Origin of the sequence: uncultured Roseovarius sp. (genome assembly GCF_963972555.1) — a bacterium.
GTDB classification, from domain to species: Bacteria; Pseudomonadota; Alphaproteobacteria; order Rhodobacterales; family Rhodobacteraceae; genus Roseovarius; species Roseovarius mucosus.
The window spans coordinates 1-110,328 of the sequence record NZ_CAXAUM010000011.1 but is presented as its reverse complement, the minus strand read 5'-3'; the positions used below and the strand labels follow the sequence as shown (position 1 = coordinate 110,328).

The 110,328-nt window shown below is 62.1% G+C and carries 112 protein-coding genes and 1 riboswitch (1 of these 113 only partly in view); of the genes, 70 read left to right on the top strand and 42 right to left on the bottom strand.

Features of this window, described 5'->3' with window-relative positions; all coding sequences use genetic code 11:
- On the top strand, positions 1-169 hold the end of the coding sequence (locus AACZ65_RS12270; RefSeq protein WP_297541327.1) for a superoxide dismutase. 431 nt of this gene lie to the left of the window's left edge; 169 of the gene's 600 nt are visible here — the last part of the coding sequence; its start codon lies off the left edge, out of view; it ends in the stop codon at positions 167-169.
- Positions 170-577: 408 nt separating this feature from the next.
- Positions 578-1,474 (top strand): EamA family transporter RarD, encoded by an 897-nt coding sequence (gene rarD / locus AACZ65_RS12265; protein ID WP_339671251.1) that lies wholly within the window; start codon positions 578-580, stop codon positions 1,472-1,474.
- On the opposite strand, the gene AACZ65_RS12260 is transcribed toward rarD, so the two are convergent.
- On the bottom strand, positions 1,435-1,986 hold the full coding sequence (locus AACZ65_RS12260) for a TIGR00730 family Rossman fold protein (RefSeq protein ID WP_339671250.1): 552 nt from the start codon (positions 1,984-1,986) through the stop codon (positions 1,435-1,437). The genes rarD and AACZ65_RS12260 overlap by 40 nt on opposite strands.
- Positions 1,987-2,089: 103 nt before the next feature.
- Here AACZ65_RS12260 and AACZ65_RS12255 point away from each other — a divergent pair, with 103 nt between their 5' ends.
- The 9 genes from AACZ65_RS12255 to AACZ65_RS12215 all read left to right on the top strand — a co-directional run bounded on the left by AACZ65_RS12255 (position 2,090) and on the right by AACZ65_RS12215 (position 10,614).
- Positions 2,090-3,208, top strand: a complete 1,119-nt coding sequence (locus tag AACZ65_RS12255) for a LysM peptidoglycan-binding domain-containing protein (protein ID WP_339671248.1) — start codon at positions 2,090-2,092, stop codon at positions 3,206-3,208.
- A 64-nt stretch (positions 3,209-3,272) separates the two neighbouring features.
- A complete protein-coding gene (locus tag AACZ65_RS12250) occupies positions 3,273-5,093 on the top strand; it encodes an ABC transporter ATP-binding protein/permease (RefSeq protein WP_339671246.1) in 1,821 nt (606 codons plus the stop codon).
- 170 nt (positions 5,094-5,263) lie between these two features.
- Positions 5,264-5,848: an HNH endonuclease gene (locus tag AACZ65_RS12245; RefSeq protein WP_339671244.1), complete on the top strand. Its 585-nt coding sequence runs from the start codon at positions 5,264-5,266 to the stop codon at positions 5,846-5,848.
- Between the two features lie 104 nt (positions 5,849-5,952).
- The gene (gene murD, locus AACZ65_RS12240) at positions 5,953-7,362 is read left to right on the top strand and encodes a UDP-N-acetylmuramoyl-L-alanine--D-glutamate ligase (RefSeq protein WP_339671242.1); all 1,410 of its coding nucleotides are present in this window, start codon (positions 5,953-5,955) and stop codon (positions 7,360-7,362) included.
- Complete coding sequence (locus AACZ65_RS12235) at positions 7,359-7,967, top strand: VOC family protein (RefSeq protein ID WP_339671240.1); 609 nt, start codon at positions 7,359-7,361, stop codon at positions 7,965-7,967. Before murD ends, AACZ65_RS12235 begins: the two co-directional genes overlap by 4 nt.
- On the top strand, positions 7,967-8,446 hold the full coding sequence (locus AACZ65_RS12230) for an N-acetyltransferase family protein (RefSeq protein WP_339671239.1): 480 nt from the start codon (positions 7,967-7,969) through the stop codon (positions 8,444-8,446). Before AACZ65_RS12235 ends, AACZ65_RS12230 begins: the two co-directional genes overlap by 1 nt.
- Before the next feature lie 45 nt (positions 8,447-8,491).
- Positions 8,492-9,190 (top strand): molecular chaperone DjiA, encoded by a 699-nt coding sequence (locus AACZ65_RS12225; RefSeq protein ID WP_339671237.1) that lies wholly within the window; start codon positions 8,492-8,494, stop codon positions 9,188-9,190.
- Positions 9,171-10,196 carry an endonuclease/exonuclease/phosphatase family protein gene (locus AACZ65_RS12220; RefSeq protein WP_339671235.1) on the top strand — a complete coding sequence of 342 codons (1,026 nt, stop codon included), beginning with the start codon at positions 9,171-9,173 and terminating at the stop codon, positions 10,194-10,196. The genes AACZ65_RS12225 and AACZ65_RS12220 overlap by 20 nt, the downstream gene beginning before the upstream one ends.
- A 73-nt stretch (positions 10,197-10,269) precedes the next feature.
- The gene (locus tag AACZ65_RS12215) at positions 10,270-10,614 is read left to right on the top strand and encodes a hypothetical protein (RefSeq protein ID WP_339671233.1); all 345 of its coding nucleotides are present in this window, start codon (positions 10,270-10,272) and stop codon (positions 10,612-10,614) included.
- A gap of 14 nt (positions 10,615-10,628) precedes the next feature.
- Here AACZ65_RS12215 and AACZ65_RS12210 read toward each other — a convergent pair whose 3' ends face one another.
- The 7 genes from AACZ65_RS12210 to AACZ65_RS12180 all read right to left on the bottom strand — a co-directional run bounded on the left by AACZ65_RS12210 (position 10,629) and on the right by AACZ65_RS12180 (position 18,789).
- Entirely contained in the window at positions 10,629-12,173 is a 1,545-nt protein-coding gene (locus tag AACZ65_RS12210) for a Ppx/GppA family phosphatase (RefSeq protein ID WP_339671231.1), read from the bottom strand.
- 50 nt (positions 12,174-12,223) lie between these two features.
- Positions 12,224-14,398 carry an RNA degradosome polyphosphate kinase gene (locus AACZ65_RS12205; RefSeq protein WP_339671229.1) on the bottom strand — a complete coding sequence of 725 codons (2,175 nt, stop codon included), beginning with the start codon at positions 14,396-14,398 and terminating at the stop codon, positions 12,224-12,226.
- Between the two features lie 49 nt (positions 14,399-14,447).
- Positions 14,448-15,125 carry a DnaA/Hda family protein gene (locus AACZ65_RS12200; RefSeq protein ID WP_339671228.1) on the bottom strand — a complete coding sequence of 226 codons (678 nt, stop codon included), beginning with the start codon at positions 15,123-15,125 and terminating at the stop codon, positions 14,448-14,450.
- On the bottom strand, positions 15,122-16,189 hold the full coding sequence (locus AACZ65_RS12195) for an AI-2E family transporter (protein ID WP_339671226.1): 1,068 nt from the start codon (positions 16,187-16,189) through the stop codon (positions 15,122-15,124). The genes AACZ65_RS12200 and AACZ65_RS12195 overlap by 4 nt, the downstream gene beginning before the upstream one ends.
- A 162-nt stretch (positions 16,190-16,351) precedes the next feature.
- A complete protein-coding gene (locus tag AACZ65_RS12190) occupies positions 16,352-16,558 on the bottom strand; it encodes a cold-shock protein (protein ID WP_008280544.1) in 207 nt (68 codons plus the stop codon).
- Between the two features lie 151 nt (positions 16,559-16,709).
- A complete protein-coding gene (locus tag AACZ65_RS12185; protein ID WP_339671222.1) occupies positions 16,710-17,264 on the bottom strand; it encodes a L,D-transpeptidase in 555 nt (184 codons plus the stop codon).
- A 304-nt stretch (positions 17,265-17,568) separates the two neighbouring features.
- The gene (locus AACZ65_RS12180; RefSeq protein WP_297541361.1) at positions 17,569-18,789 is read right to left on the bottom strand and encodes a multidrug effflux MFS transporter; all 1,221 of its coding nucleotides are present in this window, start codon (positions 18,787-18,789) and stop codon (positions 17,569-17,571) included.
- A 169-nt stretch (positions 18,790-18,958) separates the two neighbouring features.
- On the opposite strand from AACZ65_RS12180, the gene AACZ65_RS12175 reads away from it, so the two are divergent.
- The 9 genes from AACZ65_RS12175 to AACZ65_RS12135 all read left to right on the top strand — a co-directional run bounded on the left by AACZ65_RS12175 (position 18,959) and on the right by AACZ65_RS12135 (position 26,334).
- Positions 18,959-20,491 carry an acyl-CoA carboxylase subunit beta gene (locus AACZ65_RS12175; protein WP_037272882.1) on the top strand — a complete coding sequence of 511 codons (1,533 nt, stop codon included), beginning with the start codon at positions 18,959-18,961 and terminating at the stop codon, positions 20,489-20,491.
- A gap of 72 nt (positions 20,492-20,563) precedes the next feature.
- Positions 20,564-20,905, top strand: coding sequence for a hypothetical protein (locus AACZ65_RS12170; RefSeq protein ID WP_339671219.1), 342 nt, complete (start codon positions 20,564-20,566; stop codon positions 20,903-20,905).
- On the top strand, positions 20,902-21,312 hold the full coding sequence (locus AACZ65_RS12165) for a DUF6497 family protein (protein ID WP_339671217.1): 411 nt from the start codon (positions 20,902-20,904) through the stop codon (positions 21,310-21,312). The genes AACZ65_RS12170 and AACZ65_RS12165 overlap by 4 nt, the downstream gene beginning before the upstream one ends.
- A 223-nt stretch (positions 21,313-21,535) precedes the next feature.
- On the top strand, positions 21,536-21,673 hold the full coding sequence (locus AACZ65_RS12160; protein WP_170062562.1) for a hypothetical protein: 138 nt from the start codon (positions 21,536-21,538) through the stop codon (positions 21,671-21,673).
- Between the two features lie 93 nt (positions 21,674-21,766).
- On the top strand, positions 21,767-22,111 hold the full coding sequence (locus AACZ65_RS12155) for a hypothetical protein (protein WP_297541368.1): 345 nt from the start codon (positions 21,767-21,769) through the stop codon (positions 22,109-22,111).
- Between the two features lie 412 nt (positions 22,112-22,523).
- On the top strand, positions 22,524-22,754 hold the full coding sequence (locus tag AACZ65_RS12150) for a hypothetical protein (RefSeq protein ID WP_075571733.1): 231 nt from the start codon (positions 22,524-22,526) through the stop codon (positions 22,752-22,754).
- 160 nt (positions 22,755-22,914) lie between these two features.
- Positions 22,915-24,915 carry an acetyl/propionyl/methylcrotonyl-CoA carboxylase subunit alpha gene (locus AACZ65_RS12145; RefSeq protein ID WP_339671212.1) on the top strand — a complete coding sequence of 667 codons (2,001 nt, stop codon included), beginning with the start codon at positions 22,915-22,917 and terminating at the stop codon, positions 24,913-24,915.
- 4 nt (positions 24,916-24,919) lie between these two features.
- Positions 24,920-25,819, top strand: a complete 900-nt coding sequence (locus AACZ65_RS12140; protein WP_296627792.1) for a restriction endonuclease — start codon at positions 24,920-24,922, stop codon at positions 25,817-25,819.
- Positions 25,816-26,334, top strand: a complete 519-nt coding sequence (locus tag AACZ65_RS12135; protein WP_339671206.1) for a hypothetical protein — start codon at positions 25,816-25,818, stop codon at positions 26,332-26,334. The genes AACZ65_RS12140 and AACZ65_RS12135 overlap by 4 nt, the downstream gene beginning before the upstream one ends.
- Positions 26,335-26,347: 13 nt before the next feature.
- Here AACZ65_RS12135 and AACZ65_RS12130 read toward each other — a convergent pair whose 3' ends face one another.
- Entirely contained in the window at positions 26,348-26,794 is a 447-nt protein-coding gene (locus tag AACZ65_RS12130; RefSeq protein WP_037272893.1) for a DUF4174 domain-containing protein, read from the bottom strand.
- A gap of 169 nt (positions 26,795-26,963) precedes the next feature.
- Here AACZ65_RS12130 and AACZ65_RS12125 point away from each other — a divergent pair, with 169 nt between their 5' ends.
- The gene (locus AACZ65_RS12125; protein ID WP_339671203.1) at positions 26,964-27,899 is read left to right on the top strand and encodes a hypothetical protein; all 936 of its coding nucleotides are present in this window, start codon (positions 26,964-26,966) and stop codon (positions 27,897-27,899) included.
- Complete coding sequence (gene scpA / locus AACZ65_RS12120) at positions 27,871-30,000, top strand: methylmalonyl-CoA mutase (protein WP_339671201.1); 2,130 nt, start codon at positions 27,871-27,873, stop codon at positions 29,998-30,000. Before AACZ65_RS12125 ends, scpA begins: the two co-directional genes overlap by 29 nt.
- A 449-nt stretch (positions 30,001-30,449) precedes the next feature.
- Here the strand turns inward: scpA and AACZ65_RS12115 are convergent, their stop codons facing one another.
- Positions 30,450-30,866: a hypothetical protein gene (locus tag AACZ65_RS12115; RefSeq protein WP_339671199.1), complete on the bottom strand. Its 417-nt coding sequence runs from the start codon at positions 30,864-30,866 to the stop codon at positions 30,450-30,452.
- A gap of 133 nt (positions 30,867-30,999) precedes the next feature.
- On the opposite strand from AACZ65_RS12115, the gene flgB reads away from it, so the two are divergent.
- The 5 genes from flgB to AACZ65_RS12090 are packed head-to-tail and all read left to right on the top strand — an operon-like array spanning position 31,000 to position 34,575.
- Entirely contained in the window at positions 31,000-31,386 is a 387-nt protein-coding gene (gene flgB / locus AACZ65_RS12110) for a flagellar basal body rod protein FlgB (RefSeq protein WP_339671197.1), read from the top strand.
- A 3-nt stretch (positions 31,387-31,389) separates the two neighbouring features.
- The gene (gene flgC / locus AACZ65_RS12105; RefSeq protein WP_339671195.1) at positions 31,390-31,806 is read left to right on the top strand and encodes a flagellar basal body rod protein FlgC; all 417 of its coding nucleotides are present in this window, start codon (positions 31,390-31,392) and stop codon (positions 31,804-31,806) included.
- A gap of 11 nt (positions 31,807-31,817) precedes the next feature.
- A complete protein-coding gene (locus tag AACZ65_RS12100; RefSeq protein WP_052115316.1) occupies positions 31,818-32,495 on the top strand; it encodes a flagellar hook capping FlgD N-terminal domain-containing protein in 678 nt (225 codons plus the stop codon).
- A gap of 47 nt (positions 32,496-32,542) precedes the next feature.
- Positions 32,543-33,799 carry a flagellar hook protein FlgE gene (locus AACZ65_RS12095; RefSeq protein WP_339671192.1) on the top strand — a complete coding sequence of 419 codons (1,257 nt, stop codon included), beginning with the start codon at positions 32,543-32,545 and terminating at the stop codon, positions 33,797-33,799.
- 14 nt (positions 33,800-33,813) lie between these two features.
- Complete coding sequence (locus AACZ65_RS12090) at positions 33,814-34,575, top strand: flagellar basal body rod C-terminal domain-containing protein (RefSeq protein ID WP_339671191.1); 762 nt, start codon at positions 33,814-33,816, stop codon at positions 34,573-34,575.
- A 27-nt stretch (positions 34,576-34,602) separates the two neighbouring features.
- Here the strand turns inward: AACZ65_RS12090 and AACZ65_RS12085 are convergent, their stop codons facing one another.
- Positions 34,603-35,796, bottom strand: coding sequence for an NAD(P)/FAD-dependent oxidoreductase (locus AACZ65_RS12085; RefSeq protein ID WP_339671189.1), 1,194 nt, complete (start codon positions 35,794-35,796; stop codon positions 34,603-34,605).
- Between the two features lie 126 nt (positions 35,797-35,922).
- Here AACZ65_RS12085 and AACZ65_RS12080 point away from each other — a divergent pair, with 126 nt between their 5' ends.
- The 9 genes from AACZ65_RS12080 to ftsZ all read left to right on the top strand — a co-directional run bounded on the left by AACZ65_RS12080 (position 35,923) and on the right by ftsZ (position 45,772).
- Positions 35,923-37,086, top strand: a complete 1,164-nt coding sequence (locus AACZ65_RS12080; protein ID WP_339671187.1) for a putative peptidoglycan glycosyltransferase FtsW — start codon at positions 35,923-35,925, stop codon at positions 37,084-37,086.
- A complete protein-coding gene (locus tag AACZ65_RS12075; RefSeq protein WP_339671185.1) occupies positions 37,083-38,189 on the top strand; it encodes a UDP-N-acetylglucosamine--N-acetylmuramyl-(pentapeptide) pyrophosphoryl-undecaprenol N-acetylglucosamine transferase in 1,107 nt (368 codons plus the stop codon). The genes AACZ65_RS12080 and AACZ65_RS12075 overlap by 4 nt, the downstream gene beginning before the upstream one ends.
- Positions 38,186-39,589, top strand: coding sequence for a UDP-N-acetylmuramate--L-alanine ligase (gene murC, locus AACZ65_RS12070; protein WP_339671183.1), 1,404 nt, complete (start codon positions 38,186-38,188; stop codon positions 39,587-39,589). The genes AACZ65_RS12075 and murC overlap by 4 nt, the downstream gene beginning before the upstream one ends.
- On the top strand, positions 39,586-39,831 hold the full coding sequence (locus tag AACZ65_RS12065) for a DUF2484 family protein (RefSeq protein WP_037272915.1): 246 nt from the start codon (positions 39,586-39,588) through the stop codon (positions 39,829-39,831). Before murC ends, AACZ65_RS12065 begins: the two co-directional genes overlap by 4 nt.
- Positions 39,832-39,881: 50 nt before the next feature.
- Positions 39,882-40,826 carry a UDP-N-acetylmuramate dehydrogenase gene (gene murB / locus AACZ65_RS12060; protein WP_339671180.1) on the top strand — a complete coding sequence of 315 codons (945 nt, stop codon included), beginning with the start codon at positions 39,882-39,884 and terminating at the stop codon, positions 40,824-40,826.
- A gap of 52 nt (positions 40,827-40,878) precedes the next feature.
- On the top strand, positions 40,879-41,802 hold the full coding sequence (locus AACZ65_RS12055; RefSeq protein ID WP_339671178.1) for a D-alanine--D-alanine ligase: 924 nt from the start codon (positions 40,879-40,881) through the stop codon (positions 41,800-41,802).
- Positions 41,790-42,659: a cell division protein FtsQ/DivIB gene (locus AACZ65_RS12050; RefSeq protein WP_339671176.1), complete on the top strand. Its 870-nt coding sequence runs from the start codon at positions 41,790-41,792 to the stop codon at positions 42,657-42,659. Before AACZ65_RS12055 ends, AACZ65_RS12050 begins: the two co-directional genes overlap by 13 nt.
- Before the next feature lie 3 nt (positions 42,660-42,662).
- Positions 42,663-43,997 (top strand): cell division protein FtsA, encoded by a 1,335-nt coding sequence (gene ftsA, locus AACZ65_RS12045; RefSeq protein ID WP_037272922.1) that lies wholly within the window; start codon positions 42,663-42,665, stop codon positions 43,995-43,997.
- 173 nt (positions 43,998-44,170) lie between these two features.
- Positions 44,171-45,772: a cell division protein FtsZ gene (gene ftsZ, locus AACZ65_RS12040; RefSeq protein ID WP_339671174.1), complete on the top strand. Its 1,602-nt coding sequence runs from the start codon at positions 44,171-44,173 to the stop codon at positions 45,770-45,772.
- Positions 45,773-45,847: 75 nt separating this feature from the next.
- Here ftsZ and AACZ65_RS12035 read toward each other — a convergent pair whose 3' ends face one another.
- The 7 genes from AACZ65_RS12035 to AACZ65_RS12005 all read right to left on the bottom strand — a co-directional run bounded on the left by AACZ65_RS12035 (position 45,848) and on the right by AACZ65_RS12005 (position 52,568).
- Positions 45,848-46,837, bottom strand: coding sequence for an NAD(P)H-quinone oxidoreductase (locus tag AACZ65_RS12035; protein ID WP_339671172.1), 990 nt, complete (start codon positions 46,835-46,837; stop codon positions 45,848-45,850).
- A complete protein-coding gene (gene sucD, locus AACZ65_RS12030; RefSeq protein WP_339671170.1) occupies positions 46,834-47,733 on the bottom strand; it encodes a succinate--CoA ligase subunit alpha in 900 nt (299 codons plus the stop codon). The genes AACZ65_RS12035 and sucD (AACZ65_RS12030) overlap by 4 nt, the downstream gene beginning before the upstream one ends.
- Entirely contained in the window at positions 47,733-48,908 is a 1,176-nt protein-coding gene (locus AACZ65_RS12025) for an ATP-grasp domain-containing protein (RefSeq protein ID WP_339671168.1), read from the bottom strand. The genes sucD (AACZ65_RS12030) and AACZ65_RS12025 overlap by 1 nt, the downstream gene beginning before the upstream one ends.
- A 140-nt stretch (positions 48,909-49,048) precedes the next feature.
- Positions 49,049-49,804: an alpha/beta fold hydrolase gene (locus AACZ65_RS12020; protein WP_339671166.1), complete on the bottom strand. Its 756-nt coding sequence runs from the start codon at positions 49,802-49,804 to the stop codon at positions 49,049-49,051.
- A gap of 55 nt (positions 49,805-49,859) precedes the next feature.
- Entirely contained in the window at positions 49,860-50,741 is an 882-nt protein-coding gene (sucD, locus tag AACZ65_RS12015; RefSeq protein ID WP_008279485.1) for a succinate--CoA ligase subunit alpha, read from the bottom strand.
- Between the two features lie 59 nt (positions 50,742-50,800).
- Positions 50,801-51,994: an ADP-forming succinate--CoA ligase subunit beta gene (sucC, locus tag AACZ65_RS12010; RefSeq protein WP_339671158.1), complete on the bottom strand. Its 1,194-nt coding sequence runs from the start codon at positions 51,992-51,994 to the stop codon at positions 50,801-50,803.
- Positions 51,995-52,028: 34 nt separating this feature from the next.
- Positions 52,029-52,568, bottom strand: coding sequence for a hydrolase (locus tag AACZ65_RS12005; protein ID WP_339671156.1), 540 nt, complete (start codon positions 52,566-52,568; stop codon positions 52,029-52,031).
- Positions 52,569-53,050: 482 nt separating this feature from the next.
- On the opposite strand from AACZ65_RS12005, the gene AACZ65_RS12000 reads away from it, so the two are divergent.
- The 8 genes from AACZ65_RS12000 (at position 53,051) to AACZ65_RS11965 (ending at position 62,177) form a co-directional block, all read left to right on the top strand.
- Positions 53,051-53,755, top strand: a complete 705-nt coding sequence (locus AACZ65_RS12000; protein ID WP_339671155.1) for a GntR family transcriptional regulator — start codon at positions 53,051-53,053, stop codon at positions 53,753-53,755.
- Positions 53,756-53,817: 62 nt separating this feature from the next.
- Positions 53,818-55,590: an oxalyl-CoA decarboxylase gene (gene oxc / locus AACZ65_RS11995; protein ID WP_339671154.1), complete on the top strand. Its 1,773-nt coding sequence runs from the start codon at positions 53,818-53,820 to the stop codon at positions 55,588-55,590.
- A gap of 61 nt (positions 55,591-55,651) precedes the next feature.
- Complete coding sequence (gene frc / locus AACZ65_RS11990) at positions 55,652-56,923, top strand: formyl-CoA transferase (protein WP_339671153.1); 1,272 nt, start codon at positions 55,652-55,654, stop codon at positions 56,921-56,923.
- A gap of 58 nt (positions 56,924-56,981) precedes the next feature.
- Positions 56,982-57,899 carry a methionyl-tRNA formyltransferase gene (locus tag AACZ65_RS11985; RefSeq protein ID WP_339671152.1) on the top strand — a complete coding sequence of 306 codons (918 nt, stop codon included), beginning with the start codon at positions 56,982-56,984 and terminating at the stop codon, positions 57,897-57,899.
- Positions 57,900-58,130: 231 nt separating this feature from the next.
- Complete coding sequence (locus tag AACZ65_RS11980) at positions 58,131-58,964, top strand: universal stress protein (RefSeq protein ID WP_339671150.1); 834 nt, start codon at positions 58,131-58,133, stop codon at positions 58,962-58,964.
- 168 nt (positions 58,965-59,132) lie between these two features.
- Positions 59,133-60,089 carry a tripartite tricarboxylate transporter substrate-binding protein gene (locus AACZ65_RS11975; RefSeq protein ID WP_037270492.1) on the top strand — a complete coding sequence of 319 codons (957 nt, stop codon included), beginning with the start codon at positions 59,133-59,135 and terminating at the stop codon, positions 60,087-60,089.
- Positions 60,090-60,123: 34 nt separating this feature from the next.
- On the top strand, positions 60,124-60,627 hold the full coding sequence (locus AACZ65_RS11970; RefSeq protein ID WP_037270494.1) for a tripartite tricarboxylate transporter TctB family protein: 504 nt from the start codon (positions 60,124-60,126) through the stop codon (positions 60,625-60,627).
- A gap of 38 nt (positions 60,628-60,665) precedes the next feature.
- Complete coding sequence (locus tag AACZ65_RS11965; RefSeq protein ID WP_339671146.1) at positions 60,666-62,177, top strand: tripartite tricarboxylate transporter permease; 1,512 nt, start codon at positions 60,666-60,668, stop codon at positions 62,175-62,177.
- A gap of 44 nt (positions 62,178-62,221) precedes the next feature.
- On the opposite strand, the gene AACZ65_RS11960 is transcribed toward AACZ65_RS11965, so the two are convergent.
- A complete protein-coding gene (locus AACZ65_RS11960) occupies positions 62,222-63,628 on the bottom strand; it encodes a short-chain fatty acyl-CoA regulator family protein (protein ID WP_339671145.1) in 1,407 nt (468 codons plus the stop codon).
- Between the two features lie 141 nt (positions 63,629-63,769).
- Here AACZ65_RS11960 and AACZ65_RS11955 point away from each other — a divergent pair, with 141 nt between their 5' ends.
- Entirely contained in the window at positions 63,770-64,822 is a 1,053-nt protein-coding gene (locus tag AACZ65_RS11955; protein WP_339671143.1) for a hypothetical protein, read from the top strand.
- Positions 64,823-64,845: 23 nt separating this feature from the next.
- Here the strand turns inward: AACZ65_RS11955 and AACZ65_RS11950 are convergent, their stop codons facing one another.
- Together AACZ65_RS11950 and AACZ65_RS11945 are read right to left on the bottom strand one after the other, a co-directional pair.
- Entirely contained in the window at positions 64,846-65,808 is a 963-nt protein-coding gene (locus tag AACZ65_RS11950; RefSeq protein ID WP_339671142.1) for an acetyl-CoA carboxylase carboxyltransferase subunit alpha, read from the bottom strand.
- A gap of 71 nt (positions 65,809-65,879) precedes the next feature.
- Positions 65,880-66,476 carry a LysE family translocator gene (locus tag AACZ65_RS11945; RefSeq protein WP_037270504.1) on the bottom strand — a complete coding sequence of 199 codons (597 nt, stop codon included), beginning with the start codon at positions 66,474-66,476 and terminating at the stop codon, positions 65,880-65,882.
- A gap of 81 nt (positions 66,477-66,557) precedes the next feature.
- Between AACZ65_RS11945 and AACZ65_RS11940 the strand changes: the two genes are divergently transcribed.
- Positions 66,558-67,001 carry an Lrp/AsnC family transcriptional regulator gene (locus AACZ65_RS11940; protein ID WP_339671141.1) on the top strand — a complete coding sequence of 148 codons (444 nt, stop codon included), beginning with the start codon at positions 66,558-66,560 and terminating at the stop codon, positions 66,999-67,001.
- A gap of 83 nt (positions 67,002-67,084) precedes the next feature.
- Here the strand turns inward: AACZ65_RS11940 and AACZ65_RS11935 are convergent, their stop codons facing one another.
- From AACZ65_RS11935 to AACZ65_RS11920, 4 genes are all read right to left on the bottom strand, one after another.
- Complete coding sequence (locus AACZ65_RS11935) at positions 67,085-67,708, bottom strand: LysM domain-containing protein (RefSeq protein WP_339671139.1); 624 nt, start codon at positions 67,706-67,708, stop codon at positions 67,085-67,087.
- Positions 67,709-68,066: 358 nt separating this feature from the next.
- Positions 68,067-69,341, bottom strand: coding sequence for a folylpolyglutamate synthase/dihydrofolate synthase family protein (locus tag AACZ65_RS11930; protein ID WP_339671137.1), 1,275 nt, complete (start codon positions 69,339-69,341; stop codon positions 68,067-68,069).
- A complete protein-coding gene (accD, locus tag AACZ65_RS11925) occupies positions 69,338-70,258 on the bottom strand; it encodes an acetyl-CoA carboxylase, carboxyltransferase subunit beta (RefSeq protein ID WP_339671136.1) in 921 nt (306 codons plus the stop codon). Before accD ends, AACZ65_RS11930 begins: the two co-directional genes overlap by 4 nt.
- Before the next feature lie 62 nt (positions 70,259-70,320).
- Entirely contained in the window at positions 70,321-71,208 is an 888-nt protein-coding gene (locus AACZ65_RS11920) for a CPBP family intramembrane glutamic endopeptidase (RefSeq protein WP_339671135.1), read from the bottom strand.
- 98 nt (positions 71,209-71,306) lie between these two features.
- On the opposite strand from AACZ65_RS11920, the gene ilvD reads away from it, so the two are divergent.
- The 4 genes from ilvD to AACZ65_RS11900 all read left to right on the top strand — a co-directional run bounded on the left by ilvD (position 71,307) and on the right by AACZ65_RS11900 (position 74,906).
- A complete protein-coding gene (gene ilvD, locus AACZ65_RS11915; RefSeq protein ID WP_339671134.1) occupies positions 71,307-73,064 on the top strand; it encodes a dihydroxy-acid dehydratase in 1,758 nt (585 codons plus the stop codon).
- Positions 73,045-73,647, top strand: coding sequence for a hypothetical protein (locus tag AACZ65_RS11910; RefSeq protein ID WP_339671132.1), 603 nt, complete (start codon positions 73,045-73,047; stop codon positions 73,645-73,647). The genes ilvD and AACZ65_RS11910 overlap by 20 nt, the downstream gene beginning before the upstream one ends.
- A gap of 107 nt (positions 73,648-73,754) precedes the next feature.
- A complete protein-coding gene (locus AACZ65_RS11905; protein ID WP_339671130.1) occupies positions 73,755-74,513 on the top strand; it encodes a DUF6478 family protein in 759 nt (252 codons plus the stop codon).
- 12 nt (positions 74,514-74,525) lie between these two features.
- Complete coding sequence (locus AACZ65_RS11900) at positions 74,526-74,906, top strand: hypothetical protein (RefSeq protein ID WP_339671128.1); 381 nt, start codon at positions 74,526-74,528, stop codon at positions 74,904-74,906.
- A gap of 121 nt (positions 74,907-75,027) precedes the next feature.
- Here the strand turns inward: AACZ65_RS11900 and AACZ65_RS11895 are convergent, their stop codons facing one another.
- Both AACZ65_RS11895 and AACZ65_RS11890 read right to left on the bottom strand, forming a co-directional pair.
- The gene (locus tag AACZ65_RS11895; RefSeq protein ID WP_297543264.1) at positions 75,028-75,735 is read right to left on the bottom strand and encodes a CDP-alcohol phosphatidyltransferase family protein; all 708 of its coding nucleotides are present in this window, start codon (positions 75,733-75,735) and stop codon (positions 75,028-75,030) included.
- A gap of 85 nt (positions 75,736-75,820) precedes the next feature.
- Positions 75,821-76,408 carry a cytochrome P460 family protein gene (locus tag AACZ65_RS11890; RefSeq protein ID WP_339671126.1) on the bottom strand — a complete coding sequence of 196 codons (588 nt, stop codon included), beginning with the start codon at positions 76,406-76,408 and terminating at the stop codon, positions 75,821-75,823.
- A gap of 255 nt (positions 76,409-76,663) precedes the next feature.
- Here AACZ65_RS11890 and AACZ65_RS11885 point away from each other — a divergent pair, with 255 nt between their 5' ends.
- The 3 genes from AACZ65_RS11885 (at position 76,664) to AACZ65_RS11875 (ending at position 80,040) form a co-directional block, all read left to right on the top strand.
- Positions 76,664-76,891, top strand: a complete 228-nt coding sequence (locus AACZ65_RS11885; RefSeq protein ID WP_339671124.1) for a DUF1127 domain-containing protein — start codon at positions 76,664-76,666, stop codon at positions 76,889-76,891.
- A 63-nt stretch (positions 76,892-76,954) separates the two neighbouring features.
- The gene (locus AACZ65_RS11880) at positions 76,955-78,403 is read left to right on the top strand and encodes a TrkH family potassium uptake protein (protein ID WP_339671122.1); all 1,449 of its coding nucleotides are present in this window, start codon (positions 76,955-76,957) and stop codon (positions 78,401-78,403) included.
- A 26-nt stretch (positions 78,404-78,429) separates the two neighbouring features.
- Positions 78,430-80,040, top strand: coding sequence for a thiamine pyrophosphate-binding protein (locus AACZ65_RS11875; protein WP_339671120.1), 1,611 nt, complete (start codon positions 78,430-78,432; stop codon positions 80,038-80,040).
- Here the strand turns inward: AACZ65_RS11875 and AACZ65_RS11870 are convergent.
- Positions 80,037-80,321, bottom strand: coding sequence for a hypothetical protein (locus AACZ65_RS11870; RefSeq protein ID WP_339671118.1), 285 nt, complete (start codon positions 80,319-80,321; stop codon positions 80,037-80,039). The genes AACZ65_RS11875 and AACZ65_RS11870 overlap by 4 nt on opposite strands.
- A gap of 266 nt (positions 80,322-80,587) precedes the next feature.
- Here AACZ65_RS11870 and AACZ65_RS11865 point away from each other — a divergent pair, with 266 nt between their 5' ends.
- From AACZ65_RS11865 to AACZ65_RS11845, 5 genes are all read left to right on the top strand, one after another.
- Complete coding sequence (locus tag AACZ65_RS11865; RefSeq protein WP_339671116.1) at positions 80,588-81,667, top strand: hypothetical protein; 1,080 nt, start codon at positions 80,588-80,590, stop codon at positions 81,665-81,667.
- Positions 81,668-81,773: 106 nt separating this feature from the next.
- Positions 81,774-82,841, top strand: a complete 1,068-nt coding sequence (locus AACZ65_RS11860; protein ID WP_339671114.1) for a hypothetical protein — start codon at positions 81,774-81,776, stop codon at positions 82,839-82,841.
- 98 nt (positions 82,842-82,939) lie between these two features.
- The gene (locus AACZ65_RS11855) at positions 82,940-83,263 is read left to right on the top strand and encodes a 2Fe-2S iron-sulfur cluster-binding protein (protein WP_037270528.1); all 324 of its coding nucleotides are present in this window, start codon (positions 82,940-82,942) and stop codon (positions 83,261-83,263) included.
- A gap of 1 nt (position 83,264) precedes the next feature.
- Positions 83,265-84,011: a VCBS repeat-containing protein gene (locus tag AACZ65_RS11850; RefSeq protein ID WP_339671112.1), complete on the top strand. Its 747-nt coding sequence runs from the start codon at positions 83,265-83,267 to the stop codon at positions 84,009-84,011.
- Between the two features lie 569 nt (positions 84,012-84,580).
- Entirely contained in the window at positions 84,581-85,558 is a 978-nt protein-coding gene (locus AACZ65_RS11845; RefSeq protein ID WP_339671107.1) for a hypothetical protein, read from the top strand.
- Positions 85,559-85,617: 59 nt separating this feature from the next.
- On the opposite strand, the gene AACZ65_RS11840 is transcribed toward AACZ65_RS11845, so the two are convergent.
- Both AACZ65_RS11840 and purD read right to left on the bottom strand, forming a co-directional pair.
- Complete coding sequence (locus AACZ65_RS11840; RefSeq protein ID WP_339671105.1) at positions 85,618-86,094, bottom strand: GNAT family N-acetyltransferase; 477 nt, start codon at positions 86,092-86,094, stop codon at positions 85,618-85,620.
- Entirely contained in the window at positions 86,091-87,356 is a 1,266-nt protein-coding gene (gene purD / locus AACZ65_RS11835) for a phosphoribosylamine--glycine ligase (protein ID WP_339671103.1), read from the bottom strand. The genes AACZ65_RS11840 and purD overlap by 4 nt, the downstream gene beginning before the upstream one ends.
- A 79-nt stretch (positions 87,357-87,435) precedes the next feature.
- Between purD and xseA the strand changes: the two genes are divergently transcribed.
- Positions 87,436-88,923 carry an exodeoxyribonuclease VII large subunit gene (gene xseA, locus AACZ65_RS11830; RefSeq protein ID WP_339671101.1) on the top strand — a complete coding sequence of 496 codons (1,488 nt, stop codon included), beginning with the start codon at positions 87,436-87,438 and terminating at the stop codon, positions 88,921-88,923.
- A gap of 5 nt (positions 88,924-88,928) precedes the next feature.
- Here xseA and AACZ65_RS11825 read toward each other — a convergent pair whose 3' ends face one another.
- Positions 88,929-89,708: an IclR family transcriptional regulator gene (locus AACZ65_RS11825; protein WP_339671099.1), complete on the bottom strand. Its 780-nt coding sequence runs from the start codon at positions 89,706-89,708 to the stop codon at positions 88,929-88,931.
- Positions 89,709-89,820: 112 nt separating this feature from the next.
- On the opposite strand from AACZ65_RS11825, the gene AACZ65_RS11820 reads away from it, so the two are divergent.
- Both AACZ65_RS11820 and AACZ65_RS11815 read left to right on the top strand, forming a co-directional pair.
- A complete protein-coding gene (locus tag AACZ65_RS11820) occupies positions 89,821-91,947 on the top strand; it encodes a malate synthase G (protein ID WP_339671097.1) in 2,127 nt (708 codons plus the stop codon).
- Between the two features lie 11 nt (positions 91,948-91,958).
- Entirely contained in the window at positions 91,959-92,381 is a 423-nt protein-coding gene (locus AACZ65_RS11815) for a heme-binding protein (RefSeq protein WP_339671096.1), read from the top strand.
- Here the strand turns inward: AACZ65_RS11815 and AACZ65_RS11810 are convergent.
- The 8 genes from AACZ65_RS11810 to miaA form a co-directional block, all read right to left on the bottom strand.
- The gene (locus tag AACZ65_RS11810) at positions 92,378-92,827 is read right to left on the bottom strand and encodes a carbon monoxide dehydrogenase subunit G (RefSeq protein WP_339671094.1); all 450 of its coding nucleotides are present in this window, start codon (positions 92,825-92,827) and stop codon (positions 92,378-92,380) included. The two genes, AACZ65_RS11815 and AACZ65_RS11810, sit on opposite strands and share 4 nt — an antisense overlap.
- Positions 92,828-92,853: 26 nt before the next feature.
- Positions 92,854-93,621 carry an XdhC family protein gene (locus AACZ65_RS11805; protein WP_339671091.1) on the bottom strand — a complete coding sequence of 256 codons (768 nt, stop codon included), beginning with the start codon at positions 93,619-93,621 and terminating at the stop codon, positions 92,854-92,856.
- On the bottom strand, positions 93,618-94,799 hold the full coding sequence (locus AACZ65_RS11800; RefSeq protein ID WP_339671089.1) for a VWA domain-containing protein: 1,182 nt from the start codon (positions 94,797-94,799) through the stop codon (positions 93,618-93,620). The genes AACZ65_RS11805 and AACZ65_RS11800 overlap by 4 nt, the downstream gene beginning before the upstream one ends.
- Positions 94,796-95,674 carry a MoxR family ATPase gene (locus AACZ65_RS11795; RefSeq protein WP_339671087.1) on the bottom strand — a complete coding sequence of 293 codons (879 nt, stop codon included), beginning with the start codon at positions 95,672-95,674 and terminating at the stop codon, positions 94,796-94,798. Before AACZ65_RS11795 ends, AACZ65_RS11800 begins: the two co-directional genes overlap by 4 nt.
- Positions 95,675-95,741: 67 nt before the next feature.
- Positions 95,742-98,159, bottom strand: coding sequence for an aerobic carbon-monoxide dehydrogenase large subunit (locus AACZ65_RS11790; protein WP_339671085.1), 2,418 nt, complete (start codon positions 98,157-98,159; stop codon positions 95,742-95,744).
- Complete coding sequence (locus AACZ65_RS11785; protein ID WP_339671083.1) at positions 98,156-98,650, bottom strand: (2Fe-2S)-binding protein; 495 nt, start codon at positions 98,648-98,650, stop codon at positions 98,156-98,158. The genes AACZ65_RS11790 and AACZ65_RS11785 overlap by 4 nt, the downstream gene beginning before the upstream one ends.
- An 11-nt stretch (positions 98,651-98,661) precedes the next feature.
- Positions 98,662-99,516 (bottom strand): xanthine dehydrogenase family protein subunit M, encoded by an 855-nt coding sequence (locus tag AACZ65_RS11780; RefSeq protein WP_339671082.1) that lies wholly within the window; start codon positions 99,514-99,516, stop codon positions 98,662-98,664.
- Between the two features lie 138 nt (positions 99,517-99,654).
- A complete protein-coding gene (gene miaA, locus AACZ65_RS11775; protein ID WP_339671080.1) occupies positions 99,655-100,542 on the bottom strand; it encodes a tRNA (adenosine(37)-N6)-dimethylallyltransferase MiaA in 888 nt (295 codons plus the stop codon).
- 141 nt (positions 100,543-100,683) lie between these two features.
- Here miaA and pyrH point away from each other — a divergent pair, with 141 nt between their 5' ends.
- From pyrH to AACZ65_RS11735, 8 genes are all read left to right on the top strand, one after another.
- Entirely contained in the window at positions 100,684-101,409 is a 726-nt protein-coding gene (gene pyrH / locus AACZ65_RS11770) for a UMP kinase (protein ID WP_206018426.1), read from the top strand.
- A 48-nt stretch (positions 101,410-101,457) separates the two neighbouring features.
- Entirely contained in the window at positions 101,458-102,021 is a 564-nt protein-coding gene (gene frr, locus AACZ65_RS11765) for a ribosome recycling factor (RefSeq protein WP_339671078.1), read from the top strand.
- Positions 102,021-102,764 carry an isoprenyl transferase gene (locus AACZ65_RS11760; protein ID WP_052115262.1) on the top strand — a complete coding sequence of 248 codons (744 nt, stop codon included), beginning with the start codon at positions 102,021-102,023 and terminating at the stop codon, positions 102,762-102,764. Before frr ends, AACZ65_RS11760 begins: the two co-directional genes overlap by 1 nt.
- Positions 102,761-103,540: a phosphatidate cytidylyltransferase gene (locus tag AACZ65_RS11755; RefSeq protein WP_339671076.1), complete on the top strand. Its 780-nt coding sequence runs from the start codon at positions 102,761-102,763 to the stop codon at positions 103,538-103,540. Before AACZ65_RS11760 ends, AACZ65_RS11755 begins: the two co-directional genes overlap by 4 nt.
- Positions 103,537-104,715, top strand: a complete 1,179-nt coding sequence (gene dxr, locus AACZ65_RS11750) for a 1-deoxy-D-xylulose-5-phosphate reductoisomerase (RefSeq protein ID WP_339671074.1) — start codon at positions 103,537-103,539, stop codon at positions 104,713-104,715. The genes AACZ65_RS11755 and dxr overlap by 4 nt, the downstream gene beginning before the upstream one ends.
- A 3-nt stretch (positions 104,716-104,718) precedes the next feature.
- Positions 104,719-106,068: an RIP metalloprotease RseP gene (gene rseP, locus AACZ65_RS11745; protein WP_339671072.1), complete on the top strand. Its 1,350-nt coding sequence runs from the start codon at positions 104,719-104,721 to the stop codon at positions 106,066-106,068.
- A gap of 80 nt (positions 106,069-106,148) precedes the next feature.
- Entirely contained in the window at positions 106,149-106,619 is a 471-nt protein-coding gene (locus tag AACZ65_RS11740; RefSeq protein ID WP_339671070.1) for an OsmC family protein, read from the top strand.
- 50 nt (positions 106,620-106,669) lie between these two features.
- Positions 106,670-106,871, top strand: a riboswitch (cobalamin riboswitch).
- Positions 106,872-106,980: 109 nt separating this feature from the next.
- On the top strand, positions 106,981-107,250 hold the full coding sequence (locus tag AACZ65_RS11735; RefSeq protein ID WP_297543205.1) for a hypothetical protein: 270 nt from the start codon (positions 106,981-106,983) through the stop codon (positions 107,248-107,250).
- Between the two features lie 284 nt (positions 107,251-107,534).
- Here AACZ65_RS11735 and AACZ65_RS11730 read toward each other — a convergent pair whose 3' ends face one another.
- Positions 107,535-107,759: a DUF1127 domain-containing protein gene (locus tag AACZ65_RS11730; RefSeq protein WP_297543203.1), complete on the bottom strand. Its 225-nt coding sequence runs from the start codon at positions 107,757-107,759 to the stop codon at positions 107,535-107,537.
- Positions 107,760-108,009: 250 nt separating this feature from the next.
- On the opposite strand from AACZ65_RS11730, the gene AACZ65_RS11725 reads away from it, so the two are divergent.
- Positions 108,010-109,065 (top strand): Mrp/NBP35 family ATP-binding protein, encoded by a 1,056-nt coding sequence (locus AACZ65_RS11725; protein ID WP_339671067.1) that lies wholly within the window; start codon positions 108,010-108,012, stop codon positions 109,063-109,065.
- 99 nt (positions 109,066-109,164) lie between these two features.
- Here AACZ65_RS11725 and AACZ65_RS11720 read toward each other — a convergent pair whose 3' ends face one another.
- Both AACZ65_RS11720 and AACZ65_RS11715 read right to left on the bottom strand, forming a co-directional pair.
- The gene (locus AACZ65_RS11720; protein ID WP_339671065.1) at positions 109,165-109,674 is read right to left on the bottom strand and encodes a peptidoglycan-binding domain-containing protein; all 510 of its coding nucleotides are present in this window, start codon (positions 109,672-109,674) and stop codon (positions 109,165-109,167) included.
- Between the two features lie 35 nt (positions 109,675-109,709).
- Positions 109,710-110,072 carry an OB-fold nucleic acid binding domain-containing protein gene (locus tag AACZ65_RS11715; RefSeq protein WP_037270575.1) on the bottom strand — a complete coding sequence of 121 codons (363 nt, stop codon included), beginning with the start codon at positions 110,070-110,072 and terminating at the stop codon, positions 109,710-109,712.
- Positions 110,073-110,328: the final 256 nt, after the last annotated feature.

Here is a 110,328-nt window from a genome sequence, read left to right as displayed (position 1 = left end):
CAAGACCGAGAACGGCGTGAACCCGCTCTGCTTCGGTCAAACCGCCTTGCTCGGGTGCGACGTGTGGGAACATTCCTACTACATCGACTTCCGCAACAAGCGTCCGGCCTACCTGACCAACTTCCTCGACAACCTGGTCAACTGGGAAAACGTCGCTTCGCGGATGTGATCGACATTCCGATTTCCGTCAAAGCCCCCCACCTCAGTCGTGGGGGGCTTTTTCGTATCCCGCCCCTCGGGAAGCGCACCGAAGATGCCGCGCGGATCGCGCCCGTGGCATTAACCGTTTCTCAACATCCCGCTGAATTTAGGGCGCGTTGCGCCCCATCGGGCACACACCCGTCCCGGGCTTGACCCGGCACCTCGCCTCGGTCGCGCAGAGGCCCCGGCTCGGGGGCCGGGGCGATGTGAACCTGATCAGACGCATCGTGCTCTAGGCCCACGCCCGTGCAAACCGACATCTGCCGCCAGACCTTACAAAATCACCTTACAAACCTTACAGACCTTGAGGTTTGCCCTTGCCCCCACCGGTCGCATGCGGCAGCACTCAACACATCGGAACTGAGGGGCAAGTCACATGCGCGAAGCGACCAAGGGTATTCTGGCGATGGTCGCTACCTGCTCGGTTTGGGGGCTGTCGGGCATCTATTACAAGCTGCTCGATCATATTCCGCCCATCGAAATCCTGGCCCACCGCACCCTCTGGTCCTTCATCTTCTTTGCGCTCGTGCTCTTGGTGCAAGGGCGAATTTCCGTTTTGCGTCAGACCCTTGGCGCAAGAAAATCGGTGCTTTTGATTGGCTTTGCCGCGCTGATGATCTCGACCAATTGGTTCGTTTTCATCACCTCGATTCAGATCGGCAAGGCGGTCGAGGCCTCTTTGGGCTATTATATCTTCCCGCTCGTCGCCGTGCTTCTGGGGGCCATTGCCTTTCGCGAACGTCTTGGAAAGGCACAGCTTTTTGCCGTGGCGCTGGCCGCGACGGCGGTCATCACCCTGACCATCGGCCTTGGCGTCCCCCCTTGGATCGCACTTATACTGGCCACCAGCTTTGGCTTCTATGGTCTTGTTAAAAAAGGGCTTTCCGTCGGTCCAGTGGTTTCCGTCACGGCCGAGGTGCTGCTTTTGTCGCCCATTGCCTTGGGGGTTTTGTGGTGGTTCCACTCCGATGGCCACGGCGCCTTTGGCAGCAACTGGCACGACAGCCTGCTTCTGGCCTTTTCCGGCATCCTCACCGCGTCCCCCCTCATCATGTTCAGCTACGCCACCAAACGCATCACGCTGGCCACGGTCGGCCTGGTTCAATACTTGAACCCCAGCCTGCAATTCCTTGTTGCGACACTCTTATTTCGCGAAGTCTTCAGTTTCTGGCACGCCATTGCCTTTGGCATGATCTGGTCCGCGTTGGCGATTTACACCACCGCCAGCCTGCGTCAGGATAGGGCGGCGCGCAGAGCGATCCTCAAATCTTGAAGAGAATCAAAGCTTTGGACAAAGGATTTCACGTTTTCTCCGGCAAAGCCCTGCGTCACCACATGATCCAGCAATTGCATCAGAGGCGTCCAATAACCATCTGTATTCAAGATGAAAATAGGCTTTTGATGCAGGCCGAGTTGCCGCCATGTGAGGACTTCGAAAAACTCATCCAGAGATCCCGCGCCACCCGGTAGAACCACGATGGCATCCGAGTTCATGAACATCACCTTCTTGCGTTCATGCATGGTCTCGACCACAATATATTGCGTGAGGTCCCGCTTGCCCACTTCCCAGGCCACGAGATGCGCCGGGATAACGCCAAAGGTCTCGCCTCCCGCGTCCTGCACCGCGCGCGCCGTGGCCCCCATCAGCCCGACATCCCCTGCGCCATAAACCAGCCGCCAGCCCTCGGTCACCAACATCTGGCCGACGGCGGTTGCCTCTTGCATATATATGGGGTCGTTGCCGGGACGTGCGCCGCAAAAGACACAGACAGAACGCGCGGCCATGAAATCACTCCGGGCACATGCAGGGTTGCTTTGACCCGTGATAGCCTTGTTGCTATTCTCGGACAACCGGCCAACGCGCCGCGAGAGGGGGATTTTTGAAAAGATGAGCAAATTCGGTGGCTTGGGCACTGGATCGGTCATGGGTCTTGGCGGACTGGCGGTGATCGGCGCAGTTTTGGCGGCGTTCTGGTTCCGCGCTCAGCCCGAACCCACCCCAGAAATTACCCCCGTGGTCGAAACCGTCGAGGCGCCAGCCCTCGCGATACCTGAACCTGCCCCGACACCGCCGATGCCCGAGGCCCCGACGATCGACACCTTCCGGCTCGAGCCCGGTGGCCAGATGATCATCGCCGGTCAGGCAGAGCCGGGATCGCAGGTGGCAATCCTGTTGGACAACATCAATGTCGGCTCGGTTCTCTCTGATAATGCAGGGAAATTCGTGCAGTTCCTTGATCTTCCTACCAGCACCGCGCCGCGCGTCCTCTCACTCAGAATGCGCTCTGAACCGTCAGGGCAAGAACTGGCGTCCCAAGACGAAATCATCATTGCGCCCACTCCCGTTGATCTTGCTGACGCACCGGCGCCCGCCGAAGTGCCGCTCGTAAGCTCCGAAGCGCAAACTATTGCAAAGGAAGGGAAATCTCCTGATCAAGCGACCGCGGCGCAAGATGTAACACAACCTAACCAAACCGTTCTCTTGACCGATGACTCTGGCGTGCGCGTCCTGCAAACCCCCTCGGTGGATCGCGCGCCGGACGTTATGTCAAATGTCGCGCTCGATGCGATCACCTATTCTCCCGACGGTGATGTCGAGCTTTCGGGCCGGGCACAAGGCACTGGATTCGTTCGCATTTATCTCGATAATGATCCGATTGTGACCTCCCCCGTTTCCCCGTCCGGGGATTGGACCACAGCTTTGCCCGAGGTGGATACCGGCGTCTACACCTTGCGCGTCGACGAGGTGGACACGGCTGGTACCGTCACCTCACGGGTGGAAACCCCCTTCAAACGCGAGGATCAGGCCGTTTTGACCGCCGCGCAAACAGCCGAGAATACCCCAATCCGCGCCATCACCGTCCAACCCGGTTCGACCCTCTGGGCAATCTCTCGTGAGGCTTATGGCGAAGGTGTGCTCTATGTCCGCGTGTTCGAGGCCAATCGCGACCGCATCCGCGATCCAGACTTGATCTATCCCGGCCAAGTCTTTGCCCTGCCACAATAATCCCTTGTGGCAATCACCCTGTCTCAGGGCTATCTCTAAGGCAAGGGATTGAAAAGGCCAGCCCATGCGCCACGCCAGAATTACCACATCCGATGCCCCCACCAAGGGCTGGCGTACCGTTCGTCGCGTGGCCCCCTATCTTTGGCCCGCCGATCAACCTTGGGTCAAACGCCGTGTGGTGTTTGCGCTGATGTCTCTGGTCGTGGCCAAGCTTATCGGCGTTGGTACTCCTTTCTTCTACAAGGCCGCAGTCGACATGCTGGCTGGAGACGGGCAATCGGCTGCCTGGATGTTGGGCGCTGGTGCGGTCGGACTGACCGTCGCCTACGGCATGGCGCGGCTGATGACCGTGGGCTTCCAACAGTTGCGCGATGTGATTTTTGCCCGCGTGGCGCAGCGCGCCCTGCGTGCCTTGGCGCTCAAGACTTTTCAACATATTCATTCAATGTCAATGCGTTACCACATAACGCGCAAGACTGGCGGTCTCAGTCGAATCATTGAGCGTGGGGTGAAAGGGGTTGAGTTTCTACTGCGGTTCCTGCTCTTTTCCATCGGCCCTTTGGTCCTGGAACTGGCGTTGATCGGCATCGTGCTCGCTGTGATATTCGACATTTGGTATCTGGTCGTGGTCGTCGCCGTGATCGGAACCTACGTGGCTTTTACCTTCAAAGTCACAGAATGGCGTGTGCGCCTGCGCAAGGAAATGAACGATCAGGACACCGACGCCAACCAAAAGGCGATCGACAGCCTGCTGAACTTTGAAACCGTCAAATACTTCGATGCGGAACGGCGTGAGGCCAGTCGCTATGACGCGGCCATGGCGGGCTATGAAAAGGCCGCGCTTCAGACCTCCTATTCGCTGGCCTTTCTGAATTTCGGCCAATCTCTGATCATCACTGGCGGCTTGGTGATCGTGATGGTGATGGCGGCAATGGGGGTGCAATCGGACAGCATGACCGTGGGCGATTTCGTCATGGTCAACGCCTATATGATCCAGATCACCATGCCGCTCAACTTTCTGGGCACAGTCTATCGTGAGATCCGCCAAGCTTTGGTCGATATGTCCGAAATGTTCGATTTATTAGAGCAAGAAGGAGATGTTGAGGATAAGCCTGACGCAGATGTTCTAAAAGTTAAAGGTGCCGCAGTTCGATTGGCGGATGTAGATTTTGGTTATGACGCCAATAGACCGATCCTAAAGGGCGTTACGCTCGATGTTCCGGCGGGGCAAACTGTTGCGGTGGTTGGCCCCTCGGGGTCAGGCAAGTCAACTATCGGGCGTCTTCTTTTCCGCTTTTACGACGTGCAGGCGGGTCGTGTTCTGATCGACGGTCAAGACGTGCGCGATGTCACCCAAGAGAGCCTGCATGCCGCCATCGGCGTGGTGCCGCAGGATACCGTCCTCTTCAACGACACTATCGGCTATAACATCGGATATGGGCGCGCCGGGGCCACACAGTCCGAGATCGAAGAGGCCGCGCGTGCGGCCCAAATTCACGATTTTATCGCAAGTTTGCCAGAGGGTTACGCGACGCAGGTGGGAGAGCGGGGGCTAAAGCTCTCGGGGGGCGAAAAGCAACGCGTGGGAATCGCACGCACTCTGCTCAAAAATCCACCAATCCTGCTGCTGGACGAGGCGACGAGTGCGCTCGACACCCAGACCGAACGGGAAATTCAAGGCGCTCTCGCGCGTGCGGCCGAAGGGCGCACCGTGATCATGATCGCGCATCGTCTGTCCACCGTCGCCAATGCAGATCGAATTGTGGTTTTGGATCAAGGTGTTGTAGTGGAGGAGGGCACCCATTCCGATCTACTTGCGCGGCAGGGGCGCTACGCCGCGCTCTGGCAGCGGCAGGCCAGCGAGGCGACAGAAGAAGCCGCCTGAACAATCTGTCATGGGACAGTTACTTTGGCCTATTAGACATCCCGTCATCGAGCGCTACATATCGCACTTGTCAGAGTACAATGACGATATATAGTGGACTCAGGACGGGGTCAGGTGCCCGCTCTGGCACCTGCGCCCCTGACGACCGGGGTGAGAGGACAGTCAGTCAGATGGACGGCGATTTCAGGACCGAATTCGTAAGAGAGCCTGCCTCTTTGAGGCATTTTCCGGCACTTGTGCTGAACGCGGATTATCGCCCGCTCTCCTATTACCCGCTGTCCCTTTGGACGTGGCAAGAGGCGGTCAAGGCGGCTTGGTCAGATCGGGTGGATATCGTCGCTGAATACGATCACTGGGTCCGAAGCCCGAGCACGGTGATCCGGATACCTTCGGTCATCGTGTTGAAAGATTACGTAAAACCCCAAAAGCGCGTGGCCTTCACGCGCTTTAATTTATTTCTGCGCGACGAATTCATGTGCCAGTATTGCGGTTCAAAGGGCGATCTGACCTTTGACCATGTGGTGCCGCGCGCGTCGGGTGGGGTCACAAGCTGGGAGAATGTTGTGGCGGCCTGTAGCCCGTGCAACCTGCGCAAGGGCTCCAAAAGCCTGCGCCAATCGGGCCTGAGCCTGCGCAAACCGCCACGTATGCCGGGCGCAGAGCAATTGCGCAATCAAGGGCGCAAATTTCCCCCGAACCATCTTCACGAAAGCTGGCTCGATTATCTCTACTGGGATGCCGAACTCGACGCTTGAGCGGGCTTCCTTGCCTGCGGGCGGACGCTTGCATCTTGCCCCGGTCCCGGCGCAAATACGCGGACATGGGCGAGAAGGGGCGCAACAGCCCCGGGGGGAGTAGAATGATTCCGGTCAGAGGATATTCGGGCGCCAAGGTTGCGGTGTTGGGGCTGGGCCGATCAGGCCTCTCGGCGGCGCGGGCCCTGCGCGCGGGCGGGGCCGAGGTGTTGGCCTGGGACGATAGCGAAACGGCGCGCGCCGCGGCCGCTACTGAGGGGTTTGCCACTGTTGATCTGGCCCGCGCAGGGGCCTTTGACGGGGTCGCCTCTCTCGTCGTGAGCCCCGGCATCCCGCATCTTTATCCCGTTCCCAACCGCATGATCGCCGCAGCGCAAGAGGTGGGTGTTCCGGTGGACAATGACATCGGGCTCTTTTTTCGCTCGCTTGCCACTGACGACTGGGATGGATTTGACGTCACCCCCAAGGTGATTGCTGTTACCGGGAGCAATGGAAAATCTACCACATCGGCACTCATTCACCACATCTTGTGCGAGGCAGGGCGCGCGGCGCAGCTTGCAGGTAATATCGGGCGCGGTGTTCTCGACATCGATCCACCCGAGGATGGCGGCGTTGTCGTTCTGGAACTGAGCAGCTATCAGACCGATCTGGCCCGAGCCCTGACGCCGGATGTGGCGGTCTTCACCAACCTGTCGCCTGACCACCTGGACCGTCACGGCGGCTTGGGGGGGTACTTTGCGGCCAAGCGCCGGCTATTCGCCGAAGGTGGGCCGGACCGGGCGGTAATCGGCGTGGACGAGGTTGAGGGGCGCTATCTGGCGGGGCAGATGGCCGAGGGGCCGAATGATGACCGGGTCATCCGCATTTCGGTAGATCGCAAGCTGAGCGGCTTTGGCTGGTCGGTCTTTGCACGCAAGGGGTTCCTCAGCGAATATCGTCATGGGCGTCAGGTGGGGTCCATCGACCTGCGTGAGGTCAAGGGCCTGCCGGGATCGCACAATCATCAGAATGCCTGCGCCGCCTATGCGGCCTGCCGGACCTTGGGTTTGGCCCCCCGCGTGATCGAGTCGGGATTCCACAGCTATGCCGGACTGCCGCATCGCAGCCAGCGGGTGGCGGAAAGAGATGGCGTCATCTTTGTGAATGACAGCAAGGCCACCAATGTAGACAGCGCGCTCAAGGCTCTCTTGGCGTTTGACAATATCCGCTGGATTTGTGGCGGGCTGGAGAAAGACGGCGGGTTGGGCGGACTGGCGCCCGGTCTTGCTCATGTGCGTCGGGCCTATGTGATTGGCCGCGAAGCGGCGCAGTTCGCCATCGGGCTGGGGGCGGTTGATACCGAGGTCTGCACCACCATGGCCGAGGCGGTGGCCCGCGCCACACGCGATGCAGAGCCGGGGGATGTGGTGCTCTTGGCCCCGGCGGCGGCAAGTTTCGATCAATACGACAATTTCGAAAAGCGTGGCGAGGATTTCATGGTGCAGGTGCGGGCGCTGCTTGGGGTAGGGATATGATGCGGCTCGACCATCTGGCGGTCGCGGCAGAGAGCCTTGAAGCTGGCCGCGCGCATGTCGAGGCGGCTCTTGGGTTGCGCTTGCAGCCCGGTGGCCGGCATGCGCATTTCGGCACGCATAACCTCCTCCTCGGACTGGAAGATGGCCTCTATCTCGAGGTGATCGCGATTGACCCGGGCGCTCCGGCGCCCGCGTATCCGCGCTGGTTCGATTTGGATCGGTTCTCTGGTGAACCTCGTCTGCGTAACTGGATTTGCGCGGTCGATGATCTGGATGCGGCCCTCTTGCGGCATCCGGGTGCGGGGCAGGCGGTGGACTTGGCACGAGGCGATTTGCGGTGGCGGATGGCGGTGCCGGGGTCCGGCGTGCTCCCGATGGACAATCTCTTTCCGGCATTGATCGAGTGGCAGGGTGCGGCGCATCCGGCGGCGCGACTTGCGCCCTCCGGCGCGCGGTTGCGACGGTTGGTGGTTTCGCATCCCGAAGTCGCGATTTTGCAGGCTGCGGTCGGGAACGAGTTGCACGATGCGCGCGTGGTCTTTGAGCCGGGCACTATGGGCCTAAGGGCCGAGATTGAAACACCTCATGGGGTGTGCGTGCTGTAATGATCATCAGACAAGCAGAGCCGCGCGACATTGCGCCCATCCTGACCTTCTGGAACCCGCTCATTCGCGACACTTCCGTCACCTTTACCACGGTGGAAAGGACGCCCGAGGCCCTGGCGGCGGACATGGCCGCGCGTGGTGCGGCGTTTCAGGTGGCAGAGAAGGCGGGCAAGGTGCTGGGATTTGCCAGCTACGGCGCGTTCCGGTCGGGGCCGGGCTATGCACACACCGCTGAGCACACGGTCATTCTGGCCTCCGAGGCGCACGGTCAAGGCATCGGGCGGGCGCTGATGACGCGACTGGAGGAGGTGGCGCGCGCGGCGGATATGCATGTGCTGGTCGCGGGCGTCAGCGGCGAAAACCTGGGTGCCCTCGCCTTTCACCGTGCCATAGGATTTGCCGAAGTGGCACGCATGCCCGAGGCAGGGCGAAAATTCGGGCGCTGGATGGATTTGGTGCTTTTGCAGAAAATCCTGTGACGGTTTGCACTGACAGGGGCCGGGAATGGGTCTAGGGTAACGCCCATGTCGATTTGGGTCCGGATCTCCGAAGCCTTGTCAGCCCTTGCCAATGGCGAAGGGCTAAGCGCTGTTTTCGACCGCCTGCGCACCCCGCCCGAACGTAGCGTGGCCTTTACGATCGCAGTGATCGCGCTCTCGGCCAAGATGGCCAAGGCCGATGGGCAGGTCACACGCGACGAGGTCACGGCCTTTCGCGAGGTTTTCCAGATTGCCGAGGCGGATGAGGGAAACGCCGCCCGGGTGTTCAACCTTGCGCGGCAGGATGTGGCCGGTTTCGAAGATTACGCCCGCCGCATCGCCCGCATGTTCGAGGGTCAGCCCGGAACGCTCTGTGACCTGATGGAGGGGCTCTTTCACATTGCCATGGCGGACGGGGTCTATCACGCGAAAGAGGATGAATTTCTCGCCCGTGTGGCCGAGATTTTTGCGCTGCCCGCGTCCACTTTTCGAACTCTGCGGACGCGGTTCGTACCGGATGCAACCCCCGATCCTTGGTCTGTTCTGGGTGTGACACCGGATATGCCGATGGACGCGGTGCGCAAGGCCTGGCGCGACCTGGTCCGCGAGAGCCATCCGGACCGTATGCAGGCCCGCGGGGTGCCGCCAGAGGCGATCCGTTTGGCAGAGCGACGGCTGGTGGACATCAACCGCGCTTGGGAAGAGATCAGCGAGGCCCGCGCCCATGCGGATCGCCACCTATAACGTCGAATGGTTCAACGCGCTCTTTGACGATCAGGGGCAACCCCATGACGACGGCGCATGGTCCGCGCGCTACAACGTGACTCGCGCAGACCAGCTGGCAGCGCTCGGGATCGTGTTCACGGCACTGGATGCAGATGCGGTGCTGGTGGTCGAGGCTCCCGATGACAATGGCCGCCGCAGTACGGTCAAGGCATTGGAAAATTTTGCAAAACTCATGCAGCTTCGGGCGCGACGGGCGCTGATCGGCTTTGCCAATGAGACGCAACAGGAACTCGCGCTGCTCTATGATCCGGATGTTCTGAGCGGGCGGCATGATCCGCAAGGGGCGACAACCGGGAGCGGGGACACGCCGCCGCGCTTTGATGGGGTCTTTCGGATCGACCTTGACATTGATGACCGCGCGGATCGTGTCACGTTTTCCAAACCACCTCTTGAGGTGGAATTGACCACGACCGCCGGCCAAAGGCTGCGCTTGATCGGGGCGCATCTGAAATCCAAGGCCCCCCATGGCGCTGTAGGGCGCGACGAGGCGATCCGTATCGGTATCACCAATCGACGCAAGCAATTGGCGCAGGCGGTCTGGCTGCGTCAAAGGATCGAAGCACATCTTGCAGCTGATGACTCGCTGATTGTGCTGGGGGACCTTAACGATGGTCCGGGGCTTGATGAATATGAGCATCTTTTCGGGCGCTCCTCGGTCGAAATTATCATGGGTGAAGGGCAGGACACCGCCGCGGCCCTGTATGATCCGCATGCGCGCGGGGCGCTGTTACGGCGGTTTGGGGCGGTTCATACTTCGGCGCGGTTCTATCTACGGGACCAGCGGCGATATATGCAGGCACTGCTCGATTATATCCTGATCTCGCCGGACCTCATGGCGCGCCGTCCAGCCTGGCGCATCTGGCATCCGTTCGACGATCCGGTCTGCTGGGACAACAAGGAGTTGCGTGAGGCGCTGCTCGTTGCTTCAGACCATTTCCCGGTCAGTCTCGATATTGAATTGTGATCTTAAAATCGTACCTCGGAGCGATTATATGACACTCATGACACCAATACACCTGATCCGAACCGTTTGTCTGATGTCCGTGCTTGCCGCGGCCCCCCTTGCCGCGCAGGACGTGACGGAAGAGGAGCAGGGCCGATCTCTCATGGAAGAGGGCGCGCGCCTCTTTTTTGAGGGGATACAGCGCGAGATGGGGCCGGCGCTTGAAGGGCTTCGCGATCGCGCCCAAGAGATGGAGCCCGCGCTGCGCCAGTTCGTCGAGGAAATGGGCCCGGCGCTGCGCGACCTGATGGGCGAAATCGGCGATCTCAGTGCCTTTCACGCGCCAGAGGTTTTGCCGAATGGTGATATCCTATTGCGTCGCAAGACCCCACAAGAAGTGCAGGAAAGCCCTGCGCCAGACGGCGAAATCGAGCTTTGAGCGTCAAGGCGTCGCTAACTTGGTGTCTTGATCACGATCCGCGCCGAGAGTGTTGTGGCGAGCGAGGCAAAACGCGCCTGCGCCACTTCGCCAAAAAGCGGTGCCGCTTCTGACGATAGGCGTAATTCCAGCACCTTCTTTTGCGGGAACCATCGCAATTCCCCTAAATGCGCATTTCGTTTGAGCCAAAGCATCGCGGCAAAGCGCATGGCCTTGCCCAGAACTTCGGCCTCATGACGGTCCTTTTCGCTCAGCAACCCGTCCAGATCGGCAAAGCGGCTGCCGTCACGCTTGTTCGAGTATCGGTGCAACAGGGCAAGACCCAAATAAACCCGCTCTGAATGTTTGAGCCCGCCCAGATTGGCGCGGGTGGCGTTATCAAAACAGACCTCCGCCCGGTAATCAGGGTGGGCGCGCCAGCTTACATCATGCAAAAGACAGGCCGCACGGATCAGGCGGCGTCGCTCTGGCTTGGCGGATTTGAACAGTGGCAGGATGAAATGATAGATCACCTTGCCAAAACCGGGTAGGCGTGCATCCTTTTGTTCGGCAAAGCGGCAGGCCTCGATCAGGGGATCACGGTCACGCAGCATCTGGGGCATCTGCTCATAGAGCAAGCCCTCGCGAATGCCATAGCTCGATACGGCGATGTCGCGCGGCTTGAAGGTCTTGATCAGCTCGCCCAGGACCTCGATCGCCTGTGGCACAAGCTCGATCCGTGCCATAGAGACGCCAGATTGCGCGCGCAGCGTTTCGACGTCTAGCTTCTCGATATACTTGATGGTCGCGCGCACATCAGCAGGGGTCATACGATATTCGTGCAGCACATGCAGCGGGTATTTGCGCCGCACCATGTCAATCCGGGCAATCGCCCGCCACGAGCCACCCACCAGAAAGAGGCGGTTGTTCTGCTCGCCCAGTTCGGAACGCATCTCGTTCAGGACCTGGCGGATATAGGCGCGCCGCTCTTTCTTGTCGCCTTTGAAGTCGCGCAGTTTGAGCGGGCCAAGCTGGGATGAAACCCTTGCTCCCACCGTGCCGCCATTGATTTCAGCAAGTTCCATGGATGAACCGCCGATGTCGCAGACAAGGCCGTAAGAACCGGGCCACCCCAAGAGCACGCCTTGTGCCGACAGCCGCGCCTCTTCGCGCCCGTCGATCACCCAGAGCTTCAGACCGGTTTCCCGCTCTACATCGGCACAAAAGTCCGCGCCATCGCTGGCCTCGCGCACGGCGGCGGTGGCGACAATGACCAATGGGCCTGTGTCCATCCCCTCGGCTAGCATCTTGAACCGCTTGAGCGCCTCCAGAGCGCGTTTGCGCCCCGCAGGATTGAGACGTCCACTTTCAGACATGCCGGCACCAAGGCCGCACATGATCTTTTCGTTGTAAAAATAGGCCGGGCTGCGGGCTGCTCCGTCGAACACTACAAGGCGCACAGAGTTTGAGCCCACATCAACCACGCCCACGCGACTCAGCGCTCGCGCGGAGGGGCTATCGAACAGGGGGCGGCCAAATGGGCCGCCGTCGGGTTCTCTTGGATCGTTGGTGCCGTCCATGTCCGTCCCAGTCTTTCGCGCCTCCTCTATGCGACAGAGGCGCGCGTGGGTCAATCGTCCGTGTGCGTAAGCTTGGGCACATCCGACGCCCCAGCTGAGCCACGACCCGAAAGCGAGGGGTTTTCCATGAAGAAGCGATGGCAGTTAAAAGCGAACATGCCTTCGATCGCAGGCGGGCGGCTAAAACTGCCATCGGGGGCCATCACCCAGCTTTGGGCAACGTCCGCCATATTGGCGGCCATGACCTGACTGACGATCTGCGCCTTGACGGTCGGGTTCTCGATCTCGATCAGAGTTTCGACCCGGCGGTTAAGGTTACGTCCCATCCAGTCGGCGGACGAGATGAACACGCGCGCCTTTTTCGAGGGCAGCCCCGCGCCATTGCCGAAACACACGATGCGAGAATGTTCCAAGAACCGGCCAATGATGGATTTCACGCGGATATTGCTCGACAATCCCTTGATGCCAGGCCTCAATCCACAAATGCCGCGCACGACGAGGTCGATCTTGACCCCTGCTTCGGACGCTGCATAAAGCGCGTCGATGATGTTGGGCTCGATCAGCGAATTCATCTTGGCCCAGATTGCCGCCGGCTTGCCGGCGCGCGCATGCTCGGCCTCACGCTCGATCAGTTCGAGCAGGCGGGGTTTGAGCGACTTGGGCGAAATGGCAAGATTCTCCAGACCTTCGGGCTCGGCATAGCCGGAGAGGTAATTGAACACCTTGGTCGCGTCTCGTCCGAGCTTGGTATCGCAGGTGAAAAAGCTGAGATCCGTATAGATGCGTGCAGTGATCGGGTGATAATTGCCGGTGCCATAATGGGTATAAGTCACCAGGTTATCGCCTTCACGGCGCACCACGGTGGAAATCTTGGCATGGGTCTTGAGGTCGATGAATCCATAGACCACATGTGCCCCGGCCCGTTCCAGCCGCCGAGATTGTCGGATATTGGCCGCCTCGTCGAACCGCGCCTTAAGTTCCACGAGCGCGGTGACAGATTTGCCATCCTCCGCTGCCTCGCAGAGGGCCTCTACGATGGGCGAGTTGCGTGAAGTGCGGTAGAGAGTCTGCTTGATCGCCACCACATCGGGATCATGCGCGGCCTGTGTCAGAAAGCGCACCACCATGTCGAAGGTCTCGTAGGGGTGGTGCAGCAGCATATCTTTTTGCCTGATCGCCGCAAACATATCTCCGCCATGGTCCTGTACCCGCTCCGGCACACGCGGAGTAAAGGGAGGCCATAGAAGATCTGGGCGCGATTCGAGCACCAATTCCTTGAGGTCGGCCAGACCGATCATGCCTTCGACCTCGACGACCTCTTCGGGGATGACGTGCAATTCCTGCATGATGACACGGCGCAGATCCTCGGGCGCGTTGGCCGAAATCTTCATGCGGACCACTTCGCCACGGCGGCGGCGCTTCAACGCCACCTCGAATTCGCGCACGAGGTCTTCGGCCTCTTCCTCGACCTCTAGATCACTGTCGCGCAGCACGCGAAAGGCGCAATGGCTCTTATACCTGTAGCCTGGAAAGAGACTGTGCAAATGTAGCAAGAGCAACTCTTCCAGAGGCAGGAACCGATAAGTGCCCTCGGATGCAGGCAGCGGGATGAACCGCGCGATTTGTTGCGGGATCGGTAAAAGCGCCTGAAGCGGTCTCTTGTCGGCCTTTCGCTCCAGTTGAAGCGCAAGACTGTAACCGAGGTTGGGGATGAACGGGAATGGATGCGCAGGGTCAATCGCCAAAGGCGAGAGCACCGGAAAGGTCTTGTTTAGAAAGACATCCGCCAGATAATCCCGGTCTCCCTCCTCTATAGAGCCGTGATCAAGGATCGAAATCCTCTCGGCCTCTAGCTCGCGGCGAAGTGTGTCGTAGGTCTCTTGCTGAGAGGCCAAAAGCTTGCGGGCATTCTCGTTGATCAGCACAAGCTGCTCTGCCGGGGACAGGCCATCCGCCGCAGGGGTCGTATTGCCCGCTTGCGCCAATTCCCGCAGACCTGCCACGCGGACGTTGTAAAATTCATCAAGATTGGTGGCTGAAATCGACAAAAATCTCAGCCGCTCCAACAGTGGAACGCGGCTGTTCTGTGCTTCCTCCAGCACCCGCCAGTTGAACCCCAGCCAGCTGAGTTCACGATTAAAGAAACGCCCCGGACCGGTCAGATCCAGATCAGTCATTTCGACGGCTTCGGGCGCGGGGTGTTTAAGAAAATCTGCTTGGGTCATGAGAAGCTTATGGCTTTGAGATGTAACGGAACGGTGACGCAGCGTGGCGCTAATGCGCCAATTTGTCCAGCACTTGCGCGGCGAGTGCTCGGGTGACTGCACGGCCTTCCTCAAGCGCTGTGGCATCAAGCATCGCGACCACCTCTCGTGCCGTATCAAAAGAACGATCCATCCGTCGCGCGAGATAGGGAATCGTATCCGGGTTGGGGGCAATCTGGCGATCGGCGAAGAGCTTGGTCAGCACGGCGGCCAAGAGGGCATCATCCGGTGCGCGCAGTTGGGCCAGCATCGTGCCCTGCATGCGGCTTTGCAGATCGGGTAGGCCGAGTGGCCAGAGGTTCGGTGGGCGCTCAGCCGTCAGCAAGAGTGTGTGGCCTTCGGCCAATACGAGATTGTGCAGGTGAAAGAGCGCTTCTTCCGCAGGGCGATCCCCTGCCAACTGATCGGCATCCTCAACTGCAATCGCGCCTGTCGCAAGCGTGGGAATATCGACATGGGACAGGTCCTTGGCTGAGATTATCCGGGCGCCCGAGAGGGCGCCCCAGACATGCGCCAGATGGGTCTTGCCCGCCCCAGGAGGACCCGCAAGTATCAGCTTGCGGCCGGGCCAGCCTTGCCAGCCCTCGATCATTGCCACAGCTTCGGCATTTGAGGGCGAGACAAAGAAATCCTCGCGCCCCAGTGCCGTGAGCACCGGCAGATCAAAGCTGAGCTGGCGCGGCGTCATTCGCGGTCAATGCTTTCCAGTCCGCGGTAGAGGCGGCTGTCGCGGTACTGCTCCAACGCAAAGCGGGCGATCACTCCGAGCGACGCGGCCACTGGTACGGCTACAAGCATCCCGACAAAGCCAAAGAGTGCGCCAAAGGCCGAGAGCGCGAAGATCAGCCAGACCGGATGCAGTCCCACAGAGGAACCCACAAGCTTGGGTGTCAGAAAATTGCCTTCGATCACCTGACCCGAGACGAAGACGGCGGCCACCATACCGACGCTGACCCAATCCCCCCAGAACTGGAACAGCGCTAGGCCCACCGCCAGCACGCCGCCGACGATGGACCCGACATAGGGGATGAAAGTGATCAGGCCCGCAATCGCGCCCACCACGAGGCCGAATTGCAACCCCACAAGCATGAGCGCGACCGCGTAATAGGTGCCCAGTATCAGACAGACGGTGCCCATGCCTCGGATGAAACTGGCCAGCGTATTGTCGATCTGGCCTGCAAGGCTGCGGATCACAGGCGCATGGTCGCGCGGCAAAAGGTTGTCGATCTCGGCTACCATATGATCCCAGTCATATAGCAGATAGACAGCCACAACAGGCACAATTACAATCAAAATCAATATGTTGACCATGGAAGCGGCAGAGCTGAGGATCGTTTCGAGCAATTGGCCGCCACGTTCACGAATGGTTTCGCCCAAGGACAGCAGCGTCTTGTTCAGCGCCGAGTCAGGATCGAAGAGTGTCGGGAAATGAGTGCTGAGAAATCCGTGTAGATCGCGCGCCAGCTCAGGCGCCACGTTGAAGAGCGCCACGGTCTGACTGACGAGCGTTGGCACGATCAACAGGACAATCACGACAAAGGCCAGAATGGCAATCAGTGTGATAACCACGACCGAGGCGGCGCGACTTAGGCCTAACCGTTCTAACCGATCTGCCACCGGATCAAGAAAATAGGCAATGGCTCCGCCCAGAACAAACGGCAGGATCACGTCCCCGAGGAACCATAACACCACAAAAAACACGGCCGTGGCCGCGCCCCAATATTTCATCTGTTCCCGGACGGGGAGCGCCATGGTTCGCCTCCTGATGCACGCTCTATGTCATGGTTTGGGTATGTGGTTTCAAGGGGAAACACGAGGGGGGCGCAAAACCCATACACATGAATATCGCGCCCTGCGCGGGCGCGATGAGGATGTGCAGGGGGATTTTTACCCCCTGTCGGCCTCAGGCGGTGCTCAGGCGAGAACTATATTGGACGCAGACTCGCGCCCGTCGCGGCCCGCCTCAATGTCGAACTTGACCTTTTGATTGTCGGCAAGGCCGGTCAGGCCTGCGCGCTCAACCGCGCTGATGTGTACGAATACATCCTTTCCGCCGCCATCGGGCGCGATGAAGCCATAGCCTTTGGTGGCATTGAACCATTTTACGGTGCCAGTCGCCATCTTACTGATTCCTTCTGTATTTGTTGCCCGCGGAAGTGCGGCAACCCGGCAAAGTCATACAAGATCGAGTGACTGAGCCGAAAAGGACAGATGGTCGATAGTGGTAACGTCGCACGATAAAATATGCCGATTCACCGTGCGAAAATCAAGATTACAGAACTGTGACAACCGTTCCGATGGGGACCCGATCATATAGGTCCTGCACATGCTCGTTGATCATCCTGATACAGCCGTTCGAGACAGACCGCCCGATGGACGAAGGCTGTGTCGTGCCGTGAATCCGGTAGTAGGTGTCGCGCCCATTCTGGAAAAGGTAAAGCGCGCGCGACCCAAGCGGATTGTCCACTCCGCCGGGCTGCACATAGTCATTGCCCTTGAACCGCCCGTAGGAGGCGGGATCGCGTTCGATCATTTCGTTCGTCGGGCGCCATGTCGGCCATTTCTTCTTGACGTCGATGGTGGCGGTGCCGGTGAACTCTAGCCCGGCCTTGCCCACGCCTACGCCGTAACGGCGGGCGCGACCGGGTTCTGTTACGAAGTAGAGAAAATGCGCGCGCGGCAGCACGATCAACTGGCCGGGTTGATAAACGGGATCGAAAGAGACCTCCTGCGGCATGAAGCGCGGATCAACCTCAAAGGCATTGGCAACGGATGCAGTGCCCAAGGCAGCGAGACCAGTGGCCATGAAAGTGCGGCGATGGATCATTGGGAACCTCCTGAGAATACCACTCCAGTTATAGGAGGGGTCTTGGTGGGGTGAAAAATCAAAACGCGCTTGTTCCCCGCATTATGGCCGAACTGTTGCGCTCGGGTCGCGTGCGCCTGTCAAATCGCCGCCCAATTGTTGAACCGGTAGGGCATGAATTCGCGATTTCTGCGGGCAGGCGCGGGGCGATAGAGGGATTTGCGGCGAGTCATCTTGGTCTCCTCTCATGTCGGTCCCATAGACTTGGGGGCAGGGTCGGGATCAGGCCAGAGGGGATAAAGAACTCGTGATCTGCAGTGACCGGCTATGTCGACAGCCCCAGTCTGCGTTCCCGGCGGATTACCGCGAGGATCGTCGCGATCGCGGCAAGTGCCGTCGAGAGCATCAGCCCAAGCAGGGCATAGGTCCCACTGCCGGGGGTCAGCAGCGTGCCTGCGAGCGCCGAGAGAGCCGCGCCGATGCCGATCATCAGCGCCCCCGACAGCCCGCTTGCCGTGCCTGCGAGGTCTGGGCGGATCGAGAGGGCCCCGGCAGTGGCGTTGGGGATCACCATGCCGTTGCCCAGGCCCATGAATGTCATCAGCCCAAAGAACGTCAACGGCGTACCCAAGCCCACAAGAAACAGCATGAGATTGAGCGCGATACCGCCTGCGTTGAACAGCGTGCCCCACAGCACCATGCGGTTGACGCCAATCCTCATGGAAAACCGCCCCGAGGCAAAATTGCCCAGAAAATACCCGATCGCCGGGGCACCGAACAACAGCCCCAGAGTGGACGGAGGCAGGCCGAACACGCGATCCCCAACAAAGGGCGCGCCGCCCAGATAGGCAAAGAACGCCCCCGAGCTCAGCCCCGCCGCCAGTGCATAGCCCCAGAAGCGGCGCGACGTCAGAAGGGCAGGATAATCCCGGAACTGTTGCATCAGGGTTCGCCCCGAGAGCGGCGCGGTCTCGCCCAGGTCTCGCCAGCAGACCACAAAGAGCGCGGCCCCAAGCACGAAGAGCGCCCAGAAATTTGCCTGCCAGCCAAAGGCCTCATCCAACTGCCCGCCAAAGGCCGGGCCGATCATTGGCACAACGGCCATACCCATGGTTACATAGCCGATCATCGAGGCCGCGCGGTCTTGGGGCACCATATCCCGCACGATGGCGCGCGACAGGACCATGGCGACCACCACGCTTGCCTGAACCATGCGAAAGGTCAGAAAAACCGTAACATTGGGGGCAAAGATGCAGCCCAAGGTCGCCACAAGAAAGAGGCCGAGCCCCCAGAGAATGACCGGCCGGCGCCCCCACCGATCCGAGATTGGCCCCATCAGCAGTTGCAGCGCGGCATTGACCCCAAGATAGAGGGCAACCGACAATTGGATCAGCCGGTATTCGGTGTTGAAATGCGCGGTCATCCCCGGCAGGCTGGGGAGAAAGATGTTCATGGCAAGGGCCGACAGCCCCGCCAGAAGGATCAGCGTCGAAAGATGCGGCGGGGTGGTGCGGTCGAGATACTTGGGTGTCTGAGCGCGGGTCATGGCGCATGGCTAGGAGCGGCCCGCGGGGAAGTCCACCAGGCAACTCGTGAATTCGCAATTTTACAGATATTCAGAATATTATTTGCGATGATTTGCAAATTTGCCCAATTCTGCTTTGAGCCAATGCTCACAAACTCTATGCTGCGCGCAACATCGCAAGGGGAGTGCTATGAAAGACATCCTTCAGGAATTGGAGAACCGCCGCGCCGAAGCCCGCCTGGGCGGGGGGCAACGCCGTATCGATGCGCAGCATGCCAAAGGTAAACTGACGGCGCGCGAGCGGGTCGAATTGCTGCTCGACGAGGGCAGCTTTGAAGAGTTCGACATGTTCAAGGCGCACCGCTGCACCGATTTCGGGATGGAGAAAGAGCGCCCCTACGGCGATGGCGTGATCACCGGCTGGGGCACGATCAATGGTCGTATGGTCTATGTCTTCTCCCAGGATTTCACCGTTTTCGGTGGGTCCCTGTCGGAAACCCATGCCGAGAAAATCTGCAAGATCATGGATATGGCGATGCAGAACGGCGCGCCAGTCATCGGCATCAATGATTCGGGTGGAGCGCGGATTCAGGAGGGGGTCGCCAGCCTTGCAGGTTATGCTGAGGTTTTTCAACGCAACATCATGGCCAGCGGCGTGGTTCCCCAAATCAGCCTGATCATGGGTCCCTGCGCAGGCGGCGCTGTGTATAGCCCGGCCATGACCGATTTCATTTTCATGGTGCGTGACAGTTCCTACATGTTCGTGACCGGTCCCGATGTGGTCAAGACCGTGACCAACGAGGTGGTTACCGCAGAGGAATTGGGCGGGGCAAGCACCCATACCCGCAAGTCGAGCGTGGCTGACGGGGCGTTCGAAAATGATGTCGAGGCCCTGGCCGAAGTGCGGCGTCTGGTGGATTTCCTGCCGCTCAACAACCGCGAGAAGCCTCCCGTGCGTCCCTTCTTTGACGAGCCGGGACGTGTGGAGCAGAGCCTCGATACGCTGATACCCGACAATGCCAATACCCCTTATGATATGAAGGAACTAATCCTCAAGGTCGCGGATGAGGCAGATTTCTACGAAATTCAGGCGGAATTTGCCAAGAACATCATCACCGGCTTCATTCGTCTTGAAGGGCAGACTGTGGGGGTGGTGGCCAATCAACCGATGGTATTGGCGGGGTGCCTCGACATTGACAGCAGCCGCAAGGCGGCGCGGTTCGTACGGTTCTGCGATGCCTTCGAGATTCCGATCCTGACCTTTGTCGATGTTCCGGGCTTCCTCCCGGGCACGGGTCAGGAGTATGGCGGCGTGATCAAGCATGGCGCGAAACTTCTCTTTGCCTATGGCGAAGCCACGGTGCCGAAGGTGACGGTCATCACCCGCAAAGCCTATGGCGGGGCCTATGATGTGATGGCCTCCAAACATCTGCGGGGCGATTTCAACTATGCCTGGCCCACGGCAGAAATTGCGGTGATGGGGGCAAAGGGTGCCACCGAAATCATCCACCGCGCCGACTTGGGATCACCCGAAAAGATCGCGGCGCATACCAAGGATTACGAGGGACGCTTTGCCAATCCTTTCGTGGCCGCCGAGCGTGGATTTATCGACGAGGTGATTCAGCCGCGCAGCACGCGGATGCGCGTCAGCCGGGCGTTTGCGTCTTTGCGCAACAAGAAGCTCAGCAACCCATGGAAAAAGCACGATAACATTCCGCTCTGAGGGCGACGGACCGGGGGCTCTGCCCCCAGACCCCCGAGGTATTTGTGGCCAGATGAAGCACGGAGGAGCAACATGGGTCGCCGCCACTGGCATGTGATCGAAGAAGAGGATGGCGCGCTCACGATGACGCGCAACATGCCTGTGCGTTTCGATCTGGCGGTGGAAACGATTCTGTCGGGTGTCACGGGGCGGCGGCGATTGGCGCATCTGGTGCGCCAAGACATGTGGCGCGCGCTGCAATCGCTGCGCGGTTTTGCCCCGGCGGTGCGGGTGCGTCGAGATGCGCGGTCGATGCATGTTCGGGCCGGGGGGGCGGTGCTGGGCCGGTTCGATCGGACCGGGTATGAGGCACTCATTGCTCAGGTGCTGGAGGACGAGGCGAATCGCGCGCGCTGGATGGGCGGCGTGCGATGAGACGGGTGGGGCGGGCTGTGGCGCTGAGCGTCGCGCTGGCTTTCGCCCAAGGGGCGGCAGCGCAGGAGGAGGCGCTGCCGCTGCCCTCGGGCCTGACCGCGCGGGTGCAGGAGGTGCTGACAGACCGGCCGGGTCTGGGGCTTACCTATCGCTTTCGGTTCGTGGCCGAGGGATTCGCCGGAGTCGGTGATACGGATGCGCAGCTCGAGACGGTGCTGGCCGATCTGGTCTGGCTATGCGAGAGCTACGCCCTGCCACGATTGGCGAACACCGGTCCGATACCCGCTCGGGTTGTTATTTCGCTGGCGGATCGGCCGTCAGAGTTCGGGGTTTTCGACCCCGATGTCATTCAGGTCTTTGAGGCCTACAGGCCGCAGGAAGGCGCCTGCATCTGGGAGATGTTTTAATGAGAACACAAAATCTTGCGCCACGAAATCAACGCCTTGGAGGCACTGAGGCTTTGGGGACACAGGCGCACGGGATTGGTGATGACCGATGTTCAAATCCTGAAAATTCCGATAAGCTGCGTCAAGGTTGCACCCAAGCGACCTTTACCTCGCCCTTGAGACGGGCAGGGACATGGTGTCCTTGCGCGTCTCTTCATGAAGTTACGAGAGACAGGAGATATACATGTCGAAAAGCGTCAAGAGCATTCTCGCAATCGGTTTCATCGCCGTCGTCGCAGCATGCGCACAGCCTGCAGAAGAAGAGTTCGTTGTGGTCGAGCCGATCACGACCGAGCCCGTTCAGACCGGCAAGTACAAGTAAGCCCATTGGGCTAGGCGCGGGACGGACCCTCGGGGCCGTCCCGTCCACAAAACCGATCACCGCGCAGCGCCCCTGTATCCTGGGGGGCTCAACATGTTGAAACATCGCGGTTTTCCCGGCCGTTTGCCGGGTACGGATTTCCAATTCACAATCAGACGCGCGAACCCGAAGGGGGCCACCCCCTTGATTGCGCGCGAACGCTACCGAGATCGTAAACCCGCCGACAAGCGGGCAGACGCCGCCTTTGTGCGTGCGATCTGGGAGTGTTTCGGCGAAGAGCCGTTCGAGCGCGGCAATCTCGATGCCGGTCGTCTCAGCTGGCTTTTGGGCCGCGAAGTCAAGGCTGTCGACACGCCTTTTGATGCCACAAGTTACGAGGCGCTTTTGGTGCTGGACCTTGAGGTCGCGCGCGAGTCATTTCCCGAGGTGTTTTCGTGAGCCCTGCGCGTCCGCACCATCTCGGATTTCGCTTGCCTCACCGCAAGATGCGCGGCGTTCTGCCTATGGGAAACGAAAATAGGCAAGGCTCTGCTCATGCGGGTATTTGGCCGAAACTGCGCTTGGTTCGCCGCGCGGTTGCAGGCACAGTGGGGCAAGTGGCGGGAGTCCTTTCCCCAGAGGTTTTGACATTGCGTCGATCCCGCCGCCCTTCCCCCTGGGGGCGATCCTGTGCGGGCGTGCATGGATCGCCCTCTTTTTTTGTTGAGAATTCGATGTTTGCGCGTCTGGGTGCGCATGCGCGGGGGTTCGCCGATGATGTGAGGAGGCGATGCAATCGCTTTGACGCGGACCGCCAAGTGACGTTCTATGGCATGGATTTCTCATGCGATCTGACAAGAGGACGTTCCACATGCAAAGACTTCGAACACTTCAGCTACCGCGTGGCCTTGCTCCGGCCCTTGGTGTTTTGGCGCTTGGCGCTCTGGTCGCCTGCGGTGACACCGTTCCGGAGCAGGCGCTCATCGGTGGCGGTGCCGGTGCGCTTACGACAGCAGTGGTTGGCGGTAGCGTCGTCACCGGCGCAGCAGTCGGGGCTGCGGGAAACGTGGTATATTGCCAAGCCTATCCGAGCCGCTGCTGACAACCTGAGTCAAGGTCGGTCATTCGACCCTCTGCCTGTCGGCCAAGACCCTATCATTCAAGCCACCGGTGCACTTCGCGCCGGTGGCTTTCTTGTTGTGCCAGAAGAAAACCGGCGCGCCGCCTGAGGGCCGCGCCGATAAGAGAGGAAGGGACGGAAGATGTTCAAGAAGATATTGATTGCCAATCGCGGTGAAATTGCCTGTCGCGTGATCAAGACTGCGCGCAAGATGGGGATTGCAACAGTGGCGATCTATTCCGATGCGGATCGCAACGCGCTGCATGTGCGCATGGCGGACGAGGCGGTGCATATCGGACCAGCCGCCGCGTCCGAGAGCTATATCGTCATCGACAAGGTGATGGCCGCAATCAAGGCAACCGGTGCCGAGGCTGTGCATCCGGGCTACGGGTTCCTGAGCGAGAATCCCAAGTTCGCTCAGGCACTTGAGGCCGCAGGCGTGGCCTTTGTTGGCCCACCGGTAGGTGCCATCGAGGCGATGGGAGACAAGATCACCTCGAAGAAGATCGCGCAAGAGGCCGGCGTCAGCACCGTTCCCGGCTATATGGGCCTGATTGCCGATGCCGAAGAGGCGGTGACGATTTCGAACCAGATCGGCTATCCGGTGATGATCAAGGCTTCTGCGGGCGGTGGCGGCAAGGGAATGAGGATCGCGTGGAATGACGAGGAGGCGCGCGAGGGCTTTCAATCCTCCAAGAACGAGGCCGCAAGCAGTTTCGGAGACGACCGGATTTTCATCGAGAAATTCGTCACGCAACCACGCCATATCGAAATTCAGGTGCTCTGTGATACCCATGGCAACGGCATCTATCTGGGCGAGCGGGAATGCAGCATTCAGCGCCGCAATCAAAAGGTGATCGAGGAGGCCCCAAGCCCGTTTTTGGACGAGGCGACGCGCAAGGCGATGGGCGAGCAGGCCGTGGCGCTTGCTCAGGCGGTAGGCTATGCCAGTGCAGGCACCGTGGAATTCATCGTCGATGGAGAGCGGAATTTCTATTTTCTGGAAATGAACACGCGCCTGCAGGTTGAGCATCCGGTGACGGAATTGATCACCGGCGTGGACCTTGTGGAGCAGATGATCCGTGTGGCGAATGGCGAGGCGCTGAGCCTCTCCCAGGCGGATGTGAAGCTGACTGGTTGGGCGATGGAGAGCCGCCTTTATGCCGAGGATCCCTATCGCGGGTTCCTGCCGTCGATTGGCCGTCTGACCCGTTATCGCCCGCCAGAGGAATTGGCCATCGAAGGGGCTGTGGTGCGCAATGATACCGGCGTCTTTGAGGGCGGCGAGATCAGCATGTATTACGATCCGATGATCGCCAAGCTCTGCACCTGGGGGCATACCCGCGCCGAGGCGATCGAAGGTATGCGGGTGGCGCTCGACAGTTTCGAGGTCGAGGGTATCGGGCACAATCTGCCTTTTCTGAGTGCTGTGATGGATCATCCCCGTTTCGTCAGCGGCAATATCACCACCGCCTTCATCGCCGAGGAGTATCCCGAAGGGTTTACGGGCGTCACCCTGCCCGAAGAGGCGCTGCGCGCGATTGCGGCAAGCACGGCGGCGATGCACCGGGTGGCGGAAATCCGGCGCACGCGGGTGTCGGGGCGGATGGACAATCACGAGCGCCACGTCGGTGAGGACTGGATCGTGTCGGTGCAGGGCAAGAGCTTTGCCGTGGTGGTGGCTGCCGACCGTGAAGGCGCTACTGTGCGCTTCGAGGATGGGGACACGCTGCGCGTTGCAAGCGATTGGACACCTGGCGATCAACTAGCACGGCTTGACGTTAATGGTGAGCCTCTGGTGCTCAAGGTAGGCAAGATCAGCGGTGGGTTCCGCATTCGCACACGCGGGGCCGACCTCAAGGTGCATGTGCGCACGCCCCGTCAGGCGGAACTGGCCGCGTTAATGCCCGAGAAACTCCCACCTGATACATCCAAGCTGCTGCTCTGCCCGATGCCGGGCTTGATCGTGAAGGTCAATGTCGCGCCGGGCGACGAGGTGCAGGAGGGCCAGGCGCTCTGCACGGTGGAGGCAATGAAGATGGAAAACATCCTGCGTGCCGAGCGCAAGGGCGTGGTGGCCAAGGTCAATGCCGGGCCGGGCGACAGCCTTGCAGTGGACGATGTGATCATGGAGTTCGAGTGACCGGATGATACCTGATTATCAATCCTTGATGAAGCCGGTGCTTGAGTTGGCGGCGTCCGGAGAGATGAAAATCTCGGACGCGGTCACTCAATTGGAGCGAGCATTCCGTCTCACTGAGGATGAGAGATCAGAGTTGTTGCCAAGCGGTAAGCAGACGAAGTTTGCCAACCGAGTACATTGGGCACGCAGTTATCTAAAGCAAGCCGGTCTTCTTCGAAATACGCGACGTGGACATTTCGAAATTACTGAAGAAGGACGCCGAGTACTGAACGCGAAGCCCGAGCGGATCGATGCAAAGTTTCTCTCACGTTACGATGCATTCTTGGAGTTTAAGGCGCGATCAGGCTCTACAGGTGATGAACCACTAGAAATAGTGCCTTCAAGTGCGACAACGCCGGACGAAGCGATGCGCGTGTCTTATGAGCAAATCGCAAATGCGTTGGCGGCGGATATCCTGTCGCGCCTGCGCGAGGCTGAACCCGCATTCTTCGAGGGGGTGATTGTCGATCTGCTCTTGAAAATGGGCTATGGCTACGGAACGGCAGCGGGTAACGTCCTCGGCCAATCTGGTGATGATGGGGTGGATGGAGTGATCAACCTCGATCCCTTGGGCGTTGATCAGGTCTATGTGCAAGCCAAGCGCTATCAGGCTGGGAGTCCTATCGGATCAGCGGCGATCCGGGATTTTTACGGGGCGCTGGGCCTGAAGGACGTAACTAAGGGTATATTCGTCACTACCTCGTCTTTCAGTCCGAATGCCCGAGCGACAGCGGAGAAGTTAGGCGCGCGGATCGTGCTCATTGATGGGCCTCAACTTGCGCGCCTGATGGTGGCACATGAAGTCGGTTGTCGTGTGACAGAGATCTTCAAAGTTTCAGTGGTTGAGGAGAGCTATTTCGAATGAGCCATATTGGCCCTCATGTGCGCGCGTGCGGACTGTTCCTCGCGGTGATCGCTCTCGTGTCCGCCTGCGCGCGCGATGCGGAGGCGGCACAGCGGGCGCGGCTAGGGGCTTGGTTCGCACTCGGCGAAACGGTAGAGTTTGCGGCGACGATGCAATGTGCCGTGGGCCTCTATCGTGTAACGGATGGGCGGATCAAGGCGGCGATGCCCGTGGTCGGGTCAGCGTCAGAGATGGCGCGCACCCTCGCCGCGCGTGGTCAGGCGGCTTGGATCGCTCAGGGGCTGGCCCCTGATGGGGCCATGGTGGCAATGGCCAACTTCGACCGGCCTATCGGGATGGCTATGCGACGCGCAGGCCTTGAGGCGCGCGCCTGCATGGGCCCTTTGAGCGAGAGTGCGTTTCATCACATGCTGGGACAGCCGGGCGCAGTGCTGGCATGGGAGGCGGAGACAGGCGCGCTTGTGCTGATGGACCCCGCCGCCGGGCTTTTGATCGTGGCGATGGGGGCCGGGTGATGGCGCGCGAGGATCAGCTATCGCCGGGGCGCTCGCGCAATTCCTGTTGGCGCATCGGCAGCTTGTCGATGGTGCGGATGATCTCGCGCACATGCCAAGGCGCGGGCTTGCGCAGGTATATCACCCCGTCCTTGCCGATCAGCACAAGGCCAAATCCGCGGGGGCGCAGCGTCTTGCGCAGATCAGAGCGGGCGTCAGGATCAGTATCGGTGATCACCACCACATCGAGCGCGGTCAGCACATCGAGGCGCTCGGTGATATACCCCATCTGTTCAATGTATCGCGGATCGGCAGGCGTATCGGCAAAGATCACCAGAGGGCGTTTGAGCCAGAGAAAATCTTTCAAATTGGCTGTATCGGCCGTGAGGATCGAGGCGGATGCCGGTACCGTATCGCTGTCCTGTGCGGTCACGGGCATCGCGATAAATACAGCCAGAACAAGGGATAAGATCGTTTTCATTGGGTCTCCTGCTGGCCCAGATATAGGCCGGATGAAGACGATTGCGAAGGGTGAATGGCACGCGCACGGAAATTTTCCTGAGTTAAGCGCATGGTCAGGAATGGCAGGCAGGATCGGGGCCAAGCGTTTGTGGCCGCAAGGGGCGGCCAGTCGAAAGGTCAGACCTCACATGGACATCACTCTGCATCTGGGGGCACATCGCACCGCCTCAACTTCGTTTCAGCACTATTTGCGCGCCAATGCGGGCGCTTTGGCGGCGCAGGGCCTGCGTTATTGGGGGCCGGAGGTGACGCGCAACGGGGTGTTGAGCGGGGTCATTCCGGCATCGGGCATCGCCACCTCTGCGCAACAGTTGGACCGCGCGCGTGGACGTATCAGCCTCCGGCTTGAAGAGGCGCGGACGCAGGGCATGACGCAGGTGCTGATCAGTGATGAGAACATGATTGGCGCAACCCGACGCAATCTGCGACGTGCGCGGCTCTATCCCGGCGTCGGCGAGCGGTTGGCGCGGTTTGCGTATGCCTTCGACGGGCGGATCACCCGGGTGGTTCTGTCGATCCGAGGGCAAGATAGCTGGTGGGCATCGTCGCTGGCTTATGGCGTGGCTCGGGGTCACGGCGTGCCGGGGGTTGATGACCTCGATCGGCTGGTGACGGTCAACCGGCATTGGCGCGAGGTGATCGGTGATCTGGCCTGTGCGCTGCCCGGTGTCGATCTTGTGGTCCTGCCGCATGAGGTGCATGCCGGACGTCCCGAGGCGCGGCTGCGCGCGATGACGGGGCTGACCGAGGTGCCGCGCAAGGCTGCGCGCCTCTGGCTGAACCGATGCCCCGATCTGGCGGCCTTGCGCCGTGCCGTGACGGCGCGCGGGGGCGACACGACGGAATTGCCCGAAGGCGAAGGGCGGTGGCAACCCTTTGACTGGGCGCAGCGATTGGCCCTGCAAGAGGCCTATGCCGACGATCTGTTCTGGCTCTCTGCCGGGGCAGATGGGTTGGCGAGACTATCAGAGGAAACCGGACCGGATGAGGCAGGGAGACATCTGCCCGCTGGTCAGACTGAAAGAGGACATCGGAATGGCGACCAAGAAAGACGATTGGCGTAAGCTCGCGGCCAAGGAATTGCGGGGGCGTGCCCCCGAGGATCTGACGTGGAACACGCTCGAGGGGATCGCGGTGCAACCGCTCTATACCCAAGAGGATGTGGCCGATCTTCCGCATCTGGAGAGCATCCCTGGACAGGCGCCCTTTACTCGTGGCGTCAAGGCCACGATGTATGCGGGCCGCCCTTGGACCATCCGGCAATATGCCGGTTTTTCCACGGCGGAGGAATCGAACGCCTTTTACCGTCGCAATCTCGCGGCCGGACAGCAGGGGGTCTCGGTGGCCTTCGACCTGGCCACGCACCGCGGCTATGACAGCGATCACCCGCGCGTCGAGGGCGATGTGGGCAAGGCGGGGGTGGCCATCGACAGCGTCGAGGATATGAAAATCCTCTTCGATGGTATCCCGCTCGACAAGGTTTCGGTCAGCATGACGATGAACGGCGCGGTCATTCCTGTGCTGGCCTCCTTCATCGTCGCGGGCGAGGAGCAGGGCCACGACAAGGCGTTGCTGTCCGGCACCATCCAGAACGACATTCTCAAGGAGTTCATGGTCCGCAACACCTATATCTATCCGCCCGCGCCCTCGATGCGGATCGTGTCGGACATCATCGGCTATACCGCCCAGCATATGCCCAAATTCAACTCGATCTCGATCTCGGGCTATCACATGCAGGAGGCGGGTGCGAACCTTGTGCAGGAGTTGGCCTATACGCTGGCTGACGGACGCGAGTATGTGCGCGCGGCGATTGCGGCGGGAATGGATGTGGACAGTTTCGCACCGCGCCTCTCGTTCTTCTTCGCCATCGGCATGAACTTCTTCATGGAGGCCGCCAAGCTGCGCGCTGCACGCCTGCTCTGGCATCGGATCATGACGGAATTCGGTGCGAAGGACGAGAAATCCAAGATGCTGCGCACCCATTGCCAGACATCCGGCGTGAGCCTCCAGGAACAAGATCCCTACAACAACGTCGTGCGCACCGCCTACGAGGCGATGAGTGCGGTTCTGGGCGGCACGCAATCGCTGCACACGAACGCGCTCGATGAGGCGATTGCCCTGCCCACGGATTTCAGCGCCCGCATCGCCAGGAACACGCAGCTTATCCTGCAAGAGGAAACGGGCGTGACCAAGGTGGTCGATCCGCTGGCGGGGTCTTATTATGTCGAGAGCCTGACACATGATTTGGCTGAGAAAGCCTGGGCGCTGATCGAAGAGGTCGAGGCCATGGGTGGCATGACCAAGGCTGTTGAGTCGGGCATGCCCAAGCTGCGGATCGAAGAGACGGCGGCGACCCGACAGGCGATGATCGACCGGGGGGACGAGGTGATCGTCGGGGTCAACAAGTATCGCAAGGACAAGGAAGACCCGATCGACATTCTCGATATCGACAATGACAAGGTGCGCGAGGCGCAAATTGCGCGTCTGGAGCGCATCCGCGCGCAGCGCGACGAGACGGCCTGCCAGGCCGCACTGAACGAGATGACGCGCCGCGCGCGCGAGGGGGGCAATCTGCTCGACGCGGCGGTCGAGGCCGCGCGTGCGCGCGCCACGGTGGGAGAAATCAGCATGGCACTGGAAAAAGAGTTCGGGCGCCACCGCGCCGAGGTCAAGACTTTGGCCGGGGTCTATGGGGCCGCCTATGAGGGGGATGCCGGTTTTGCCGCCATCCAGAAATCGGTCGAGGAGTTCGCCGGGGCCGAGGGGCGGCGGCCGCGCATGCTCGTCGTCAAGATGGGGCAGGACGGGCATGACCGGGGTGCGAAGGTCATCGCAACCGCCTTTGCCGATATCGGGTTCGATGTGGATGTGGGCCCACTCTTTCAAACGCCGGAAGAGGCGGCACAGGATGCCATCGACAATGACGTGCATGTGGTGGGCATCAGCTCTCAGGCGGCGGGGCACAAGACGTTGGCCCCGAAACTGATCGCGGCGCTCAGGGCGCGGGATGCGGGCGATATCATCGTGATCTGCGGCGGGGTAATTCCGCAACAGGATTACGATTTCCTCAGAAAGGCGGGGGTCAAGGCGATTTTCGGCCCGGGCACCAACATTCCAGAAGCAGCCAAGGATATTCTGCGGCTGATCCGCGAGGCGCGCGGCTAACAGTCCGACGCAGCGACAGACAATCATTGGATCGACGTCCCCGTGCAGATGTGCGCGGGGATAATCCTTGAAATAGGCCCCATGAAAAAGGTTACGCCCGGACGCGAGAGCGACCGGGCGACAAACCTTTGCAAGCTCTGGAGGGAAGCTTAGCCCAAAACCGAGAGAAGTGCGGAAACGATCCAGTACCACATCGCGACACCGAGACCAAGCATGGGGACAATCCACCATCCACTGGGGAGATGGAGGGGGGTATTGGTGTCTTGTCCAAACTGATGCGTATGGTTCACGGTCATATGCGGTGCCAACTGTTTCATTTCCGTATCTCCTGGCAGCCTTGGAAGTACAATCACAATCCCATGATCTGACTGTAATGGAAAGCGCGCGAAGGTATCTGTCATAGGGCGAAAGAGAAGGGCGCTATCCAAAGATAAAGGCGCTTGTCGCATTCAGTCATCGCCAAAGAAGTCATCCTCTGCGTCTTCGCCGCTGCCCAACTCGTTCATCATCATAGAAAGCGCACCGCCCGCCAGATCGAGGCTGACGAGCTTGGGGGCCTTGGCCGGTTTGGGGGGCGGGGCGGGTTCAGGCTCCGGTTCCGGCGCAGGGGGCGGCAGAACCTCGGGTTCGGCCTTGACCGGTGGAGCGGGTTTGCGCGGGGCGTCGAGCGCTTCTTGCAAGAGGCGCAGTCGCAGGCGCAATGCAAGCGCGCGCTGCACCGGATCCTGGGTTTGAGTATAAACACTGTTGGCCAGCGGCAGGCTCTCGGTTGCAGGCAGCGTCAGCAGGCGCCCCAGCACACGGCTAAAGCTGCGGGGCAGGGTGAGCGGCTTGCGTAGCGGGGGGCGGGGGGGGGTCTCTGACATCGGCGTTCCTTGGTCTCGGGCCGGTTGGCACCGGAATTGCAGGGATGCGGGCAGGGCCGGGGCATCCACGATGTCATTCGCCCTGCAAGGACCGGACCAACTGCGCTGAAGCCCCCCGAAAGGACCCCGCGCCATGACAGATGCGTTTCGCGATCACCTGAGCCTCTTTGCCTCGGCGCTTACCTTGCGCGAGCAGCGTGGCGCGATGCTGGCGTCGAACATCGCGAATGCGGCGACACCGGGGTTCAAGGCGCGCGACATGGATTTCGAAACGGTCCTGAATGCTGAAACTGGTGGCGGTGCCCTCGCCACCAGCAACGGCCGCCATTTCGCGACCGGCGGTCCAAACGGCGGGCACGCGGGATACCGCGTGCCGGTCAATCCTTCGCTCGATGGCAATACGGTCGAACTGGCCGTGGAGCAGATGGAATTCGCGGAAAACAGCCTGCGTTACCAAACCAGTCTCACGCTGCTCAACCGGCGGATTTCTGGATTGAGCACGGCGATCAAGGGAGAATAAGCCATGATGATCAAGAATATCTTTGATGTCGCCAGCTCCGCCATGTCGGCGCAGATGGTGCGCTTGAATACGGTAGCTTCCAATATGGCCAATGCGCAGGCGGTGAGCACCACCAAGGAAGAGGCCTATCGCCCGCTGCGTCCGGTGTTCGAGACGATCTATGCTGATCAGACTGGCCAGTCGGGCTTGTCGACCGCGCATGTCACAGATGTGGTGCAGCTCGATCGCGAGCCCGTGCGCGCCTACCGCCCCGACCATCCGATGGCCGATGAAGAGGGCTTCGTCTACGAGGCGGTCGTCAATACCGACGAAGAAATGGTCGAGATGGTCGAGGCCAGCCGGCAATATCAGAATGTTTTGGAAACCGTCTCGACCCTGCGCACGCTGATGGCGCGCACGGTCATGATGGGCCAGGGTTAAGGAGCGCCATAATGCCCGACGTCAATACAGCAACCGGTGCAAGCGCCACGTTCACTGCCGCCGCCGCTGCCAATTCTGCGCCTACACGGACAGGCAACGGCGATCTTGGACAGCAGGACTTTTTGGCGCTGATGACCGCGCAGTTACAGAACCAAGACCCGTTCGCACCAATGGAAAATGGTGAGTTCCTCGCACAGATGGCGCAGTTTTCGACCGTTGCGGGCCTGGACCGGGTAAACACCACCCTAAGCGATATCGGCAGTCAGATCGGGGGAAATCGGATCGCAACCGCCTCATCGCTCTTGGGGCAGCAGGTGCTGGTGCCGGGTTCGCTGGCGCGGCCCGATGCCTCTGGTGGGGTGCATGGCGTCGCTGACCTGCCAGAGGCGGCCAGTGCCGTCACAGTGACTTATTCCGATGCCGAAACGGGCGCGGAACTCCATCGGCAAGACATGGGTGCACAGCCTGCCGGGCTGATGGGCTTTGACTGGGACGGCCTGCCGCCCCAAATCGTATCGTCACGCGGTGCGGTGCGGGTGGCGATCGAAGTGGACGGTGACACCACTGCCGAGCCTTTTGTCTATGCGCGAGTGGTCGGGGTCCAGATGCCCGAGAGCGGGCAGGACATGACCCTCAGGGTCGAAGATTACGGGCTGCGCAGCAGTCTTGAGATCACCGATATTCGCTGAACCCAACATCGCAACACCCCCTTCAACGATCAAACAGGACCAAATCCATGAGCTTTCACACTGCACTTTCCGGGCTGAATGCCGCGCAGACCGACATTTCCGTTACCTCGAACAACATCGCCAACGTGGGCACCCTCGGATTTCATGGCAGCCGCGCGGAGTTCGCGGACATTTACACCACCAGTCCCTATAGCCGCCCCGCATCGCAAATCGGGTCGGGTACCGAGGTCAGCCGCATAGGTGTGGATTTCAAACAAGGGTCCCTGACGGCGACTGGCAATGTGCTGGATCTGTCCTTGCAGGGGCCGGGTTTTTTTCAAGTGCGCACCGGGCCTGACGCGGGGGCCGATGCCGGCTACACTCGCGCCGGGGCCTTTGGCATGAACCGCGAGGGATTTGTGACCAATGCCGCCGGGCATTTCCTGACGGTTTTTCCAACCTCTGAGAATGGCGACACGCTGTCCACGACACAGACCCAACGCCTGCAAATCCCGCAACAATTCGGCACGCCGCAGCCGACGTCATCGGTCGATCTATCGTTCAACCTGTCGCTGTCGGATAACGGCGGGCTGGGGTCGCAAGCGGCCATTCCCGCCGCGGCTTTTGATCCGGCCGATCCCACGACCTATGCTGCGACAACGCAAATTCCTGTGCTGGATGGTGCGGGGCGTGCGGTGCCCGCACAAGCCTATTTCGTCATGTCGGATGCGCCTGATGCGTTGGACGGTGGGCTTGTCTACTCGGTTCAACTGGTCGTGGACGGCGTGACCGCTGCCGCCGATCCGTCGGCCACATTGTCCTTTGATGCGGGAGGGGCGCAGACCGGAGGCCTTGAAGCCATGAGCTTTGCCCTCGGGGATCAGTCTCTTTCGCTGTCTCTTGCCGGGTCGCGTGTCTCGGACGGTCCCTTTGGCGCGATTGCCTTGTCCCAGAATGGCACCCGGCAGCTTGATCTGTCGTCTGTCGATGTGCGCCAGGACGGGACCGTCTGGGCGAACTATGGGGCTGAAACCTCGATTGCCGTGGGGCAGGTTGCGGTTGCAAACTTCTCCGACATCCAGGGCTTGGGCAGTATCGGAAGCGCGACCTACCGCGCCTCGCGCGAATCTGGCGAGGCCCGTTTGGGTGTGCCGGGCTCGAGCGGTTTCGGGGCTGTGCGATCCGGTTCGGTCGAGCGCTCGAATGTCGATCTGACGGAACAACTGGTCAATCTGATCATGGCGCAGCGGAACTATCAGGCCTCCGCCAAGGCGCTCGAGACCAACGGAACCTTGGCCGACACGGTCATGAACATCCGTAGCTAAGGCAGGGCGCCACCATGGACCGCATGATCTATACCGCGCTCAATGCCTTGGGCGTCAATCGCGACAGCCAGGTGGCGCAGGCGCAAAACCTCGCCAACCAGACCGTGCCGGGCTATCGCCGCGACCTTCCCAACGAAGGCGGGGTACGGTTTCTGGAAATGATGGAGGGCCTGACCACGCGTGCTTTTCAGGTCGAGACAGGTCCCGCCGGGTTTTCACAGGAAACAGGCAGGCTCACACGCACGGACGAGGAACTCGATGTCGCGATCGCCGATCAGGGGTTTTTCTATGTAAAGCCTGACTCCGGCGATCCGGCCCTCAGTCGCCGTGGCGACCTGCGGCGCGATATTGACGGCACGCTGCGTAACGGCGCTGGCGATGCCATGCTGGGGCCAAGCATGGCCCCAATTCAGGTGCCCGCCTATCGCAATATCCGGATTACCGACATCGGTGAAATCTATATCCAGCCGCTTGATGATCCCGAGGGCGAGCCGGTTCTGGCGGGCGTCTTGGCCACTGTGGTGCCACCTGCGGAGATGGCGCTGACCAAGGGCGAGGACGGCCAGATCAGGACCGTCGAGGGCCCCCTGCCGCCACCCGATCAGCGCGCGGAGGTGTTGCAGGGCACATTGGAGAGCAGCAACGTCAACCCGGTCGAGGAACTGCTGTCCACCATGCAGATGCAGCGCAATTTCGAACTTGGCATGCGCATGGTCCTGACCGCGCGCGAACTGGATGAAGGTGGCGCGCGCATGATGCAGGCACCAGAGGGGTAAGGCTGGCACTTGTCCGGTGACGGCAGTTCAGCCTTTCGCAGTTCCTGCAATCGCCGTGCCTGCGGCCCATCCCGACGACCAGGCCCATTGGAAATTGTAGCCGCCAAGCCACCCGGTCACATCCACCGCCTCGCCAATCGCGTAGAGGCCGGTCAGGTGGGTTGATTGCATGGTTTTGGACGAAAGCCCTTCGGTGTCGATCCCGCCCAAGGTGACTTCGGCGGTGCGATAGCCTTCGGTGCCAGTTGGTTTCATCTGCCAGCCCCTCAGGGCGCTGATGATTTCGGCCAAACGTGCGTCGGAATGATCGGCAAGATTGCCGGCAAGGCCCAGGCCGTGGGCCAGATACGCCACGAGTTTGGCGGGCAGGTGGTGCCCGAGCTCGGTCGTCACATTGCGGCGGCCGGCAGTTTGACGCTGCTGGCGGAGCGCGTCGAACAGAACGGCGGTGGGGTCCAAGTCAAGGGTGATGGCCCGACCCTCGCGCCAATAGGAAGAGATTTGCAGGATCGCAGGGCCTGACAGGCCGCGATGCGTGAAAAGCGCTGCTTCATCAAAGCTGACTCCATCGCAACTGGCACGTACTGGCAGGGCAGTGCCTGAGAGCGCGGCAAATGTTCCGTCAGAAAAGGTGAGCGGGACGAGCGCGGGCCGCGTCTCGGTGATTTGATGGCCGAATTGCCGTGCGATGTCATAGGCAATGCCGGTGGCACCCATCTTGGGGATGGATTTGCCGCCCGTGGCCAGCACAAGGTTGCGGGCTGTGACGGTCACGCGGCGCCCGTCGCGGTCGAGCGTGGCGCGAAAATGGTTTCCGTCATGCGAGATGTCTGTGACCTGTGTCGACAGCCAGAGATCAGCCCCGGCTTGGCGCAGTTCCTTGACCAGAAGGGTCACGATCTGGGTGGCCTTGTCGTCACAAAACAGCTGTCCGAGGGTTTTCTCGTGCCACGCCACGCCGTGACCTGCGATGAGATCGAGAAAATCCCATTGGGTATAGCGCGAGAGCGCCGATTTGCAGAAATGCGGGTTGGCCGAGATGAAATTTGCCGGTGTCGTGCCAAGATTGGTAAAGTTGCACCGCCCACCGCCTGAGATGCGGATTTTTTCGCCCGGTGCGCGCGCGTGGTCAATGACCAGTGTGCCCGGCCCGGCATGGGCCGCGCACATCATGCCGGCGGCCCCGGCCCCAAGGATGAGCGTGTTGCAGTCGTGGCGCATGAGCTTGGCTCTGACGCGAAAAGCCGCCGATTGGCAAGGGGATAGTGCTGGTATTAAGGTCAAAACAACGCTAGAATATGTGTCAGACCCCGAAAAGGGGCGCAAGATGCATGAGGCGGCAGGCAGATGACAGAAATGGTCTATGGGGCACTGCCCCTGCGGGACGCAGAGCCCGTCCTTCCCAAATGGTGGCGCACAATCGACAAATGGACGCTGACTTGCGTTCTGATCCTGTTCAGCATCGGCATGTTGCTGGGGCTTGCGGCCTCGCCGCCGCTTGCCGAAAAGAACGGGCTGGGCGCGTTTCATTACGTGCAACGGCAGGCACTATTCGGGGGCATGGCCCTGGCTGTGATGGTGCTGGTGTCGATGATGCGCCCAGAGATGGTACGACGCATGGCGGTTCTGGGATTTCTCGCCGCCTTTGCCGCGCTGATTGCCCTGCCGTTTCTGGGGACAGACTTTGGCAAGGGGGCGGTGCGGTGGTACAGTCTCGGATTTGCATCGGTTCAGCCGTCAGAGTTTCTCAAGCCCGTGTTCGTGGTTGTGGCCGCTTGGATGATGGCTGCGAGCCAGCAGGTGAACGGACCGCCGGGGCTGAGCTGGTCGTTTCTTTTGACGATCGTCATCCTAGCCTTTCTGGCGATGCAGCCCGATTTCGGACAGGCGGCGCTCGTGCTGTTCGGTTGGGGTGTGATGTACTTTGTCGCTGGCGCGCCGGTGACGCTTCTCTTGGGGATGGCGGGGGGAGTGGTGCTTGTGGGCAGTTTCGCCTATGCCAATTCCGAGCATTTCGCGCGTCGGATCGACGGTTTCCTTAGTCCCGAGGTGGACCCGACCACGCAGCTTGGTTTTGCCACCAATGCGATCCGAGAAGGTGGGTTCTTTGGTGTGGGTGTGGGCGAAGGGCAGGTCAAATGGAGCCTGCCGGACGCGCATACGGATTTCATCATCGCAGTCGCCGCTGAGGAATATGGGCTAGTGCTGGTGCTTTGCATCATCGCTCTCTACGGCAGTATCGTGGTGCGTTCTCTCCTGCGCTTGATGCGTGAGCGGGACCCTTTCATTCGTCTCGCGGGCACGGGCCTTGTGGTCATGTTCGGGGCGCAGGCAATGATCAACATGGGCGTCGCTGTGCGCCTTTTGCCCGCCAAGGGAATGACCCTGCCGTTTGTCAGCTATGGCGGTTCGTCGGTGGTGGCAGGCGGGATTGCTTTGGGCATGCTCTTGGCCTTTACCCGAACGCGACCGCAGGGGCAGATCGGGGATATCCTGCGGGGGCGTTCATGACCGCGCAACAGCCATTGTTGATCATCGCGGCGGGCGGAACCGGCGGGCATATGTTTCCCGCGCAGGCCTTGGCCGAGGTGATGCTGCGGCGTGGCTGGCGAGTGCGGCTGAGCACGGATGCGCGTGGCGCGCGTTACGTAGGGGGCTTTCCCCATTCGGTTGAAATCGAGCAAGTGGCAAGCGCCACTTTCGCGCGCGGCGGATTGCTCAACAAGTTGCTGGCCCCGTTCCACATTGCAGGCGGCATTCTGGGCGCAAGCTTGCGGATGATGCGGGACAAGCCGGATGTGGTGGTGGGCTTTGGCGGCTATCCGAGCATTCCGGCGCTGACAGCGGCCTGGCTTCTCCGGCGTCCGCGTATGGTGCATGAGCAAAATGGCGTGCTGGGGCGGGTCAACAAGGTTTTTGCACGTCGTGTCGATGTGGTTGCCTGCGGCACCTGGCCGACAACCCTGCCCGAAGGGGCAAAGGCTGAGCATGTGGGCAATCCAGTGCGCGCAGCGGTGCTGGAGCGGGCAGGTGCGGGTTATATCGCGCCGGGCGATTATCCGATGTCGGTGCTGGTGATTGGCGGCTCTCAGGGGGCGCGTATCCTCAGCGATGTAGTGCCTGCTGCCATTGCCGCGCTGCCTGCGGCAATCCTGCGCAATGTCCGGGTCAGCCATCAGGCCCGCGAGGAGGATATCAATCGCGTGGCGCGGTTCTATGCCGAAGCGGGGATTGACGCCGATGTGCAGCCCTTCTTTCGCGATGTCCCGCGCCGTATGACCGAGGCGCAGCTTGTCATAAGCCGCGCGGGTGCGTCGAGCATCGCCGATGTCTCTATCATCGGGCGGCCTGCGATCCTCATTCCGTATGCTGCTGCTGCGGGCGACCATCAGGCCGCCAATGCCCGTGGGCTGGCCGCCGCGGGCGGGGCGATCGTGATCCCCGAGAGCAGATTGACCGAGACCGTGCTGACCGAACAGATTGGTGCGGTGTTGGCCGATCCGACTGGCGCGTTGATGATGGCGCAGGCCGCGCTGAGCTGTGGCATGCCTGACGCCCCCCAAAATCTGGCCGATATGGTCGAAGACCTTGCGCAAAAAGGGCAAAAGCAATGAACGCAGCCACCAAGCTTCCGACGGATATCGGTCCCATCCACTTTGTCGGGATCGGGGGCATCGGGATGTCGGGGATTGCCGAGGTCTTGATCAACCATGGCTACCGGGTGCAGGGTTCTGATCTCAAATCCACGCCTATTACCGAGCGTTTGGCGGGCATCGGGGCGACAGTTTTCGAGGGGCAGCGCGCCGAGAACCTCGCTGGTGCGGAGGTGATCGTGATCTCGTCTGCGATCAAGCCCGGTAATCCGGAATTGGACGAGGCGCGCAAGCGCGGTCTGCCCGTCGTGCGCCGGGCCGAGATGTTGGCCGAGTTGATGCGCCTCAAGTCCAACATCGCAGTGGCGGGCACCCATGGCAAGACCACGACCACGACGCTTGTGGCCGAGCTTTTGGTCAAGGGGGGGATTGATCCGACGGTCGTCAACGGCGGCATCATTCACGCCTATGGCAGCAATGCGCGGATGGGGCAAGGCGAGTGGATGGTGGTCGAGGCCGACGAGAGCGATGGCACATTCAACCGTCTGCCCGCGACCATCGCCATCGTCACCAATATCGACCCCGAGCATATGGAGCATTGGGGAAATATCGAGCGGCTGCGGCAGGGGTTTTACGACTTCGTAAGCAATATTCCCTTTTACGGGCTGGCGGTCTGTTGCACCGACCACCCCGAGGTTCAGGCGCTTGTGGGCCGCATCACCGACCGCCGTGTCACGACCTACGGTTTCAATGCGCAGGCCGATGTGCGGGCGGTCAACCTGCACTACGAAAAGGGTGTCGCGCATTTCGATGTGGCGCTTCAGGCCGAGGGGCGGGCGATCGAAGGCTGTACTCTGCCGATGCCAGGCGACCACAATGTCAGCAATGCACTCAGCGCGGTGGCAGTGGCACGGCATCTTGGCATGAAAGCTGATGAAATTCGTGCGGCTCTGGCCAGTTTCGGTGGCGTCAACCGGCGCTTTACCCGTGTGGGTGAGGTGAACGGCGTGACGATCATCGACGATTACGGTCATCACCCGGTCGAGATTGCGGCCGTGCTGCGCGCAGCGCGGCAGGCCACGACGGGGCGGGTGATCGCGGTGCATCAACCGCATCGTTACAGCCGTCTGTCCAACCTTTTTGACGATTTTTGCGGCTGCTTCAACGAGGCTGACGTGGTGGCCATCGCAGAGGTTTACGCGGCAGGCGAAGCCCCCATTCCTGGGGCAAGCCGCGATGATCTGGTGGCAGGGCTCATTCGTCACGGTCACCGCCACGCCCGTGCGATCCGTGATGAAGAGGATCTCGAACGTCTGGTGCGGGAACAGGCCGGGCCGGGGGATATGGTGGTCTGCCTCGGGGCCGGCACCATCAGCGCTTGGGCCAACGGGCTGCCGGCGCGCCTTGGCGTGGCAGCATGACGGTGTCCTTGGTTCTGGCGTGCCTTTGGGCCCTCGCCGCCAATCTGCTTGCCATGATGCCAAGTCGTAATCATCACTGGCGGCGCGCCTATCTGCTCATGGCGCTTGGTGTGCCGATCCTCGGCTTTGTCACATGGCAGAACGGGCCGTGGATCGGTCTAATGGTCATGGCTGCCGGGATGAGTGTGCTTCGGTGGCCTGTGATCTATCTCGGGCGGTGGATGCGACGGAAAGTTGGCTAGGGGATGCGCAAGGCTTTACCTTGCGCGCGTCAGAAGGCAAAAGCGCCGTCATGAACAACATGCCACAGACCAGAGGCGCGATGACGCCTGACCGACCCTTGGCCGATCTGACCTGGCTACGCGTCGGCGGCCCGGCGGACTGGCTGTTTCAGCCGGCGGATATCGAGGATCTCGCGGGCTTTCTGTCCGGGCTTGATCCCGCTGTGCCTGTGTTTCCCATGGGCGTTGGCAGCAATCTGATCGTGCGCGACGGGGGCCTCCATGCGGTGGTGATCCGGCTGGGGCGCGGGTTCAACACCATTCGCGTGGACGGGCCGCGCGTGATCGCCGGGGCGGCCGCGCTTGACGCCCATGTGGCGCGACGGGCGGCAGAGGCGGGGGTGGATCTTACGTTCCTTCGCACCATTCCGGGCAGCATCGGGGGCGCGGTGCGGATGAATGCGGGCTGTTACGGTGCCTATGTGGCGGATCATCTGGTAGAGGCCAAGGCCGTGACACGGGGCGGCGAGGTGGTGACACTCGCGCCTGATGCGCTGCAATTCGCCTATCGGCACAGCATGCTGCCTGAGGGCTGGGTAATTATCGAGGCGACTTTCGAGGGGGTTCTGGGGGATCCGGCGGTGCTGGAGGCCAAGATGGCGGAGCAAATCGCCAAGCGCGACGCCACGCAGCCCACCAAAGAGCGCAGTGCGGGCAGCACATTTCGCAACCCGGCGGGGTTTTCCTCGACCGGGCAGGCGGATGATGTGCATGATCTCAAGGCGTGGAAGGTCATCGACGAGGCAGGATTGCGCGGCGCACGGCGCGGCGGGGCACAGATGAGCGAGATGCACCCCAATTTCCTGATCAACACCGGCGGCGCCTCGGCCGCCGATCTTGAGGGGTTGGGCGAGGAGGTGCGAAAAAAGGTTTTTCAAATGCGTGGAATAGAGTTAGAGTGGGAAATCATGAGGGTTGGTGAACCGGCTCCGGGCATATGCCCACAGGCAGACTAACAAAAACAAATCGACAACAGGGCTGGTGAACCAGCCCGGGACATTGAGGCACATGGTGGTTGGTTCGAGCAGAACAACCCCGAAAGTGGCGGTGATCATGGGCGGCCCCTCGGCGGAGAGGGACGTGTCGCTCTCTTCAGGGCGTGAGTGCGCCGTCGCGTTGCGGGAAGCAGGGTTCGAGGTGGTCGAGGTGGATGCCGCGGCCGATCTCTGCGCGCGTTTACAAGAGATAAAGCCGGACGTGGTATTTAATGCCCTGCATGGGCGTTGGGGCGAGGATGGGTGCGTGCAGGGGATGCTGGAGTGGATGCACCTGCCCTATACCCATTCGGGGGTGTTGTCCTCGGCGCTTGCCATGGACAAGGAACGCACCAAGGCGGCCTATCGCGCGGCGGGCCTGCCGGTGGTCGAAAGCATTCTGGCGCCCCGCGACGAGGTGCGCATGCGGCATGTGATGCCGCCGCCCTATGTGGTCAAACCATACAACGAAGGTTCGTCTGTGGGTGTCTATCTTGTAGAGGCCGGAGCAAACAGGCCGCCGGCCCTCTCGGAGGACATGCCCGAGGTGGTGATGGTCGAAGCCTATGCCCCAGGGCGCGAGCTGACCACGACGGTGATCGGTGACCGGGCGCTTACGGTGACGGATATCGTGACCGAGGGCTGGTATGACTACGATGCCAAATACAAGCCCGGCGGCTCGCGTCATGTCGTGCCCGCCGATATCCCCCAGGAGATATTCGATGCCTGCCTCGACTATGCGCTGCGCGCGCATGTGGTTCTGGGGTGTCGTGGCGTCAGTCGCACCGATTTCCGATGGGATGCGGCGCGCGGCCTTGACGGGTTGATCCTTCTGGAAACCAACACTCAGCCGGGGATGACGCCCACGTCGCTGGTTCCGGAACAGGCGCAGGCGCTTGGTATTTCTTTTCCGGAGCTTTGCCGCTGGATGGTGGAGGATGCGTCATGCAACCGGTGATCCCGCGCACGGACCCTGCGCCGTCGCGAATGTCCTACCGCCTGCAGCGCCTGATGTTGACGCCGCTCTATCGGCGGCTGATCCGTTTTGGCCTGCCGATGCTGGTCGTGACGGCGGCGATTGGCGGCTATCTGAGCAGTGAGGCGCGCCGCACGGCCCTGGTTGAGCAGTTTGCCGAAATCCGCCACCAGATCGAAACCCGCCCTGAATTCATGGTCAACCTTCTGTCTGTCGAAGGGGCCAGCACCAGCGTTCAAGAGGATATCCGCGAGATTTTCCCCTATGACCTGCCAGCCAGCTCCTTTGATCTGGTGCTCGACGATATTCGCGTGATGATCGAGGAACTGCCCGCAGTGGCCCGCGCCGAAGTGCGTATCCGTCAGGGCGGTGTTCTGGTGGCCGAAATCACCGAACGCGTGCCTGTCGCGCTTTGGAAAACACGCGATGCGCTCAACGTGATCGACATCGAGGGTCAGGTGATCGGTGTGGTCCAGGCCCGCGCCGACCGCGCCGACCTGCCTGTCGTGGCGGGCGATGGCGCGCCGGAACAGGTGGTCGAGGCGATCGACATCCTGCGAGCGGCGACACCTTTGGGGATGGACCTGCGCGGTCTCGTGCGGATGGGCGAGCGGCGATGGGATCTGGTGCTGGCAGATGGCAAGCGCATCCTTTTGCCTGAAAACGGCGCGGTGCGCGCGCTTGAGCGGGTGATCGTGCTGCACGGCGCGCAGGATATGTTGGGTCGTGACCTGGCCTCGGTCGACATGCGCATTGCTGCGCGCCCGACAATTCGACTGAACGAGAATGCCATGGAAGACTGGTGGACGATAACACAAATGAGTTTGGGGACGAACTGAACCATGATCGAGCTCTACGAATCCCAACGGGCGATGCGCCACATGCGCAAGGCGGCGATGCAGCGCGGGGTGGTCGCGGTGCTGGACGTCGGCACCTCCAAGATTGCCTGTCTGGTGCTGCGCTTTGACGGCACCGAGCGGCTGCATGAGGCCGAAGGCATTGGCCGGATGGCCGGGCAGGCCGGGTTCCGGGTGATCGGGGCGGCTACGACGCGTTCGCGCGGGGTACGTTTTGGCGAAATCGACGCCATGGCCGAAACCGAGCGCGCCATTCGGACCGCGGTTCAGGCGGCGCAAAAGATGGCCAATATCCGGGTTGATCATGTCATCGCCTGTTTTTCTGGCGCAGGGCCGCGCAGCTATGGGCTTGCGGGGCAGGTCGAATTGGAAGGCCATACCGTCAGCGAGCAGGACATCAGCCGGGTGCTGAGTGCCTGTGATGTGCCCGATGTCGGCGAGGGTCGAGAGGTGCTGCATGCACAGCCGGTGAATTTTGCGCTGGATCACCGCAGTGGCCTGATAGATCCGCGCGGCCAGATGGGGCAGGTGCTGGCGACCGACATGCATATGCTGACGGTCGATGGCGCGGCGATCCAGAACCTCGCCTATTGCGTCAAACGCTGTGATCTGGAACTCGCGGGGGTGGCCAGCTCCGCCTATGTGTCAGGCATCGCGGCCCTGGTCGAGGACGAGCAGGAACTGGGTGCCGCCTGTATCGATTTGGGTGGCGGCACCTCGGGCGTATCGATCTTTATCAAGAAGCACATGATCTATGCCGACTCTGTGCGCATGGGCGGCGATCACGTGACCAATGACATCTCGATGGGGCTGCAGGTGCCACAGGCGACCGCGGAGCGGATCAAGACATTCTACGGCGGGGTTGTCGCGACGGGCATGGACGACCGCGAAATGATCGAGATTGGCGGCGATACCGGCGATTATGAGCATGACCGCCGCCGCGTGAGCCGGGCCGAGTTGATCGGCATCATGCGTCCGAGGGTCGAGGAAATTCTCGAAGAGGTGCGCGCGCGGCTGGATGCTGCAGGGTTCGATCATCTGCCAAGCCAGCAGATCGTATTGACCGGGGGCGGCAGCCAGATCCCCGGCCTTGATGGGTTGGCGAGCAAGATTTTAGGGCAACAGGTTCGGCTAGGACGCCCGCTGCGTGTGCATGGCCTGCCGCAGGCGGCAACCGGGGCCGGGTTCGCCAGTGCCGTGGGCATGTGCCTCTTTGCAGCCAACCCGCAGGACGAATGGTGGGATTTCGAGATTCCCGTTGATCGCTATCCGGCGCGGTCGCTCAAGCGGGCGATGAAATGGTTTCGGGACAACTGGTGATCGCAAGATATGGCGTCATCGGCGAAATCCCGCGAAAAAGACCAGAAATAAGGCCATATTTAGTGGTCAAAACGTGTTTTTTAGGTGACGATTGGGCTAACCATCGGTAAGAATGGGTGCAATCAGGCGGAAAACAGCCCGCGAATGTGGGCATCAGGACAGGCGGACAAGCTATGACACTCAACCTCACTATGCCCGGACATGACGAGCTGAAGCCCCGTATCACCGTTTTCGGTGTGGGTGGGGCAGGTGGCAACGCCGTGAACAACATGATCGAGAAGCGTCTCGATGGTGTGGATTTCGTGGTGGCAAACACAGATGCGCAGGCCCTCAGCCAGAGCAACGCGGAAAGCCGTATCCAGCTGGGTGTCAAAGTGACCGAGGGTCTGGGGGCCGGGGCGCGGGCGTCTGTCGGGGCCGCCGCCGCCGAAGAGAGCATCGAGCAGATCGTTGACCACCTGGCGGGTGCGCATATGTGCTTTATCACCGCGGGCATGGGGGGCGGCACCGGGACAGGTGCAGCCCCGATCATCGCGCAGGCCGCGCGGGAACTGGGCGTGCTGACGGTTGGTGTTGTCACCAAGCCGTTCCAGTTCGAGGGCGCCAAGCGGATGCGTCAGGCAGAAGAGGGTGTCGAGGCGCTGCAAAAGATGGTCGACACGCTGATCATCATCCCCAACCAGAACCTGTTCCGTCTGGCGAATGAAAAGACGACCTTCACCGAAGCGTTCAGCATGGCCGACGACGTGCTCTATCAGGGCGTCAAGGGTGTAACCGATCTGATGGTGCGTCCCGGCCTGATCAACCTCGACTTTGCCGATGTGCGCGCCGTGATGGACGAGATGGGCAAAGCGATGATGGGCACCGGCGAGGATAGCGGCGAAGACCGCGCCATCCAGGCCGCAGAAAAGGCAATTGCCAACCCGCTCCTCGATGAAATCAGCCTGCGGGGTGCCAAGGGCGTGCTCATCAACATCACCGGCGGTCATGATCTCACGCTCTTTGAGTTGGACGAGGCCGCCAACCGTATCCGCGAAGAAGTGGACCCGGATGCCAATATCATCGTGGGCTCGACCCTCGATCCGTCGATGGAAGGCTCGATCCGCGTCAGCGTCGTGGCCACGGGCATCGACGTAAGCCAGGTGGCCGCCGATCTGCCGGTGCCGCGCCGGTCGATGGCACAGCCGCTCAAGCAGCAGGTGAGCGCCGAAACAGCCCCGGTGGCCAAGCCGGAACCCGCACCGGTCGCCGCCCGTGTGGCCGAGCCGGAGCCCTCGCTCTTTGCGGCGATGGAGACGCAGCGTGCCGCCGCCGAAGATCAGATGGAAGACATCTTCGAAGAGGACGTCGCCGAAGACGAACTGCCCCCTCCTGCCTATCAGCCGCGCGTCGAAGAGTTCGCGCGCAACACCTATGACGACGAAGAGGAGCTGGACGCCTATGTCGCCCCGCGCGCCCCGGCCCCCGGCACCCCGTCGCCTGAGGCGCTCCAGCGGTTGCAGGCGGCTGTCGGTCGCGCCCCGGTGCAGCCGCAACAACGCCGGCCCGAACCCGAGGCGCGCGTCGCAGAAGAGCGCCCGCGCTTTGGCATCAACTCGCTGATCAACCGCATGACCGGCCATTCCGCCGAGACCGAGCGCGCACAGCCCGCCGCCCGCCCCTCGCGGCAACAGCCGACGATGGGCAGCGCACAGCCGCAGCAAGCCCCGGCGCGCGCCCATGACGAGGACGAGCAGATCGAGATCCCGGCATTCCTGCGGCGTCAGGCCAACTGACGGCCATCTTGAATCCAAAGAAAAAGCCGCCCCTTGAGGCGGCTTTTTTGTTGTCTTGCGCGGCGACGTCTGTGTTCACATCCGCAACAGGATCTTGCCGTGGTGTTCGCCTTTCTCCATCAGCCGATGCGCCTCTGCCGCCTCTGACATCGGCAGGACGCGGTGCGTCACGGGGCGCAGTTTTTCGCTGGCAAAGAGAGGCCAGACAGTCTCGCGCAGGGCTTCGGCCACTTGCGTCTTGAAGCCTTCGGGGCGCGAGCGCAGGGTGGAGCCTGTATAGCTCAGGCGTTTGAGCATCACCGGCATGAGATCAATCTCGACCTTGGACCCCATGTTGAAGGCAAGCTGGATGATCCGCGCATCATGGCGCGCGGCCTTGATGTTGCGCGCGACGTAATCACCGCCGATGATGTCGAGGATGATGTCTGCTCCGCCTGCCTCGCGCGTGAGGGCCACAAAATCCTCGGAGCGAAAGTTGATGGCGCGGTCTGCGCCCAATGCCGTCACAAACTCTGCCGCCGCGTCATCGCCCACCGTGGTCAAGACGGTGAGGCCCATGGCCTTGCCCAGTTGGATGGCCGTCGAGCCGATGCCGCCCGCGCCACCGTGGACAAGGAATACCCCGTCTTTGGGCAGGCTATGCCCCAGAAACACATTGCTCCACACTGTGAAGAAGGTCTCGGGCAGACCTGCCGCCTCAATCTCGTCCACGCCCTCAGGGATAGGCAGGCAATGGCTCGCATCTACGGCTACAAATTCAGCATATCCGCCGCCATTGGTCAGCGCACAGATGCGGTCGCCGGGGTGCCATTGGCTTACATCCGCACCACAGGCCACCACCTCGCCAGACACTTCAAGACCGAGCAGGTCCGAAGCGCCCTTGGGCGGAGGATAATGCCCGCGTCGCTGCACAAGGTCCGGGCCGTTCACACCGGCGGCGGTGACGCGGATCAGCACCTCGCCGGCGCCACATTCGGGCAGGGGGCGGGTGCCCGGGATCAGCACTTCGGGGCCACCGGGGGCGCTCATTTCGATGACGCGCATGGTGTCGGGCAGGGCGGTCATCGTGCGGCCGCCTTTTGCGGTGCTTTGGCGGTCGCGCGCGCTACTGCGGAAACGACATCATCTGCATGAGCCGCAATTTCGACCCCGGCCGCACGCAGCCGGGCGATCTTGTCCTCCGCCGTACCCCCGCCGAGCACCGAAAGTGTGCCCGCATGGCCCATACGCCGCCCGCGTGGCGCGTGACGGCCAACCACAAGGGCCACGACCGGCTTGCCGTAATCGACGGATTCGAGATAGGCGGCGGCTTCTTCCTCGCCGCGCCCGCCGATCTCACCGATCAGAACGACTGCCTCGGTCTCGGGATCGTCGCGGAACGCCTTGAGGCAGTCGACAAAACCCACGCCATGCAGCGTGTCACCGCCAATGCCGACGGTGGTCGACTGCCCGAGCCCCGCCTTGCTGCATTGCGCCAGAATTTCCGATGTCAGCGAAGCCGAGCGCGAGGCGATGCCGATATGACCCGGCATGGCATTCACTGTTGGCATGACCCCGATCTTGCACTGACCCGGTGTCAGGATCCCTTGGGAGTTCGGGCCAATGAGCACAGTGTCGGTGCCCGCGAGCGCCTGCTTGACGCGGCTCATGTCGTGTTGTGGGACGCGCTCTGTCACGCAGACGACCACGCCGATCCCAGCCTCGATCGCCTCGATCATTGCCGGTCCGGCTTGCGGGGCGGGCACGATTACGAGGCTGGCATTCGCCTGTGTGCTCTCAGCCGCCTCGCGTACGGTGTTGAAGAGCGGCAGGCCGAGATGCCGCGCACCGCCCTTGCCGGGACGTACGCCGCCGACGCAAGTGGTTCCGTACCGTATTGCCTCGTCGGTGTAGAAGGTGCCAGAGCGACCAGTCATGCCCTGCACAATCAGCCGAGTTTCGGAATTGACAAAGATCGCCATCAGCGTGCCCTCCTCTGGCCTGCCAGCTCTACCACCCGCCCGACGGCTGCCGACAGCGTGTCGCAGCTCTCGACCGGCACCTTTCGTTCGCGCAGGATGCGGTGGCCCCAATCGGCATGCTTGCCAGAGATATAGGCAATCACCGGCAGTTTGCGCGTGGCCTTAGCATAGGCAAAGTTGACGCCCTCGGCCACCGTATCGGCAGAGGTCATTCCGCCGCCGTGGATCGTGAGCAGGATTGCCGTCACGCGGTCATCGGCCAAGAGGATCTCGACCCCGCGCGCCACATCCATGCTGCTGGCGGTGGTGCGGATATCCATGAAATTGGCAGGCTTGCCGCCCGCGTCCATGATCATGTCATTGGTCGCAAGACCAAGTCCCGCGCCATTCGCGATGACACCGATATTGCCGTCGAGCCGTACGAGATTGATATTGTGTTTCTGGGCAGCGAGTTCATCGGCGGGGGCCGGGCGATCCGCTACCATTGAGGCGAATTCCGGGCGACGAAAGCTTGCGTTGGGATCAATCGCCACCTTGGCATCCACCGCCATCCAGCGGCCATCGCTGGTGCGAGCAAACGGATTGATCTCGATCAGGGTCATGTCGTTTTCGGTAAAGGCGTGACGGGCGGCAAAGATTGCGTCGATGGCCGCGCTTTGCGTCTCGATGATGCCGACGCCAGTCAGGAAGGAGGCAATTTCGGCACGCGCCTCGGGGCTATCAGGGGAAAGGGGGCAGTTTTGGGCGGTGTCCTCGTCCATACGCGCACGCTGTTCGAATTCGACCCCGCCTGCACTCGAGGCGAGAAGCATCGGTTGCCCGGTCTCGGGAGCAAAGGCGATGGCGACAAAGCAGCTTTGCGCGATGTCGATGGCGGCCTCAACCTGAACAATGGTCACGGTCTCGCCCGCCGGTCCGGTCTGATCGGTCACAAGAGTCGAGCCAAGCAGGCGACGCGCCTCATCCGCCACCGCAGACGGGGTGGCCGCAAAGCGGATACCGCCCGCAAGGCCGCGCCCACCCGCGCCGATCTGCGCCTTGACCACGTATTTGCGTGCGTCGATTTCCTTGCAGAGGCGTTGCGCCTCGTCCGGGCTGCGCGCGGGGCGTCCATCAGGTGCCAGCACGCCATATTGCGCGAGCAATTCCTTGGACTGGTATTCGGCGAGAAACATGGGTTGCGCCTCCTCTGTGCTTATGGTTCTTGGTATACCAGATACCAAATTAAGTCAACGCTACCCATGCCTGCCTCGGGACAGGCAGGGGGTCGTGCCTCTGGATCTTGTCACCGCTTTGCGTCAGGTTCCAGACAAGGTCATTTCGCAATTTCCTGCAAGGCTAATTGTCCGACCGTGCCTTGCAAACGGTCAAAGCCGTGGCTCGCGCCTTTGACCAAAACATATGCTGCGGGCAACCCCCGCGCCTTCGCCGCATCGACGAATGCCTCTGAGAATTCGGGCAATGTGTTGGTATCCTTATCGCCGACAACTGCAAGGATGCGCGTCCCGCGCGCGATAGACTGGACATGATCATGCGGCGAAATGCTGTTCTTCCACGCGCTTTTGCCACGCTTGGCCCGCCATGCGGGAATATTGCAGGGGCAGGATACGAGGATCACGCTGTCCAAGAGGCCCGGATACATCCCTGCGATCGCCCCAAGTTGCGCGGCACCGCCCGAATGGCCAATTCCGATCACCTTTGACGTTCCGATGCTCTTGGCGAGGTTCTGAATCGTTTGGGCAACCAACGCATTGTTCTGCCGTGTGTAATGATCGCTGCGCCCATTGTTTGAGCCCGGTGATTTCTGACCTTTCTCGCCAGTATACCCTGGCCTGACGAGTGCAAATACACTGACATTCTTTCCCTGCTTGGCGATGTCTCGCGCCAAGTCATAATGGTAGGTGGCTGGCCCGCCCTTGCTGACATCGCCGTGGACCACGACGAGGAGGGCGCGGTTGCCCGCGCCGTACATCTGCCCGTTCAAAGGGCCTGGGGATTGGCCTGTCGCCATACTGGCGATGCCAATTAGAAATGTTACGGCGAGTGGCAACAATGAGAGCGGCAGCGGCATGGTGAATTCCCTTCACGTTATCCCTATGCTCTCATTGTTACTCAACTCGCGTGATTCAGCCAATCGCCTTGAGCACGGCTTCGCCGAGGCCAGCGGGGCTTTCGGCCACGGTGATGCCGGCGGATTTCATGGCTTCGATCTTGCTCTCGGCGTCGCCCTTGCCGCCGGCGACGATGGCGCCGGCGTGGCCCATGCGGCGGCCCGGCGGGGCGGTGCGGCCGGCGATAAAGCCCGCGACGGGCTTCTTGCGCCCGCGTTTGGCCTCGTCTTTCAGGAACTGCGCCGCTTCTTCTTCCGCGCTTCCGCCGATTTCACCGATCATGATGATGGATTGCGTTTCGTCATCCGCGAGGAACCATTCCAGCACATCGATATGTTCGGTGCCCTTGATCGGGTCGCCGCCGATGCCCACGCAGGTCGACTGGCCAAGGCCCACATCCGAGGTCTGCTTGACCGCCTCATAGGTGAGGGTGCCCGAGCGGCTGACCACGCCGACGCTGCCGCGCCGGTGGATATGGCCGGGCATGATGCCGATCTTGCAGGCGTCGGGCGTGATGATGCCGGGGCAGTTCGGGCCGATGAGGCGCGATTTCGAGCCCTCCAGCGCCCGCTTGACGCGCATCATGTCGAGCACCGGGATGCCTTCGGTGATGCAGACAATGAGCTCCATTTCGGCGTCGATCGCCTCAAGGATCGAGTCCGCAGCGAAGGGCGGCGGCACGTAGATGACAGAGGCATTGGCCTCGGTCACATGCTTGGCCTCATGCACCGAGTTGAACACGGGCAGGTCGAGATGCGTCGTGCCGCCCTTGCCGGGGGTCACGCCGCCGACCATCTGGGTGCCGTAAGCGATGGCCTGTTCGGAGTGGAATGTGCCCTGAGAGCCGGTGAGGCCCTGACAGATCACGCGGGTATGTTTGTCGACGAGGACTGCCATTTTGGCGTTCTCCTGTAATGAATTCGCGGGGGAGGTGGGTTGGCACCCACCCTACGGGATCAGCCCTTGACGGCTTTCACAATCTTCTGCGCGCCGTCCTTGAGGTCGTCGGCGGCAATCACGTCGAGGCCGGAGGTGTTGATGATCTCCTTGCCCTTTTCGACATTGGTGCCTTCGAGACGGACCACGAGCGGCACCTTGAGGCCGACCTCCTTGACCGCCGCCACCACGCCCTCGGCGATCACATCGCAGCGCATGATGCCACCGAAGATGTTGACGAGGATGCCCTTCACTTGCGGGTCGGAGGTGATGATCTTGAAGGCCTCGGTGACCTTTTCCTTGGTCGCCCCGCCGCCCACGTCGAGGAAATTGGCAGGCTCGGCGCCATAGAGCTTGATGATGTCCATCGTCGCCATCGCGAGGCCCGCGCCATTGACCATGCAGCCGATCTCGCCATCCAGCGCGATGTAGTTGAGGTCGTATTTCGACGCTTCCAGTTCCTTGGGGTCTTCTTCCGAGGTGTCGCGTAACTCGGCGATATCGGGGTGGCGGTAGACCGCGTTGCCATCAAAGCCGAGCTTGGCATCCAGCACCATAAGGTTGCCATCGGTGGTTACAATCAACGGGTTGATCTCGAGCATCTCCATGTCTTTTTCGACGAAAGCACGATAGAGAAGGCCCATCAGGCTGACACATTGCTTGACCTGCCCGCCGGTCAGACCAAGAGAAAATGCAATGCGTCGCCCGTGATAGGGCATGTACCCGGTGGCGGGGTCGACGGCGAAGCTGAGGATCTTCTCTGGCGTTTCAGCCGCGACCTCTTCGATATCCATGCCGCCTTCGGTCGAGCAGACAAAGCTGATACGGCTGGTTTGCCGGTCAATCAGGAGGGCGAGGTAAAGCTCGCGCGCGATGCTGGAGCCGTCCTCGATATAGATGCGGTTGACCTGCTTGCCCTCGGGGCCAGTCTGATGCGTGACGAGCGTGCGCCCGAGCATGCGCTTGGCTTCTTCTGCGGCTTCGTTAACTGATTTGGCGATGCGCACGCCGCCTTTTTCTCCGGCGCCCGCCTCTTTGAACTTGCCCTTGCCACGGCCACCGGCGTGGATCTGCGCCTTAACCACCCAAACGGGGCCATCGAGCGCGCCTGCGGCGGTCTTGGCCTCTTCGCCGCGCAGAACGACGCGGCCTTCGCTGACCGGCGCGCCGTAACTGCGCAACAGGGCCTTTGCCTGATATTCATGGATGTTCACGCTCTTCCTCCCTTAAGTGCAACGACCGGGGCCGTCATTTGATCAGTGGCAAAAGTTTCTTGAAGGCCGCGGTTCCGGCCCGGCCCAACCATTCGAAGGCGACCATTTCGGTTGTGGCGATGCCTGCGCCTGCGGCGCTGAGCCGGGCGATACAGGCCTGTTCGCTTTCGAGCGTGCGTGAGGCGGTTGCGTCAGACACGACAAAGACCTCGTATCCCTCTTCGATCAGGCTGGCGGCGGTTTGGAGTACGCAAACATGCGCTTCCATTCCCGCAAGCACCGCCTGTTTGCGCCCCAATCCCCGGAAATGCTCTGCGAAATCGGCGTCTTCCATGCAGGAAAAGTGCATTTTGCTAAGTACGGCGGTGCCTGGTGCTGGCTTGAGCTCGGGCACGGTCTGGCCCAGACCGGCGGGATACTGCTCGGTCATTACCATGGGCACCCCCATTTCCTGCGCGCAGGCCATCAGGGTGCGGGCATTGCGAATCGTGCGCGCGGGGGCCTGCATTGCGGGGACGAGACGCTCTTGCATGTCTATGATCACGAGCACGCTGTCGGCGGCGCGGATAAGCATGATCGTCCCCCTGATGTTGTCCACAGTGTGGTATTAATTCCTGTGGTATTCCAAATACCACAGTTGATTTTAGCCAGCAACCCGGCAAATTTCAGGCCCTATCAGTAAGTTTCAGGGCGATGTGCCGGTCAAGACAAAGGTGGGGCTTTCGGGAGAGATGAAATGCCGCGCTGCGACATACGTGTGGTGATTCGGCAAAGTGGGGTCTGGTCCATGGATCGCTGAAATTCTCATAAAAAAGTAAATAAAACAGATACTTAAAAATCTCTCTGTCGACGCGAATTGCGCTTTGCCTTCGCCGATCCTGCAAGTCTAAATTGTGCTTGAATAACAAGGCTGTCGACGACTCTTGAGGGGGATCATGCTGCATGTGCGGCGACGAATTTTAAAAAAACGATTTGCCCGGTCTGATATGCTGGTCTATGGTATACCACAGATATGAGCATGGCCGCCACAGGGCGCGGGCGCATTGGAGGGATGACATGAAGCTACGCCCGATCGCGTCGAAATTCACGCTCAAGGATCATGTCTACGACCGTCTGCGCGAGGCGATCCTAGAGATGGATATATATGACCAGAATGCCGATCTGCGGCTCGACGAGCGATCTTTGGCCGAACAGCTGAATATCTCGCGCACGCCATTACGGGATGCCATTGCCCGGCTCGAGGCCGATGGGCTGGTGACGGTGGTGCCGCGCAAGGGCGTCTATGTTCAACGAAAGAGCCTCGAAGAAATTCTCGAGATGATTGTGGCTTGGGCCGCACTTGAGAGTATGGCGGCGCGGCTTGCGGTAGACAACGCGAGCGACAGCGAAATCGCGACCCTGCGCAAAATCGCATCTAAATATAACGATGAGTTGTCGGCGACGCGGATTGCGGAGTATTCCGACGATAACCTGAAATTCCACATGCATATCCTCGAGATTTCGCATTGCGGCCTGCTCAAGACCATGGCGGAGGGGCTATTTCTGCACATTCAGGCGGTTCGGCTGCGGTCGATGTGGGAGGGGGATCGCGTCAAGCGGTCGGTCGTTGATCACGCCGAAATCATCGAGGCGTTGGAGCGTCGCGATGCCGATGAGGCCGCCGAGCGGGTCCGAGAGCATACGATGCAGTTGCATCAGCATCTCCGAAAGACCTGGGGCAGGTTGGAATTGACCCGCAACGCCGCGGCGAACACGGGCTGAACAGCATACTCATACCCGGCAGCATAGGCGGGGTGAGATTGATTTGAAACGGGAGGGAAACCATGGCAGTCGCCAGCGCACACGCAGCAAATAGCAACGCACCTGAAGGGGATATCGAGAATCTCACCGATGGGTTTCACCTGCTGATTGATGCACTCAAACTTAACGGGATTGAGACGATCTACAACGTCCCCGGCATTCCGATCACGGACCTTGGACGCTATGCGCAGGCGCAGGGGATGCGGGTGATTTCCTTTCGCCACGAGCAGCATGCAGGCTATGCAGCTTCGGTCGCGGGCTTTTTGACCAAGATGCCGGGCGTCTGCATGACCGTCTCGGCCCCCGGCTTCATGAACGGTCTGACCGCTCTGGCCAATGCGACCACGAATTGCTGGCCGATGATCCTTATCTCCGGCTCTTCCGAGCGGGAAATCGTCGACCTTGCGCAGGGCGACTACGAGGAGATGGACCAACTGGCCATGGCGCGGCCATTCTGCAAGGCGGCATATCGCCTGACTTACGCGCAGGATATCGGTATTGCTGTCGCGCGGGCCATCCGTTCGGCCATTTCTGGTCGGCCCGGCGGTGTTTACCTGGACATTCCCGGTGCGATGTTGGGTCAGGTGATGGATGCTGCCGAAGGCGCGCGCTCGCTGGTCAAGGTGATCGAGCCTGCGCAACGGCAGATCCCTGCGAAGTCAGCGATTGATCGCGCTATCGAGGTAATGAAAACCGCAAAACGTCCGCTGATCGTGCTGGGCAAGGGGGCGGCCTATGATCAATGTGATGATCTGATCCGCGAACTGGTCGAGAAATCCGGCTATCCGTTCCTGCCGATGTCGATGGCCAAGGGCCTCTTGCCGGACACGCATCCGCAATGCGCCGCAGCGGCGAGGTCGATGGTGCTCAAGGACTCGGATGTGGTCATCATGATGGGGGCTCGGATCAACTGGCTGCTCAGCCATGGTAAGGGCAAGCAGTGGGGTGAGCCGGGGGCCAAGCGCTTTGTCCAGATGGATATCGAGGCAGAGGAAATGGATTCCAACGTCGAGATCGCAGCCCCCATAGTGGGCGACGTGGGGTCATGTTGTGAGGCGCTGCTCAAGGCGATGGACGGAGCAGGGATCGCGCCGCCGAAAGAGTGGCTCGATGCGGTCAATTCCAAGGCCACCGCAAACATGGCCAAGATGGATGCCCGGCTGCGCAACAACAACGATCCGATGGATTATCACGGGGCGCTTGGCGTCATCAAGGATGCGATCAACGATCACCCCGACACGATCCTTGTCAATGAGGGGGCCAACACGCTGGATATGTGCCGCTCGATCGTTAACATCCACAAGCCGCGTCACCGGATTGACGTGGGCACCTGGGGTGTGATGGGGATCGGCATGGGGTCGGCCATCGCGGCGGCGATTGAGACCGGCAAGCGGGTGCTGGCGGTCGAAGGCGACAGCGCCTTTGGGTTCTGCGGGATGGAGGTGGAAACAGTCTGCCGCTATAACCTGCCGATTTGCACGGTCGTGTTCAACAACGACGGCATCTATCGCGGTGATGGAGAAAACTGGGGCGGCGGCGACGATCCTGCGACGACTGTCTTTGTCAAAGGCGCGCGCTACGATCAGATGATCGAGGCCTTTGGCGGCGTGGGTGTCATCGCCCGCTCGCCGGATGAGTTGCGCAAGGCCGTTTACGAGGCTCTCGAGAGCGGCAAGCCCACGCTCATCAACGCAATCATTGACCCGGCAGCGGGCAAGGAAAGCGGCAATATCGGCAACCTCAATCCGCAATCGGTGGTGGCACAACGCCTCTATCCGCAGGCGAGAAAAGACTGAACACAGAACGAAACTGGGGCGTGGGTAACCAGCCCACGCAGCTCAGAAGATGGAGAACCCTATGAAAGCTCTTGAAGGCGTCAAGATCCTCGACTTCACCCATGTGCAATCGGGCCCGACCTGCACACAGCTATTGGCGTGGTTCGGCGCAGATGTGATCAAGGTAGAGCGTCCCGGTGTGGGCGACGCCACTCGCAAGCAACTCGTGGATGTGCCGGGTGCGGACAGCCTCTATTTCACGATGCTTAACCACAACAAACGCTCGATCGAGCTCAATCCCAAGAACGAAGCGGGCAAGGAGGTGCTGACGCGCCTGATCGAAACCTGCGACGTGCTGGTCGAGAATTTCGCGCCGGGTGCCCTGGACCGGATGGGCTTTAGCTGGGAGCGGATTCAGGAAATCAATCCGCGCATCATCATGGCGTCGGTCAAGGGGTTTGGCCCCGGCAAATATGAGGATTGCAAGGTCTATGAGAATGTCGCGCAATGCGCGGGGGGGGCGGCCTCGACCACCGGCTTTCTGGATGGTCCGCCGCTCGTGACCGGCGCGCAGATCGGCGATAGCGGTACGGGCCTTCATCTCGCGCTTGGCATCGTCACCGCCCTCTATCAGCGCGAGCGTTCTGGCCGTGGGCAAAAAGTGCTGGCACCGATGCAGGACGGGGTGATCAACCTCTGCCGCGTCAAGCTGCGCGATCAGCAGCGCCTGGCGGCAGGACCGCTCACCGAATACTCGCAATACGGGGCGGGCATTCCCTTTGGCGACTCGACGCCGCGCGCGGGGAACGACTCGGGCGGCGGCCAGCCGGGTCGCATTCTCAAGTGCAAGGGCTGGGAAACCGACCCCAACGCTTACACCTATTTCATCACGCAGGCTGCGGTGTGGGAGAAAGTGTGCGACGTGATCGGTGAGCCGGATTGGAAAACTGCTCCCGGCTATGCCACCCCGGCCGAGCGGCTGGACAAGCTCGATGCCATTTTCGCGCGCATCGAGGAATGGACCATGACCAAGACCAAGTTTGAAGTGATGGACATCTGCAACCCGCATGACATTCCCGTCGGTCCGATCCTGTCGACAAAGGAAATCATGGAGGATGAGGGCCTTCGCAAGACTGGTACCATTGTCGATGTCGATCACCCCACACGCGGCCGTTACACCACTGTTGGCTGTCCGATCAAGCTGAGCGACAGCCCGGTCGAGGTGACACGTTCCCCGCTCCTCGGGGAACATACGGCGGAAATCCTGAAGGACGTCCTTGGCTATTCCGGCGAAGATCTCGCGCGGATCATGGAGTCGGGTGCCGTCGGCACGGCTAAGCAGGCCGCCGAATAACGAATGAGTGACGGCAAGGCCGGCGCAGACCGGCCAACCGCACAAACGGGAGGAGCGAATGCGACTTATAGTGATGGGGCAACAGGCCTTTGGCAAAGATGTGCTGGCCAAATTGCTCGACACCGGGACAGACGAGGTTGTCGCGGTCTATTGTGAACCTGACAAGGACGGCAAACCCGTCGATCCGATCAAGGAACTCGCGCTGGAAAAGGGCCTGCCGGTCCACCAACCTGCCAATTTCGATGATCCCGCCTCGCTCGAGGTGTTGGCGGGGTATAAAGCCGACCTGATGGTCATGGCCTTCGTCAACGTCTTCGTGCCCGAGGCCGCGCGCGATACGCCGACCCATGGCTCTATATGCTTTCATCCGTCCCTGTTGCCCCTGCACCGTGGCCCCTCTGCCGTTAATTGGCCGATCATCATGGGCTCGACGAAATCTGGCTATTCGTGGTTCTACCCGTCGGATGGTCTGGACGAGGGCGACAGCCTTTTGCAGTGGGAATGCGAGATTGGTCCAGATGACACAGTGATCGACCTCTACTTCAAGAAGATCTATCCGCATGCGGTCCAGAGCGTGCTTACGGTCTGTGATCTCTTCCGCGCGGGCAATCCGCCGCGCATCGTCCCGGACGAGAGCCAAGCGACCTACGAGCGCCGCTGCACCCGCACTCACGCGCGCATCGAATGGCATCGTCCGGTCAAACAGGTCTACGATCTCATTCGCGGTACCAATCCGGCACCGGGGGCTTGGACCACGCTGAACGGGGCCGAGGTCGATGTCTATGACTGTGCGCTCGTGCCGGGGGACGGCATATCGGGCCGCGTGCGTGAGGTTTCCGATGCAGGTGTTGCAGTGCAGTGCGTGGGCGGGCGTATCCTGATCAAGAGGGTTCGTCCGGCCGGGGGGGCCAAGATGCCCGCTGCCGAATGGGCCGCATCGGTCGGGCTTGCGCCGGGGGCGACCTTCGGAAGCTGATATACCATAGCAATGGGAGCGTATCATGGCAGACCTTGACCTATCTCAAGCCAACAGAGGGCCGCGGCAGCTCGCCGATCGTCCTCTGGGTCAAGGTCTGCCATGCTGCACCTTCGCGACGGCGCCGGTTGCCTGCCGAATATTTCTGGCGCGTTTCCCATCCACCAACGCCGCAGGCGTTCCCAACGGGTTCTATTGATCATGGGCAAGAGCACACTTCACACCATCATGATGCCGGTTCGCGAAGACGGGCGGGGGCCGATCCTGTTTGCCCATGCCGCAGCTCTCGCCAAGCGCTACGACGCCCATGTGCGGGTGGTGCACTGCCATCCCAAGGCCGAAGACATGATGCCCTATGGGGTAGTGATCCCTGCCTTCTTGCGGAAGCAGTTGGAAGAGGCAAGCCAGAAGCGGGCGGACTACGAACAGGGCTACATGCGCGACAAGTTTCTTGACGATGCCAAACGGCATGGCATCAGCGTGGAGCCGCGCGCCGTCGGCAAGGCCACGGCCGCCTTTCGAGAGTATGAAGGCAAGCAGGTCGAGGTCGTGCGGCATTACGGTCGCCTGGCAGATCTGATCTGTGTGGCCAAGCCCAGCCAAGACGAGAATCTTGGATATAACACCTTGAAATCGGCGCTCTTCACGTCGGGACGTCCAGTTCTGGTCTGTCCCAATACCGAGCAAGTGGCCCCAGATATCGGCAGCCATGTGGCGATCGGTTGGAATGGCTCGCTTGAGGCGTCGCGCGCGGTGGCGATGGCCATGCCGCTCATTGAGGGCGCAGATCAGGTGACGATCCTGACGGCAGGGCGAATCGAACATACCGCCACGCCTGAGGAATTCCGCCATTACCTCGCGCAGCGCGGGGTTACATCGCAGATTCATGCCTTCGAGCGCGCCGGAAATGTTGGTCGGACGCTTTTGGAAAAATGTACCGAAGTGGGGGCGAACATGCTGATCATGGGGGCCTATCACGAGAGTTATGAGCGGGAATCGCTCTTGGGCGGCAATTCCGCGACGATTGTCGCGGAGGCGAAAATTCCAGTCGTCATGGTGCATTGAGGCCGCGAGCACGAGGAACGGAAAACTTGTGGACAGAAAAGGGAGGACGACCGCAAACTAAAATCTGGTTCGGATAAGCCTGCAGAAAAATGACCGAGGAGGGTCAAGGGCCTGTCAGAACCTCTAACGCATCTGGCCATTTTGAAAGGCCATCAACGGGAGGAAGACATGAATATTCTGAAGACGTTAGCAATCGGCATCGCCGCGCTCGGGCTCTCGGCCCCTGCAGCAATGGCCGAATGGCAACCGCGCAAGCCCATCGACTTTGTCATCATGGCAGGTCCAGGCGGCGGTGCAGACCAGATCGCCCGCTTTATTCAGTCGGTGGCCGAGAAGAAGGACATGACGAACCGTCCTCTGATCCCCAACAACAAGGGTGGTGGATCCGGTGCAGAGGCGCTGATCTGGCTAAATTCCACGAATGACCCTGATCACACCATTCTGGTGACGCTCAATTCGTTCTTCTCGACGCCAATCCGGCAGCCGGAATTGGGCGTCGATATCCAGACCTTTACTCCGATTGCGATGATGGGCGTCGATCCCTTCGCCCTCTGGGTGCATAAGGACAGCGGCATCGAGAACTTCGAGCAGTGGGTTGATGCGGTCAAGGCGGCGGATGGCGAATATGTCACCGGCGGCACGGGCACGGGTCAGGAAGACAGTATCGTTTTCGCCTACCTGAACAATGCCTTTGATCTCAAGTCGAAGTACATCCCCTTCGACGGTGGTGGTGCGGTTGCGGCGGCCCTGGCTGGCAAGCAGATCATGGCCACTGTGAACAACCCTGCTGAGGCGCGTGGCTTCTTCCAGTCGGGCGATGTGCGTCCGCTTCTGGTTTTCTCGGACGAGCAGATGAGCGCCTATCCGGGCATTCCGACGCTCAAGGAAAAAGGCCACGATTTCAGCTACTACAACCAGCGGGCTGTTGTCGGTGCGCCGGGCATGTCGGATGAGGCCGCAGCCTATTACCAGAAGCTGTTCGAGGACATCTTCAACTCGGAAGAGTGGCAGGGCTACCTGGAAGCTGAATCGCTCTCGCCGCTGTGGATGAACCCCGACGAGCAGCGCGCCTATTGGCAGCTGCAGGTGGAAAACCACACCAAGCTGCTTTCTGGCATGAAGTGATCTGAATCGAAACCGATAATAAGGAGGGCTGGCCATGCGGGTTGGCGAAATAGTGACGGCGGGCGTGCTGGCCCTCCTCTCCATCTACCTGATGTACAAATCATCGGCGAACGGGATCGGTTTCGTGGCCGGGACCGGACCACAGGGCGGCTTCTGGCCATTCTGGCTGTCTCTCGGCATGCTGATCTCGACCGGCTTTATTGCCCTGAACTGGGTGCGGGGCACGTCTCCGCAATCCCAGTCGGATGAGCCTGTGCTCGACTCCTACGGGCTCAAGACATTGTTGCTCGTAGGGGGCGGTATCATCGGCTTTGTCGCGCTGATCGACGTCGTGTCGATGTATGGCGCGGTTGCGATCTTCATGATCTACTACCTCAAAGTTCTCGGTCGCCACGGCTGGTTTCTCACCGGCATGATGGCGGTAGTATTCCCGCTTGGGCTGTTCTTCTTCTTCGAAGGGCTAATGCAAATCTCGATGCCGACTGGCATGGGATTCACCGAGCCGGTGTTCAATGTCCTCTACGAAATCATCTACTGAGCCGGTCACGGCCTAGCTGACAAAGGGCGACCAAACCCATGGAAATTCTATCTCTACTTGGCGACGGCATATTTGTCGCACTGCAACCTCTTAACCTTTTGCTCATCTTTGTTGGCGTGACTCTCGGGCTCTTTATCGGCGCAATGCCGGGTCTGGGTTCCGTGAATGGTGTGGCAATCCTGTTGCCGATCACCTTTCTGGTCCCGCCGGGATCTGCGATCATCTTCTTGGCCGCCATCTACTACGGGGCCATGTACGGGGGAGCGATTTCGTCGATTACCTTGGGTATCCCCGGGGCCTCGACGGCGGTCGCGACCACCTTTGACGGGCGACCACTGGCACTTCAGGGCAAGGCACGTCTTGCCCTCGTGGCGGCGGCTATCGCTTCGTTTGTTGGGGGAACGGTGTCGGTCGTGCTCTTCACCGGCTTTGCCCCGCTTTTGGCAACGGTGGCCCTCAGCTTTGGTCCGCCTGAAATCTTTGCACTCATGCTTTTGGCCTTTGCCACATTCGTGGGCCTCGGCGGTGACGATATCCCCAAGACGGTGTTCTCGATCTGCTTTGGTCTCGTGCTGGCAACGGTCGGCTTCGACCAGATTTCTGGCGCGCCACGCTTGATCCTGCTCGACATGAACGGCTTTCTTGGGGGCATCAGTTTTCTCGTTCTGGCCATCGGTGTCTATGGCATCGGCGAGATGATCTGGACGATTGAATCGACCCGGGGCGAAGTGACCAATACCGAAGCAAAGATCACGGTAAAGGGCATCGTCGAGGATACCGGTACATCCTTCAAAAGAGGGTGGAAGGGTATGTCCATCGGCTCATTCCTCGGCTTCTTTGTTGGCGTGCTTCCGGCGGCGGGGGCTACACCTGCGTCGCTCATGTCCTATGGCGTTACCAAGATGATCTCGAAACGCCCGGATGAATTTGGCAAAGGGCACGTTGGCGGCGTGGCTGCCCCGGAAGCAGCGAATAACTCTGCCTCGACCGGCTCCATGTTGCCGATGCTGACCTTGGGTATTCCTGGGTCTCCTACTACGGCAATTTTGCTTGGTGGTATGGTGATCTGGGGGCTGACCCCTGGCCCACGCCTGTTTGTGGAACAGTCGGATTTCGTCTGGGGTCTGATTGGATCGTTCTACGTATCCAACTTCTTCGCCGTGATCGTGAACCTCGCTTTCATCCCGCTCTTTATCTGGATGCTGCGCATGCCCTTCACGGTTCTGGCACCGCTGATCTTTGTATTGTCGGTGGTCGGTGGCTACGCCGCGATGCAGGATATGTTCGACATCTGGCTGCTGCTGATCTTTGGCTTTGGCGCTTTCTTCCTGCGCAAGTTCGACTATCCGGTGGCGCCTGCGGTTCTGGCCATCGTGCTGGGTCCGATTGCCGAACCGACGCTGCGCCAATCGCTGCTTCTGTCCTCGGGCGATCCGTCGATCTTTTTCAACCGTCCGATTTCGGCACCGATCATGGTGGTCGCGATCATCTTGATCCTGATGCCCGCGTTCAAATACTTGCGCCCCCGCCGGGCCAAGCCGGCCGAATAAGGGCACATCGAGAGAAATGGAAGGGGGGCCAATCGGCCCCCTTTTCAGCTTTCATAACGGGTGCTGCCGCGCCGGTTTTCGTCAATTGGCAATTCCATCAACAAGGGCTGATGCGCGCGCTGTGAACAGGCCTGACGCGGGCAGAGGTTGCAGTTGAGACCGATGGGCGCATAGAGCTTGGGGTCGTCGAAATTGTAGCTTGAGGCATAGCGCAGGCGATGCGCATATTTCGCCTCGCAGCCTAAGGCGAGTGTCAGGCGGCGATCCTGTGTTTCCTCGCTGAAAACCGGGCGATGCACCGTGCGGCTCACCGTGAAATACCGCGCGCCATCGGGCATTTCGACGAACTGTGGCATCATCACGCCGGGTTGATAAAACGCCGTATGAATGTTCCAGACCGGGCAGGATCCGCCGTATTCCGCAAGGTGAAACGAGGTGGAATTGAAGCGTTTGGTGACGTTCCCAGCCTTGTCGATGCGCAAGAAGAAGAACGGCACGCCGCGCGCGCCTTCGCGTTGCAGGGTGGTCAGGCGCTGACACACCTGTTCGAACGAGGTGCTGAACACGGCGGCAACGCGGTCAATGTCATAGGCGGCCAACTCGGCCTCGCGCAAGAAGGCGTCATAGGGCATGAGAAACGCGGCGGCAAAGTAATTGGCCAACTCCACCCGTAGCCGAGCCAAGGCATGTTGCGATCCAAGTCCGCTGCGATCCACAATCCCCGACAGAACGCCCGGATAGGCGACAAGGCACAGCACATGCGCCAATTGAAAGGCGCGGTTTGAGGTGTCAAGCGCCTGCGACAGATGCACGACGCCTGTGGCCTCGTCATAGTAGCGCAGGGCATCGCCTATTTCTCCGATCCGCCGGATGCGCACGCTGATGCCGTGCCGCATCCGCAACCGCTCTCTCAGGTCGAAATAGCGATCTTCGGGCGATGTAAACTCTCCCTCACGCGCGCTTTCGGCGGCGCGCTCCAGTTCCGGGAAATGATTCTCGTGGTCTCGAAAGAAGTTGTGGATCACCGTTTCAGGCGAGCTGCGCAAGAGCTCATCGGCGGCGTTTTCTCCCGCAAGGCTAAGGATCTTTTCCAACGCCGTGCGATAGGCCCCGTGCAATTCTAGAAAAAGATCAACCAACCTGGGGGCATGATCGACCGCCCCGCGTAACTCCTGAAGATCCGGACGGTCCGACGCAAACACCGGATCGCGCACCGCATGGCGCAGATCTGCCACCCGGCGCGCGGTCTCGTCCCGGGTCAGGTCTCGCCAATCGACAGCATAGGCGTCGGCGATAGACATCAGCATCTGAACCGACAGGCTACGTTGGTTGTTTTCCAGCAGGTTGATATAGGACGGGCTGACGTCCAGCTTGCGGGCCATGTCGGCCTGGGTTTGCCCCCGCTCGCGCCGCAACTGGCGCAGCCGGGGGCCGATGAGCGTCTTTGCCATGCGAAACCTTACAATATTACAGAATTTTTCTTTGTAATGTTTACCATACACACATTGACATTAATTTCGTAGTGAAATCGGCGCGCTCCTATATAACTAAGGGGACCAAAACACGCGCAAGATTCTTTCGAAAGGACTGTCATGGCATATCGCATCGTAATCCTTGGGGCCTCTTACGGCTCTCTTCTTGGCACCAAGCTTTTGATGGCCGGGCAGGATGTGACGCTTGTCTGCCGCCAGTCCACGGCTGATCTCATCAACTCCGAGGGCACCGATGTGCGCATCAAGCTGCGCGACGAGGCAGAGCATCGTTCGTTCCGCTCGCATGACCTGCCTGGCACGCTCAACGCTCTGGCGCCCGAGGATGTGAATCCCGCCGATTACGACATGGTGGCGCTTGCCATGTCAGAGCCGCAGTATTGTGCCCAGAATATCGTCGACCTCTTGGGCCGCATTGCCGCGGCGGGCACGCCGTGCCTCTCGATCATGAACATGCCGCCGTTGCCCTATCTGCGCCGGGTGCCGGGGCTGGACACGTCGAAGCTTGAAGCGGCCTATACCTGCCCGAGTGCGTGGGCCGCGTTCAAGCCCGGTACAGTCACGCTCTGCAGCCCCGACCCGCAGGCGTATCGCGTGGCCGAGGATGGCGCCAATACGCTGCATGTCGGCCTGCCCACCAATTTCAAGGCGGCCATTTTCGAGGATGAGGCCCATAACCGCATCCTGCGTGATCTGGAGGCGGCGATTGATGCGGTGACCGTGGATGGGAAGGACGTGCCGGTCAAGCTGCGCGTGTTCGACTCGATCTATGTTCCCTTTGCCAAATGGAGCATGCTGCTTACCGGCAATTACCGCTGTGTCCTGCCCGAGGGCGCGCGCCCGATCAAAGAGGCGGTGCATGGCGATGTGGCGCTGTCGGAAAAGATCTACAGCACCGTTGACGAGGTTGTGCGCCGATTGGGCGCAGAGGCCGACGATGCCGTTCCGTTCGCGAAATATGCCAGTGCCGCCAATGGTTTGCTCAAGCCGTCCTCGGCCGCGCGCGCGATTGAAGGCGGGGCGGACCGCATCGAGCGCGTGGATATGCTTGTGAAACTCATCGCCGAACAGCAGGGCATCGAGTCGTCGGAATTCGCGGGGATCGTGGACACAGTGAACGCGCGGCTCAAGGCCAATCGTCGCGACGCCGCTTGAACTGAGACATCCGTGCTCGCGGCTCAGGCCGCGAGCCCCTTGGTTCCCATGCGCAGGAATTTTTCGCGCCGGTCCTTGATAAGGGCGGCGCGATCCTTTTTCGACAATTCGCTCAGCATCGCCTCGATCGTCTTGCCGACTGCGGCGATGGTGCGGGCTGGGTCGCGATGTGCGCCGCCCAATGGTTCGTCAATCACCCGATCCGCAACACCAAGCCGGGTCAGATCCTGCGCGGTGAGGCGCAGTGCCTCGGCGGCCTCGCGCATCTTTTCGGAATCCTTCCACAGGATCGAAGCGCAGCCTTCGGGCGAAATCACCGAATAAACAGAGTGTTCCAGCATCGCCACGCGGTTGGCTGACGCAAAGGCCACGGCCCCGCCAGAGCCACCTTCACCGATAATGACCGACACCAGCGGCACGCCGATGGCAAGGCAGGTTTCGGTCGCGCGGGCGATCGCCTCGCTCTGACCGCGTTCCTCTGCCCCCTTGCCGGGATAGGCACCAGGCGTGTCTACCAGCGTCACGACCGGCAGGCCAAAGCGGTCGGCCATCTGCATCAGGCGCACGGCCTTGCGATAGCCCTCGGGGCGGGCCATGCCGAAATTGCGGGCGATCCGGCTCTTGGTATCATTACCCTTTTCATGGCCGATCACCATCACGGGGCGCCCGTTGATCCGGGCAAGACCGCCCATGATGGCGTGATCCTCGCCAAAGGCGCGGTCGCCGGCGAGGGGGGTGTACTCGGAAAACAATGCCTCGATATAGTCGCGGCAATGCGGGCGGTCTGGGTGACGCGCGACCTGGCATTTACGCCATGGAGTCAAAGACTTGTAGAGATCGCGTAGCATCTCGGCGGCCTTGGCATCCAGGGCTGCAGCCTCTGCCTCGACGTCCATCTCGGCGTTCCCGCGGGCAATGGCGCGCAGTTCCTCGGCCTTGCCTTCAATCTCGGCCAGAGGCTTTTCGAAGTCGAGGTAGTTGGTCATTGCGCTCAGGTCTCCACGGTTGCCGTGGCGTTATATGGCTGCAAGAGCGACGATTTGCAATCACAACCGGGTCAGGAGGGCCAGAGTACGGGGATCAATGTTGCGATGAGCAGGGTGGCCATGAGCCAGTTGAAAATGCGCAGGCGGGTTTGGTTCTTGAGGAGGCGGCGGAGTTGTTGGCCAAGCAGGGTCCAGCTTGTGGTGCTGATGCTTGAGACCACAACATATACGCCTGCGACCCAGAGGACCGAGGCCAGATCGCGACCTGTTGCATAAAGGGTGATAGCCGAAAGCGCCATGCTCCACGCCTTGGGATTGACCCATTGGAACGCCGCAGATTGCAAGAAAGTCAATGGCTTACCGGACGCTTCCGCATCGCGGGGTGGGGCGGCGTTGGCGATTTTCCACGCGAGATAGACGAGGTAGGCGACGGAACCGATCTTGAGCAGGGTGTAGCTGAGCGGCCATAGGTCGAAAACCTGCATCACGCCAAGGCCGACGCAGGCCACCATTAGTGGAAAACCCAATCCGATCCCCAACATATGGGGAATCGACCGTGTAAACCCGAAATTCGTCCCCGACGCCATGAGCATGAGGTTGTTTGGCCCCGGAGTCATGACCGTGACGAAGGCGAAAGTGGCGAGGGCGGTGAGCAAATCGAGTGTCATGCCGCAACCTTATGCGAGAAAATCTGCCATGAAATTGCGTTCTGTTGCGATTTATAGAAATCAATGCAATTAAATTGATCCATGGACAAGATCGGTGAGCGTATATTGCAAGAGTTAACCCGCGATGGCCGGATCAGCAATCTGGAGCTTGCGGAGAAGGTGGGGCTGTCGCCGTCTGCCTGTCTGCGGCGGGTGCAGGATCTGGAGCGCCGGGGTATCATAGCGGGCTATCGCGCGGTGCTGGATCGCGGCGCGCTTGGTATCGGGTTTCTGGCCTATGTCACGGTTGGCCTCAACAGCCATACCAAGGCCAGTCAGGTGGCCTTTGAGCAGGCGATGAGCCGTGCGCCAGAGGTGGTGGAATGCCACAACATCACCGGAGCGGTGGAATATATCCTGCGGGTCGAAGTGGCCGATCTGGTTGCCTACAAACGGTTTCACACCGATGTTTTGGGTACGCTGCCGCAGGTCAATGCGATCACTTCGTACGTTGTGATGGGGTCGCCCAAGGATGGGCGCGGCTGAGCAATGACCCCATGAAATGAAAGGGGGCCGTTGGTTCGGCCCCTCGATCATTCCTGCCATCGTAACTGGAAATCCCCGTAAAGTCAGGGGGTTGGAAGGTTGAGCACCTGACCGACGCGCAGGCGATCCGTGGGCTGCATCGTGTCGGCATTGGCGGCGAGGATGTCAGCCTGCCGCGCGAAATCGCCGTAAAAGCGATAGGCGATAGAGGCGAGGCTGTCGCCGGTGGCCACGGTATAGGTGGTGGGCACGCGAGGGCGGGCGGGTTGCGACAGGGCGCTGAGAAGGAGGGCGGTATCAACCCGGCCTTCGGCGGTTACGAGACCTTGGGGCACCTCGACCTTGCCCTTCTTGGCGGCGTCATTCACGAGCGCGTCGATGTAGCCTTCGGACTGCCCCTGTTGCAGCGCCCCAAGCACCATGGATTCAAGTGCAGTGCCAACCGGCATGGCTGTCTGCGGTTGAGGAGCGGTAGGGGTTGGGGCTGCGGGAAGGGCTGGCAACGTGGCAACATCCGTATTGTTTACCAACGGTTCAGTCGCGTGCGCAGGCGCAGTGAGCGTCGAGAGGTCCGGAGCAACGCGAGTGACATCGGTGTCGATCACGGGGGGCAAGTCGGCCACGGTACGCGATTTTCCGGGCTGAAGCAGGATCAACGCAAGGGTTACAGCGACAAATCCCGCCGCGATCAGTGTTGCACGCAACATAAGAAAACCTCATAATAATCAACGCTTTGGGAATATGCAGCTGGGGTCGTCGTACAGGCAACCGCTGTTGCTGCATCGCCTGTGACATGGTTTGGCACGGCTCTATCCCCCTCGACGATTATGCAGTCCGGCGGGCAGGTGAGCCGGATTTTATTGCCTATATTTAGTCTGAATTTCAAGATTTCGTCAATATGGAGTGATTCGGAAATGGTCCTAAAACTCCAGAAAAGTCCGAAAAACCGCTGATTTCTCTCACGGTGTGGTTCACAGAGGGTGACCTTACAATCTGTAAGGTCCTTACGTGGATTTTGTAAGCTTTTTGCGTGTGTCTGGGCTGTGCCCCGGTCCGTCGGACTACCTAGCCGTTCTCGCGCAGGATTCCCCCTGCAAGGTAGAGGGAGCCACAGATGAGAATCCGCGCCTCGGGGCAGGTTGCGACGATCTCGGTGATAGCGGCAAGGGCGCTTTCGGCGGTGGTGGCGGGCAGACCCGCTGCGCGCGCGGCCTCGGCCGTCACATCGGCGGGCAGGGTGTTGGCCTCGCCGGGGATCGACAGGGCGGTGAGGGCCGTGGCATGGACGGCCAGCGGTGTGAGATAGCCCGCGATGTCCTTGGTGTTGAGCATGCCGCAGACGAGATAGGTCGGGCGCGCGGGCAGGGTGGCCAGATGGCGGGCGAGCGCCTCGCCTGCTGCGGGGTTGTGGCCGCCATCGAGCCAGACCTCGGCCTTGGGGGCCGCATCAATGAGCGGGCCGGTTTGCAGGCGTTGCATGCGCGCAGGCCAGAAGGCGCGGGTGACGGCGGCCTCATAGGCGGCCTCGCCCATCTGGAGGTGGCGCAGCACGGTGAGGGCGGCGCCTGCGTTTTCGATCTGATGCGCGCCGGGCAGGTTGGGCAAGGGCAGATCCAGAAGGCCCGTTTCGTCCTGATAGATCAGGCGGTCGCGTTCTCGGGTTGCGTGCCAGTGCTGGCCATGCGCCAGCAGGGGCGCGCCGTGGCGGGCGGAGACGGATTCGATCACGGCCAAGGCCTCGTCCGGTTGTGGCCCGCAGATGCATGGCACGCGGCGTTTGATGATCCCGGCCTTTTCGCCCGCGATCTTGGCCAGCGTGTCGCCCAGATATTGTTCATGGTCGATGGAAATGGGCGTAATGACCGTGAGCGCCGGTTGGTCGATTACGTTGGTTGCATCGAGCCGTCCGCCAAGACCCACCTCGAGCAGGGTGTAATCCGCAGGTGTCCGGGCCATGGCCAGAAGTGCCGCGCAGGTCGTGATCTCGAAATAGGTGATCGGGTCGCTGCCGTTGGCGGCGTAACATTCATCCAAGACGGCGGTCAGGTGCTCTTCTGTGATCAACTCGCCGGCAAGGCGGATGCGTTCGTGAAAGCGCGCAAGGTGGGGCGAGGTATAGGCGTGGACGGACTTGCCCGCCGCTTCTAGCCCGGCGCGGATCATCGCCTGAGTGCTGCCCTTGCCATTGGTGCCCGCGATATGGATCACCGGGGGCAGGTCGTTTTGCGGATTGCCCAAGGCATCGAGCAAGCGCCAGACGCGATCGAGCGTGAGGTCGATGATCTTGGGGTGCAGCGCCATCATCCGGGCAAGGATGGCGTCGGATGTGGGGGCGGTCATTTTTGGGTGGCGTCCTGCTGCGGTTGTGCCTCGGGTCCGGGGGCGGGCAGATCGCCCTTGATCGCGGGGGGCAGGCCCATCAACATGCGGGTGATGGTGATCAGTTCGTCGCGCAATTGGGTGCGGGGCGTCACGCGGTCGAGCATGCCGTGATCCAGCAGATATTCGGCGCGCTGAAAGCCCTCGGGTAGTTTTTCGCGGATGGTCTGTTCGATGACGCGCGGCCCGGCAAAGCAGATGAGCGCGCCCGGTTCGGCAATCTGGACATCGCCCAACATGGCATAGGATGCCGTGACACCGCCGGTGGTGGGGTGGGTCAGCACGACGATATAGGGCAGGTTTGCCTCTTTCAGCATCTGCACTGCGACGGTGGTGCGGGGCATTTGCATGAGGCTCAGGATGCCCTCTTGCATCCGCGCGCCGCCTGCGGCGGAGAAGAGGATAAGGGGGCGTTTGAGCTTTACCGCGGCCTCGGCGGCGGCGATGATGGCGTTGCCCACATACATGCCCATGGAGCCGGCCATGAAGCTGAAGTCCTGGGCTGCGGCCACGATGGGCGTGCGGCCCATCTCGCCGGTGGCGACGAGCATCGCCTCTTTCTCGCCGGTCTGTTTCTGGGCGGCGCGCAGGCGGTCGGGATATTTCTTCTGGTCGCGGAATTGCAGCGGGTCGGGGGTGGGCGCGGGGACCTCTACCTCGGAGAAGATGCCGCCGTCAAAGAGCGCTGTAAAGCGCGCGCGCGGGGTGATGCCCATGTGATGGCCGCAGTTGGTGCAGACGTTGAGATTGTCCGAGAGTTCGCGGTGGAACAGCATGGTTCCGCACTCGTCGCATTTGGTCCAGAGGTTTTCGGGGATTTCGCGGCGCGAGAAGATCGAGTTGATCCGGGGGCGCACGTAATTGGTGATCCAGTTCATCGGGTCCGGTCCCTCTGGTGACGATTGCGCCCTCACATAAGCGGGGCGCGGGTGAAATGCAATCAGCGGCGCAAGCTGAGGCGAATGGCGAGCCAGCCGCAGACGAGGATCAGCAGGTCGAGCGGCATCATGGCCCAGAGAGCGTCGGCATTGTCCACGGTGAAGGGATAGGCATAGAGCGCCAGCCCGTCGAATTGCCCGCGCGGGGCGGCGATCATGATGGCGCTGAAATTGTTGATGAAATGCAGTGCCGTGGCGGGCCCAAGGGTGCCGGAACGGGCGGTGAGGTCTGCGGCGGCCAGACCGAAGGCCGCAGCCCAGGCGACCACGACCCAGGCGTTTGCGCCAAAGCTGATGGGATCGTAGTGCAGCATGGCAAAGCTGACGGAGGGCAGCACCATCCATACAAGGGGCGATGCAAAACGCGCGGCAAGCTGGCTTTGCAAATAGCCGCGAAACACCAGTTCTTCGGCAAAGACCTGAAGAAAGAGGCCCGTCAGGGCGAGCGGCAGAAGCATCAGCCATTGCGAGGCGGGCAGGTTGGCAACTGGTTCCAGCCCTTCGGGCATGGGCAGAAAGAGCAGAGCACCGTAAAGCAGCAGCATCACCCCCATCGCGCGGGTGAACTGGCGCAAGGCTAGGGCGCGGGGGCCGATGATGCTAGAGAGGCCGCGCCGGTGGACGATGCGCAGGGTGAGGCCCAAGGCCACGATCAAGAGGCCGAACACGAAGAGGTTGATCAGCACGCCCTGCGGGTTCGAGGCGGTTTCGATTCCCGGCGAGATTTGCGCCCAAGCCTCGGGTCCGAAGAGCAGCGGCAGAAGGGCGGCATAGCCATAGCTGAGCGCCACAAAGACCGGCACGCCAAGGGCGATGCCTGCCACAAGCCGCCCCGGATGGGCCGTGGCACGGGCAGGACCAACGAGGATTTCATGGGCGTCATATCTCATGCGCGCAAGCTATAGGCAGGGCTGAGGGGTTGCAATCGGCTTGCCCCCGCCGCGCCGCTGGCCTAGACCGATTTCCAGCTAATTCCGGGAGGCCCCTCATGACCAAGTTCGACAAAGCCAAACTGCCCAGCCGTCACGTGACTGAAGGGCCCGAGCGCGCGCCGCATCGGTCCTATTACTATGCCATGGGTATGACCGAGACGGAGATCCATCAACCGCTCGTGGGTGTGGCGACCTGCTGGAACGAGGCGGCCCCCTGCAATATCTCGCTCAACCGTCAGGCGCAGGCCGTCAAGGGCGGCGTGAAAGAGGCGCATGGCAGCCCACGCGAGTTCACCACGATCACGGTGACGGACGGGATCGCCATGGGGCATGAGGGTATGCGCTCGAGCCTCGCGAGCCGTGAGGCGATTGCCGACACGGTGGAGTTGACCATGCGCGGGCATTGCTATGATGCGCTGGTGGGTCTGGCGGGCTGCGACAAATCCCTGCCGGGGATGATGATGGCGATGGTGCGTTTGAATGTGCCGTCGGTGTTCATCTATGGCGGGTCGATCCTGCCGGGCAAGGCGCCGCAGGTCGAGGAAATCCCGGCGGATTTCCGCAGTCGCGATCTGACTGTGCAGGATATGTTCGAGGCGGTGGGGCGGCATCAGAATGCCGAGATGTCCGATAAGGCGCTGGATATGCTGGAGCGGGTGGCCTGCCCGTCGGCGGGGGCCTGCGGTGGGCAGTTTACCGCCAACACCATGGCCTGTGTGTCCGAGGCGATTGGTCTGGCGTTGATGAATTCCTCAGGCATGCCCGCGCCCTATGAGAGCCGCGATCAATATGCCGAGGCCTCTGGCCGGGCGGTGATGCAGCTCTTGGAAAAGAACATCCGGGCGCGCGATGTGGTGACGCTCAAGAGTTTGCAGAATGCGGCGCGGGTCGTGGCCTGCACCGGGGGCAGCACCAATGCCGGTCTGCACCTGCCTGCGATTGCGCATGAGGCGGGGATTGATTTTTTTCTCGAGGATGTCTGCGACATCTTCCGCGACACGCCCTATTTCGTCGATCTGAAACCGGGTGGGGCCTATGTGGCCAAGGACCTTTACGATGCAGGCGGCATTCCGGTGGTCATGAAGGAATTGCGCAAGGCGGGGCTGATCCATGAGGATTGCATCACCGCCAGCGGGCGCAGCATCGGCGAGGAGCTGGATCTGATCGAGCGCGAGGCCGATGGCAAGGTGATCTATCCGATTGAAACCCCGATCACCAAGACGGGGGGCGTTGTCGGCCTCAAGGGCAATCTGGCCCCGACCGGCGCGATCGTGAAAGTGGCGGGCATTGCGCCCGAGCATCAGGTCTTTACCGGCCCGGCGCGGGTGTTCGAATGCGAAGAGGATGCGTTCGAGGCGGTCAAGGCGCGCGCCTACAAGGAGGGCGAGGTGATCGTCATCCGCAATGAGGGCCCGGCAGGCGGCCCCGGCATGCGCGAGATGCTGTCGACCACGGCGGCGCTGAGCGGTCAGGGCATGGGCAAGAAGGTGGCGTTGATCACCGACGGGCGTTTCTCTGGGGCGACACGCGGGTTCTGTGTGGGCCATGTCGGGCCGGAGGCGGCGCATGGCGGGCCGATTGCCTTGATTGCCACGGGCGACATGATCACGATCGACGCGATCAAGGGTGTATTGTCGGTCGACTTGAGTGACGAGGAATTGGCCAAGCGCAAGGAAGCGTGGAAAGGCCCGCGTGAGACCATCTATAGCAGCGGCGCGCTGTGGAAATATGCGCAATTGGTGGGCGAGACCTACAAGGGCGCTGTCACCCATCCCGGCGCGGCGTTCGAGCGGCATGTTTATATGGACCTCTGAGCGGGGCGGGGTCCGGGCGATAGCGCGCCGGACCCTGCTTGGGCTGGGGATGATGGCCCTTGCGGGTTGTCTCGCCGCGCCTGCGGGCAAGCCTCAGGCGATGACGGCGGTCGCGTTTTACGAGGGTGCGGTGGTGGTGACGGGCCCGCGCGGCTATTGCGTGGATGCGGCCAGCGTGCGGCGTGGAGTGTCGGGCAGTTTCGCGCTGATGGCCAGTTGTCTAAGTCTGGGGCAGATGGGCGGCGTCTATGCCGATCCGGCGGTGATGACTGTTTCGGTTCTGCCGCGCGCGGCGTCGGCGCAAGCACCGGATGCTCAGGCCATGGCCCGGGCGCTGGCCCCGGCAGAGGTGCGGGTGGCGCAGGAAAAGGACGGTCTGGCCGTGGTGCAGGTGATGCAGGGCGGCGATGCCGCGCTTCCGGGGGGCGATCCGGTACATTGGCGTGCTGGACTGGTGATCAACGGGCATCTGGTGGGACTGGCGGTTTACGGCCCCGAGGGGCAGGGTGTGTCGGGGGCCGAGGGGCAGGCGTTGGTGCAAGCCCTGGCGCGGGCGATGTGGGCGGCAAGCCCATCCTCCTGATCTTTGGGATGGATTGTTTCCTCTTTTGAATTAATGCTATGCAAGGATTTGGGACGTAGCAGTGCGGTACGGCCGCGCGTGCGAAGATTGGCAAGGGTGCGCTCTGCATGAAATTACTGGACGTGTTGACGCATCGCCACAGCCTGCGCAAATGGCGTCAGACTGCGCGCAATGCCCCGATGATGGGCTTGGCGGAGTTGCGGCGCGCGCGGGCGCGGGCGCGCAAGCTGATGTATTCGCTCAACGAGGTGATCTCGATTGCCGATAACCGGCTGGCGTTGCCGATGATCGGGTCGAATTCGTTTTCCCGGCCGCATGGCACCGATTGGGCCTGGCGGCCCGAATTGTGGCGCGAGCCCTTGCCGGTGCCCGGCATGGCCTCGGTCCGGTCCAAGTCTATGCTGGGGCGCGAGGTGACACTGTTTCACGATTGCGCCCGTTCGGAGCTGTGTTTGCGCCAGTTGCGCAACAGCCGCGAGGCGGATCTGGCGCCTTATGGGTTGCGGATGGATGTGTTTGCCTTTGACGGATCGTTTCTGTCGGTGGTGCTGGATTTTCCGCAACAGGCGGTGAACGGGCTGACCAAGCGGCATCTGTTGCGGATGGATACGATTGTGGAATTGGAAAAGCCGCTGGAAATCTTTGCCCGGCTCAACATCAAGCACGGGCCGAATACCGAACAGATCGTGCGGGAATTGCCGTTGAATGCCGAAGAAATCATGGTCGAATTCGATCTGGCCTATTCCAACCTGAACGAAAAGCGGGTGGAGCGAGCCTGGATCGACCTGATCTTCGAGAATCCGCAGATGAGCCAGCTTGTGTTGCGGGATGTGACGTTTAGCCGTCGCCCGCGCGCGGCGCTATAGGGGGGTGCGGTGATGAGCGAGTGGACATTGACCAAGACGCGGCTCTTTGAAGGGGTCTGGGAGGGTGTGCTGACACGGGCGGGCGAGGCAGAGGCTGCGCCGCCCGAGATCGAGGTGACGCATCAGCAAGAGCCGGTGGCGGGGGTCGTGGTGACGGCAAAGCCGGAGGAAAACCTCTGGGTGGTGCGGGTGCCGGTGCCCTTGGAAAAGATCGCGGACGGGGTGCAGACCTTTGTGATCCGGGATCGGCGGAGCGGCGAGGTTCTGGACAGTTTCGCGCTCTTGGCGGGGGATGTGCTGAGCTATGACATTCGCGCCGAAATGGCGCTCTTGCGCGAGGAATTGGACCTGCTCAAGCGGGCATTCCGGCGGCATTGTCTGGATACGCTCTAGGGGCGTTGCATCTGATCGGGGTTACGGCGTCCCGGCCCCCGAGCCGGGGTCTCTATGCTGCTTGGGCGTGGTCCCGGGGCAAGCCCGGGACGGGTGTGGTCTCGATGGGGTGCCGCACGTTCTAAAGGCGGTCGAGATCACCCTTGCGCGGGAAAATCTGTTGCACGATCCCTGCGAAGAGCAGGTAGACGCTTGTGACGACCAGCCCCCAATGCGCCCAGCTTTGCGGATCGAAATGGACCCAAGCGGCCCATCCGGCAAAGAACGTCCACGCCAGGGCCATCGGCAGGGTCAGCCAGCGCCAGCGTTCGGTGCGGACGGGATGCACGAATTTGAGCGGCAGGAACATGGCCACCGCGAGCACCACCACCAATCCGAGGATGATCCAGAAATTCGGAGCAAGCGCGAAGAGCACCAGCACCAGCATGTTCCAGCATCCGGGAAAGCCGGAAAAGGAATTGTCCTTGGTTTTCATCCGCGTGTCGGCGAAATACATCGCACTTGCAAAGGTGATCACGATGATGGCGAGCCAGCCTGTCCAGCCCGGCAAGAGATCGGATTTGAACAGCGCAAAGGCCGGGATGAACACATAGGTGAGATAGTCGATGATCAGATCGAGCAGCACGCCGTCAAATTCGGGGGCATATTGCTGCACATCGTATTTGCGCGCGAGCGGCCCGTCGATGCCGTCCACCGCAAAGGCCACCACCAGCCAGAGAAACATCAGTTCCCATTTGTGATCGACCGCTGCAAGCATCGCGAGCATCGCGAAGACGGCGCCGGTGGCAGTAAAGAGGTGAACAAGGAGTGCGCGCATCTGTAAGGTCATTCGGGTTTAATGACCCAGGGAACACGGATTTGCAAACAAAAGCCCGGCCCCTGAGAGGAGCCGGGCGCATTTTCTGGCATGCTGCTCAGTTTGCGAGCCGCACCTCTTCCAGCGGATAGGCCAGCATGTCCTGTGCCTCCCACGCGACGTGGCAGTCATGGCAGAAGCTCTGCTTGAATTTCATCGGCTGGCCGTTGGGCTGAATGCCGCCATAGACCCAATCGGCGGTCTCCGGCGCGCTGCCGGGTTCGCCCTTGGTCATGATAAAGAGCGGGCCGGGCACGGCGGCCTTTTTCTTGGCGCTGATGGTGATGCTTTCCTTGGCCAGCACGGATCCTACGGGCATGTTCACGCCCTCGGTCGCGTATTTCAGGTATTGCTCGGCGGCGATGTCATTGGCGAAGGTGTAAAGCAGGCGGTTGCCATGGGCCCCGGCCACGGCGGGGCGGGTCGAGGACACGGTCCAGTCACGATAGGCGCTGGCGACGGCATCGCCCTCTTTTGCGTAGCCTGCGACCAGCTCGTCCTTGATGCAGGCGTAGATTTCCTCGATCGCGGCGGCCTCGAGCGCGAAGGGGTCATCCACGGCGACGGCACATTCGGCAGCATGTGCGGTTTGCGCAAGGCTGAGGCTGGCCATCAGGGTCGCGGCGGCGAAAAGCTGGCGTTTCATTCTATGTTCACTCCCTTGAAAATCATGAGACACGTTGGTCGTCCACGCGGACATTTGCATGAATCCACTGTAATTGAACTTAACTATTGCGTGAGGCGTTGAAGGGTTCGAACGGCATCCCGGCCTTGGTCCGTGCGATTGCTGCAATGCGGCAACACTCTGTGGCAGCTGTCCGGTGATGGGCGATTTCCGACCGGATTCGCGCTATGATACCTTCAGGGAGGGGACCTGTCCGATCCGGGAAAGGGAACCCAAATGGCCGAGACCGACCTGACGACCCGCTTCATGCCCGCCAATTGGCGGCACGATCTGGATCTTTTCCTGGTGGAACGCGCCGCCGGGATGAACGGCTATCTGCTGGCTCGATCGAGGCTGGCGAGCGTGGCGCATCTTCAGAGTCTGAGCGACTCGGAGTTGGCGGCCATGGGGCTGACGCGCGACGATATTGCCGCTTTTGTGTTCGAGGACATTCTGCCCGGTTGAGGGCACGATACGGGTGTCGATGCAGCTTGACAGTACCGGCGGCAACGGCCAACTCTGCGCCTCATGTTCGATGTGCGACCCGTGGGATATCTCGTTGGCCTGATGGTCATGGCCATGGGCCTGACCATGGCGCTGCCGCTCTTGGTGGATATCGCCGAGGGGCGCGAACATTGGCCTGTTTTTGCCGAAAGCATGATCGTGACCTGCATTGCGGGCGGATTGGTGGCGCTGTCGTGCAAGAATTCGATAGGTCAACCACTGACGATCCAGCAGGCGTTCTTGCTGACCACTCTGGTCTGGGTGGCGCTGCCGCTCTTTGGCGCGCTGCCGTTCATGCTGGGCGAGACCGATCTGGAGTTCATAGACGCCTTTTTCGAGGCGATGTCGGGTGTGACCACCACAGGGGCGACGGTGATTGCCGGGCTGGATACCTTGCCCAAGGGCCTCTTGCTGTGGCGGGGCATTCTGCAATGGTTGGGCGGTCTGGGGATTGTGATCGTGGCGCTGGTGTTCCTGCCCGAGATGCGGGTGGGGGGGATGCAATTCTTTCGCGCCGAGGGGTTCGACACCTTTGGCAAGGCGCTGCCGCGCACCATCGACATCTCGAAGGGTGTGCTCAACGTCTATCTGGGGCTGACCGCGATTTGCACGCTCACCTTTCTTGCCCTTGGCATGGGGGCGTTTGATGCGACGGTGCATGCGCTGACCACGGTCTCGACGGGGGGGTTTTCCAGCATGGACAGTTCCTTTGCGGCCTTTCCTGGCGGGCCGCAATATGCCTGCGTGGTGTTCATGATCCTGGCCAGTCTTCCCTTTGTGCGGATGATGCAGGGGGTGCAGGGCAATATCCTGCCGCTCTATCGCGACACGCAGGTGCGCACCTATCTGCGGTGGATCTTTTATTCCGTCGCCTTGGTGGTGGGTTATGATTTCATAATGAACGGCCAGTTTTCGGAAGAAAGCGTGCGCTTGCGGCTGTTCAACATCGTGTCGATCTTTTCCGGCACCGGATTCGGCGATGGCGATGTGACGGCCTGGGGGACATTTCCCTTTGTCGTGCTGATCGTGGTGGGGGCGATTGGCGGCTGCACCGGCTCGACGGGCTGTTCGATCAAGATTTTCCGTTACCAGCTTATGTTGCGCGCCATGGGGCAGCAGGCGCGGCGCATTTTCAACCCGTCCAGCGTGATGATCCTGCGCCATGAGGGGCGGCGCGTCGAGGATGAGGTGCTGCAATCGGTGATGCTGCTCTTTACCGTCTATATCCTGTCGCTGGGGTTTTTCTCGGTCGCGCTGGAGTTGACCGGGCTCACGCTGATGGAATCGGTGACGGGGGCCTGGACCGCGATTTTCAACGTCGGTCCGGCCTTTGGCCCCAGTGTCGGGCCGACCGGATCGCTGATTGCCTTTCCCGATGCGGCGAAGGCGCTGATGATCCTTGCCATGTTGATGGGGCGGCTGGAAATTCTGGCCGTGATCGTGCTTATCCTGCCGTCGTTCTGGCGCCCCTGACACCCTGACCTGAAAAGGAGCCTGAAATGCCCAAGACATCCGACGAGTTCCGCGCGCAGGCCCCTTTGGGCGCGCAGATCAGCCATATGCTGAAATCGCGCGGGGTCGAGGTGATCTTTGGCATTCCGGGCGTGCATAACCAGGAGATGTATCGCGGCATCGAAGAGGCGGGCATCACCCATGTTCTGGCGCGGCATGAGCAGGGGGCCGGGTTCATGGCCGATGGTTACGCGCGGGCCACGGGCACGCCCGGGGTTGCCTTTGTGATCACCGGGCCGGGGCTGTGCAATATCCTGACGCCGCTGGGGCAGGCGTGGTCGGACAGTGTGCCGGTGCTGGTGCTGTCATCCTGTCTGGATGAGGCAGCGGCGCAGCAGGGGCAGCTGCACCAGATGCGCGACCAGCGGGCGGCGGCGGCATGTGTCACGGAATGGAGCGCCGAGGCGCGCGACGCGGCCAGTGCCTATCGGTTGATCGACCGCGCGCTTGTCGAGTTTGCCACGCGGCGCGGGCGGCCCCGGCATATCCAGGTGCCGATTGCGGCGTTGGAGGGGATGGCCGAGGCGGCGCCTGTGGCGGTGCCTTTGGATCATGCGCCGGCGCTGGCCGCTGAGGTGGCGGCGGAGGTGGCCGAGGCGCTATGTGCGGCGCGCAAGCCGCTGATCATTCTGGGCGGTGGCGCTGTGAAGAGTGCCGCAGACTGGCGCGAGATTGCGACGCGGTTGGAGGCGGCGACCTTTACCACCTATGCCGGGCGCGGGATCATGGGGGCGGCGGCCCCGCTCGATTTCGGGGCCTATCTGGCGCGGCCGGACAGCGCGTCGGTGATCGCCGAGGCCGATCTGGTGTTGGTCGTGGGCAGCGAGTTGTCGCAGAACGATCTGTGGCGGCCCGCCTTGGGGCATCGTGCGCCGCTTATCCGGGTGGACATGGACCCGGATGTTCTGGGTGGTGCCATGGCCGGGGATCGCCGGATCCTGGCGGATGCCAGGGCGCTGGCGCGGGGGATTCTGGCGCAGGATCTTGGCTCTCGGGGCGGCTGGCGACCCGAGGAAATTGCTGCCGCGCGGGCACGTTGGCGGGCCGAGAGCGATGCCGAGCGGCCGGGGATCGCCGGCATTTGCGATGCCCTGCGCGCAGCCTTGCCCGAGGATACGATGATCTATTCGGACATGACGCAATTCGCCTATGTCGCCAAGGAGGTCTGGCCCATGGCGCGGCCCGGTCATTGGCACCATCCCACCGGCTTTGGCACGCTGGGTTATGCGCTGCCCGCGGCGATTGGCGGGGCAATGGCGCGGCGGGGCAAACCCACCATCGCCATCGCGGGCGATTACGGGTTTCAGTATACGGTGCAGGAGATGGGCACGGCAGTCGAGCAGGGTCTGGCCCTGCCGATTCTGGTCTGGGACAATACCAAGCTGAAAGAGATCGAGGATAGCATGGTGCGTGCGCAGATCGCGCCCAATGCGGTCAAGGCGCATAACCCCGATTTCTGCGCGCTGGCGCGGGCCTATGGTGCCCATGCCGAGGCCCCGCAAAGCGTGGCGGCGTTGCAAGAGGCGGTGCAGGCGGCATTGCGGGCGGACCGCCCCACGTTGATCCATATGACGCCGGTTCTGTCGGGGCAGGCCTAGTAGACATCCCCGCGCCCGGTGACGGAAATATAGGCCGGACAACCGGGCCGGGCGGTGTTGATGATGAGATACCAGACGGTTTCGCCGGGCCGTCCGGTGCGCGAATATTCACAGCCCGAGGGATGCGTCCACCATTGGCCCTGATGGCCGGCAGGGGGTGTGACGCTGCTTTTGCCGACCTTGATCTGGCTGGCACGGCCGATTTTCTTGGAGACATCGGCCTGAGCCGCACCGGTGAGGCCAAGGGTGAGCGCGGTGACGAGCGTGAGGATGGGTTTCATGGTCGAGACTCCGGTTCAAATGTTGTGTTCCGGCGGTCATTCCAGCGCCCGGCAGGGGCGCGTTGGCGTCAGGACCATGGCAAAAGCGCGGCTCTCCGTTCGGATTATTCTCGAATTGTACCAAAGCCTTGAGGGGCGTTCCGCTTTGCGTGCCACATTTGGCGCGCGGGCGCGGTCCATAGCGCGGTGTCTGTGCGACACGCGCTTGCTTGCGCTTGGCGGCTGTGGTTGTAGGATTGAGGCGCGATGCAGGATCTGGGGTGCGTATGAAGACGGTTCTGTTTCACGTTGGCATGCCGAAATGCGCCACCACGACGATCCAGGATTTTCTGACAAAGCAGGGGACCTGGCTGGAAGAGCGTGGGTTTTCCTACAAGAAGCACCCGGATGATCCCACCGAGAGGCAGGGAAACGCTGCGCAGTTGGCCGACTATGCGATGACCGGCACCCCTGCACAGCTGCTCGAGCATCTCGATTTTTTCCTGAACTGTGACGGCGATGTCGTTCTGAGCAGTGAAATGCTGTTCGTTCTGGGGCGCGGAAACGGCTTTGAGACGATCCAGCAAGAGGTGCTGCACCGGGGCTTTGATCTGCGGGTGATCGTTTATCTCAAACGCCAGGATTTGTGGATCGAGAGCGATTACAAACAGCATGTAAAGGACGCCAACCTCTGGGACGGGACGTTTGCCGACCTGCTTGCGCTGCGCCGTTCCAAGCATACGCTTGACTATCGTTTCCTCCTGACAAGCTGGGCCAAGCAGGTTGGGCATGCGCGGATGCGCGTGGTGGCTCTGAACCCGTCGCAGGATGAGGATTACGCCATCGACAGTTTTTTGTCGCTGCTTGGTTTGCCCCGTCCAGAGGCGGAGATCGCCGCGCCTCGACAGAATGTCAGCCCGTCGGCAAGTGCAACCGAGGCGGCGCGCCAGATCAAGCTGCAACTGATCGGCGCAGGAATGGCCCCTGATGACATTCGAAATTTGATCCAGCGGTTTCTGGAGTCCGTGCGCGATGTCAGCCTTGATGTGCCCGGCGATGGCTTTCTCAGCCCGGTGGCGCGGCGCGCGCTCTTGTCCGAGTTTGCCGCCTCGAATGCCGAGCTTTCGCGCAGCTTTCTGGGGGGAAAGCCCGCCTTTGACGATCTGCCGCAGGACGATATGGCGGATTGGGTGCCCCCGACAGAGCGGGTGCCCGCTATTCTGGCGGGGGTGATTGCGAAATCGTTGAGGCAAGAGCGCCAAGATGACAGGTCGCCCGTTCAGAGCGATGCCCCGCTGACTGCATCCGGACAGCCTGAGGGGGCTGTGCCGCTGTTGGCGCGGATGAAGAGCCTGCTCCACCGCTGATATGGTCCGCCTCTTGGTGTGGCAGGGTCGCGTATCATGCGCTGTCACTCTATCGCTTTGATCTCGAAATGTTATAGACTCGCGGCCATTGGGGGATGTGGCTGACATGGCGCGTCCCGTTCAGACCACAGGCGCGGTGATGCCCGTAGTAACCTTTCATATCGGCATGCCGAAATGCGCGACCACGACGATCCAGAGTTTTCTGGAGGCGCGGGCCGACTGGCTGGCGGGCCAAGGGCAGATATACGAGCGTCATCCAGAGGACCGCACGCGCAATCAGGGCAATGCGGCGCAGCTGGCCGCCATCTGCATGGCGCAGGATGCCGCGCGGATGGAGGCGCATCTGGGCTATTTCCTGCGCTCGGGGCGCGATGTGGTGTTGAGCAGCGAGGTCCTGTTCGACCTGTGGCGCGACGAGAAGTTCATGCCGTTGCGCGATGCGGTGGAGCGCAGGGGCTATGAGCCACGGGTGGTCGTCTATCTCAAGCGGCAGGATCTGTGGATCGAGAGCGATTTCAAGCAGCATGTGAAGGGCCGCAGCGACTGGGTCGGCAGTTTTGAGGATCTGCTGGAGCGGCGGTGGTCGCGGGGAACGCTGGATTATCACCGGCTCTTGTCGGCATGGGCGGCGCAGGTGGGGCGCGCGGCGATGCGCATTGTGCCGCTCAACCCGTCGCAGCCGCAGGATTTTGCCGTGCGCCGTTTGCTGGACGTGATCGGCGTGGCGCTGCCCGAAGGGCCGCTCGGCATCGCGCAGCAGAATGTCAGCCCGCCCGCGGCGATGATCGAGGCGGCGCGGCACATCAAGGCGGCGCTGATGGCGCAGGGGATGCGGGCACCGGATGTTGCGCCGCTCTTGGCGCGGTTCATGGCGCGGGGGCCAGAGTGGGCGCAAACCCGCGCCGCACAAGAGATCCTGAGCCCCGAGGCGCGGCGCGATTTGCTGGCGCGCTGTGCGGCCTCCAATGCGGCGCTGGCGCGGGATTTTCTTGGGGGGCGGGCACTGTTTGACGCGCCAGAAGACCCGGACGAGGCATGGGTGCCGCTGGCGGAGCGGGCAGAGGCGATCCTGTCGACGCATGTGGCGCAAGAGATGCGGGGCGCCCTGCCCGAGACCAAACCCGATGGCGCGCGGGTCCGGCGCTGGCTGGGCGCGCGTTGGCGCAAGACGTAGGGTAATCTTTTGCCGGGGTGGCGCAAATTGGGCTGGTCTCGGGCCGGTGGCGCGATTAGGTAGATGGGCGATAGCGACGCAACGGAGTGAGCCCAGACATGGCTAAAATCACCTATATCGAGCATAACGGCACCCGGCACGAGGTCGAGGTGGCCAATGGCCTGACCGTGATGGAAGGCGCGCGCGACAACAATATCCCCGGCATCGAGGCCGATTGCGGCGGGGCCTGCGCCTGTTCCACCTGTCACGTCTATGTCGATCCGACCTGGGTGGAGAAACTGCCCGCCAAGGATGACATGGAAGAGGACATGCTTGATTTCGCCTATCAGCCGGACCCGGCGCGCTCGCGCCTGACCTGCCAGCTCAAGGTGACGGATGCGCTGGATGGTCTGGTCGTGCAGATGCCGGAAAAACAGATCTGAGATGCGCGGCGCGGCGGCGGTCATCGGGGCGCTGCTGTTTGCCCGGCCGGTTCTGGCCGAACCTTGGGTTGCGAGCGGCGGTGGCAACATCGCCGCTGCGCGCTTTGAGGCCCCCGATGACAGCTATCCGCACCGGATCATGGGGCAGATCCAAGAGCGTCGTGTCTTGGCGGTGCGCGATGCCTCTGGAGTGGAAATCCGGCACGACCTGCGGCAAGGGCCGGAGCCAAGCCATGTGTTCGAGGATATGGCCCCGCGTCTGGTGGATGCCGATGGCGATGGTCAGACCGATGTTGTGGTGGTGGAATCGAGCCCCACGCAAGGTGCGCAACTCGCGATTTACACTCTGCGGCGCGGGCAGTTGGTGAAATCCGCGGCCACCCCGCAAATCGGCACAAGGTTTCGCTGGCTGGCCCCCGCCGCGATTGCCGATCTGAATGGTGACGGGATCACCGACATTGCCTATGTTGAGACACCGCATCTGGGCAAGACCCTGCGCGTCTGGAGTTGGGCGCCGGGGGGATTGACGCAAATTGCCAGCCTCACGGGTGTCACCAATCACCGGATCGGGGATGAGGTGATCTGGGGCGGGGTGCGCGACTGTGGTCCGGGTCCCGAAATCATCGTCGCGGATGCCGGATTCCGCGAAGTAGTGGCGGTGGCGTTTGACGGCGCTGACCTGACGGCGCGGCCCTTGGGGATCACGGCCAACCCGGAGGGGTTCGCACAGGCGCTGACCTGCGGTTGACAGGGGGCGCACCTGTTGCGCGCTTGCGGCGCACAACCATAATTTGAAAGCCGCAAGTGGAAGCCATTCGATAGGTAGATTGATTACATTTTTGTCCCAACCTACGCTTCGCGCAAGGCAAGGTTTGTGAGGAGCGACGGTATGCTTGGTTTGCTGTTGGCGGCGATGGGCGTTTTGGGGGCATCCCTTGTCTTAAGTGATCAAAATGACGATGATAACGTCTCCAATGATGGGCCGCCCGACGAGGAAGACGTCGGAGAGGTGTAGCCGCCCATAACACTCCCCGAAGAGCCGGTCGTAGATGGCCCGCGCCAATTCGGCACCGTGTCGATTTCACCCGGTCCTGAGGATCAAGTGGCCACGCCTTTTGACGATGTGATCGTGATCGAAAACGAGACTGTCCGAGGTGAAAGTGGGCGTAGCATACCGGTTTCCAATTCTGTGGACGCGGGTGCCGGCAATGACCGCCTTTATATGTCTGGGGGGATTGGGATCGGCGGGGAGGGTAACGATACGATTTCCCTCTTTGTAGGAGGGGTTTTTTCCAGTTCGCAGGCACCCCGCAGGAGGTGCCGGGGGTTGAACCCGTTGCGCTTGAGGGTGCTGGCGATGATGTGATCGAGGTGTTTGTTGGTGGCGTTGGTGTGATCGACGCGGGTGAGGGCAATGACACTGTTGATGTCTATTCATTCAGATTCGAGAACGCTGTTGATGTGACCTTAGGCGATGGCGATGATCTCATCCGGTATTTTTCCAGTAGGAGCCCGAGCGGCGTGATTGCCCAACTGCATGATTTCAATCCGGCCGAAGACAGGATCGAGATCGTTCGGGATATTGCCGAGGGTTCGGTTCTTGGGGAGATGACCGGATTTGAGGTGACAATTACCCCCGGCACCGAGGAAGAGCCATCCGTTCTGGCGGTTACGGTCACTCATGCCGATCCCGCACTCCCTCCTGAGGTTTACCGCTATTTCGCTGACGGGCTGGATGCGACACAGGCGGACGAGATTCGGATCAGCTTTGTCGATGACTTGGAAGAGGAAGATGGGACGCCAATCGAACCTCTGCGCGACGGCAGCGATCTTGTGTTCACCCTTCGGTCCGAGGATTTGGCAACCCTGTCGGCGCAGACGCTTGACGTGTCCCGACAGGACGGAAATTCGCTCGCGGATATTACCCGTGTCGTGCTGAATATTGATGAGACTATAGAGGGCACATTCGAGGTTCACGAGAGCCGTCTCTTTTCACTGACAAGGGGCTTTGGGGACGGGATCACCTCGCACTTCCGGCATGTCGTGTTTAGTCCGGCAGAGCTTGACGGGGCAACGGTGACCGAGGTGGAGCTGGCGAATGCGCCTCTTACGTTTTTGTCGATAGACGGCCCCCCAGAGGATAAGTTGCTCGATCTTCCGCAATTCCTGGCACCAAACGTCGAAGTCGCTCGGATATTCGCAGGGGAAGTTGTTACGGATTTGTTCTATCCCGAGAATGAGCGGAACACGGTCAATGATATAGAGATTGTGATCAATCGTGTGGCGCTTTCTTAGGCTGTGACCTCTGGAAACGTGGGATTTCGTTTCGGGGTGGCGCCCGAGCAAATGCCCGCTTAGATCACCGCGCGCTGCATGGTGATCGAGGTGGGGCGGTCGTATCCGGGATGGGCGGTTTCGCCGGTTTTGACAAAGCCCATCCTGGCAAAGGCCTGGTGGTTTTCCGTCAATTCCACACGAACCTGCAATTCCACCGCGTCGAGGCCACGGGCGCGGGCGCGGTCCATGGCAAGGTCTACCAGCCGCGCGGCCAGCCCTTGCCCACGCCATGCGGCATCGACTGCGAGTTTGCCCAGGTAGAGACATCCGGATTTCGGCGTCAGGAAAACGCAGGCCACGGGCGGCGTGCCGATGGTCCAGACCTCGCCATCGCGGCAGTGCTGGTCGACGGTTTCCACGGTCAGACGGTGCATGGAGGAGGGCGGGTCGATCCGGCCCTCCATCTGCGCAAAGCTGCGGCGGATGAGATCAAGGATCGCGTCGGCCTGCCCGCTGCCGGGTTGCACCCGGACCGGGGCCGTGTCGAGGGTCATTTCAGCGCGCGCCAGCCGATGTCGCGGCGACAAAAGCCCTGGGGCCAGTCGATGCGATCCACCATGGCATAGGCGCGGTCGGCCGCCTCTTGCAGGGTGGTGCCACGGGCTGTGGCGGCCAGAACGCGGCCGCCTGTCGCGGTGATCTGCCCTTGGGCGCGTGTGGTGCCGGCGTGAAAGACCATGTGAAAACTGTCCTCGGGGCAAGTGTCCAGCCCCTTGATGACGCTGCCTTTTTCGTAATCGCCGGGATAGCCCTGTGCGGCCAGAACCACCGTGAGGGCGTGATCCTCGGCCCAGTTGACAGAGAGATCGGCAAGCCGCCCCTCGGCGGTGGCAAGCATCAGGTCGAGCGCCTGCGCGCCGAGGCGCATCATCAGCACCTGACATTCGGGATCGCCAAAGCGGCAGTTGTATTCGACAAGGCGCGGTGCACCGTTCTTGATCATCAGCCCGACAAAGAGCACGCCTTGGTAGGGCGTGCCGCGCCGTGCCATTTCGGCCAAGGTGGGGCGGACGATCTGATCGAGCGCCTGTCGGGTGACGGCATCGGTCATCACGGGGGCGGGGGAATAGGCCCCCATGCCGCCGGTATTGGGGCCGGTGTCGCCTTCGCCCACGCGTTTGTGGTCCTGGGCGGTGCCGATGGGAAGGGCGGTCTCGCCGTCGCAAAGGACGAAAAAGCTGGCCTCTTCGCCGTCCATGAATTCCTCGATCACCACTTCGGCCCCGGCGCTGCCGAATTCGCCGCCGAACATGTCGTCAAGGGCGGCCTGGGCCTCGGGCAGGGTCATGGCGACGATCACGCCCTTGCCTGCGGCCAGACCGTCGGCCTTGACCACGATGGGGGCACCTTGGGTTTCGACATAGCTGCGGGCGGCGGCGAGATCGGTGAAATGGGCGTAGGCGGCGGTGGGGGCGCCTGCGGCGTCGCAGATGGATTTGGTAAAGCTCTTCGAGGCCTCAAGCCGTGCGGCGGCGGCGGAGGGGCCAAAGACCAGCAATCCGGCGTCGCGCAGGCGGTCGGCGACACCGGCGGCCAAGGGCGCCTCGGGGCCGATGATGACGAAATCAATCGCCTCGGCCTCGCAAAAGCCGGCGATGACCCCGCCGTCGAGAATGTCGAGCGCCGCACATTCGGCGATTTCCGCGATGCCCGCATTGCCGGGGGCCACGATCAACCGATCGCATTTGGGGTTTTGCAGCACCGCCCAGGCAAGCGCATGTTCCCGCCCGCCCGATCCAAGGATTAGAATGTTCATGGCGGCAACTCCTGCTTGGCCTCGGTTGGTCCGCGTTCTAAGGTGGCGGGCAGCCAGACACAAGGCAGGAGGCGCGCGCATGTCCGATCTGATCGACGATCCCCAAGAGGGCGGCAATGCCCCGGAATTTTCGGTCTCGGATCTGTCTGGGGTGATCAAGCGGATGATCGAAGGCGAGTTTTCGCATGTGCGGGTGCGCGGCGAATTGGGGCGTATCTCGCGGCCACGGTCGGGGCATATCTATCTGGATCTAAAGGATGATAGTGCCGTGCTGGCGGGAATCATCTGGAAAGGGGTTGCGGCGCGCCTTGCGGTGCAGCCCGAAGAGGGGATGGAGGTGGTCGCCACGGGCCGCCTGACGACATTCCCCGGCCAGTCGCGCTATCAGATCATCATCGAGGATATGAAACCGGCGGGCATGGGCGCGCTGATGGCGATGCTGGAAAAGCGCAAGGCGGCGCTGGCGGCGGAGGGGCTCTTTGCGCCGGAGCGCAAGCAGGCGCTGCCCTATCTGCCCGAGATCATCGGGGTTGTGACCTCGCCCTCGGGTGCGGTGATCCGGGATATTCTGCACCGGCTGCGCGACCGGTTCCCGCGCAAGGTGCTGATCTGGCCTGTCGCCGTGCAGGGGGACAGATGTGCGCCCGAGGTGGCGCGGGCGATCCGGGGGTTCAATGCGATGACGCCCGGTGGCGCGCTGCCGCGCCCCGATCTGATCATCGTGGCGCGCGGGGGCGGGTCGGTCGAGGATCTGTGGGGGTTCAACGAGGAAATCGTGGTGCGTGCGGCGGCGGAGAGTGCGATTCCGCTGATTTCCGCCGTGGGCCATGAGACCGACACGACGCTGATTGATTTCGCCTCGGACAAGCGGGCGCCGACACCGACGGCGGCGGCGGAACTGGCGGTGCCGGTGCGCATGGACCTTTTGGCGTGGGTCGAGGGGCAGGGCGCGCGGCTGAGCCATGCGCTAAGCCAAGGGGTGCGCCTGCGTGGGCAGCGGCTGCGCGATCTGGCGCGGGCCCTGCCACGGGCCGAGGTGTTGCTCGATGGGCCGCGTCAACGGCTGGATGCGCTGGGCGAGCGCCTGCCTGCGGCGCTCATCCGTTCGGTGCAGGTGCGTCGGGTGCATCTGTCGGAAACGGCAGGGGCGCTGCGGCCCGCGCTCTTGCGGCGCGCGGTCGAGGGGGATCGGCGGCGGTTACAGGGGGTGGCGGCGCGGCTTAATGTGCATGCGCTCAACCGCGATATTGCGCAGAAGCGGCGCGAATTGGACCGGCTGTCGATCCGATTTTCGGATGCGGCAGGACGGCAGGTGCAGGGCTGGCAGGATCAGCTGGCGGCGCTGGACCGGCTGCGCGAGACGCTGGGATACAAGGCCACGCTCAAGCGCGGCTACGCTGTGGTGCGCGGCGATGGGGCGGTTGTGACCACGCGGGCGGCGGCCGCGGGGGCCGGAGCACTTGTGATCGAATTTACCGATGGGATGCTCGATCTGTCGGGGGCTGCGACCTCGGCGCCGAAATCCAAGCCCAAGGGACCGCCGGAGGGGCAAGGGACGCTCTTTTGACGGGGTTATTCCGGTTTCTGCCCGCCGATGCGCTGGGTCAGGTCCGCAGCCGCCTCGGCCACTTGCCGTCCGACGGTCTCGAGCCGGGAATCGGGCAGGCGGGCGGCCAGACCCGAGACCGAGATGGCGCAGACCGCCTCGGCCTGCGGCGACCAGACCACGGCAGCAAGGCAGCGCAGGCCGGTCACATGTTCCTCATCATCCAGCGCAAAACCCTGGGCACGGATGCGTTTGACGTCAACCATGGCGGTCGTGAGGCTGCGATGCGAGCGCTTGGTCATCGGGTGAAAGCCGGTGCGCGCCACGAATTCCGCGATATCGGCATCGGGCCAGGTGGCGAGAATCGCCTTGCCCATGCCAGAGCAAAAGGCGGGCACGCGCCCGCCGGGGGGCGATATGGCGCGCATGATCTCGCGGCTTTCGACCTGTGACAGCGTCACAAGCTCGTCCTGATCGAGGATCCCGAGATTGGCGGTTTCGCGCGTGATGTCGCGCAGGTGGCGCAGGAGCGGCAGCGCCGGGGTCACGAAATTATGCCGCCGGGCAAAGGCAGTGCCCACCGAAAACGCGCCGCGCCCCACATGCCAGAGCGCGCGTTCCGAATCGAACTGGGCGAAATGCTGCAATTCCAGCGTGGTCAGCAGCCGGTGGGTGGTCGAGACCGCAAGACCGGCCAGCCGCGCCAGATCCGAGACGCGCGCGCCTTCGTCCTGCTGGCTGAGCAGGTGCAGCAGGCGCAGGGCGCGGGCGACAGACTGGACGCCTTGGGTTTGGGGGTCGGACATGTTCGGTATACCTTTCCATACAATGGAAAACATTTTTCCCGTTCTTACAAGTGCCGCAGCGCTGAAGTAGCTGCAAAACCCGATGATTTCCTGAAATACTGGAGCGATACTCATGACCACCTATGTTGACCGTCACGGCCTGAGCGTGGCCGCACCGCTGGCCCGTCTGATCGAGGATGAGGTGCTGCTTGGGCTGAGCGCCGATCAGTTCTGGTCGGGCTATGCCGCGCTGTTGCGTGATCTGGCCCCCAGGAACGCGGCCCTCTTGGCCAAGCGGCGGGAATTGCAGGTGCAGATCGACGGCTGGCACCGCGCGCGGCGCGGCCAGCAATTCGACGGTGAGGCATATCGCGAGTTTCTGACCGAGATCGGCTATCTGGTGCCGGAACCCGAGGCATTCGAGCTGGGCACGCAGAATGTCGATGCCGAGATTGCACAGGTTGCGGGGCCGCAACTGGTGGTGCCGGTGATGAATGCGCGTTTTGCCCTCAATGCGGCCAATGCGCGCTGGGGCAGTCTCTATGATGCGCTCTATGGCACGGATGCGATTGCAGGGCGTGCAGCGGGGCCGGGCTATGACGCGGCGCGGGGGGCGCAAGTGATTGCATGGGCGCGGGCGCATCTGGACAAGGTGGCGCCTTTGGCGGCTGGGTCCTGGGCGGATGTGGATGCCTTGGAGGTGGATGGCGGGTTGCGTGTCACGGTCGCGGGACAGGTGACGGGGCTGGCCGATTCGGCGCAATTTGCCGGGCATACCGCGGGCGGCAACGTGATGTTGCGGGTCAACGGTCTGATGATCGAGATCGTGATTGACCGTGCCTCGACCATTGGCCGAGAAGATCCCGCAGGTATTGCCGATATTCGGATCGAGAGCGCGCTGACCGCTATACAGGATTGCGAGGATTCGGTCGCGGCGGTGGATGCCGACGACAAATGCGTGGTCTACCGCAACTGGCTGGGTCTGATGCGCGGGGATCTGGAAGAGCGGTTCGAGAAGGGCGGGCGGCTCTTGACCCGGCGGCTCAACCCGGATGTGACCTATCTTGATCCGCAGGGCGCCGAGGTGGTGCATCCCGGTCGCGCGCTGATGCTGGTGCGCAATGTCGGGCTCTTGATGACCACGGATGCGGTGCTGCTCGATGGCAAGGAAACACCCGAGGTGATGCTGGATGCGGCGGTGACCGTGGCGGCGGCGATGCATGACCTGGCGCGCGGGCCTGAGGGCAATTCGCGGGCTGGATCTGTCTATGTGGTGATCCCCAAGCTGCATGGGCCGGAGGAATGTGCCTTTGTCGATACGCTCTATGGGCGGGTCGAGGATATTCTGGGCCTGCCGCGCAACACGGTCAAGCTGGGCGTGATGGACGAAGAGCGGCGGACCTCGGCGAACCTGATGGCCTGTATCCGGGCGGTCAAGGATCGCTGCGTGTTCATCAATACCGGCTTTCTCGATCGGACCGGGGATGAAATTCACACCTCGATGCAGGCGGGGCCGGTCATTCCCAAGGGCGAGATGCAAAAGGCGATCTGGCTCGCGGCCTATGAGGCCGGGAATGTCGATGCGGGCCTTGCGGCGGGCATGACCGGGCGCGGTCAGATCGGCAAGGGCATGTGGGCCAAGCCCGATGCCATGGCCGATATGCTGGAGGTCAAGATCGCGCATCCCAAGGCCGGGGCGAATACCGCATGGGTGCCGTCGCCCACCGCAGCGACGCTGCATGCCACGCATTATCATCAGGTGGATGTGGCCGGGCTGCAAGAGGCGCTGAAAGGGCGGGATCGTGCATCGCGCGCCGATCTCTTGACGCCGCCGCTGATGGTGGGGCGGAACCTATCGGGCGAAGAGGTGCGGCGCGAGCTGGACAATTCCTGTCAGTCGATCCTGGGCTATGTGGTGCGCTGGGTCGATCAGGGCATTGGCTGTTCCAAGGTGCCGGACATCAATGATGTCGCCCTGATGGAGGATCGCGCAACGCTGCGGATTTCGTCGCAATATCTGGCGAATTGGCTTATCCATGGGATCTGTACGGCAGAGGACATCGACGCCTCGTTGCGGCGTATGGCCCCCAAGGTGGATGCGCAGAACGCGCATGACCCGGCCTATCGCCCGATGGCGCCCGATTTCGACGGGGCGGCGTTCAAGGCGGCGCGGGACCTGATTTTCGAGGGGGCCAAGCAGCCCTCGGGCTATACCGAGCCGCTGCTGCATGCGGCGCGGCGTGGGGTCAAGGCGGCATAAGGGGCAGGGCCATGATGACAGTGAAGCGGCTTGATCTGGCGGATGCCGGGGTGCTCTTGGCGGGCGCGCGGGCCAAGGCGGTGGAGATTGGCGTGCCGATGTGCATCGCCATCACCGACGAGGGCGGCAATCTGGTGGCGTTCGAGCGGATGGACGGGGGCAAGGTCACGTCGATCACCATTGCCATCGACAAGGCCTTTACCGCCGCCGGAGCCAAAAAGGCGACGCATGAATATGGCGAGGTAAGCCAACCGGGCAAACCGGTTTACGGCATTGCCTCGGCCATTGGCGGGCGGTTGATGGTGGTGGGCGGTGGCCTGCCTGTCGTCGTGGACGGAGAGGTTGTGGGCGGCATCGGCGTGAGTTCGGGCACACCGATGCAGGACCGCGACGTCGCAGAGGCCGGGATCGCGGCGTTTCTGGCGGGGATCTAAACTTCGGCGGGGGTCAAGGCCTGCTGAAAATTTGCAAAGAACTGTGCGGCGAGTTTCTTCGCCGTGCTCTGGATCAGGCGGCTGCCCAATTGCGCAAGCTTGCCACCGATTTCGGCGCGGGCGGTGTAGCGCAGCGTGGTGACGCCGTTGTCTTCGGTCAAAGTCACATCCGCCCCGCCTTTGGCATGGCCTGCGGCCCCGCCATTGCCCTGACCCGTCAGTGAAAACGCATCCGGCGCGCCGGAGGTGTCGAGCGTGACCGTGCCAGTAAAGCGCGCCTTGACCGGCCCGATCTTGAGCACGACGCGCGCCTCAAGTTCAGTGTCGGACTGTTTGATCAACTCCTCACAGCCCGGAATGCTCTGGCGCAGAATTTCGGGATCGTTCAGCGCGGCGTAGACGCGGGATTTGGGCGCGTGAAGCGTGATTTCATCGGCGAGGTCCATTGGGTCTCCTTGATACTTGGGGAATGTCAGGTCTGGCGCTGGCCCTGGCGGCGGTGCTGGACGATCTGCGCAAGGATCGAGAGCGCGATTTCCTCGGGCGTCACGGCATGGATCGCAAGGCCTGCAGGCGCGTGAACCCGCGCCAGCGCCTCAGGCGTGGCCTCAAGCCGCGCGGCGAGGGTGGCGAACTTGCGGCGGCTGGCGACAAAGCCGATATAGGTGGCGTCAGAGGCCAGCGCCGCGCGCAGGGCGTCAAGATCGCCCGCGCCTTGGGTGGCGATGACCACCATGGGGGCGTGGTTGGCTGCGGGCAGGGGGCCAGAATCGGGCTGGGTATCCGGCGTGGTGATGTCAAAGCCGAAGGGCTGGGCGAGAGAGGCAAGCGCCAGGGCCACGGGCGAGGCCCCGAGAATCACCAGTTCCGGGCGGGGCAGGACGGGTTCCACGAAAATCTCCATCGCGCCCTTGCTGGGACAGCCGTTGCGGGCGATGTCGCGCCCCTCATGGCGCTGACCGGGGCTGAGGCCCTGTGCGGTCAGATCCTCGTCGGGCTGAATGGAAATCAGGCGCGGTGTGCCTTCGGCGATGGCGCTCTGGGCGGCGCGGGCCACCGCGCCCCGCACGCATCCGCCGCCGATCCAGCCCTCGGTGATGGTGCCATCGGCGAGGATCAGCGCCCGTGCGCCCGGCTTGGCGGCGGTGGCCCCCACGGTGCGGATCACGGTGGCGATCGCATAGGGGGTGCGGGCGGCGTTCAAGCGGTGGGTAGCGGTGTTGAGCGTGTCAGGGATCATGTCAGGCGCTCCAACTGCGGGCCAAGCGCCGCCAGATCATTGAGCGTCGTGGCTGCGGCGAAGAGATCAAGATGCGGCAGGGCGGCGGCCATGGCAGCCGTCACCGGCGCGTAATCCTTCCAACCTTTCAAGGGGTTGAGCCAGATTATGCGGCCGCCCCGTTTGCGCAGTCGCGCGAGGGCGTCGGTCAGGGCGGCGGGCGGGTCGGTGTCGTAGCCGTCCGAGAGGATCACCACGACCGAGCGCGAATTGACGCACTGGCGCGCAGGGCCGTGGGCGAACTGTGCAAGCGATGCGCCGATTTTCGAGCCGCCGCCAAAGCCATCGGCCAAGAGCGACAGGCGGTTGAGCGCGCGTAGCGGGTCAGGGTCGCGCAGCGCGTCCGAAATGCGCACAAGGCGGGTGTGGAACAGCCACGCGTCGGTGGCGTCATCGGCGCGAATGAGGCCGGTGAGAAAGGCGAGAAACACCCGCGCGTAGATTGTCATCGAACCGGAGACATCGCACAGGGCTATGATCCGCATGCGCCGATCCGGGCGCTTCTTGCGCGGGAGTGTCAGCGGCTCGCCCCCGGTCGAGAGGCTGGCACGGATCAGGCGGCGAAAGTGGATGTGATCGCCCCGGCGCGCGGCGCGGCGGCGGCGCGACCGGCGGTAGGCGAGGGAGTGCGCGAGGTGGCGGGCGATGGATTCAGCGGCGGCAATATCCTGCGGGCTGACAAGTTTGCGCATGTCGTGGTGCATGAGGCTGGCGGTGCGGCTGGCGATGAGCGTGCCGGTGCCCTCGCCATGCGCGGCACCTGCACCATCGTCGGGGGCATGGATTTGCCCGCGCGCGGCGGCGTCTTCACCGCTTGCCTCGCGGCTGTTGTGGCTGTGGGCATTGCCGCCGCGCTCTGACGGGGCAAATTTTTCGCGCACGCGGCCGGCGTTAAGCCAATAGCTGTCAAAGAGCGCGTCGAACTGGGCTACCTCATCGGCGGTGCTGGCGCAGACCGACTTGAGGGCGCGGCGGGTCTCGTCTGGGTTGGCCGCGTTGATATGACTGAGGGCTGTAAGAGCTGTTTCCGTCTCGCCCACCCCCAACCGCAGGCCATTGGCGCGCAGATGGGCTATGAAACCCGCGACACGCGCCGATGGCCCCGGATCGCGGGCGGCAAAGCGGGTGACGCGGCTCATGCTGCCTGTCCCGCGAGGCGCTGCGCCACTTCGGTGGTGATGCGGGCGCGGTCCACTTGGGTCTTGAGCAGGGTGGCGAGGGCAGCTTGCAGGATCACCGGATCATGGGTCAGGTCGTTGATGCCGAGGCCAGCGAGGGCGGCGGCGAAATCGAGGGTTTCGGCGATGCCGGGGGTTTTCTCCAAATCCTCGCGGCGGATCGCCTGCACAAAGCTGACGATCTGGCGGGTGAGGTGGTGGTCGATCTGGGGACAGCGGCTTTGCAATATTGCAAGCTCTGCAGCACGGTCAGGGTAGTCGACATGCGCATAAATGCAGCGTCTGCGCAGCGCATCCGAGAGGTCGCGGGTGCCATTGGCCGTCAGGATCACCATGGGGCGCGCGGTGGCGGTGAGGGTGCCCATCTCGGGAATGGTGATCTGGAACTCGGACAGGATTTCAAGAAGATAGGCCTCGAATTCCTCGTCCGCGCGGTCGATCTCGTCGATCAGCAGAACCGGCGATTCCGTCTGCCTGATGGCCTGCAACAAGGGACGCTCCAGCAGATATTCATCCGAGAATATCCGTGCCTCGACGCCGGCCCCTGTCTCGCCCCCCTCGGCGGCGGCACGGATGGCAAGGAGTTGGCGGGGGTAGTTCCATTCATAGATCGCCTGTGCTGCGTCCAGCCCTTCGTAGCATTGCAACCGGATCAGGCGCGCGGATTTGAGCGCCGCGAGCACGCGCGCCACCTCGGTTTTGCCGACGCCTGCCGCCCCTTCAAGCAAGAGGGGACGCCCCAGAGAGAGCGCGATATGCAGGGCCATGACCAGATCATCGCCCGCGATATAGCCATGATCCGCCATGCTCTGTTGCAGATCGCGCCAGTCTGCCATGCTGTCATCCTGTTTCTTCTTGGTGCAAATACTCCGGGGGTCCGGGGGCTGGCCCCCGGTCCCGTCCTCAGCCATGCAGCCCAAGCTCGTGCGCCGCGCGCCAGATGCGCCAATGATCATGCGGCATATGGGTGTGGCGCAGGCCAAAGGGGCGCAGCGCGTCATGCACGGCGTTGGAAAAGGCCGGAACACCGCCGACATTCGGGCTTTCGCCCACGCCCTTGGCCCCGATGGGGTGATGCGGCGAGGGGGTTTCGGTGTGATCGGTGGTGTAATGCGGCGTTTCCCAGGCAGTCGGGAGGAAGAAATCCATCAGCGTGCCGGTTTTGACATTGCCCATCTCGTCATAGGCAATTTCCTGCCCCATGGCGATGGCGAGTGCCTCGGTCAGGCCGCCGTGGACCTGGCCTTCGATCACCATCGGGTTGATGCGGGTGCCGCAATCGTCGAGCGCGTAGAACTGGCGCACCGCGATTTCGCCAGTGTCCACGTCGATCTCCATCACGCAGATATAGGCGCCGAAGGGATAGGTCATGTTGGGCGGGTCATAGTAGCTGACCGCTTCGAGCCCCGGCTCGACGCCGGGAATGGCCTGATGATAGGCGGCATAGGCAATCTCGGCCATGGTCTTGAACCGTTCCGGCGCGCCCTTGACGACAAAGCGGTCGATGTCGAATTCGACGTCATCGTCGTGGACCTCCAGCAGATAGGCCGCGATCATCTGCGCCTTGGCGCGGATCTTGCGACCGGCGAGCGCGGTGGCCGCGCCTGCAACGGGGGTCGAGCGGCTGCCATAGGTGCCAAGGCCGTAGGGGGCGGTGTCGGTGTCGCCTTCTTCCACCGTGATCTTGTCCGCCGGAATGCCGATTTCGGAGGCGAGGATCTGGGCAAAGGTGGTGGCGTGACCCTGACCCTGAGAGATGGTGCCAAGGCGGGCGATAGCCGATCCGGTCGGGTGGATGCGAATCTCGCAGCTGTCGAACATGCCCATCCCGAGGATGTCGCAATTCTTGACCGGGCCTGCGCCGACGATTTCGGTGAAATGCGTCAGGCCGATCCCCAGCAATTTGCGGGTTTCACCGCGTTTGAAGGCCGCGACCCGGTCGGCCTGTTCCGCGCGCAGACCGGCGTAATCCACGGCCTTGAGCGCCTTGTCCCAAGCGATGTGATAGTCGCCCGAATCGTATTCCCAGCCAAGCGCCGACTGATAGGGAAACTGGTCGGCGCGGATGAAGTTGAGGCGCCGCAGCTCTGCGGCATCCATGCCCAACTCGATCGCAAGTATCTCGATCATCCGTTCGATGAAATAGGCCGCCTCCGTCACGCGGAAGGAGCAGCGATAGGCGACGCCGCCGGGGGCCTTGTTGGTATAGACGCCATCGACGCCGACATAGGCCACGGGGATGTCATAGCTGCCGGTGCAGATGTGAAAGAAGCCGGCAGGAAATTTGGTGGGATCGGCGCAGGCGTCGAACGCGCCGTGATCGGCGGTGACATGGCACCAGAGGCCAGTGATCTTGCCGTCTTTGGTGGCCGCGATCTTGCCTTTCATCCAGTAGTCGCGGGCGAATGCGGTGGCCATCAGGTTTTCCATCCGGTCCTCGACCCATTTCACCGGCACGCCGGTCACGATAGAGGCGACGATGGAACAGACATAGCCGGGATAGACCCCCACCTTGTTGCCAAAACCGCCGCCGATGTCGGGCGACACAACGCGGATGTTGTGTTCGTCTATTCCCGAGAGCAGCGAGGCCACGGTGCGCACCACATGCGGGGCCTGAAAGGTGCCGTAGACGGTGAGCTTGCCATTCACCTTGTCCATCGAGGCGACGCAGCCGCAGGTTTCCAGCGGGCAGGGGTGGGTGCGGTGGTAGTAGATCATTTCCTCGGCCACCACATCGGCGGCGGCGATCACCTCTTCGGTGGCGGATTTGTCGCCCTCTTCCCACAAGAAGATGTGGTTGGGGTGGCGGCGGGGGCCGTGGGCACCATCGGCGCCGGGGACGAGATCCTCGCGCAGGGTCACATCGGATTGCAGGGCCTCGAACGGGTCGGTGATGACGGGGAGTTCCTCATACTCGACCTCGACCAGTTCCACGGCATCGGCGGCGACATAGCGGTCGCGGGCGACGACAAAGGCCACCTCTTGCCCTTGAAAGAGCACCTTGCTATCGGCCAGCACCATCTGTTTGTCGCCTGCCAGCGTGGGCATCCAGTGCAGGCCAAGCGGTTCGAGATCCTTGGCGGTCAGCACAGCCACCACGCCATCAAGCGCCATGGCGGCGGAGGTGTCGATGGATTTGACGCGGGCATGGGCGTAGGGCGAGCGGACAAAATCGCCAAAGAGCATGCCGGGCAGCTTGATGTCATCGACATAGTTGCCCTTGCCTTGGGTAAAGCGCGCATCCTCGACGCGCTTGCGGGCGCAGCCGATGCCCTTGAGCTTGGCGGTGCGGTCGTCGCGGTCTGGGGTCAGGTCGTTCATTCTGCGGCCTCCTTGGCAGCATTGATCGTGGCGGCGGCGGCAAGCACGGATTTGACGATGTTCTGATAGCCGGTGCAGCGGCAGAGATTGCCGGCCATACCAAAACGCACCTCTTCCTCGGTCGGGTCGGGGTTTTCCTTGAGGAGTTGCGCCGCGCGGGTGATCATTCCCGGCGTGCAAAAGCCGCATTGCAGCCCGTGATGCTCGCGGAACGCCTCTTGCAGCGGATGCAGCGAGTCGGGCGTGCCAAGGCCCTCAATGGTGGTGATGGTGGCGCCATCGGCCTGAGCCGCAAAAACGGTGCAGGATTTGATCGACCGCTCGCCCATGATCACGGTGCAGGCGCCGCAATGCGAGGTTTCGCAGCCAATGTGAGGCCCGGTGATATTGAGGCGTTCGCGCAGGACGTGGATCAGGAGTTCGCGCGGCTCTGCCAGCAATTCATGCCGGGTGCCATTCACGGTGAGGGTGATCTGCATTTTCTTGGACATGGGTCTATTCCTCAGGCGCGCGACCAGGCGCGGGCGATGGCGCGGGCCAGAATGATGCCCGCAGCGTGGCGTTTGAATTCGACCGGTCCGCGATTGTCCTCTGACGGGTCGATGGCGGCCTGCATTGCGGTGATTGCGGCGATAACGGCATCCTCGTTGCAGGCGGTGCCGACAAGGGCCTCGCCTGCTGCCTCGGCCCAGATGGGCGTATCCGACAGGTTGGTCATGGCGATGGATGCAGTGGTGCAGCGATCGCCCGAGCGGGTGAGGATCACGGCGGCGGCGGCGGTGGCGTAATCGCCGATCTTGCGTTTCTGCTTTTCATAGGCCTGCCCGCCGGTGGGTGCGTCAAAGCTGACGGCGGTCAGGATTTCGTCATCCTCACGGGCGGTGAGATAGGCGCTCTCGTAAAACTCTCGCGCGGGGATGGTGCGGCTGCCACTCGGGCCGGTGACGTGGAATGTGGCATTCAGGCATTGCATGAGACCGGGCATGTCGTTGCCGGGATCGCCATTGGAGACATTGCCACCGACCGTGCCCATGGCGCGCACCTGCGGGTCGGCAATCTGAAGGGCGGCTTCGCGCAGGATGGGCGCGTGGGTGGTGAGGCCGGCATGGGCGATGATTTCCGCCTGTGTGACCATGGCCCCGAGGGTGATCCGGCTGCCATCCATGGTGATCCCGCGCAGGGCGTCGATGGCTTGCAGGTCGATGAGATGCGGCACCTCGGCCATGCGCAGCTTCATCATCGGGATGAGGCTGTGACCGCCTGCGATGACGCGGGCGTCGTCGCCGTGTTCTTGCAGCAGGGCCAAGGCGGCGGGCAGATCACCGGGGCGGTGATATTCGAATGCGGCTGGAATCATGTGGTCTCCTCCCAAAGACGGGGCCGGGCGGCCTTGGGCGGGATTTGGAGAGGGCGGGCGCGGATTGTCGCCTCACATGTCCTGAAAATCGCGGCTCGCTGCACGAAATGCGAAATGGTTGCACGAAATGCGAGTGTTTCAGGCGGCGAGCGTTTCGGCGTCGATGGGGTGCCACGCCTGCATCCGCGCTCGGAACCATGTGCGCTGGCGTTTGGCATATTGGCGGGTGGCGATGGTGGCGGCCTCGCGGGCCTGATCGAGGGTCATTTGCCCACGTAGATGCGCGATGAGTTCGGGCGCGCCGATCGCCTTCATCGACGGCAGGGCAGGGTCCCAGAGGGGCAGATTGGCGCGCGCCTCGTCCAGCGCTCCGGCGCCCAGCATTGCATCAAAACGGCGAGCGATACGGGCCCCAAGCCAATCCTTGTCAGCGGTGATCACGAGCGGCGTGCAGGTGCCGAGCGGCAGGAGAGGCGGCGGTGTGTCATCCTGCCAGGCGGCCAGCCCCCGACCCGTGGCGCGCTGCACCTCCCAGGCGCGCTGCACGCGCATCGGGTTTCGCGTGTCGATGCGGTCACGGGTCGTGGGGTCGAGCGCAGCCAGAAGGGGGGCAAGGCCCTGGCTGGCCAGCAGGTGATCTGCCTCGGCGCGGATCGCGGCGGGGGTTGCGGGGATTTCGGCCAGACCTTCGGTCAAGGCGCTGAAATAGAGGCCGGTGCCGCCGACGATGATGGGCCGCGCGGGAGCCTTGAGGATCGCCGCCACCTCGCGCAGCCAATGGCCGGTGGAGTAGGGCGTGCGCGCACCGACGTGACCATAAAGGCGGTGGGGGATTGCGGCCTCATCCTCGGGGCTGGGCCGCGCGCTGAGAATCCTCCAGTTTTCATAGACTTGCAGGGCGTCGGCGTTGACGATCACGCCGCCTTGGGTGCGGGCGATTTCCATCGCAAGCGCCGATTTGCCGCTGGCAGTGGGGCCGGCGATCAAGATGGGGCGGTCGGGGGCGATGTCAATGGGCAGGTGCATAGGCCCCGGTTAGCGCCAATCGCGCGGTTTGGCGAGGCGGTTTGCCGCCTTTTCCCCGCGAAACGGGGTGATCAGCGATTGCACATGGGCGGCATTTGCGACATTTTGCGCGGGATTGACACGACCGAGCGGAGAATGCCGATGACCACCCCGGAGAGAGCCAAATTCACCCGTGTGATGCTCAAGATTTCCGGGGAGGCGCTGATGGGGGATTTGGGGTATGGCCTGCATCCGCCCACGGTCGAGCGGATCGCGCGCGAGGTCAAGATCGTGCATGATCTGGGGGTCGAGATCTGCATGGTTATCGGGGGCGGCAACATCTTTCGCGGTTTGCAAGGCAGTGCGCAGGGGATGGAGCGCACGACCGCCGATTACATGGGCATGCTCGCCACGGTGATGAACGCGCTGGCGATGCAATCGGCGCTGGAAAAGATGGGCGTGTTCTGTCGGGTGATTTCGGCCATCCGCATGGATGAGGTGGCAGAGCCCTATATCCGCCGCCGCGCGGTGCGGCATCTGGAGAAAAAGCGCGTCTGCATCTTTGCTGCCGGAACCGGCAATCCCTATTTCACTACGGATACGGCCGCCACGCTGCGCGCCAATGAAATGGCCTGCGAGGCGATCTTCAAGGGGACCAAGGTGGACGGCGTCTATGACAAGGACCCGATCAAGCACGCGGATGCCAAGCGGTTCGAGCGTGTGACCTATGACGAGGTTCTGGCGCAGCATCTGGGGGTGATGGATGCCTCTGCGATTGCGCTGGCGCGGGACAATAACCTGCCGATCATCGTCTTCTCACTTGACGAACCGGGCGGGTTCAAGGGCATTCTGGCCGGTGAGGGCACCTATACAACCGTGCACGGTTGAGGCAAAACAAGGCTCAGACGCAAGAGCCGCAAGAAGGACCAAGACAGTATGGCGGATGAAATCGAAATCGACACAGGCGATCTGGAACGCCGGATGGAAGGGGCGATTGGCGCGCTGAAGACCGAGTTTGCCTCGTTGCGCACCGGGCGCGCCTCGGCCTCGATGCTGGAACCGATCATGGTCGATGCCTATGGCCAGAAAACCCCGATCAACCAGGTGGGCACGGTCAACGTGCCAGAGCCGCGCATGGTGACGGTCAATGTCTGGGACAAGGGGCTGGTCGGCAAGGTCGAAAAGGCCATTCGCGAGAGCGGTCTGGGTATCAACCCGCAGCTCAATGGCACGATCATCATGTTGCCGATCCCCGAGTTGAACGAGCAGCGCCGCAAGGAATTGACCAAGGTCGCCGCGCAATATGCCGAACACGCCCGCGTCGCCGTGCGCAATGTGCGCCGCGATGGCATGGATCAGATCAAGAAGGCCAAGGGCGATGGCATGTCGGAGGATGATCAGAAATTCTGGGAATCCGAGGTGCAATCCCTGACCGACCGTTTCATCAAGCATGTGGATGAATTGCTTGAGGGAAAGCAAGCGGAGATCATGCAGGTCTGATGGCAAAAAGCGCGCCCATGGCAGGAATATCCGCGCCGGCCGAGGGGCCGCGCCATGTGGCGATCATCATGGATGGTAACGGACGCTGGGCGCAAAAGCGCGGGCGTCCGCGCCTTTTCGGGCATCACGCCGGCGCGCGGCGGGTGCGTGAAATTGTGCAGGCCTGCCCCGGTTTGGGGGTCAAGTATCTGACGATCTTTGCCTTTTCCACCGAGAACTGGAAACGGACACAGACCGAGGTGGCCGGTCTCATGAGTCTCTTTCGCCGCTATATCATGAAGGAAATGCAGGAATTCGTGCGCGAGAATGTGCAGGTGCGTTTCATCGGGGACCGGCCGCGTCTGGATGCCAAGCTGCGCGGGCTGATGGACGAGGCCGAGGCGATGACCGCGCATTGCACCGGCACGAACCTGACCATTGCCCTGAATTATGGGGGGCGCGATGAGGTATCGCGCGCCACGCGGCGGCTGGCAGAGGATGTGGCCGCAGGGCGGTTGCGCCCAGAGGATGTGGACGAGGAGACCTTGCCCCGGTATCTGGATACCTATGTTTTGCCCGACCCCGATCTGGTGATCCGCACCAGCGGCGAGGCGCGGATTTCCAATTTCCTGCTCTGGCAATCGGCCTATGCGGAATATGAGTTCATCGACACGCTCTGGCCGGATTTCACGCCGGACGTCTTTGCTGGATTGCTCGCGCAGTACGGCACGCGGGACCGCCGCTTTGGAGCTGTGCCTGCATGAGCGGCGCGGCGCGTTGGGCTGATCTCTGGCCCCGGCTTGTGTCGGGTATCGTGCTGATCGTCGTGGGCGCGGTTGAGATCTGGGTAGGTGGATTACCCTTTGCCGCGCTGGTCTGTGCGCTGGCGGGCGCGATGATCTGGGAAGCCGCGCGGATGTTCGCGGCCCGTGATGCGCTGCGCTCTGGCGTGCTGGCGGCGGTGGCCTTGGCGCTGGCGCTCTGGCTGCCGGGGATCATGGTCTTGCCTCTTTTGCTGGCCGCAGTGATGGTCGCGTCAAGCTCAATCGAGCGCGAGCGCGGGCCGTTCTTTGCGCTGGCGCTCTGGGCGCTATTGGGCTGTTATGCCATGGGCACGCTCCGCGCCGAGGCAGGTTTGGTCTGGGTTTTGTGGCTGGTTGCGGTCGTGGTGATCTCGGATGTGGCGGGGTACTTTGCCGGGCGCATTCTGGGCGGGCCCAAGTTCTGGCCACGGTTCAGCCCCAAGAAAACATGGTCCGGCACGATTGCGGGCTGGATTGGTGCGGCTGTGATCGGGCTGATCTTTGCCGGGCCGACCGGGGCAGGTCTTGCGCTGGTGCCTTTGTCGGTGCTGGTAGGCTTTGCCGGGCAGATGGGGGATATCGCCGAGAGCGCGGTCAAGCGGCTGCGTGGGATCAAGGACAGTTCCAACCTCATCCCGGGTCATGGCGGTGTTCTGGACCGGTTCGATGCGATGCTGGGCGCGGCGCTGGTTGTGGTGATCCTTTGGGCGCTGGGTCTCTTGCCGGGGGTGGCATGAAACGTATTTCCATTTTAGGCGCGACCGGTTCTGTCGGGCAGAACACAATTGACCTGATCCGCCGCGCGCCGGGCGCCTATCAGGTGGTGGCGCTGACGGGCGGGCATCATATCGACCAGCTGGCGCGGGATGCGATTGATCTGGGGGCCGAAGTGGCGGTCACGGCGCATGACGATCTGCTGGTGTCCCTGCGCGAGGCGCTGAGGGGCAGCAAGGTCGAGGCGGCGGCGGGCAAGGCCGCGCTGATCGAGGCGGCCAGCCGTCCGGCGCAATGGGTCATGTCGGCTATCGTAGGGGCCGCCGGGCTGGCCCCCGGTCTGGCGGCGCTGGAGCAGGGCGCGACACTGGCCCTGGCCAACAAGGAATCGCTGGTGACGGCGGGGGCGCTGATGATGCGCACCGCGCGCGCCAACCGCGCCAATATCCTGCCGGTGGATAGTGAGCATTCGGCGATTTTTCAGGCGCTGGTCGGCGAGGATGCTGCCGCCGTGAGCCGGGTCATCATCACCGCCTCGGGCGGGGCATTTCGCGATTGGCCGCTGGAGCGGCTGGCCGCCGCCACCGTGGCCGAGGCGTCGAGCCATCCCAATTGGGCCATGGGACAGAGGATCACCATCGATTCCGCCTCGATGTTCAACAAGGCGATGGAGATGATCGAGGCGCGGGAATTCTTTGGCTTTGCCCCCGATCAGATCGAGGTGCTGATCCATCCGCAATCGCTTGTGCATGCGCTGGTGGGGTTCTGCGACGGGGCGCTCATGGCGCATGTAGGGCCGCCCGACATGCGCCATGCCATCGGCTACGCGCTGAACTGGCCGCAGCGTCAGGCGCTGCCGGTGGCTGCACTCGATCTGGCGGCGATTGGCACGCTGGAATTTCGCCCGCCTGACCCCGAGCGTTATCCCGCGCTGCGGCTTGCGCGCGAGGTCATGCAGGCGCGCGGCCTCTCGGGGGCGGTGTTCAACGCCGCCAAGGAGCGGGCGCTGGATCACTTTATCGCAGGAAGGATCGGGTTTACCGACATGAACATCGTGGTTGAGGAGGTTTTGACAGCCTTGCACGATGCGCCCGAGGCGCGGAATTCCGAGATGACCCTTGATGTGGTGGCCCACATGGACCATCTGGCTAGGAAGCAGGCCGATCTGGTCGTGTCTCAGCGAAAAACCCAAGGATAAAGTGTGGAAATTCTGACCTCTCTGCCGCAGTTCGGCAATCTGTTCGTGACCCTTGCAGCCTTTGTCGTGGCCTTGTCGGTGATCGTCGCCGTCCATGAATATGGCCATTACATCGTCGGGCGCTGGTCGGGGATCAAGGCAGAGGTGTTCTCGCTTGGGTTTGGTCCGGTGCTGTTTTCGCGGATGGACCGGCATGGGACACGCTGGCAGATCGCGGCCTTGCCCTTTGGCGGGTTCGTCAAGTTTCTGGGCGATGCCGATGCCGCGAGTGGCAAGGATGGCGCGGCGATGGCGGCGCTGCCGCCTGAACGACTGCGCCAGACCATGCATGGTGCGCCTCTCTGGGCGCGCACGGCGACGGTGGCGGCGGGGCCGATATTCAATTTCATTCTGTCCATCGTGATCTTCAGCGCGGTGATGATGACTGGTGGCAAGACCGCCGATCCGTTGACGGTGGGGGCATTGAAGCCGCTGCCGGTAGCTGGGATCACGCTAGAACCGGGCGACCGGGTGCTGAGCATCGAAGGCCAACCCCTGCCGGATGTGGCGGCGGGCGAGGTCTATGACGACATGATCGACGCGCTGCCGCGTGTGGCGCTGCTCGACTACAGGGTCGAACGTGCAGGGCGCGAGATCGAGGCGACGGGGCCACAGCTCATGCCGCCCTTGATCAGCGGGCTTGCGCCGCAATCGGCGGCATTTGCTGCGGATCTGGAGGCGGGCGATGTCATCACGGCGGTTAACGGCACGCCGATTGTGGCCTTTGAAGAGCTCAAGGTTGTGGTCGAGGGATCGAACGGGGCACCTCTGACGCTGACAGTGTGGCGCGAGGGTCGCGGGACCCACGAGGTCTCGATCACGCCGCGCCGGGTGGACGAGCCGCAGCCTGAGGGCGGGTTTCGCACCGAATGGCGGATCGGGATTGCGGGCGGCATGGCGTTCGAGCCTGCGACAGAGCGGCTGGGGCTGATCGAGGCGGTGGGCGATGCGGTGGCGCAGATCGGCGACATCATCCAAAGCTCGCTCTCGGGTCTCTATCACATGATCACGGGCGCGATCAGCAGTTGCAACATGTCCGGGCCGATCGGTATCGCGCAGGTCTCGGGGGCGATGGCCAGCCAGGGCGCGCAGAGTTTCATCTGGTTCATCGCGGTGCTGTCGACGGCGGTGGGGCTGCTCAATCTCTTTCCGGTGCCGGTTCTGGATGGCGGGCATCTGGTGTTTTATGCCTATGAGGCGGTCGCGGGCCGTCCGCCGAGCGAGCGGGCCTTGCGGGTGCTGATGACCGTTGGTCTCACGCTCATTCTGTCGCTGATGCTGTTTGCCCTCTTCAACGATATTTTCTGCCCCTGAGGGCGGGTGCGGCGATCCTGACTTGTCTGGCGCGACGATTTCGCGCGATGCTGCGCGCGTGCCAAAGGGGAGCGCAGAGCATGTCAGAGCATGACTATACCGCCCGCGTCGTGTGGACCGGAAACCGGGGCGAGGGGACGCGGCATTACAAGGGCTATGACCGCACCTGGAATGTCGAGACGCCGGGCAAGCCGGTGATCCATTGTTCCAACGACCCGCTGCTCGGGGGAAATCCCGGCCTGCACAACCCCGAGGACATGCTGATTGCCGCGCTCAGCGCCTGTCATATGCTGTGGTTTCTGCATCTGGCGAGTGACGCAGGCATTGCCGTGCAATCCTACGAAGACGATCCGCTGGCGGTGGGGGAGACCGACAGCGCCGGGGCGAGCCGGTTTCTGCGTGCCACGCTGCGGCCAAGGATTGCGGTGCCGGCGGGAACCGACCTTGCCCAAGCCGATGCGCTGCATGGGCAGGTCCATGCCTTTTGCTTTATTGCGCGCTCGGTGAATTTTCCGGTGAGCTACGCGGCGCGCTACCGGGTTCTGGCGTGAGCGGTCCGGGCGGCGTCGGTTTCAGGCTTGCGGCTTGGGGGCCCGCGCGGTTAGGCTAAACCTGTCAGGGTGCCGCCCTTTGGGGCGGAGAATTGGGAAGCCGGTGCAAGTCCGGCGCTGCCCCCGCAACGGTAAGGAAGGGCGTTTCGGCAATAGGCCACTGGGCAGGTTTGCCCGGGAAGGTGCCGCAACGCGAGGGCCGCATGGCCTGCCGTCCAAGCCCGGAAACCAGCCTTGGCGTGACGTCGAATCGCGGGGTGCGGTGCGGGCGTGTGCACGCCAGGCCGGATGCTCCGACGTGCCATGACCCTTGCCGCTCTCGCCCCATCCGACCCGGGGTGCGGTCGGGGAGAAAAGCAAGATGAGTTTTCTACGAATCATGGATGGGCTTGAGAGCAGCCCGGCGACCGGGTCACAGGCGATGCAGGCCGCGCGGTTGGGTTTCCTGCAATGGGCCTGCGCGGTCGATGGGCCGGTCACGTCACAGCTTGTCAGGGCCGCGCTGGAAAGTCCGGAGGCCCAGACCGCCGAGAGCGACGCGGCGCGGGCCTTTGTCGGGGTCCTGCAAGAGGCCTGCCGCGCCTTTCAGGTCAAGCCGGTGCGGCGTGGACGGGCGCGGATTCTGCATTGAGGGCAGGGCCGCGTGGCCAATGGCGACCGGAGGCACCAGCCGTTCGGTCATGTCACTGAAAATCTCTGCTTTGCCTGCGCGCAATAAAAAACGGCGGCACCAGGGAGGAGGAGGGGTGCCGCCGTTTCCTATACGTCCGGCCCAGGGAGGAGGAGAGGGCCATCCGCAAAACATAAGGACCTGTTCAGTCCCAATTTGACGGCCCCGAGCATCAGGGAGGAGGAAAGATGCCCGTGACCGTAACAGATACCCCAGGGAGGAGGAGGGGGGTATCTGATCCTTTATTACGACCGGTGGCCGTAAACTGTTTCATGCGCAACGCGGCGAATTTCGCTGCGGTGCAGGCCCAGATCGGCGAGGTCATGCGCGCTGAGCTGCGACAACTCATTGACCGTGCGGCGATAGGTGCGATAATCCACGATACGCTGCATGGCAGCATAAACAGCCGCGCTCAGGTCTTCGCCAAGAACGGCGGCGGCAGAGCGTCTGGTGTAAAACGTCGTCGGCATTTTTTCGGGTCCTTGCGGATTTGATCGTGTTCAAGTTCGGCGAAGTTCGTTTCGCCCTTTGTTGAGACTAAGATACGCCTTTGCTGCGCCTGCACAATACCCCGCATGAGCAATGCTGCTATGCAGCAATTGCATAAGCCGAAAGTGACCTAAGGTTAAGCAAATGCGGCATTTTTTAGGCGTTATGTGAAGATGTGCCGTCCCGGTTGTGGGGCGGGCGAAAGAGCAACCCAAGACCAAAGGACCGAAAATGAGCGATTTTCGCAGCGAACTTGAAGCGCGGTTGCGGCACCTCGAACTGCCCGACGGGGGCGATCTGATGTCACGGGATATGGTGCGCGCGCTCGAGGTCGAGGCGGGCGAGGTGCGCTTTGTCATCGAGGCTCCAAGCCCGGAGATGGCGCGGATGATGGAGCCGTTGCGTGCCGCCGCCGAACGCGCGGCGCTGAGCCTGCCGGGGATCGTCCGGGCTCGGGTGGTGCTTACGGCGCAGGCGGCCCCGCCTGTGTTCAAGCTGGGGCAGCATCCCAAGGGGGGCAATGCCTCGATCAGGCCAGAGGGCATCGGCGCGCTGCTGGCGGTGGCCAGCGGCAAGGGCGGTGTGGGTAAATCCACCGTCGCGGCCAATCTGGCGGTGGCGCTGGCGCGTCAGGGGCGGCGCGTGGGATTGCTCGACGCGGATATCCACGGGCCGAGCCAGCCTCGGATGATGGGGCTGAGCGCGCGCCCGGCAAGCCCGGATGGCACGCGGATCACCCCGCTTGAGGCGCATGGCGTCAAGGTCATGTCGATCGGGCTGATGCTCGATCCGGCCAAGGCGGTGATCTGGCGGGGGCCGATGCTGATGGGGGCGTTGCAGCAGATGCTGGCGCAGGTCGATTGGGGCGATCTTGACGCGCTCATCGTTGACCTGCCGCCGGGCACGGGCGATGTGCAACTGACGCTCAGCCAACGCGCGCGGCCCGATGGGGCGATCATCGTCTCGACGCCGCAGGATGTGGCCCTTCTTGATGCGCGCAAGGCGATGGACATGTTCCGCACGCTGCAGGTGCCGATCCTGGGCATGATCGAGAACATGTCGTTCTTTTCCTGTCCCGCCTGTGGCCATGAGGCGCATGTTTTTGGTCATGGCGGGGTCCGGCACGAGGCCGAGGGCTTGGGTCTGCCGCTCCTGGCGGCCTTGCCGATTGATCTGGAAACCCGGCTGGCGGGGGACGCGGGCCGTCCCGTGGCGGCGGGCGATAGCGCGGCGGCGCGGGCCTATCTGGCGCTGGCACAGCGGCTGGTCGATCAGGGGCAGGGCTGAGGGCTGGGGGCGCTGCCCCCGTCCCGGATTGATCCGGGATTCCCCCGAGGTATTTCGGGCCAGGCGAAGCCGGAGGCAGGGTTGAAGAGGGCGACCGCGTCAGTCGGGGATCGGCGTGGCCACCAGCCCCAGGCGACGGGCGCTGTCGAGCGAGAGCGTGTCGCTGTCCAGACCAAGCGGGGCCTGATAGCGGGCGATGGCGGCGCGGGTGCGGGCGTCGAACCGGGCCGTGATCTGGCCCGTATAGAGCCCGCGTGCCGCGAGCGCGCGTTGCACCGAGGCGATGAATTCGGGCGTCTGCACATCGGGGCAGGGGGTTTCGTACCAGGTCGTGACACGTTCCCGCAGAATGGCCTGACGGGTCACGGTGGCATAGGTGGCGGGGCGCAGAACGCGTCCCGTGGCATCGGTTTCAGCCGGCGAAAGCTGCACCTGCTCGGTCACGGTTTCGATTACGGCCGGAGTGTCCTTCTTTCCCCAGCAGGTGCCGGGCGCGGCACCGGGTGGGGCCTCGGCCCCGAGGCTTGGGCGATCCGGGCCGGGTGGCGCGGGCTGGCAGGCGGCAAGGGCGAGCGCGAGCGCGAGACAGGACAGGCGGAAAGGCATCATGGGCAGGCGTCTCGCGAGAGAGGAACGGGCAGAGCCTAGCCTGTTTGATCCGGTGGGGAAAGCGGGGTTTCGGGATCGGCCAGAAGGTCAAGCAGGGGCGAGATGTCCTCGATCTCTTCGGCGACGACATGGGTCACACCCGATTGCCGCTCGACCCGGCCAGTGACCCGCAGCATTCGCCCGGCGATGACCGCGCGGCGAAAGCGGTCGAACACCTTGCGCCAGATCACGACATTGACGGTGCCGGTCTCGTCCTCGAGCGTGACAAAGACCACGCCGCGCGCGGTGCCGGGACGCTGACGCACCAGCACCAGCCCTGCCACGGTCACGCGCCGCCCCGGCGCCACCTCGGGGAGGGCAGCAGCGATCAGGGCTGAGGGGGGGCGGGCAGGTGGCATCGTGATCGGGGCTTTCTGGTGCGCGCGGTCTTGAGCAAGAGCTATCCAATCCCGAGGGCCTTGTGCAAGATCGCGACGTGGTCGGGTCACGGTGATACGCGGTGATGCGGCGCTCCGATCTGCGAAGCGCGTGCTTTCTGGCACACGATCACAACGTGACCCGACGATGCCGACGGCGACAAGAGCAGAATTCGATGATGTGGAAAAGTGGCAGCCCGTAGGGGAGTCGAACCCCTCTTTTCAGGTTGAAAACCTG

What these genes read in the sequence shown, in the direction of transcription:
- AACZ65_RS12065 (WP_037272915.1), top strand. Translation starts at nt 39,586, where the DNA reads ATGACGGTGTCCTTGGTTCTGGCGTGCCTTTGGGCCCTCGCCGCCAAT.
- AACZ65_RS11890 (WP_339671126.1), bottom strand. Translation starts at nt 76,408, where the DNA reads ATGAAACGCCAGCTTTTCGCCGCCGCGACCCTGATGGCCAGCCTCAGC.
- AACZ65_RS12005 (WP_339671156.1), bottom strand. Translation starts at nt 52,568, where the DNA reads ATGCTTATCCGCGCCGCCGACAGCGTGCTCGTGATCATAGACATGCAA.
- AACZ65_RS12215 (WP_339671233.1), top strand. Translation starts at nt 10,270, where the DNA reads ATGTCCGTGCTTGCCGCGGCCCCCCTTGCCGCGCAGGACGTGACGGAA.
- pyrH (WP_206018426.1), top strand. Translation starts at nt 100,684, where the DNA reads ATGACCACCCCGGAGAGAGCCAAATTCACCCGTGTGATGCTCAAGATT.
- AACZ65_RS11885 (WP_339671124.1), top strand. Translation starts at nt 76,664, where the DNA reads ATGGCCGAGACCGACCTGACGACCCGCTTCATGCCCGCCAATTGGCGG.
- AACZ65_RS12225 (WP_339671237.1), top strand. Translation starts at nt 8,492, where the DNA reads ATGTCGATTTGGGTCCGGATCTCCGAAGCCTTGTCAGCCCTTGCCAAT.
- AACZ65_RS12020 (WP_339671166.1), bottom strand. Translation starts at nt 49,804, where the DNA reads ATGCCGCTGCCGCTCTCATTGTTGCCACTCGCCGTAACATTTCTAATT.
- AACZ65_RS11825 (WP_339671099.1), bottom strand. Translation starts at nt 89,708, where the DNA reads ATGTCCGACCCCCAAACCCAAGGCGTCCAGTCTGTCGCCCGCGCCCTG.
- AACZ65_RS11740 (WP_339671070.1), top strand. Translation starts at nt 106,149, where the DNA reads ATGTCAGAGCATGACTATACCGCCCGCGTCGTGTGGACCGGAAACCGG.
- AACZ65_RS11735 (WP_297543205.1), top strand. Translation starts at nt 106,981, where the DNA reads ATGAGTTTTCTACGAATCATGGATGGGCTTGAGAGCAGCCCGGCGACC.
- AACZ65_RS12000 (WP_339671155.1), top strand. Translation starts at nt 53,051, where the DNA reads ATGAAGCTACGCCCGATCGCGTCGAAATTCACGCTCAAGGATCATGTC.
- AACZ65_RS12245 (WP_339671244.1), top strand. Translation starts at nt 5,264, where the DNA reads ATGGACGGCGATTTCAGGACCGAATTCGTAAGAGAGCCTGCCTCTTTG.
- AACZ65_RS11895 (WP_297543264.1), bottom strand. Translation starts at nt 75,735, where the DNA reads ATGACCTTACAGATGCGCGCACTCCTTGTTCACCTCTTTACTGCCACC.
- AACZ65_RS12085 (WP_339671189.1), bottom strand. Translation starts at nt 35,796, where the DNA reads ATGCGCCACGACTGCAACACGCTCATCCTTGGGGCCGGGGCCGCCGGC.
- AACZ65_RS11975 (WP_037270492.1), top strand. Translation starts at nt 59,133, where the DNA reads ATGAATATTCTGAAGACGTTAGCAATCGGCATCGCCGCGCTCGGGCTC.
- oxc (WP_339671154.1), top strand. Translation starts at nt 53,818, where the DNA reads ATGGCAGTCGCCAGCGCACACGCAGCAAATAGCAACGCACCTGAAGGG.
- ftsA (WP_037272922.1), top strand. Translation starts at nt 42,663, where the DNA reads ATGATCGAGCTCTACGAATCCCAACGGGCGATGCGCCACATGCGCAAG.
- AACZ65_RS11755 (WP_339671076.1), top strand. Translation starts at nt 102,761, where the DNA reads ATGAGCGGCGCGGCGCGTTGGGCTGATCTCTGGCCCCGGCTTGTGTCG.
- AACZ65_RS11795 (WP_339671087.1), bottom strand. Translation starts at nt 95,674, where the DNA reads ATGGCAGACTGGCGCGATCTGCAACAGAGCATGGCGGATCATGGCTAT.
- AACZ65_RS11855 (WP_037270528.1), top strand. Translation starts at nt 82,940, where the DNA reads ATGGCTAAAATCACCTATATCGAGCATAACGGCACCCGGCACGAGGTC.
- murC (WP_339671183.1), top strand. Translation starts at nt 38,186, where the DNA reads ATGAACGCAGCCACCAAGCTTCCGACGGATATCGGTCCCATCCACTTT.
- sucD (WP_339671170.1), bottom strand. Translation starts at nt 47,733, where the DNA reads ATGGCGATCTTTGTCAATTCCGAAACTCGGCTGATTGTGCAGGGCATG.
- AACZ65_RS11840 (WP_339671105.1), bottom strand. Translation starts at nt 86,094, where the DNA reads ATGACCCTCGACACGGCCCCGGTCCGGGTGCAACCCGGCAGCGGGCAG.
- AACZ65_RS11930 (WP_339671137.1), bottom strand. Translation starts at nt 69,341, where the DNA reads ATGACCGCCCCCACATCCGACGCCATCCTTGCCCGGATGATGGCGCTG.
- AACZ65_RS11760 (WP_052115262.1), top strand. Translation starts at nt 102,021, where the DNA reads ATGGCAAAAAGCGCGCCCATGGCAGGAATATCCGCGCCGGCCGAGGGG.
- AACZ65_RS12175 (WP_037272882.1), top strand. Translation starts at nt 18,959, where the DNA reads ATGAAAGACATCCTTCAGGAATTGGAGAACCGCCGCGCCGAAGCCCGC.
- AACZ65_RS12195 (WP_339671226.1), bottom strand. Translation starts at nt 16,189, where the DNA reads ATGGCGCTCCCCGTCCGGGAACAGATGAAATATTGGGGCGCGGCCACG.
- AACZ65_RS11790 (WP_339671085.1), bottom strand. Translation starts at nt 98,159, where the DNA reads ATGAACGACCTGACCCCAGACCGCGACGACCGCACCGCCAAGCTCAAG.
- AACZ65_RS12050 (WP_339671176.1), top strand. Translation starts at nt 41,790, where the DNA reads ATGCAACCGGTGATCCCGCGCACGGACCCTGCGCCGTCGCGAATGTCC.
- AACZ65_RS12100 (WP_052115316.1), top strand. Translation starts at nt 31,818, where the DNA reads ATGCCCGACGTCAATACAGCAACCGGTGCAAGCGCCACGTTCACTGCC.
- AACZ65_RS11715 (WP_037270575.1), bottom strand. Translation starts at nt 110,072, where the DNA reads ATGCCACCTGCCCGCCCCCCCTCAGCCCTGATCGCTGCTGCCCTCCCC.
- AACZ65_RS12190 (WP_008280544.1), bottom strand. Translation starts at nt 16,558, where the DNA reads ATGGCGACTGGCACCGTAAAATGGTTCAATGCCACCAAAGGCTATGGC.
- AACZ65_RS12080 (WP_339671187.1), top strand. Translation starts at nt 35,923, where the DNA reads ATGACAGAAATGGTCTATGGGGCACTGCCCCTGCGGGACGCAGAGCCC.
- AACZ65_RS11935 (WP_339671139.1), bottom strand. Translation starts at nt 67,708, where the DNA reads ATGTTGCGTGCAACACTGATCGCGGCGGGATTTGTCGCTGTAACCCTT.
- AACZ65_RS11800 (WP_339671089.1), bottom strand. Translation starts at nt 94,799, where the DNA reads ATGAGCCGCGTCACCCGCTTTGCCGCCCGCGATCCGGGGCCATCGGCG.
- murD (WP_339671242.1), top strand. Translation starts at nt 5,953, where the DNA reads ATGATTCCGGTCAGAGGATATTCGGGCGCCAAGGTTGCGGTGTTGGGG.
- AACZ65_RS12180 (WP_297541361.1), bottom strand. Translation starts at nt 18,789, where the DNA reads ATGACCCGCGCTCAGACACCCAAGTATCTCGACCGCACCACCCCGCCG.
- ilvD (WP_339671134.1), top strand. Translation starts at nt 71,307, where the DNA reads ATGACCAAGTTCGACAAAGCCAAACTGCCCAGCCGTCACGTGACTGAA.
- AACZ65_RS11785 (WP_339671083.1), bottom strand. Translation starts at nt 98,650, where the DNA reads ATGTCCAAGAAAATGCAGATCACCCTCACCGTGAATGGCACCCGGCAT.
- AACZ65_RS11900 (WP_339671128.1), top strand. Translation starts at nt 74,526, where the DNA reads ATGAGCGAGTGGACATTGACCAAGACGCGGCTCTTTGAAGGGGTCTGG.
- rarD (WP_339671251.1), top strand. Translation starts at nt 578, where the DNA reads ATGCGCGAAGCGACCAAGGGTATTCTGGCGATGGTCGCTACCTGCTCG.
- AACZ65_RS11945 (WP_037270504.1), bottom strand. Translation starts at nt 66,476, where the DNA reads ATGACACTCGATTTGCTCACCGCCCTCGCCACTTTCGCCTTCGTCACG.
- AACZ65_RS11875 (WP_339671120.1), top strand. Translation starts at nt 78,430, where the DNA reads ATGCCCAAGACATCCGACGAGTTCCGCGCGCAGGCCCCTTTGGGCGCG.
- AACZ65_RS12255 (WP_339671248.1), top strand. Translation starts at nt 2,090, where the DNA reads ATGAGCAAATTCGGTGGCTTGGGCACTGGATCGGTCATGGGTCTTGGC.
- AACZ65_RS12185 (WP_339671222.1), bottom strand. Translation starts at nt 17,264, where the DNA reads ATGATCCATCGCCGCACTTTCATGGCCACTGGTCTCGCTGCCTTGGGC.
- AACZ65_RS11955 (WP_339671143.1), top strand. Translation starts at nt 63,770, where the DNA reads ATGGCATATCGCATCGTAATCCTTGGGGCCTCTTACGGCTCTCTTCTT.
- AACZ65_RS12035 (WP_339671172.1), bottom strand. Translation starts at nt 46,837, where the DNA reads ATGACCGCCCTGCCCGACACCATGCGCGTCATCGAAATGAGCGCCCCC.
- AACZ65_RS11720 (WP_339671065.1), bottom strand. Translation starts at nt 109,674, where the DNA reads ATGATGCCTTTCCGCCTGTCCTGTCTCGCGCTCGCGCTCGCCCTTGCC.
- AACZ65_RS12145 (WP_339671212.1), top strand. Translation starts at nt 22,915, where the DNA reads ATGTTCAAGAAGATATTGATTGCCAATCGCGGTGAAATTGCCTGTCGC.
- frc (WP_339671153.1), top strand. Translation starts at nt 55,652, where the DNA reads ATGAAAGCTCTTGAAGGCGTCAAGATCCTCGACTTCACCCATGTGCAA.
- AACZ65_RS12165 (WP_339671217.1), top strand. Translation starts at nt 20,902, where the DNA reads ATGAGACGGGTGGGGCGGGCTGTGGCGCTGAGCGTCGCGCTGGCTTTC.
- dxr (WP_339671074.1), top strand. Translation starts at nt 103,537, where the DNA reads ATGAAACGTATTTCCATTTTAGGCGCGACCGGTTCTGTCGGGCAGAAC.
- AACZ65_RS12115 (WP_339671199.1), bottom strand. Translation starts at nt 30,866, where the DNA reads ATGTCAGAGACCCCCCCCCGCCCCCCGCTACGCAAGCCGCTCACCCTG.
- AACZ65_RS12095 (WP_339671192.1), top strand. Translation starts at nt 32,543, where the DNA reads ATGAGCTTTCACACTGCACTTTCCGGGCTGAATGCCGCGCAGACCGAC.
- AACZ65_RS12160 (WP_170062562.1), top strand. Translation starts at nt 21,536, where the DNA reads ATGTCGAAAAGCGTCAAGAGCATTCTCGCAATCGGTTTCATCGCCGTC.
- ftsZ (WP_339671174.1), top strand. Translation starts at nt 44,171, where the DNA reads ATGACACTCAACCTCACTATGCCCGGACATGACGAGCTGAAGCCCCGT.
- AACZ65_RS12090 (WP_339671191.1), top strand. Translation starts at nt 33,814, where the DNA reads ATGGACCGCATGATCTATACCGCGCTCAATGCCTTGGGCGTCAATCGC.
- AACZ65_RS11850 (WP_339671112.1), top strand. Translation starts at nt 83,265, where the DNA reads ATGCGCGGCGCGGCGGCGGTCATCGGGGCGCTGCTGTTTGCCCGGCCG.
- AACZ65_RS12260 (WP_339671250.1), bottom strand. Translation starts at nt 1,986, where the DNA reads ATGGCCGCGCGTTCTGTCTGTGTCTTTTGCGGCGCACGTCCCGGCAAC.
- AACZ65_RS11980 (WP_339671150.1), top strand. Translation starts at nt 58,131, where the DNA reads ATGCCGGTTCGCGAAGACGGGCGGGGGCCGATCCTGTTTGCCCATGCC.
- purD (WP_339671103.1), bottom strand. Translation starts at nt 87,356, where the DNA reads ATGAACATTCTAATCCTTGGATCGGGCGGGCGGGAACATGCGCTTGCC.
- AACZ65_RS11905 (WP_339671130.1), top strand. Translation starts at nt 73,755, where the DNA reads ATGAAATTACTGGACGTGTTGACGCATCGCCACAGCCTGCGCAAATGG.
- AACZ65_RS11815 (WP_339671096.1), top strand. Translation starts at nt 91,959, where the DNA reads ATGATGACAGTGAAGCGGCTTGATCTGGCGGATGCCGGGGTGCTCTTG.
- AACZ65_RS11920 (WP_339671135.1), bottom strand. Translation starts at nt 71,208, where the DNA reads ATGAGATATGACGCCCATGAAATCCTCGTTGGTCCTGCCCGTGCCACG.
- accD (WP_339671136.1), bottom strand. Translation starts at nt 70,258, where the DNA reads ATGAACTGGATCACCAATTACGTGCGCCCCCGGATCAACTCGATCTTC.
- AACZ65_RS11810 (WP_339671094.1), bottom strand. Translation starts at nt 92,827, where the DNA reads ATGGACCTCGCCGATGAAATCACGCTTCACGCGCCCAAATCCCGCGTC.
- murB (WP_339671180.1), top strand. Translation starts at nt 39,882, where the DNA reads ATGAACAACATGCCACAGACCAGAGGCGCGATGACGCCTGACCGACCC.
- AACZ65_RS12250 (WP_339671246.1), top strand. Translation starts at nt 3,273, where the DNA reads ATGCGCCACGCCAGAATTACCACATCCGATGCCCCCACCAAGGGCTGG.
- AACZ65_RS11725 (WP_339671067.1), top strand. Translation starts at nt 108,010, where the DNA reads ATGAGCGATTTTCGCAGCGAACTTGAAGCGCGGTTGCGGCACCTCGAA.
- AACZ65_RS12150 (WP_075571733.1), top strand. Translation starts at nt 22,524, where the DNA reads ATGCAAAGACTTCGAACACTTCAGCTACCGCGTGGCCTTGCTCCGGCC.
- AACZ65_RS11985 (WP_339671152.1), top strand. Translation starts at nt 56,982, where the DNA reads ATGCGACTTATAGTGATGGGGCAACAGGCCTTTGGCAAAGATGTGCTG.
- AACZ65_RS11970 (WP_037270494.1), top strand. Translation starts at nt 60,124, where the DNA reads ATGCGGGTTGGCGAAATAGTGACGGCGGGCGTGCTGGCCCTCCTCTCC.
- AACZ65_RS12075 (WP_339671185.1), top strand. Translation starts at nt 37,083, where the DNA reads ATGACCGCGCAACAGCCATTGTTGATCATCGCGGCGGGCGGAACCGGC.
- AACZ65_RS11860 (WP_339671114.1), top strand. Translation starts at nt 81,774, where the DNA reads ATGGCGCGTCCCGTTCAGACCACAGGCGCGGTGATGCCCGTAGTAACC.
- frr (WP_339671078.1), top strand. Translation starts at nt 101,458, where the DNA reads ATGGCGGATGAAATCGAAATCGACACAGGCGATCTGGAACGCCGGATG.
- miaA (WP_339671080.1), bottom strand. Translation starts at nt 100,542, where the DNA reads ATGCACCTGCCCATTGACATCGCCCCCGACCGCCCCATCTTGATCGCC.
- AACZ65_RS12220 (WP_339671235.1), top strand. Translation starts at nt 9,171, where the DNA reads ATGCGGATCGCCACCTATAACGTCGAATGGTTCAACGCGCTCTTTGAC.
- AACZ65_RS12135 (WP_339671206.1), top strand. Translation starts at nt 25,816, where the DNA reads ATGAGCCATATTGGCCCTCATGTGCGCGCGTGCGGACTGTTCCTCGCG.
- AACZ65_RS12170 (WP_339671219.1), top strand. Translation starts at nt 20,564, where the DNA reads ATGGGTCGCCGCCACTGGCATGTGATCGAAGAAGAGGATGGCGCGCTC.
- flgC (WP_339671195.1), top strand. Translation starts at nt 31,390, where the DNA reads ATGATGATCAAGAATATCTTTGATGTCGCCAGCTCCGCCATGTCGGCG.
- AACZ65_RS11960 (WP_339671145.1), bottom strand. Translation starts at nt 63,628, where the DNA reads ATGGCAAAGACGCTCATCGGCCCCCGGCTGCGCCAGTTGCGGCGCGAG.
- AACZ65_RS11940 (WP_339671141.1), top strand. Translation starts at nt 66,558, where the DNA reads ATGGACAAGATCGGTGAGCGTATATTGCAAGAGTTAACCCGCGATGGC.
- scpA (WP_339671201.1), top strand. Translation starts at nt 27,871, where the DNA reads ATGGCGACCAAGAAAGACGATTGGCGTAAGCTCGCGGCCAAGGAATTG.
- AACZ65_RS11965 (WP_339671146.1), top strand. Translation starts at nt 60,666, where the DNA reads ATGGAAATTCTATCTCTACTTGGCGACGGCATATTTGTCGCACTGCAA.
- AACZ65_RS11730 (WP_297543203.1), bottom strand. Translation starts at nt 107,759, where the DNA reads ATGCCGACGACGTTTTACACCAGACGCTCTGCCGCCGCCGTTCTTGGC.
- AACZ65_RS11910 (WP_339671132.1), top strand. Translation starts at nt 73,045, where the DNA reads ATGTTTATATGGACCTCTGAGCGGGGCGGGGTCCGGGCGATAGCGCGC.
- xseA (WP_339671101.1), top strand. Translation starts at nt 87,436, where the DNA reads ATGTCCGATCTGATCGACGATCCCCAAGAGGGCGGCAATGCCCCGGAA.
- AACZ65_RS12055 (WP_339671178.1), top strand. Translation starts at nt 40,879, where the DNA reads ATGGTGGTTGGTTCGAGCAGAACAACCCCGAAAGTGGCGGTGATCATG.
- AACZ65_RS11870 (WP_339671118.1), bottom strand. Translation starts at nt 80,321, where the DNA reads ATGAAACCCATCCTCACGCTCGTCACCGCGCTCACCCTTGGCCTCACC.
- flgB (WP_339671197.1), top strand. Translation starts at nt 31,000, where the DNA reads ATGACAGATGCGTTTCGCGATCACCTGAGCCTCTTTGCCTCGGCGCTT.
- AACZ65_RS12155 (WP_297541368.1), top strand. Translation starts at nt 21,767, where the DNA reads ATGTTGAAACATCGCGGTTTTCCCGGCCGTTTGCCGGGTACGGATTTC.
- AACZ65_RS12210 (WP_339671231.1), bottom strand. Translation starts at nt 12,173, where the DNA reads ATGGACGGCACCAACGATCCAAGAGAACCCGACGGCGGCCCATTTGGC.
- sucD (WP_008279485.1), bottom strand. Translation starts at nt 50,741, where the DNA reads ATGGCAGTCCTCGTCGACAAACATACCCGCGTGATCTGTCAGGGCCTC.
- AACZ65_RS12025 (WP_339671168.1), bottom strand. Translation starts at nt 48,908, where the DNA reads ATGTTTCTCGCCGAATACCAGTCCAAGGAATTGCTCGCGCAATATGGC.
- AACZ65_RS12235 (WP_339671240.1), top strand. Translation starts at nt 7,359, where the DNA reads ATGATGCGGCTCGACCATCTGGCGGTCGCGGCAGAGAGCCTTGAAGCT.
- AACZ65_RS12205 (WP_339671229.1), bottom strand. Translation starts at nt 14,398, where the DNA reads ATGACCCAAGCAGATTTTCTTAAACACCCCGCGCCCGAAGCCGTCGAA.
- AACZ65_RS11950 (WP_339671142.1), bottom strand. Translation starts at nt 65,808, where the DNA reads ATGACCAACTACCTCGACTTCGAAAAGCCTCTGGCCGAGATTGAAGGC.
- AACZ65_RS12130 (WP_037272893.1), bottom strand. Translation starts at nt 26,794, where the DNA reads ATGAAAACGATCTTATCCCTTGTTCTGGCTGTATTTATCGCGATGCCC.
- AACZ65_RS11780 (WP_339671082.1), bottom strand. Translation starts at nt 99,516, where the DNA reads ATGATTCCAGCCGCATTCGAATATCACCGCCCCGGTGATCTGCCCGCC.
- AACZ65_RS11820 (WP_339671097.1), top strand. Translation starts at nt 89,821, where the DNA reads ATGACCACCTATGTTGACCGTCACGGCCTGAGCGTGGCCGCACCGCTG.
- AACZ65_RS11880 (WP_339671122.1), top strand. Translation starts at nt 76,955, where the DNA reads ATGTTCGATGTGCGACCCGTGGGATATCTCGTTGGCCTGATGGTCATG.
- AACZ65_RS11805 (WP_339671091.1), bottom strand. Translation starts at nt 93,621, where the DNA reads ATGATCCCTGACACGCTCAACACCGCTACCCACCGCTTGAACGCCGCC.
- AACZ65_RS12230 (WP_339671239.1), top strand. Translation starts at nt 7,967, where the DNA reads ATGATCATCAGACAAGCAGAGCCGCGCGACATTGCGCCCATCCTGACC.
- AACZ65_RS12125 (WP_339671203.1), top strand. Translation starts at nt 26,964, where the DNA reads ATGGACATCACTCTGCATCTGGGGGCACATCGCACCGCCTCAACTTCG.
- AACZ65_RS11865 (WP_339671116.1), top strand. Translation starts at nt 80,588, where the DNA reads ATGAAGACGGTTCTGTTTCACGTTGGCATGCCGAAATGCGCCACCACG.
- AACZ65_RS12140 (WP_296627792.1), top strand. Translation starts at nt 24,920, where the DNA reads ATGATACCTGATTATCAATCCTTGATGAAGCCGGTGCTTGAGTTGGCG.
- AACZ65_RS12200 (WP_339671228.1), bottom strand. Translation starts at nt 15,125, where the DNA reads ATGACGCCGCGCCAGCTCAGCTTTGATCTGCCGGTGCTCACGGCACTG.